The 113,984-nt window shown below is 72.7% G+C and carries 104 protein-coding genes; 35 read left to right on the forward strand and 69 right to left on the reverse strand.

The window, feature by feature from the left end; translation table 11 throughout:
• Window positions 1-5: 5 nt before the first annotated feature.
• The gene (locus HS048_RS35955; RefSeq protein ID WP_068904393.1) at window positions 6-380 is read right to left on the reverse strand and encodes a response regulator transcription factor; all 375 of its coding nucleotides are present in this window, start codon (window positions 378-380) and stop codon (window positions 6-8) included.
• A gap of 263 nt (window positions 381-643) precedes the next feature.
• Between HS048_RS35955 and HS048_RS35960 the strand changes: the two genes are divergently transcribed.
• Together HS048_RS35960 and HS048_RS35965 are read left to right on the forward strand one after the other, a co-directional pair.
• Complete coding sequence (locus tag HS048_RS35960) at window positions 644-2,551, forward strand: ATP-binding protein (RefSeq protein ID WP_196470313.1); 1,908 nt, start codon at window positions 644-646, stop codon at window positions 2,549-2,551.
• Between the two features lie 122 nt (window positions 2,552-2,673).
• Window positions 2,674-2,916, forward strand: a complete 243-nt coding sequence (locus tag HS048_RS35965; protein WP_084009109.1) for a hypothetical protein — start codon at window positions 2,674-2,676, stop codon at window positions 2,914-2,916.
• Between the two features lie 197 nt (window positions 2,917-3,113).
• Here HS048_RS35965 and HS048_RS35970 read toward each other — a convergent pair whose 3' ends face one another.
• Window positions 3,114-5,309 (reverse strand): ATP-binding protein, encoded by a 2,196-nt coding sequence (locus tag HS048_RS35970; RefSeq protein ID WP_196470314.1) that lies wholly within the window; start codon window positions 5,307-5,309, stop codon window positions 3,114-3,116.
• A 347-nt stretch (window positions 5,310-5,656) separates the two neighbouring features.
• Here HS048_RS35970 and HS048_RS35975 point away from each other — a divergent pair, with 347 nt between their 5' ends.
• Window positions 5,657-6,895: an EAL and HDOD domain-containing protein gene (locus tag HS048_RS35975; RefSeq protein WP_068904380.1), complete on the forward strand. Its 1,239-nt coding sequence runs from the start codon at window positions 5,657-5,659 to the stop codon at window positions 6,893-6,895.
• Between the two features lie 750 nt (window positions 6,896-7,645).
• A complete protein-coding gene (locus tag HS048_RS35980; RefSeq protein ID WP_196470315.1) occupies window positions 7,646-8,479 on the forward strand; it encodes a nitroreductase/quinone reductase family protein in 834 nt (277 codons plus the stop codon).
• Between the two features lie 78 nt (window positions 8,480-8,557).
• Here the strand turns inward: HS048_RS35980 and HS048_RS35985 are convergent, their stop codons facing one another.
• Both HS048_RS35985 and helR read right to left on the reverse strand, forming a co-directional pair.
• Window positions 8,558-9,619 carry an NAD(P)/FAD-dependent oxidoreductase gene (locus HS048_RS35985; RefSeq protein ID WP_196470316.1) on the reverse strand — a complete coding sequence of 354 codons (1,062 nt, stop codon included), beginning with the start codon at window positions 9,617-9,619 and terminating at the stop codon, window positions 8,558-8,560.
• A 215-nt stretch (window positions 9,620-9,834) separates the two neighbouring features.
• Window positions 9,835-11,961 (reverse strand): RNA polymerase recycling motor ATPase HelR, encoded by a 2,127-nt coding sequence (gene helR, locus HS048_RS35990; RefSeq protein ID WP_153054665.1) that lies wholly within the window; start codon window positions 11,959-11,961, stop codon window positions 9,835-9,837.
• Between the two features lie 453 nt (window positions 11,962-12,414).
• Between helR and HS048_RS38635 the strand changes: the two genes are divergently transcribed.
• Entirely contained in the window at window positions 12,415-14,166 is a 1,752-nt protein-coding gene (locus HS048_RS38635; RefSeq protein WP_196470317.1) for a diguanylate cyclase, read from the forward strand.
• 52 nt (window positions 14,167-14,218) lie between these two features.
• On the opposite strand, the gene HS048_RS36000 is transcribed toward HS048_RS38635, so the two are convergent.
• Complete coding sequence (locus HS048_RS36000; RefSeq protein ID WP_068904067.1) at window positions 14,219-14,680, reverse strand: VOC family protein; 462 nt, start codon at window positions 14,678-14,680, stop codon at window positions 14,219-14,221.
• A gap of 151 nt (window positions 14,681-14,831) precedes the next feature.
• On the opposite strand from HS048_RS36000, the gene HS048_RS36005 reads away from it, so the two are divergent.
• Complete coding sequence (locus HS048_RS36005; RefSeq protein WP_196470318.1) at window positions 14,832-15,848, forward strand: YafY family protein; 1,017 nt, start codon at window positions 14,832-14,834, stop codon at window positions 15,846-15,848.
• Window positions 15,849-15,959: 111 nt separating this feature from the next.
• Here HS048_RS36005 and HS048_RS36010 read toward each other — a convergent pair whose 3' ends face one another.
• Together HS048_RS36010 and HS048_RS36015 are read right to left on the reverse strand one after the other, a co-directional pair.
• On the reverse strand, window positions 15,960-16,436 hold the full coding sequence (locus HS048_RS36010; protein WP_068904064.1) for a chemotaxis protein CheW: 477 nt from the start codon (window positions 16,434-16,436) through the stop codon (window positions 15,960-15,962).
• A 1-nt stretch (window position 16,437) separates the two neighbouring features.
• The gene (locus HS048_RS36015) at window positions 16,438-18,735 is read right to left on the reverse strand and encodes a chemotaxis protein CheW (RefSeq protein ID WP_196470319.1); all 2,298 of its coding nucleotides are present in this window, start codon (window positions 18,733-18,735) and stop codon (window positions 16,438-16,440) included.
• A gap of 630 nt (window positions 18,736-19,365) precedes the next feature.
• On the opposite strand from HS048_RS36015, the gene HS048_RS36020 reads away from it, so the two are divergent.
• Entirely contained in the window at window positions 19,366-19,602 is a 237-nt protein-coding gene (locus tag HS048_RS36020; protein ID WP_068904059.1) for a hypothetical protein, read from the forward strand.
• An 85-nt stretch (window positions 19,603-19,687) separates the two neighbouring features.
• On the opposite strand, the gene HS048_RS39055 is transcribed toward HS048_RS36020, so the two are convergent.
• From HS048_RS39055 to HS048_RS36035, 3 genes are all read right to left on the reverse strand, one after another.
• Window positions 19,688-21,289: an ATP-binding SpoIIE family protein phosphatase gene (locus tag HS048_RS39055; RefSeq protein WP_084009077.1), complete on the reverse strand. Its 1,602-nt coding sequence runs from the start codon at window positions 21,287-21,289 to the stop codon at window positions 19,688-19,690.
• Complete coding sequence (locus HS048_RS36030; protein WP_374058808.1) at window positions 21,279-21,992, reverse strand: class I SAM-dependent methyltransferase; 714 nt, start codon at window positions 21,990-21,992, stop codon at window positions 21,279-21,281. The genes HS048_RS39055 and HS048_RS36030 overlap by 11 nt, the downstream gene beginning before the upstream one ends.
• 340 nt (window positions 21,993-22,332) lie before the next feature.
• Window positions 22,333-23,580, reverse strand: coding sequence for a hypothetical protein (locus HS048_RS36035; RefSeq protein ID WP_196470320.1), 1,248 nt, complete (start codon window positions 23,578-23,580; stop codon window positions 22,333-22,335).
• Window positions 23,581-24,763: 1,183 nt separating this feature from the next.
• Here HS048_RS36035 and HS048_RS36040 point away from each other — a divergent pair.
• Complete coding sequence (locus HS048_RS36040; protein WP_068904053.1) at window positions 24,764-25,441, forward strand: CHAP domain-containing protein; 678 nt, start codon at window positions 24,764-24,766, stop codon at window positions 25,439-25,441.
• 141 nt (window positions 25,442-25,582) lie between these two features.
• Here HS048_RS36040 and HS048_RS36045 read toward each other — a convergent pair whose 3' ends face one another.
• From HS048_RS36045 to HS048_RS36115, 15 genes are all read right to left on the reverse strand, one after another.
• Entirely contained in the window at window positions 25,583-27,184 is a 1,602-nt protein-coding gene (locus tag HS048_RS36045) for a DUF2334 domain-containing protein (protein WP_196470321.1), read from the reverse strand.
• Window positions 27,185-27,511: 327 nt separating this feature from the next.
• Window positions 27,512-29,107, reverse strand: a complete 1,596-nt coding sequence (locus tag HS048_RS36050; protein WP_196470322.1) for a DUF2334 domain-containing protein — start codon at window positions 29,105-29,107, stop codon at window positions 27,512-27,514.
• Window positions 29,108-29,239: 132 nt separating this feature from the next.
• A complete protein-coding gene (locus HS048_RS36055) occupies window positions 29,240-30,478 on the reverse strand; it encodes a glycosyltransferase family 2 protein (RefSeq protein ID WP_068904049.1) in 1,239 nt (412 codons plus the stop codon).
• Window positions 30,475-30,801, reverse strand: a complete 327-nt coding sequence (locus tag HS048_RS36060; RefSeq protein ID WP_068904048.1) for a hypothetical protein — start codon at window positions 30,799-30,801, stop codon at window positions 30,475-30,477. Before HS048_RS36060 ends, HS048_RS36055 begins: the two co-directional genes overlap by 4 nt.
• A 607-nt stretch (window positions 30,802-31,408) precedes the next feature.
• Window positions 31,409-32,494 carry a flagellar biosynthesis protein FlhB gene (locus HS048_RS36065; RefSeq protein ID WP_068904046.1) on the reverse strand — a complete coding sequence of 362 codons (1,086 nt, stop codon included), beginning with the start codon at window positions 32,492-32,494 and terminating at the stop codon, window positions 31,409-31,411.
• Entirely contained in the window at window positions 32,491-33,246 is a 756-nt protein-coding gene (locus HS048_RS36070; protein WP_068904045.1) for a flagellar biosynthetic protein FliR, read from the reverse strand. The genes HS048_RS36065 and HS048_RS36070 overlap by 4 nt, the downstream gene beginning before the upstream one ends.
• Window positions 33,247-33,259: 13 nt before the next feature.
• Window positions 33,260-33,535 carry a flagellar biosynthesis protein FliQ gene (fliQ, locus tag HS048_RS36075; protein WP_068904043.1) on the reverse strand — a complete coding sequence of 92 codons (276 nt, stop codon included), beginning with the start codon at window positions 33,533-33,535 and terminating at the stop codon, window positions 33,260-33,262.
• Window positions 33,536-33,565: 30 nt separating this feature from the next.
• On the reverse strand, window positions 33,566-34,456 hold the full coding sequence (fliP, locus tag HS048_RS36080; protein ID WP_196470323.1) for a flagellar type III secretion system pore protein FliP: 891 nt from the start codon (window positions 34,454-34,456) through the stop codon (window positions 33,566-33,568).
• Window positions 34,456-35,007, reverse strand: coding sequence for a flagellar biosynthetic protein FliO (fliO, locus tag HS048_RS36085; RefSeq protein ID WP_068904040.1), 552 nt, complete (start codon window positions 35,005-35,007; stop codon window positions 34,456-34,458). The genes fliP and fliO overlap by 1 nt, the downstream gene beginning before the upstream one ends.
• 55 nt (window positions 35,008-35,062) lie before the next feature.
• Window positions 35,063-35,791, reverse strand: coding sequence for a flagellar motor switch protein FliN (gene fliN, locus HS048_RS36090; RefSeq protein ID WP_196470324.1), 729 nt, complete (start codon window positions 35,789-35,791; stop codon window positions 35,063-35,065).
• The gene (locus HS048_RS36095) at window positions 35,791-36,750 is read right to left on the reverse strand and encodes a flagellar motor switch protein FliM (RefSeq protein WP_196470325.1); all 960 of its coding nucleotides are present in this window, start codon (window positions 36,748-36,750) and stop codon (window positions 35,791-35,793) included. The genes fliN and HS048_RS36095 overlap by 1 nt, the downstream gene beginning before the upstream one ends.
• 325 nt (window positions 36,751-37,075) lie before the next feature.
• Window positions 37,076-37,534 (reverse strand): flagellar basal body-associated FliL family protein, encoded by a 459-nt coding sequence (locus tag HS048_RS36100; RefSeq protein ID WP_068904034.1) that lies wholly within the window; start codon window positions 37,532-37,534, stop codon window positions 37,076-37,078.
• Window positions 37,535-37,561: 27 nt separating this feature from the next.
• On the reverse strand, window positions 37,562-38,464 hold the full coding sequence (locus HS048_RS36105; RefSeq protein ID WP_196470326.1) for a flagellar motor protein MotB: 903 nt from the start codon (window positions 38,462-38,464) through the stop codon (window positions 37,562-37,564).
• A complete protein-coding gene (locus HS048_RS36110; RefSeq protein WP_068904030.1) occupies window positions 38,464-39,240 on the reverse strand; it encodes a motility protein A in 777 nt (258 codons plus the stop codon). The genes HS048_RS36105 and HS048_RS36110 overlap by 1 nt, the downstream gene beginning before the upstream one ends.
• Before the next feature lie 2 nt (window positions 39,241-39,242).
• Window positions 39,243-39,533: a flagellar FlbD family protein gene (locus HS048_RS36115; RefSeq protein ID WP_068904029.1), complete on the reverse strand. Its 291-nt coding sequence runs from the start codon at window positions 39,531-39,533 to the stop codon at window positions 39,243-39,245.
• A 409-nt stretch (window positions 39,534-39,942) separates the two neighbouring features.
• Here HS048_RS36115 and HS048_RS36120 point away from each other — a divergent pair, with 409 nt between their 5' ends.
• Window positions 39,943-40,200: a hypothetical protein gene (locus tag HS048_RS36120; protein WP_196470327.1), complete on the forward strand. Its 258-nt coding sequence runs from the start codon at window positions 39,943-39,945 to the stop codon at window positions 40,198-40,200.
• 231 nt (window positions 40,201-40,431) lie between these two features.
• Window positions 40,432-41,085 carry a hypothetical protein gene (locus HS048_RS36125; RefSeq protein ID WP_196470328.1) on the forward strand — a complete coding sequence of 218 codons (654 nt, stop codon included), beginning with the start codon at window positions 40,432-40,434 and terminating at the stop codon, window positions 41,083-41,085.
• A 112-nt stretch (window positions 41,086-41,197) separates the two neighbouring features.
• Here the strand turns inward: HS048_RS36125 and flgF are convergent, their stop codons facing one another.
• From flgF to HS048_RS36185, 12 genes are all read right to left on the reverse strand, one after another.
• Window positions 41,198-42,037: a flagellar basal-body rod protein FlgF gene (flgF, locus tag HS048_RS36130; RefSeq protein ID WP_068904023.1), complete on the reverse strand. Its 840-nt coding sequence runs from the start codon at window positions 42,035-42,037 to the stop codon at window positions 41,198-41,200.
• 1 nt (window position 42,038) lies between these two features.
• Window positions 42,039-42,491, reverse strand: coding sequence for a flagellar hook assembly protein FlgD (locus tag HS048_RS36135; protein ID WP_196470329.1), 453 nt, complete (start codon window positions 42,489-42,491; stop codon window positions 42,039-42,041).
• A 36-nt stretch (window positions 42,492-42,527) separates the two neighbouring features.
• The gene (locus HS048_RS36140; RefSeq protein WP_196470330.1) at window positions 42,528-43,814 is read right to left on the reverse strand and encodes a flagellar hook-length control protein FliK; all 1,287 of its coding nucleotides are present in this window, start codon (window positions 43,812-43,814) and stop codon (window positions 42,528-42,530) included.
• Between the two features lie 20 nt (window positions 43,815-43,834).
• Entirely contained in the window at window positions 43,835-44,947 is a 1,113-nt protein-coding gene (locus tag HS048_RS36145; protein WP_196470331.1) for a C40 family peptidase, read from the reverse strand.
• Window positions 44,944-45,381 (reverse strand): hypothetical protein, encoded by a 438-nt coding sequence (locus HS048_RS36150; RefSeq protein WP_068904017.1) that lies wholly within the window; start codon window positions 45,379-45,381, stop codon window positions 44,944-44,946. Before HS048_RS36150 ends, HS048_RS36145 begins: the two co-directional genes overlap by 4 nt.
• A 138-nt stretch (window positions 45,382-45,519) precedes the next feature.
• Entirely contained in the window at window positions 45,520-46,824 is a 1,305-nt protein-coding gene (locus HS048_RS36155) for a FliI/YscN family ATPase (protein ID WP_196470332.1), read from the reverse strand.
• On the reverse strand, window positions 46,821-47,486 hold the full coding sequence (locus HS048_RS36160; RefSeq protein WP_196470333.1) for a FliH/SctL family protein: 666 nt from the start codon (window positions 47,484-47,486) through the stop codon (window positions 46,821-46,823). Before HS048_RS36160 ends, HS048_RS36155 begins: the two co-directional genes overlap by 4 nt.
• Window positions 47,470-48,483 carry a flagellar motor switch protein FliG gene (gene fliG, locus HS048_RS36165; protein ID WP_191898203.1) on the reverse strand — a complete coding sequence of 338 codons (1,014 nt, stop codon included), beginning with the start codon at window positions 48,481-48,483 and terminating at the stop codon, window positions 47,470-47,472. The genes HS048_RS36160 and fliG overlap by 17 nt, the downstream gene beginning before the upstream one ends.
• Window position 48,484: 1 nt before the next feature.
• The gene (fliF, locus tag HS048_RS36170; RefSeq protein WP_196470334.1) at window positions 48,485-50,095 is read right to left on the reverse strand and encodes a flagellar basal-body MS-ring/collar protein FliF; all 1,611 of its coding nucleotides are present in this window, start codon (window positions 50,093-50,095) and stop codon (window positions 48,485-48,487) included.
• Window positions 50,095-50,406, reverse strand: coding sequence for a flagellar hook-basal body complex protein FliE (gene fliE, locus HS048_RS36175; RefSeq protein ID WP_068904007.1), 312 nt, complete (start codon window positions 50,404-50,406; stop codon window positions 50,095-50,097). The genes fliF and fliE overlap by 1 nt, the downstream gene beginning before the upstream one ends.
• Window positions 50,403-50,819 carry a flagellar basal body rod protein FlgC gene (locus HS048_RS36180; protein ID WP_196470335.1) on the reverse strand — a complete coding sequence of 139 codons (417 nt, stop codon included), beginning with the start codon at window positions 50,817-50,819 and terminating at the stop codon, window positions 50,403-50,405. The genes fliE and HS048_RS36180 overlap by 4 nt, the downstream gene beginning before the upstream one ends.
• A gap of 1 nt (window position 50,820) precedes the next feature.
• On the reverse strand, window positions 50,821-51,171 hold the full coding sequence (locus HS048_RS36185) for a flagellar basal body rod protein FlgB (protein ID WP_196470336.1): 351 nt from the start codon (window positions 51,169-51,171) through the stop codon (window positions 50,821-50,823).
• Window positions 51,172-51,407: 236 nt separating this feature from the next.
• Between HS048_RS36185 and HS048_RS36190 the strand changes: the two genes are divergently transcribed.
• The 4 genes from HS048_RS36190 (at window position 51,408) to HS048_RS36205 (ending at window position 53,903) form a co-directional block, all read left to right on the forward strand.
• Entirely contained in the window at window positions 51,408-52,124 is a 717-nt protein-coding gene (locus HS048_RS36190) for a hypothetical protein (RefSeq protein ID WP_196470337.1), read from the forward strand.
• A 57-nt stretch (window positions 52,125-52,181) separates the two neighbouring features.
• A complete protein-coding gene (locus HS048_RS36195; RefSeq protein ID WP_196470338.1) occupies window positions 52,182-53,075 on the forward strand; it encodes a hypothetical protein in 894 nt (297 codons plus the stop codon).
• 134 nt (window positions 53,076-53,209) lie between these two features.
• The gene (locus tag HS048_RS36200; RefSeq protein WP_068903997.1) at window positions 53,210-53,479 is read left to right on the forward strand and encodes a hypothetical protein; all 270 of its coding nucleotides are present in this window, start codon (window positions 53,210-53,212) and stop codon (window positions 53,477-53,479) included.
• Window positions 53,472-53,903 carry a hypothetical protein gene (locus tag HS048_RS36205; RefSeq protein WP_068903995.1) on the forward strand — a complete coding sequence of 144 codons (432 nt, stop codon included), beginning with the start codon at window positions 53,472-53,474 and terminating at the stop codon, window positions 53,901-53,903. The genes HS048_RS36200 and HS048_RS36205 overlap by 8 nt, the downstream gene beginning before the upstream one ends.
• 111 nt (window positions 53,904-54,014) lie before the next feature.
• On the opposite strand, the gene HS048_RS36210 is transcribed toward HS048_RS36205, so the two are convergent.
• The 10 genes from HS048_RS36210 to wecB all read right to left on the reverse strand — a co-directional run bounded on the left by HS048_RS36210 (window position 54,015) and on the right by wecB (window position 67,268).
• On the reverse strand, window positions 54,015-54,671 hold the full coding sequence (locus HS048_RS36210) for a hypothetical protein (protein WP_196470339.1): 657 nt from the start codon (window positions 54,669-54,671) through the stop codon (window positions 54,015-54,017).
• A 265-nt stretch (window positions 54,672-54,936) separates the two neighbouring features.
• Window positions 54,937-55,806 (reverse strand): hypothetical protein, encoded by an 870-nt coding sequence (locus HS048_RS36215; protein ID WP_068903991.1) that lies wholly within the window; start codon window positions 55,804-55,806, stop codon window positions 54,937-54,939.
• A 208-nt stretch (window positions 55,807-56,014) separates the two neighbouring features.
• On the reverse strand, window positions 56,015-57,655 hold the full coding sequence (locus HS048_RS36220; RefSeq protein WP_196470340.1) for a methyl-accepting chemotaxis protein: 1,641 nt from the start codon (window positions 57,653-57,655) through the stop codon (window positions 56,015-56,017).
• Window positions 57,656-57,888: 233 nt separating this feature from the next.
• Entirely contained in the window at window positions 57,889-59,529 is a 1,641-nt protein-coding gene (locus HS048_RS36225) for a methyl-accepting chemotaxis protein (RefSeq protein WP_196470341.1), read from the reverse strand.
• 233 nt (window positions 59,530-59,762) lie between these two features.
• Window positions 59,763-61,421: a methyl-accepting chemotaxis protein gene (locus tag HS048_RS36230; RefSeq protein ID WP_196470342.1), complete on the reverse strand. Its 1,659-nt coding sequence runs from the start codon at window positions 61,419-61,421 to the stop codon at window positions 59,763-59,765.
• A gap of 107 nt (window positions 61,422-61,528) precedes the next feature.
• Window positions 61,529-61,891 (reverse strand): hypothetical protein, encoded by a 363-nt coding sequence (locus tag HS048_RS36235; protein WP_068903989.1) that lies wholly within the window; start codon window positions 61,889-61,891, stop codon window positions 61,529-61,531.
• Entirely contained in the window at window positions 61,878-62,516 is a 639-nt protein-coding gene (locus HS048_RS36240; protein WP_196470343.1) for a PilZ domain-containing protein, read from the reverse strand. Before HS048_RS36240 ends, HS048_RS36235 begins: the two co-directional genes overlap by 14 nt.
• Complete coding sequence (locus HS048_RS36245) at window positions 62,513-63,880, reverse strand: hypothetical protein (protein ID WP_196470344.1); 1,368 nt, start codon at window positions 63,878-63,880, stop codon at window positions 62,513-62,515. Before HS048_RS36245 ends, HS048_RS36240 begins: the two co-directional genes overlap by 4 nt.
• Window positions 63,858-65,879, reverse strand: a complete 2,022-nt coding sequence (gene flhA, locus HS048_RS36250; RefSeq protein ID WP_068903984.1) for a flagellar biosynthesis protein FlhA — start codon at window positions 65,877-65,879, stop codon at window positions 63,858-63,860. Before flhA ends, HS048_RS36245 begins: the two co-directional genes overlap by 23 nt.
• A gap of 216 nt (window positions 65,880-66,095) precedes the next feature.
• Complete coding sequence (gene wecB / locus HS048_RS36255) at window positions 66,096-67,268, reverse strand: non-hydrolyzing UDP-N-acetylglucosamine 2-epimerase (protein ID WP_068903982.1); 1,173 nt, start codon at window positions 67,266-67,268, stop codon at window positions 66,096-66,098.
• 202 nt (window positions 67,269-67,470) lie between these two features.
• On the opposite strand from wecB, the gene HS048_RS36260 reads away from it, so the two are divergent.
• From HS048_RS36260 to HS048_RS36280, 5 genes are all read left to right on the forward strand, one after another.
• Entirely contained in the window at window positions 67,471-69,114 is a 1,644-nt protein-coding gene (locus HS048_RS36260) for a diguanylate cyclase (protein ID WP_196470345.1), read from the forward strand.
• Between the two features lie 245 nt (window positions 69,115-69,359).
• On the forward strand, window positions 69,360-71,024 hold the full coding sequence (locus HS048_RS36265) for a methyl-accepting chemotaxis protein (RefSeq protein WP_196470346.1): 1,665 nt from the start codon (window positions 69,360-69,362) through the stop codon (window positions 71,022-71,024).
• A gap of 47 nt (window positions 71,025-71,071) precedes the next feature.
• Entirely contained in the window at window positions 71,072-72,163 is a 1,092-nt protein-coding gene (locus HS048_RS36270; protein WP_230882634.1) for a sugar ABC transporter substrate-binding protein, read from the forward strand.
• Window positions 72,164-72,497: 334 nt separating this feature from the next.
• Window positions 72,498-72,785, forward strand: coding sequence for a hypothetical protein (locus HS048_RS36275; RefSeq protein WP_196470347.1), 288 nt, complete (start codon window positions 72,498-72,500; stop codon window positions 72,783-72,785).
• Between the two features lie 112 nt (window positions 72,786-72,897).
• The gene (locus HS048_RS36280) at window positions 72,898-73,833 is read left to right on the forward strand and encodes a hypothetical protein (protein WP_196470348.1); all 936 of its coding nucleotides are present in this window, start codon (window positions 72,898-72,900) and stop codon (window positions 73,831-73,833) included.
• Here the strand turns inward: HS048_RS36280 and HS048_RS36285 are convergent.
• Both HS048_RS36285 and HS048_RS36290 read right to left on the reverse strand, forming a co-directional pair.
• Window positions 73,791-74,219 carry a hypothetical protein gene (locus HS048_RS36285; RefSeq protein WP_196470349.1) on the reverse strand — a complete coding sequence of 143 codons (429 nt, stop codon included), beginning with the start codon at window positions 74,217-74,219 and terminating at the stop codon, window positions 73,791-73,793. The two genes, HS048_RS36280 and HS048_RS36285, sit on opposite strands and share 43 nt — an antisense overlap.
• The gene (locus tag HS048_RS36290; RefSeq protein ID WP_196470350.1) at window positions 74,216-74,452 is read right to left on the reverse strand and encodes a hypothetical protein; all 237 of its coding nucleotides are present in this window, start codon (window positions 74,450-74,452) and stop codon (window positions 74,216-74,218) included. The genes HS048_RS36285 and HS048_RS36290 overlap by 4 nt, the downstream gene beginning before the upstream one ends.
• 579 nt (window positions 74,453-75,031) lie before the next feature.
• Here HS048_RS36290 and HS048_RS36295 point away from each other — a divergent pair.
• Window positions 75,032-75,397 carry a hypothetical protein gene (locus HS048_RS36295; protein ID WP_068903977.1) on the forward strand — a complete coding sequence of 122 codons (366 nt, stop codon included), beginning with the start codon at window positions 75,032-75,034 and terminating at the stop codon, window positions 75,395-75,397.
• Window positions 75,398-75,544: 147 nt separating this feature from the next.
• Here the strand turns inward: HS048_RS36295 and HS048_RS36300 are convergent, their stop codons facing one another.
• The 6 genes from HS048_RS36300 to HS048_RS36325 are packed head-to-tail and all read right to left on the reverse strand — an operon-like array spanning window position 75,545 to window position 79,202.
• Entirely contained in the window at window positions 75,545-76,024 is a 480-nt protein-coding gene (locus tag HS048_RS36300) for a hypothetical protein (protein ID WP_068903976.1), read from the reverse strand.
• A gap of 9 nt (window positions 76,025-76,033) precedes the next feature.
• Window positions 76,034-76,396 (reverse strand): response regulator, encoded by a 363-nt coding sequence (locus tag HS048_RS36305; RefSeq protein WP_068903974.1) that lies wholly within the window; start codon window positions 76,394-76,396, stop codon window positions 76,034-76,036.
• Window positions 76,397-76,401: 5 nt separating this feature from the next.
• Window positions 76,402-76,875, reverse strand: coding sequence for a chemotaxis protein CheX (locus HS048_RS36310; RefSeq protein WP_068903972.1), 474 nt, complete (start codon window positions 76,873-76,875; stop codon window positions 76,402-76,404).
• Entirely contained in the window at window positions 76,875-77,270 is a 396-nt protein-coding gene (locus HS048_RS36315; protein ID WP_196470351.1) for a response regulator, read from the reverse strand. The genes HS048_RS36310 and HS048_RS36315 overlap by 1 nt, the downstream gene beginning before the upstream one ends.
• Window positions 77,267-78,109 carry a protein-glutamate O-methyltransferase CheR gene (locus HS048_RS36320; RefSeq protein WP_068903970.1) on the reverse strand — a complete coding sequence of 281 codons (843 nt, stop codon included), beginning with the start codon at window positions 78,107-78,109 and terminating at the stop codon, window positions 77,267-77,269. Before HS048_RS36320 ends, HS048_RS36315 begins: the two co-directional genes overlap by 4 nt.
• Before the next feature lie 4 nt (window positions 78,110-78,113).
• Window positions 78,114-79,202 (reverse strand): chemotaxis response regulator protein-glutamate methylesterase, encoded by a 1,089-nt coding sequence (locus tag HS048_RS36325; RefSeq protein ID WP_196470352.1) that lies wholly within the window; start codon window positions 79,200-79,202, stop codon window positions 78,114-78,116.
• 215 nt (window positions 79,203-79,417) lie between these two features.
• Between HS048_RS36325 and HS048_RS36330 the strand changes: the two genes are divergently transcribed.
• A complete protein-coding gene (locus HS048_RS36330) occupies window positions 79,418-80,626 on the forward strand; it encodes a sensor histidine kinase KdpD (protein ID WP_196470353.1) in 1,209 nt (402 codons plus the stop codon).
• Here HS048_RS36330 and HS048_RS36335 read toward each other — a convergent pair.
• From HS048_RS36335 to gsmA, 5 genes are all read right to left on the reverse strand, one after another.
• On the reverse strand, window positions 80,563-81,969 hold the full coding sequence (locus tag HS048_RS36335; protein ID WP_196470354.1) for an MFS transporter: 1,407 nt from the start codon (window positions 81,967-81,969) through the stop codon (window positions 80,563-80,565). The genes HS048_RS36330 and HS048_RS36335 overlap by 64 nt on opposite strands.
• Window positions 81,970-82,277: 308 nt before the next feature.
• Window positions 82,278-83,861 carry a methyl-accepting chemotaxis protein gene (locus tag HS048_RS36340; protein WP_068903963.1) on the reverse strand — a complete coding sequence of 528 codons (1,584 nt, stop codon included), beginning with the start codon at window positions 83,859-83,861 and terminating at the stop codon, window positions 82,278-82,280.
• A 143-nt stretch (window positions 83,862-84,004) separates the two neighbouring features.
• Window positions 84,005-86,449: a bifunctional diguanylate cyclase/phosphodiesterase gene (locus HS048_RS36345; RefSeq protein ID WP_196470355.1), complete on the reverse strand. Its 2,445-nt coding sequence runs from the start codon at window positions 86,447-86,449 to the stop codon at window positions 84,005-84,007.
• A gap of 184 nt (window positions 86,450-86,633) precedes the next feature.
• Window positions 86,634-89,090, reverse strand: a complete 2,457-nt coding sequence (locus HS048_RS36350) for a bifunctional diguanylate cyclase/phosphodiesterase (protein ID WP_196470356.1) — start codon at window positions 89,088-89,090, stop codon at window positions 86,634-86,636.
• Window positions 89,091-89,249: 159 nt separating this feature from the next.
• Window positions 89,250-90,386 carry a sporangiospore maturation cell wall hydrolase GsmA gene (gene gsmA, locus HS048_RS37935; protein WP_230882635.1) on the reverse strand — a complete coding sequence of 379 codons (1,137 nt, stop codon included), beginning with the start codon at window positions 90,384-90,386 and terminating at the stop codon, window positions 89,250-89,252.
• Between the two features lie 209 nt (window positions 90,387-90,595).
• Here gsmA and HS048_RS36360 point away from each other — a divergent pair, with 209 nt between their 5' ends.
• Together HS048_RS36360 and HS048_RS36365 are read left to right on the forward strand one after the other, a co-directional pair.
• Window positions 90,596-91,738, forward strand: a complete 1,143-nt coding sequence (locus HS048_RS36360; protein ID WP_196470357.1) for a sensor histidine kinase KdpD — start codon at window positions 90,596-90,598, stop codon at window positions 91,736-91,738.
• Complete coding sequence (locus tag HS048_RS36365) at window positions 91,735-92,454, forward strand: response regulator transcription factor (protein ID WP_196470358.1); 720 nt, start codon at window positions 91,735-91,737, stop codon at window positions 92,452-92,454. Before HS048_RS36360 ends, HS048_RS36365 begins: the two co-directional genes overlap by 4 nt.
• A 115-nt stretch (window positions 92,455-92,569) precedes the next feature.
• On the opposite strand, the gene HS048_RS36370 is transcribed toward HS048_RS36365, so the two are convergent.
• Complete coding sequence (locus HS048_RS36370; protein ID WP_196470359.1) at window positions 92,570-93,178, reverse strand: hypothetical protein; 609 nt, start codon at window positions 93,176-93,178, stop codon at window positions 92,570-92,572.
• A gap of 468 nt (window positions 93,179-93,646) precedes the next feature.
• On the opposite strand from HS048_RS36370, the gene HS048_RS36375 reads away from it, so the two are divergent.
• The 4 genes from HS048_RS36375 (at window position 93,647) to HS048_RS36390 (ending at window position 97,446) form a co-directional block, all read left to right on the forward strand.
• The gene (locus tag HS048_RS36375) at window positions 93,647-94,885 is read left to right on the forward strand and encodes a helix-turn-helix transcriptional regulator (protein WP_196470360.1); all 1,239 of its coding nucleotides are present in this window, start codon (window positions 93,647-93,649) and stop codon (window positions 94,883-94,885) included.
• Window positions 94,886-94,946: 61 nt separating this feature from the next.
• Window positions 94,947-95,195 (forward strand): hypothetical protein, encoded by a 249-nt coding sequence (locus tag HS048_RS36380; protein ID WP_196470361.1) that lies wholly within the window; start codon window positions 94,947-94,949, stop codon window positions 95,193-95,195.
• 254 nt (window positions 95,196-95,449) lie between these two features.
• Window positions 95,450-96,313, forward strand: a complete 864-nt coding sequence (locus HS048_RS36385) for a radical SAM protein (RefSeq protein ID WP_230882636.1) — start codon at window positions 95,450-95,452, stop codon at window positions 96,311-96,313.
• A complete protein-coding gene (locus HS048_RS36390) occupies window positions 96,313-97,446 on the forward strand; it encodes a methyltransferase domain-containing protein (protein WP_196470362.1) in 1,134 nt (377 codons plus the stop codon). Before HS048_RS36385 ends, HS048_RS36390 begins: the two co-directional genes overlap by 1 nt.
• Window positions 97,447-97,560: 114 nt before the next feature.
• Here the strand turns inward: HS048_RS36390 and HS048_RS36395 are convergent, their stop codons facing one another.
• Window positions 97,561-97,971 (reverse strand): hypothetical protein, encoded by a 411-nt coding sequence (locus HS048_RS36395; protein ID WP_068903952.1) that lies wholly within the window; start codon window positions 97,969-97,971, stop codon window positions 97,561-97,563.
• A complete protein-coding gene (locus tag HS048_RS36400; protein WP_189240159.1) occupies window positions 97,968-98,201 on the reverse strand; it encodes a hypothetical protein in 234 nt (77 codons plus the stop codon). Before HS048_RS36400 ends, HS048_RS36395 begins: the two co-directional genes overlap by 4 nt.
• A gap of 250 nt (window positions 98,202-98,451) precedes the next feature.
• Between HS048_RS36400 and HS048_RS36405 the strand changes: the two genes are divergently transcribed.
• Window positions 98,452-99,420: a matrixin family metalloprotease gene (locus HS048_RS36405; protein ID WP_196470363.1), complete on the forward strand. Its 969-nt coding sequence runs from the start codon at window positions 98,452-98,454 to the stop codon at window positions 99,418-99,420.
• Between the two features lie 138 nt (window positions 99,421-99,558).
• On the opposite strand, the gene HS048_RS36410 is transcribed toward HS048_RS36405, so the two are convergent.
• From HS048_RS36410 to HS048_RS36430, 5 genes are read right to left on the reverse strand one after another with little or no spacing between them, the layout of a single operon-like run.
• Window positions 99,559-101,664 carry a cell wall metabolism sensor histidine kinase WalK gene (locus tag HS048_RS36410; RefSeq protein ID WP_196470364.1) on the reverse strand — a complete coding sequence of 702 codons (2,106 nt, stop codon included), beginning with the start codon at window positions 101,662-101,664 and terminating at the stop codon, window positions 99,559-99,561.
• Window positions 101,661-103,169: a glycosyltransferase family 2 protein gene (locus tag HS048_RS36415; RefSeq protein WP_196470365.1), complete on the reverse strand. Its 1,509-nt coding sequence runs from the start codon at window positions 103,167-103,169 to the stop codon at window positions 101,661-101,663. Before HS048_RS36415 ends, HS048_RS36410 begins: the two co-directional genes overlap by 4 nt.
• A complete protein-coding gene (locus HS048_RS36420; RefSeq protein ID WP_196470366.1) occupies window positions 103,166-104,260 on the reverse strand; it encodes a HEAT repeat domain-containing protein in 1,095 nt (364 codons plus the stop codon). The genes HS048_RS36415 and HS048_RS36420 overlap by 4 nt, the downstream gene beginning before the upstream one ends.
• Entirely contained in the window at window positions 104,257-104,631 is a 375-nt protein-coding gene (locus HS048_RS36425) for a response regulator transcription factor (protein ID WP_068903944.1), read from the reverse strand. The genes HS048_RS36420 and HS048_RS36425 overlap by 4 nt, the downstream gene beginning before the upstream one ends.
• Window positions 104,632-104,635: 4 nt before the next feature.
• Window positions 104,636-104,983: a response regulator gene (locus HS048_RS36430; RefSeq protein ID WP_196470367.1), complete on the reverse strand. Its 348-nt coding sequence runs from the start codon at window positions 104,981-104,983 to the stop codon at window positions 104,636-104,638.
• A 312-nt stretch (window positions 104,984-105,295) separates the two neighbouring features.
• On the opposite strand from HS048_RS36430, the gene HS048_RS36435 reads away from it, so the two are divergent.
• From HS048_RS36435 to HS048_RS36450, 4 genes are all read left to right on the forward strand, one after another.
• Complete coding sequence (locus tag HS048_RS36435; RefSeq protein WP_068903941.1) at window positions 105,296-105,490, forward strand: hypothetical protein; 195 nt, start codon at window positions 105,296-105,298, stop codon at window positions 105,488-105,490.
• 13 nt (window positions 105,491-105,503) lie between these two features.
• On the forward strand, window positions 105,504-105,995 hold the full coding sequence (locus HS048_RS36440; RefSeq protein ID WP_230882666.1) for an ATP-binding protein: 492 nt from the start codon (window positions 105,504-105,506) through the stop codon (window positions 105,993-105,995).
• A gap of 111 nt (window positions 105,996-106,106) precedes the next feature.
• Window positions 106,107-107,726, forward strand: coding sequence for a methyl-accepting chemotaxis protein (locus HS048_RS38640; protein ID WP_196470368.1), 1,620 nt, complete (start codon window positions 106,107-106,109; stop codon window positions 107,724-107,726).
• A 65-nt stretch (window positions 107,727-107,791) separates the two neighbouring features.
• Window positions 107,792-108,475 carry a sulfotransferase family protein gene (locus tag HS048_RS36450; protein ID WP_196470369.1) on the forward strand — a complete coding sequence of 228 codons (684 nt, stop codon included), beginning with the start codon at window positions 107,792-107,794 and terminating at the stop codon, window positions 108,473-108,475.
• 116 nt (window positions 108,476-108,591) lie between these two features.
• On the opposite strand, the gene HS048_RS37950 is transcribed toward HS048_RS36450, so the two are convergent.
• On the reverse strand, window positions 108,592-109,524 hold the full coding sequence (locus HS048_RS37950) for a hypothetical protein (protein WP_374058809.1): 933 nt from the start codon (window positions 109,522-109,524) through the stop codon (window positions 108,592-108,594).
• Between the two features lie 969 nt (window positions 109,525-110,493).
• On the opposite strand from HS048_RS37950, the gene HS048_RS36460 reads away from it, so the two are divergent.
• The 3 genes from HS048_RS36460 to HS048_RS36470 are packed head-to-tail and all read left to right on the forward strand — an operon-like array spanning window position 110,494 to window position 113,670.
• Window positions 110,494-111,651, forward strand: coding sequence for a bifunctional DNA primase/polymerase (locus HS048_RS36460; RefSeq protein WP_196470370.1), 1,158 nt, complete (start codon window positions 110,494-110,496; stop codon window positions 111,649-111,651).
• A complete protein-coding gene (locus HS048_RS36465; protein WP_196470371.1) occupies window positions 111,648-113,210 on the forward strand; it encodes a phage/plasmid primase, P4 family in 1,563 nt (520 codons plus the stop codon). The genes HS048_RS36460 and HS048_RS36465 overlap by 4 nt, the downstream gene beginning before the upstream one ends.
• Window positions 113,211-113,265: 55 nt before the next feature.
• Window positions 113,266-113,670 (forward strand): DUF6009 family protein, encoded by a 405-nt coding sequence (locus HS048_RS36470; protein WP_068904600.1) that lies wholly within the window; start codon window positions 113,266-113,268, stop codon window positions 113,668-113,670.
• Window positions 113,671-113,984: the final 314 nt, after the last annotated feature.

The following is a 113,984-nucleotide window of genomic DNA, read 5'->3' on the forward strand; positions in this document are numbered from 1 at the left end:
CGGGGTCAGGGACGGGAGCGGGCCAGGAGGGCGCCGACGCGGGCCGCCAGCTCGCGAGGGCTGAACGGCTTGATCATGTAGTCGTCGGCGCCCGCCCGGAAGCCCTCCTCCACGTCGGCCTCCTGCGCCTTCGACGTCAGCATGAGCACCACCACGCCCTCCATGCCGGGCATGGCGCGCAGCCTGCGGCACACCTCCGGTCCCGGCAGGCCCGGCATCATCCAGTCGAGGATGACCAGGTCCGGCCGCTCCTGCTCCAGCGCGGCCAGCGCCTCGGTCCCGTCGTTGGCCGCGCGCACCGTGTGGCCGCTCTGCTCCAGCCGGAACACGGTCAGGTCCCGGATGTCGATGTCGTCCTCGACGATCAGAATGCCAGCCATGATCAACTCCACGACGGTTCGCTGCCGGGACTCCCCCGATCGGCGGTTCATACCCGGTCCGGCGCTTTTAGCCGCGGCCCGGCCGGTCCCGTGGTCCTCGACCGGCTCCCGTCGCGTCCATGGTCCTCAACTGGCTCCCGCCGCGTCCGATGGACAACGAAGAGGTGTCCTCGGCCGGACGCCGCCTGCGCCGTGCCCGACCGGCGGGGCGGCGGCGCCACGGAGGAGGGCGCCGCCGCCGTCCTCCCGTCGATAGGACCACCATGCCTCTGCCCGTTGTGCGCCGTCCCCGCCGGCCGGGCCGTACCGGCGGCGTGGTCCCGGCCTGCGTCCTGCTGGTGGCCGGACTGGCCGTCTCCTTCCTGATGGCCGTCACCCTGGCGGGCGCGCAGGGCCGGCAGGCCGACGAGCGCATGGACCGCCACCTGGAGGCCGTGCGCGCCGCCGTGGCCGGTGAGGCCCACCGGCGCGCGGAGACCCTCGGCCACCTGGCGGCCTCGGTGGGCGTGCAGGAGGACCTGACCGCCCAGGACTTCGAGGCGCTCACCTTCCGGCTCGCGTTCCGGGGGATGCCCGGCATCACCGACGTGGGCTACGTCGTCTCCGTCTCCGACGCGCGGGTGCAGGCCGTACAGCGGGCCTGGCGGCGCAAGGGGGCGGCGAACCTGAGCCTGCGGCCGGTGGGCACCGCCGAGCACCGGTTCGTGGTGCTCGACCGGAGCCTGGAAACGGCCTCGCCCGCCCTCGGCTCGGACCTGATGGCCGCCCGCGAGCCCTCCGAGGCGCTGGACGCCGCCCGCGCCGGCGGACAGGTCACCGCGAGCCGCGCCTACGTGCTGCTCCGGGACCGGATGCTGCCCGCCGCCCGGCAGCAGACGTCGTTCCTGCTGGTCGCCCCGGTCTACGGCGCGGGCGACGCGCCCGACGCCGGGCTGCTGCGCGGCTGGCTGGTGATGGGCGTGCGGGGCGGCGACTTCATCGACGGCACGCTGCGGCAGGTCTCCCAGGGCAGGGTCAACGTGACGCTCTCCGACGTCTCCGTGCCGGGCGGGGAGCGCCCGATGGCCACCGTACGGGCCGGGGAGCCGCTCGCCGACGCCCGCCTGCACCGCGAGACCACCATGGACGTCGCCGGCCGCACGTGGCGGCTCCAGGTCGACCCCACGACGGGCCTCGCCTCCGCCGCCGAGAACCGCCTGCACCTGGTGGTCCTGGCCGGCGGGGCGGTGATCAGCCTCCTGCTGGCCGGTCTGGTGCTGGTCCTGTCCACCTCGCGCGACCGGGCGCTGGCGCAGGTGGAGCAGGCGACCGCGGCGCTGAAGGCCGACATCGCCGAGCGCCGCCGGGTGGAGGCCCGGCTGCGCGAGCGGGAGACCGAGCTGGAGAGGTTCGCCGCCGTCGCGGCCCACGACCTGAAGTCCCCCCTCACCGTGATCGCGGGCTACTCGGAGCTGGTGGAGGACCACCTCGCCGACGGCGCGGGCGAGCAGGTGAGCGGCTGGCTGCAGCGCATCCGGGGCGGCACGGGCAGGATGCAGCGGCTCATCGACGACCTGCTCGCCTACGCCGGCGCCGGGGACGCCTCGCTGGAGCCGGCCGAGGTCGACCTGGAGCGGCTGGTCGCCGACATCGTCATGGACCGCACAGCCCATCTCCGGCACGACCGGCCGCACATCGAGATCGGCCGCCTGCCGGTGGTCACCGCCGATCCGGCCCGGCTCCGGCAGGTCATGGACAACCTGATCGGCAACGCCGTCAAGTACGTCCGGCACGGCACCGTGGCGCAGATCGACATCAGCGCCGAGCGCGACGGGCCGATGTGGCGCATCACGGTCGCCGACCACGGCATCGGGATCGCCCCGGACCAGCGCGACGCGGTCTTCGCGGCCTTCGGCCGGGCGCGCGGGAGCGAGGGCTACCCGGGCACGGGGCTGGGGCTGGCCATCTGCCGCCGGATCGTCGACCAGCACGGCGGGGAGATCCGGGCGGAGGAGAACTCAGGGGGCGGGACCCGCTTCGTCTTCACGCTGCCGGTGGTCCCCGGGATCACCGGCCGGGACGCGCTCACCGAGGACGGGACCGGCGGCGCCGGCGGGGGTCCCGGTGGCGGCTCCGACGGGGGCGCCGACGGAGGCCCGCTGTACTCCGCCCCCGGACCCGACCGCCGTTAGGGCGGCCGCGGCGGCGGGCGGCCGGATCGGCGCACCTTTCTCAGGTGCCGCTGCGGGCGGCCGATGGTAGCGGGGACCGACTCCGTATGACTCGAAGACCTAGAACCGCATGGGGGGCAGTGATGACGATCACGGCTGAGATGATTCCGCAGACCGACCCGCTGCAGATCGCCGACCGGTGTGACCAGTGCGGAGCCCAGGCGTTCGTCCGTGTCGTCTTCCGCCGGAACAAGGACCTCCTGTTCTGCGGGCACCACTACAGCAGGCACGAGCCGGCGCTGATGACCTCCTACCCGTACGCGGTGGTCTACGACGAGCGCCGCAGGATCAACCAGAAGCCGAGCCTGTCCGCCAACGCCGACTGAGCTCCGCACCGGCACCGGGCCCCGTCCCGGCCGGACCGCCGCCGGGCCCTCCCGGGCGGCGCACCGTTCCTCCCGGCCCCCGGCCGGCGCCGCGCACCCGCGGACGCCGCCCGGGGGCCGTCCGGCGTCCGGGGGCCGTCCCGCGCCCCGGGGGCCGTCCCGCGCCCCAGGGGCCGTCCCGCGCCTCCAGGGGACTCTCAGGGGGCGGCCGGCAGGGTGAAGTGGAAGCGGGTCCCGCCGCCGGGGTTGTCCCGGGCGCCGATGGTGCCGCCGTGGCGTTCCACGATGCGCTTGCAGATGGCCAGGCCCAGGCCGCTGCCGGTGTAGCCGGCGGTGTGGTGGGCGCGGTGGAAGTTCTCGAAGACCGCCTCGTGCTGCCCGGGCGGGATGCCGATGCCGCGGTCGGCGACCTCGACGCGGACCCACCCCTCCTCCTCCGCGGGCCCGGCGGTGACGGTGATCTCCGGTACGGCGCCCGGCGCGACGTACTTGGTCGCGTTGCCGATCAGGTTGTCCAGCAGCTGGCGCAGCAGCACCGGGTCGGCCTGCACCCGGGGCAGGTCTCCGACGTGGAAGCGGGGCCGAGGCCGCCGTTCCCTGCCCGCCGCCGCGTCGTCGCCGCCGCGCGTGGCGATGACCTCCCGCACGGTCTCCCCCAGATCGACCGGGACCGGGGACAGCGCCGCGGCCCGGGAGACGCTGTGCGTGAGCAGGTCGTTGATCAGGTTGCGCATGCGGGCGGAGGCGTGCCGGATGCGGGCGATGCTCTCGACGGCCATGTCCGGCGCGCCGCCGGGCACGGCCTCGACGGTCTCGTCCAGGACGTCGATCCAGCCGTCCACCGCCGACAGGGGGTTGCGCAGGTCGTGCGCGACGACCCCGGCGAACGCGGCGAGCTCGTCGCGGTCGCGGCGTTCGGCGGTGACGTCGTGGAAGACCACCACGACCGCGGCCTCGCCCTCGTCGCCGGCCTCGGTGGGCAGACGGGTCGCGCTGACGCTGAACATGCGGCCCTCGGGCATGACGCGGTTGCGCACGAGCAGGTCCACGGCGCGGATCTCCCGGCCGGCCAGTGCCTGCCGGTACGGCAGCTCCGCCTCGTCCATGAGGGTGCCGTCCGGGTGGAACAGCCCGAAGTGCCCGACGTCGACGCCTGCCGTACCGGGAGCGGCGGCGTCGGCCGTACCGGGAGCGGGGGCGTCGGGCGGCCCCAGGTCGTCGAGCAGGTCCGCGGCGGCGCGGTTGCGCATGAGGAAGCGCCCCGCGGAGTCGATCACGACCAGCCCGTCGTGCATGGCGTCCACGATCGTGGCCAGGAGCCCGGCCTGCGCGGAGGCGGACTCCTCGGCGGCGGCGAGCTGCCGCAGGAGCGCGTCGCGCTCGTCGCGGCCGAGCGCGAGCGCGAGCCCGACCACGGCGACCATCGCGACGAAGGCCTGCGCCACGAACGCCCGGACGGGCGGCGAGCCGATCGTCGCGAACGGCCCGTGCCCGTACAGGGTGAACAGGATGGCGGTCGCGCCGACGAGCAGGTCGTGCAGGACGACGAAGGTCGTGTTGAAGCGCAGGCCGGCCCAGACCGTCACCACGAGCAGCGGGAACGCCAGGGGCAGGCCGTGGTTCAGGCCGAACGCCACGACGTACGCCGTGGCGGACGCCAGCACCAGGGCCGCGTACTCGGCCTTCCGCCACCGGGGGGCCGTGCGCAGCGTGTCCCGCGCGGCGGACCAGGCGGAGCCGGGCCCGGGGCGCAGGGGGTGGACGCGGAACAGCGCCGCCAGGCGCAGCCCGACCCCGCCGATCAGCACGATGCTGACGATGTTGCGCGCGATCCACACCGACGTGCCCAGCCACGACACCTGGGCGCCGATCAGCCACATCCCGGCCGAGACGACGGCCGCCCCGCAGAGCGTGGCCCCGGCCGCGGCCTGCAGCAGCCGCCACAGCTGCCGCACCCGGACGAGCTCGCCCAGGCCCTCGGCCGCCCAGGACTCCGGGGATAATCGCCCGAACAGGAGCAGGAACGCCCCCACCTGGGCCAGATTGGCCACCGCGAAGCAGACGGCGAGCGCCGGGGAGGCGCCGGTCCACACGTTGGCGGCGAGCGTGCACACCGCGAACGCCGCCACGTCCGGCCACCACGTCCGGGCGTGGCGCTGCGCCAGGAACCACAGCGCCGACACCCCCGCGGCGGGCCACACCAGGCTGAGAGTGGTCCCCTCGATCAGGGTCATCCGCCCGGCGAGCGTGGCCGCCAGGTACAGCGCGGCGAACACGGCGGTACGGCGCAGCGCCGCCCCCGGCGGCACCCCGCCCGCCGGACCGGGCCCCGGCGCCCGGTCCGGCCCGGTTCCCCGCCCGGCGAGCGGCCCTGCCGCGGTGTGCGATGCCACAGAGGTCTCGTCCCCCGGAGCGGGCTGCGGTAACGGGTCGGCCCGGGCCGCAGGCCCGCCGGGGACGGGAGCGGTTCCCGGACGGGCCGGGGGCGGATCGGCCGGGGGCGGTGGCGCAGCGGGAGCGGTTCCGGAGCGGACCGGGAGCAGAGCCCACGGGACCGGGAGCGGTTCCGGAGCGGACCGGGAGCAGAGCCGCCGCGGCCGGTCGTGTCTCCGGCCGATGCCCTGCCGCGCCCGGGCCGCCCCGGTAGCGTCGTCAGTCCGCGGAACCGCCGATCTGCGGGCCGTACCCATTTCCTGCGGAGATTCCTCACATGCAGCCCTGTCCCGACGATGAGAATCACATGCATCTCGCCGACGCGCCGGTCGACAGCGGCTGGCACCGCATCCACATCGGACGCCAGCCGATCCACGACGGGGACGGCGCCCTGGTGGCGTACGAACTTCTGTTCCGCTCCCATTCGCAGGCCAAGGGAGCGACCGCGCGCGGCGCCGAGGCCACCAGTCAGGTGATCGTCAACGCGTTCAGCGAGTTCGGCCTGGAGCGGCTGGCGGGGCCGAACCTGTGCTTCATCAACCTGACCCGCGAGTTCCTCGTGGGCGAGCTGCCGCTCCCGTTCGACTCCGGATCCGTCGTGCTGGAGGTCCTCGAGACCGTCCAGATCGACGACGAGGTGATCGAGGGCGTGCGCAGGCTCGCGGCGCAGGGCTTCGCCATCGCCCTGGACGACTTCGTGCTCGGCAACGACCACGAGCGCCTGCTGGAGGTGGCCTCCTACGTCAAGCTGGAGGTCTCCGGGATCGACCCCGAGCTGCTGCGTGAGCGCATCGCGGTCTGCCGCGCCTACGAAGGCGTGCACCTGGTGGCCGAGCGGCTGGAGACCGAGGAGGACCTGGAGTTCGCGCGCGGGCTCGGGTTCGAGTTCTTCCAGGGCTACCTGCTGGGCCGGCCCCGCGTGCTGTCCCTCGACACGCTGGAGCCCAGCCGGCTGCGCCACCTGGAGCTGATCAGCAAGCTCGCCGACGAGGACACCGACATCGACGAGATCACGCAGATCATCAGCTCCGATCCGGCGCTGTCCTACCGCATCCTGCGCGCCGCGAACTCCGCCGCGACCGGCCTGTGGAGCGAGATCTCCTCGATCAACGACGCGGTCGTGATCCTGGGCACCCAGCGCCTGCGGCACTGGGTGACGCTGATGCTGCTCAGCGACGTCGTGGGCGTCGACGGCGACGTCGACAACGAGCGCATGTCCCACGTCCTCATGCGGGCCCGGCTGTGCCAGCTGCTGTCCCGCTCGCTGGGCCTGCCCAGCGACAAGGCCTTCACGGTGGGGCTCCTGAGCGGCATCGCCGACCTGCTGGGCGTGCCCGCGGAGGAGCTGATCGCCCACCTGGCGCTGAGCCACGACGTGTCGTTCGCGATCGTCGAGGAGGGCGGCCCGCTCGGCAGCGTGGTGACCACCGCGCGCGCCTACGAGTCGGGGCGGCTGCCCGAGACCGGCGACGCGCACGGCGAGGACCTGGCGCACGCGTACCTGAAGGCCGTCGACTGGTCGATGAACATCGTCACCGGCGTTTGAGGCGGCGGGCCGTACGGCCGGCCCGCGCGCAGGGAGGACACCGGCAGGACACCGAGAGGACACCGGGAGAACGCCGGCCCGCGCGCCGAGAGGACACCGGCAGGACACCGGCCCGCGGCGGCCGGTCTCCCGCCGCCCCGGATCGAATCGTCCGGATCGAATCGCTCCGGAGTGGTCTCTCCGCGACGTGCCGTCCGCGATTCTGGAATCCGCCGTGTCGTATCCGGTGGGAAATCCACGTTGCCTCAGGGCGTTTCCGGCATTAAGGTCATCTCTGTGACTGCCGGGTCGGCCATGGGCCACAAGCGAGTGGGGCACCCGGCCGAGGCGTGAGCGCCCGGCCGGCCAGAGGCCCGCCTTCTTCTTTCTCCCCCGCGCCCCCGCGCGGTGTCTCCGCACGCCGTGCCGTACGGCCTGCCCCGTGCCCTCCCGGGTGCCCGTCCCCCCGTCCTCCGGCGGTTTCCGGGCCCTCCGGCGGGGTGATCCGGCGGTGCGGTGATCCGGCGGCGAACGTCACCGGCCCGGCGACGGCACCCCGGCACCCCGGCGACCGGTGCGACCCCGTCGTTTCGACCGGTGTGCCACCGCCGTTTCCCGAATTCCGGGTCCCTGCGCACACCCGCATATCCCTGCATTTCCCGTGCCGCGGCCGAGGCCGCCCGCGGCGCGCTTTCCCCGCCCACCGGGCGGTCATTCGCCATGCCCGCGCACGGCCCGCGGAAGCTTTTTCCCAGGAGAAGAAAACAGAGAATGCCGAACGATTTCAACCAGCAGGTCATCGAGGAGTTCCGTGCCAACGGCGGACGGGTCGGCGGTCCCTTCGAGGGCTCCCGGCTGCTCCTGCTGACCACCACCGGGGCGCGGTCCGGCGCCCCGCACACGACCCCGGTCGGCTACCTTCCCGACGGCGGTGAGCGGGTCCTGGTCATCGCCTCGGCCGCCGGCGCGCCGAAGCACCCGGCCTGGTTCCACAACCTGGTGGCCGACCCGCGCGTCACCGTCGAGGACGGCGTCTTCACCTATGAGGCGGAGGCCGTCGTGCTGGAGGGCGCCGAACGCGACCGGGCCTTCGCCCGCGCGGTCGAGGCCGACCCCGGCTGGGCCGCCTACCAGGACCGGACGTCGCGCGTCATCCCCGTCGTCGCCCTGCGGCAGGTCGCGTTCAGCGGCATGCCCGCGTCGTCGTGGGGCGAGACGCTGAAGCTGATCCACGGCGCGTTCCGGCGGGAACTCGCCCTGATCCGCGAGGAGGTCGCCGCGTCGGGTCCCGGGCTGGGCGCCCAGCTCCGGGTGAACTGCCTGACCCTCTGCCAGGGCCTGCACCACCACCACACCAACGAGGACGCCGGGATGTTCCCCGCCCTGGCCGCGCAGTACCCCGAGCTCGCCCCCACCATGGAGCGGCTGGACCGGGAGCACCGCAGGATCGCGGCCCTGATGGAGGAGTTGCAGCGGGTGCTCTCCGGCGACGGCCCGGACTCGAAGTCGGTGCTCTCCGAGGTCGAGCGGCTCGCCGGCGAACTCGAGGCCCACCTGGACTACGAGGAGGAGCAGCTGGTCCCGCTCCTCGACGGCGCGGCCTGACCTCCGAGGTCAGGCCGGCAGCCGTGGCCGCGGTGCGCCGGTCGGGTCACGGACCGTGGCCGCGGTGCGCCGGTCGGGTCACAGGCCGTGCCGGCGGTCGCCCGGCACGCGCTCGGCGACCTCCCGCTCGGCCTCCGCGGAGAAGGGGTCGCGGCGGGCGGCGACGGCCCGGCGGGTGGCCTCGGCGGTCAGGTCGGCGTTGATCGCCGCCCCGGCGCGCACGCCCGCGGCGGCGGCCGCGATGACCGTGTCGACCGGGGAGGTGACGTTGCCGGCCACCCACACCCCGGGCACCCGCGTCGCTCCGAACGGGTCGGCGTCGATGCGGCTGCCGACGACCTGCCCGGCCATCTCCGCGTCGACGGGTTCGAGGCCCAGACCGGCCAGGACGCCGCCGCGGGCGGCCAGCCGGGCGGTGGTGACCACCGCCCGGCACGGGACCGTCCGGCCGTCGGCCAGGGTCATGCCGGTGAGCCGGTCGCCGGTCACCTCCAGTCCGGTCACCTTCCCGTCCACCACGGTGACGTCGCGGGCGGCCAGCTGCTCGTACTCCTCGGCGGTGAACGCGGGCGCGGTGTGCTGGAACAGGGTCACCTCCCGGCTCCACTGCCGCCACATCAGCGCCTGGTGGACCGCGAGCGGCCCGACGGCCAGGATCCCGATCGCCTGGTCGCGCACCTCCCAGCCGTGGCAGTACGGGCAGTGCAGCACCTCGCGTCCCCACCGCTCGGCCAGGCCGGGTACGTCCGGCAGTTCGTCGACCAGGCCCGTGGTCACCAGCAGCCGGTCGGCCACGACCGAGGACCCGTCGTCCAGGACGACCCGGAAACCGCCGTCCGCCAGGCGTTCGGCGGTCACGGCGGTCCCCTCGGCGATCTCGCCGCCGTAACCGGTCACCTCCCGGCGGCCCGTGGCCAGCAGCTCCGCGGGAGGCAGGCCCTCCCGCCCCAGGTAGGTGTGGACGCCCTCCGCCGGGGCGTTGCGCGGGCTGCCGGAGTCGATGACCAGCACCGACCGGCGGGCCCTGGCCAGGGTCAGCGCCCCGCTCAGCCCGGCGGCCCCGCCGCCCACCACCACGACCTCGTAGCGCCGCCCGCCCCGGGCGGCGGCACCCTCGACCCGCTCTGCTCTCTCAGTCATGAGGAGCACCTCCGTTCACTTCTCTCGCTCATGGGGAGCACCTACGCTCACCGGAGAGCATCCGCCCACCCGCGACGATCTGGCAAACATTGTTGCCGCTATGGCAAAAAGATCGGTCGATCGCCCGCCCCGGCGGCGCCGAGCCCGGCTTGCTGACGGCCGGGTCTGGGGCGTCAGGGTCTGGGGCGTCAGGGTCGGGGGGCAAGGTCGGGGTGTCAGGGGGTCGTGAGGACGACGAGCCGCTGGGTCGCCCGGGTCATCGCGACATAGCGGTCGACGGCTCCCTCGACGCCCTCGCCGAACTCCTCCGGGTCGACGAGGACGACCAGGTCGAACTCGAGCCCCTTCGCCAGCTCCGGGGTCAGCGACCGGACGCGGGGCGTCTCCCGGAATCCGGGATCGCCGATGACGCAGGCGGTCCCGTCGGCGTGTGCGGCGAGCCAGGAGTCCAGGACCGGCCTCAGCTCCGCGGCGGAGCCGTACGTGACGGGGACGCCGCCGCTGCGGATGGAGGTCGGCACGTTGGCGTCCGGGAGCGCGGCCCGGATGACCGGCTCGGCCTCCGCCATGATCTCCTCCGGCGTCCGGTAGTTGATGTTCAGGGAGGCCAGGTCGATCCGGTCGAACCCGACCCGCTCCAGCCGTTCCCGCCACGACTCGGTGAACCCGTGCCTGGCCTGGGCGCGGTCCCCGACGATGGTGAAGCTCCGGGACGGGCAGCGCAGCAGCAGCATCTGCCACTCCGCGTCCGTCAGTTCCTGGGCCTCGTCCACCACGATGTGCGCGAACGGGCCGGCGAGCCGGTCCGGTTCGGTGCCGGGCAGCGCGGTCTCGTCGACCAGGGCGTCCTTCATGTCCTGGCCGCGCAGCATCGACATCACGAGCATCTCGGAGTCGTCGGCCTCGATCAGGTCGTCGACGACCTGCGCCATGCGCTCGCGCTGGGCGGCGACGGAGGCCTCCCGGCGGCGCCTGCGCCGCCACGCCTCCGGGTCGCCGAGCCGCTGCCGCGCCGCGTCCAGGAGCGGCAGGTCGGACACCGTCCAGGCCTGGGCGTCCGCGCGCTGCAGCCTGCGGACGTCGCCGGGGTCGAGCCAGGGCGCGCACATCCTCAGGTAGGCGGGCACCGACCACAGGTCCCCGACGAGGTCGGCCGCCTCGATCAGCGGCCACGCGCGGTTGAAGGCCGCCAGCAGCTCCCGGTTGCGCAGCAGCGACCTGCGGAGCAGGTCGGCCGGGACGTCGTCGCCGTGCTTGTCCGCCAGGATCGTGAGCAGTTCCTCCCAGATCCGGTCGCGCGCCTCGTTGTGCGGGGTGCCGGGCTCCGGCGCCTCGAACGCCTCCGCCCAGTCGGCGGCGCTCAGCCGGACGTCGGCCCAGTGGGTCGTGACCGTCATCCCCTCGGCGGGCGGGTTCTCGTAGAACCTGACGGCCGGCTCGATCGCCCTGACCATGTCCGCGGACGACTTCAGGCGGGCCACGTCCGGGTCGGCCTCGGCCGCCGCCGCGGCCCCCTCGGGGACGAGGTCCCGCAGGGTGCAGGTCTGCACGCCCTCCTCCCCGAGGCTGGGCAGGACGTCGGAGACGTAGGCCAGGTAGGGCCGGTGCGGGCCGACGAACAGCACGCCGCCCCGGCGGTGCCCCAGCCGGGGGTCGGAGTAGAGGAGGTAGGCGGAGCGGTGCAGCGCGACGACGGTCTTGCCCGTGCCCGGGCCGCCGTCGACGACCAGGGCGCCGCGGGAGCCCGCGCGGATGACGGCGTCCTGGTCGGCCTGGATGGTGGAGAGCACGTCCCGCATCCGCGCCGACCGGCCGCCGCCCAGGCTGGCGATGAAGGCGGACTGGTCGTCGAGCGCGGCGTGCCCTTCGAACCCGTCCGGGGTGAACACCTCGTCCCAGTAGTCGCTGATCCGGCCGCGGGTCCAGCGATACCTGCGGCGGCTCGCCAGGCCCATCGGGTCGGCGTGGGTGGCGCCGAAGAACGGCTCGGCCGCGGGCGAGCGCCAGTCGACCAGCAGCCGCCGGCCCGCGCTGTCGGTGAGGCCGAGCCGCCCGACGTAGACGGGCTCGGGGTCGTCCGCGCCGACCATGCGCCCGAGGCACAGGTCCAGACCGAAGCGGCGCAGCGTGCGCAGGCGGGCGGTCAGCCGGTGGATCTCCATGTCCCGGTCCACCGCCTGCCGGCCGCCTCTGCCGGGCGCCCTGCGCTCGGCGTCGAGGCGGCCGGACAGTTCGGCGACCGACTGCTCCAGGCTCTCCGCGACGGCCGCGAAGTGCCGCTCGTCGCCGGCGATGAGCGCCGGATCGGCCTTGGCGGACAGATGGCCGGGGAGGTCGAACACGCCGGTGGCCGGAGGGCTCGCGGCATCACCCCGCCCCGGGGCCCCCACCGCCGGTCCGCCGTCCCCGCGTCCATGTGACGGTAGCGGAACACGCACTTCGTACCCCCGTTTTCTCGCAGGTCCTGGGATCGGCCGCCCATTGTGCGGCACGCCCGGGGCCTTGCCGCAAGCCCCCCGGTGCGCTATAGGTTGAGAGTGGAAAGGAGTGAACACTCCCCCTTTCCCGCATCGTCCGCTCCGGGTGGACGGTCCTCCTTCACCCCCTTCGCGAAGCCGCGGCGCGCCGTCCCGGTCCGCCGCCGCGGACCCGGGCAGGCTCCGGATCCCACCCTCCGTGCCGGTCCGCGCACCGTGTGTTCACCGCGACGCCGTCAATCCCTCATGTCGAGGCGCGGACATGCCGATGGGAGTTCGCATTTCCGGCAGGCATGGCGGTGAGAGGAGGCGTCGGCGATGGGGGAGCCGTTCCGGGCCCTGCTCTTCATGCTGTCGGCGGTGGTGGCGTTCGTCGTGGCCGTGGTCGGCTGGCGGCGCAGGCGCGTGACGCCCGCGGTGGGCACCCTGGCGGCCGTCGCCGCGGGGATCGGCGTGTGGTCCACGGCGGACGGCCTGCTGATGCTCAACGAGGACCTCGAAACCCTCCAATCACTGCTGATCATCAAATTCGCCGCCGTCTGCGCCATGCCCGCGGGTTTCCACTGCCTGTCGCTGGCCGTGGTCGACCGCACCTGGCGGTTGTCGCGCCGTACGGCCCTGTGGCTGTCGGTCGAGCCCGCGCTCGTCCTCGCCGCGCTCCTGACCAACCCCTGGCACCACTGGTTCATCACCGCCCTGGACCCCGCCGGGCTGGGGGTCGACACCGGAACCGGCGTCGGCCCGCTGTTCTGGGCGCACACCGCCTACAGCTACTCCCTGCTCGCCACCGGCGTCGGCCGCCTGTTCGGAGCCTGGCTGCGCGGCTCCCGCCTCCAGCGCGGCCTGTACGGCTCCACCCTGCTGGCCACCCTTCCTCCCCTCCTGCTCAACGTGGTGAGCACGCTCGGCGTCGTCCGCGTCGACTACCTGACCCCGGTCGGGTTCTGCGTCACCACGGTCGTGGTCTACTGGTCGCTGGTCCGCCGCTCACTGCACGAGCTCGTGGCCGTGGAGCGCACGCACGTCTTCGACATGATCAGCGACATGGTCCTGACGGCCGACCTCTCCGGTCGCATCCTCGACCTCAACCCGGCGGCCGACCGCATGCTCCGGAAGCTCGACCCCCGCCTCCCCGCCCGCCTCGCCGGCACCTCCGCCGCCGACGTCTTCGGCCCGATGCCGGTCGGCGACGGCATGGAGGTCGACCACACGGTGGTGGATGCGGGGGGTCGTGGGGTGGATCTGAATGTGCGGGTGAGTGCGTTGGTGGATGCGCGGGGCCAGCGGGTGGGGTGGGCGTTCGTGGGGCGGGATGTGACGGCGTTGAACGCGCAGCGGCGGGCGCTGGTGGAGGCGAACGCGCGGTTGCAGGAGCAGGTGGCGATGATCGAGGCGTTGCGGGCGGATCTGGCCGAGCAGGCGGTGCGGGATGCGTTGACGGGGTTGCACAACCGGCGGTTTCTGATGGAGGCGCTGGGGCGGGAGTTGCGGTTGGCGGCGGCGTCGGGGGAGGCGCTGAGTGTGGCGTTGCTGGACATCGATCATTTCAAGCAGATCAATGATCGTTATGGTCATGGTGCGGGTGATCAGGTGTTGATGCGGTTCGCGAAGCTGGTGGGGGGGCGGATCCGGTCGGGTGATGTGGTGGCGCGGTATGGGGGGGAGGAGTTCGTGATCGTGTTGCCGGGGGCGTCGGGGGAGCAGGCGTTGGAGCGGGTGGAGGAGATCCGGGTGTGGGTGGCGGCGGGGCGGGTGCCGGCGGGGGGTCATACGTTGTCGGTGTCGTTCAGTGCGGGGGTGGCGGCGGTCTCGGGGGGGATGGAGGCGGGGGAGTTGTTGCATGCGGCGGATGAGGCGTTGTACGCGGCCAAGCGGGCGGGTCGGAACCGGGTGATGCTGGCCGGGACGGCCGAGGTGTCCGGGGCCGCCGAGGTGTCCGGGGCGGCCGAGGCGGGGACCGCGGCCGCCGGGGTTCCCGGGGGTGTCGGGGTCGGGAGGGCGGTCGAGACCGGGGGCGGGGTGGCGGTCGTGGGGCCGGGGGCCGCGGCGGCGGGGACGGCCGCGGCCTGAGCGCCGGGCGGGACCGTGCGGGGACCGGGCCCGGAACCGCCGCCTGGCCGCGTCAGTCCAGGCAGAACTCGTTGCCCTCGGGGTCGGTCATCACGATGAAGCCGGCACTCGTCGGAGGAGCGGGCTCGAAGCGGCGCACCCGCTTCGCCCCCAGCGCGACGAGCCGGTCGCACTCGGTCTCCAGCGCCGCCATCCGCTCCTCTCCCTGCAGCCCGGGAGCCGCACGGACGTCGAGGTGGACGCGGTTCTTGCCGGCCTTGTCCTCCGGCACCCGCTGGAAGAACAGCCGCGGACCGTGCCCGTCCGGGTCCTCGATGGCCGACGCCGAGTTGCGCTGCTCCTCCGGCACGCCGGCCCGCGCGAGGAAGTCGTCCCACGCGACCAGCGGGTCGGCGCCCTCCGGCAGTTCGACCCCGGGCGGGCCGGGATGCACGTAGCCCAGCGTGTCGCGCCAGAAGGACGACAGCGCCCGCGGGTCGTGGGCGTCGAAGGTGACCTGGATGTGGCGGCTCATCGTGTTGCTCCGTCCGTGGCGGGTCTCGTGTGCGGTCAGGCGGCGGCGTCCGGTTCAGGCCGGTTCCAGCCGGGTCCGTCCGCGTCCGTGACGTCATCCTGACACGCCTGGCGGACAGGATCGGTCCGCTATCTCTGGCAAAGTGGATCACATGGACGCGACGGGCGATGACGGTCGGGGCACGACGGAGCGGGTGCTCACCCTGCTCGGGCTGCTGCAGCAGCGCCGGCTCTGGACCGGCCCCGAGCTCGCCGACCGGCTCGGGGTCACGCCGCGCACGGTACGGCGCGACGTCGAGCGGCTGCGCACGCTCGGCTACCGGGTCGAGGCCGGCCAGGGGGTCGGCGGCGGCTACCGCCTCGGCCCGGGACAGGACCTGCCGCCGCTGCTCCTCGACGATGAGGAGGCGATCGCCACCGTGCTCTCGCTGCTCGCCGGCGCGGGCGACCCGGGAGGCACGGGAGGCACGGTCGCCGGCTCCGGAGACGCCGCGCTCCGCGCGCTGACCAAGCTCGACCAGGTGCTGCCCGCCCGGCTCCGCCAGGAGGTGCGCGCGCTCTCCGGCGCGGTGGAGTCCTTCGGCGGAGGCCGTACGCCCGTCGACCCCCAGGTGCTCATGACGCTGGCCGGAGCCTGCCGTGACCAGGTCGAGGCCGGGTTCGGCTACCCGTCGGGGATCGAGGTGCGGCCGCGGCGGGTCGAGCCCCACCGCCTGGTCGCCTCCGACCGGCGCTGGTACCTCCTCGCCTACGACCTCGACCGCGACGGCTGGCGCAGCTTCCGCGTCGACCGGATGACCGAGGTGTCCGCCCGGACCTGGCGCTTCCGCCCGCGGGCGGCGCCCGACGCGGCGGCGTACGTGCAGGAGGGCGTGGCGAGCCGGGTCTACCCGCACCGGGCGCGCTTCCTCGTGCACGCGCCGGCCGACACGGTGCGCGCGCAGGTCCCGGCGTCGGCGGCCGTCGTGCGACGGCGGGGGAGCGGGCGGTGCGAGGTGCTCAGCGGCGGCGGCAGCCTCGACTCCGTGCTCATGCACGTGCTCGCGCTGGGGCACGACTTCGAGGTGATCGAGCCTCCGGAGCTCCGGAGGCGCTGCCGCGTGCTGGCGCAGAGGCTGCTGTCGGCCGGCGCGGCGGCCCCGCCGGCGCCGGACACGGAGGAGCCGTGAGCCGCGGCACCGGTCGGCGGAACGACCGCGGGGCGCGGGCGCACCCGAAGGTGCTCCCGCGCCCCGCAGTCCCTCCGGGGGTCACCCCCGCGGGCCGTACGGCTCGCCGCCTCAGGCCGAGCGCGCCATCCGCGCCTCGTCGGCGTGCTGCGCCGGGACCGGCACGGTCGTGTCGGCCGCGCGCCGCGCGTCGAGGGCCAGCATCAGCCGGTCCTCCAGCTTGAACGTGCCGACGATCAGGTGCCGGTAGGCGCCCGCGAGCGTGTCCGGCGGCGGCTCGAAGGCCTCGTCGTCGAGCTCGATGACCTCGCCGATGCGGTCCACGAGCAGGCTCACCCACTCGTCGTCCACCGAGACGATGACGTTCATCGCCGGGACGCTCAGGTCCCGGGGCGGCAGGCCGAGCTGGACCCGCAGGTCCACCGCGTCGATGACCTGGCCGCGCAGGTTGAACAGCCCGCCGACCGAGGTCGGGGCGAGCGGGACACGGGTGTACTCGTGGAAGCGCAGGACCTCCTGCACCTGGGCCACGTCGACCCCGAAGAGCTGATCGGCCACCTCGAAAGTGGCGTACTGGCGACTGGGCATCTCAGGCTCCCACCATGGATTCGGACATCTCCGCGTAGAACCGCGGGTCGGCGGCGAGGATCGCGCGCCGCACGTCGAGCAGCTCGGTGACCCGCTGCTGGATCACCGCAGAGCCGGTCAGGCCGTCGTCGTCGAGGTCGCTGCGCGACTCGATGTGGTCCTCGACGATGTCGACGATCTGCTGGACGACCAGGGCGACGCTCCGCCCCCGCTCGGTGTAGACCACCGCGGGCACGGTCTCGCCCTCCTCCACGTCGTAGCAGCCCAGCAGCGAGGCCAGGCGGATGACCGGCAGGATGTGGTCGCGGTACTGGACCACCTCCCGGCTGCCGACCCGCTCGATCCGCTGCACCGGGAACTCCTCCAGGCGGGTGACCATGTCGAGCGGGATCGCCACCCGGCGCTCCCCGATGCCGGCGATGAGCAGGCGCTCGATGTGGCTGTCGCGGGGACGGGAGTCGGCCTGGTCCACCTGGGCGCGCTCGACGGCCTCGGCGGCCAGGTGCGCCCGGCGGGCCAGCGACGGGATGTCGAGGATCAGCGCGACCTTGCCGTCGCCGACGATGGTGGACCCGGCGTAGACGCCGACGTCCTTCATCCGCCCGCTCAGCGGCTTGACCACGATCTCCTCGGTGTTCAGGACCCGGTCGACGACCAGGCCGAAGCGCCGGCCGTCGGCCTGCAGCACCGCGATGTAGACGTCGCGGTCGCTGTTGCGGACCGGCAGGCCCAGCGTCTCGTCCAGGCGCACCAGCGGCAGGAGCTTGCCCCGCAGCCGGTAGACCGGCGCACCCGACACGTGCTCGATCGTCTGGCCGGACTGGCCGTCCACGAACACCAGCTCGTCCACGCCCACCTGCGGGATGGCGTAGCGCTCGGCGCCGCACTCCACGGTCAGGGCCTGGATGATCGCCAGCGTCAGCGGGATGGTCAGCCGCCACGTGGTGCCGGCCCCCAGCGTCGAGTCGACGTCGACGGCGCCGCCGATCTGCTCGATGTTGGTCTTCACCACGTCCATGCCGACACCGCGGCCGGAGACGTTGGTGACCTTCTTGGCGGTGGAGAAACCGGGCCGGAAGACCAGCGCGATGATCTCGCGCGAGTCCATCCGGGAGAGCTGGTCGCGGGTGACGACGCCGCGGTCCAGCGCGGTCTGCGCCACCCGGTCGACGTCGATGCCCGCGCCGTCGTCCTTGATCTCGACCACGACGTGGCCGCCCTCGTGGGCGGCGCGCAGCGTCAGCGTGCCCTGCGGGTCCTTGCCCTTGGCGACGCGCTCGGCGGAGGTCTCGATGCCGTGGTCGACCGCGTTGCGCACCAGGTGCGTCAGCGGGTCCTTGACGGCCTCCAGGAGGCTGCGGTCGAGCTCGGTCTCCTTGCCCTCCATCGCCAGCTTGACCTGCTTGCCCATGGCGCCGCTGAGGTCGCGCACGACGCGCGGCAGCTTGGACCAGATGTGGTCGATGGGCTGCATGCGCGTCTTCATGACGCTCTCCTGCAGCTCACTGGTGATCAGGTTCAGCCGCTGGGTGGTGCGCACCAGGGCCGGGTCGGAGATCTCGCTGACGCCGCGCACGATCTGGTTGCGGGTCAGCACCAGCTCGCCGACCAGCCGCATCAGGGTGTCGAGCAGGTCGACGTCCACGCGGATGGAGCTGTCGGCGATGCTGCGCTTGTTGTTCTGGCCGGTGGGCTCGTCGGCGGCCTGGCCCTTGGCCGCGCGGGCCGGTACGGCCTCGGCGGGCTCGGCGGACTCCAGGGCCTCGGCGGCGAGGGCTTCGGCCGCCTCCGCCTTCTCGGGCGCCTGCGCCGGTGCGGCGGGCCCGGCGGGCTCGGCGGACTCCACGGCCTCGGCGGGCCGCGGCTCGGCCTTGGGTGCCGGAGCGGAGGCCTGGGCCGGCTTGGGCGCGGCAGGGTCCTCGATGCACGCCGCCACCATGGCGATGACCGGCTCGACGTCGACGTCGCCCTCACCGCCGCTCTCCTCGATCGAGCCGAGCAGGGTGCGCACGGTGTCCACCATGGCCAGCAGCGCGTCCGCGCTGGCGGGGTTCATCCGCTGGGCTCCGTCCCGGAGCCGGGACAGCAGCGACTCGCCCGCGTGGGTGAGCGTCTCCAGGCGGTGGAACGCCAGGAAACCGCTTGTGCCCTTAATAGTGTGGATAGTCCGGAAAATGCTGGAGAGCATCTCCCTGGAGCCCGGGTCCTGCTCCAGAGCCACCAGGTCCCGGTCCAGCTGGTCCAGGTTCTCGTGACTCTCGACCAGGAACTCCTGGATGATGTCGCCCAACTCGTCCACGACGTTCCTCTCCCTCTCTCATACGCAGCCCTTCCATCGGCCTTCGCCGACGCCACCTGAGGAAGACCGGGGACCGGAACCGCCTTGTCCGCCACCTTTTCCGGGTTTCCCTCAGGACGCCGCCCGGGATGCCGATGCGGGGTCATCGAGCTTCTCGCTCGAGCCCGCGACGGCCGCTCCGGCGGCCGCCGCCCGCAGCGGCAGGGACGCCGCACGCGGGGGAGCTCCCGGGCGCCATGGAAGGGACACAGGATGCGCCGCAACGGCGATCGATCGCGCCGGCGTGCCCGCGCGACGACCCCCACCGGTCCACCGGCCCGCGCACTGCCGTACGGCACGGCCCTGAGCGCCGGAGCCGTCACCGCCCCGCGCCCGGCCGCCCTCCACCCCGCCCGCCGCGGTCCCGGCCCGCGGTGCCTCCGGATTCCGGGCAGTGCCCTGAGATCTCCGACGCACCGCCCCTGAAGCGTGCCCGGTGCCCGTGGCGATGCCCCGCCGCAGGCACCGGGCGCAACCAATCCGCGCCCGCAGCGCAACCGGGAACGTGACCCGGATCACAGTCAATACCAATAGATTGAAGCGTCGACGGAGAGCCATCCGACGCCAGGCGGATGAGGAGATGACGACCTGATGACCATCGAGCTGAACAACACCGTCCGAGCCGAGGCTCTGGCCCTCGCGCCCGTGTCCGCCTCCGTCCTGCTGGACCGCGAGGACGCGGACGCCATGATCTCCCAGGCGATCGTCCTGCACGGAGGCGAGGAGGGCTGCGCCGCGGCGCTGGCCCAGGAGTTCGGGGAGCACCCCGAGCTCGTCGTCCAGCGGATGCGCTGGGCCAGTTCGATCGTGGGCCGTCTCTACGGCTGATCGTTCCGTGCTGTGCGACCCTTACGGATTTACAATGTAAATCCGTAAGGGTCGCACAGTCGTTTTCCCGACCGGGGCGGAGAGTTCAGGTCCCGCAGGTGAACCAGACGGTCTTGCCGCCGGCGACCCGGGTCGAGCCCCAGCGCTCGGTCAGTCCCGCGACGACGTGCAGGCCCCTGCCGGACTCGTCGAGATCGCCCGGGGAGCGCAGCACCGGGAGCCGGTGGTCGTCGTCGCCCACCTCGAACAGCACGACGTCGGTCAGCACCAGGCGCACCGAGACGAGCCGGGTGGCGTGCCGGCAGGCGTTGGCGACCAGCTCGCCGGCCGCCGCCTCCACCCGCCCGCTGAGATGTTCCAGTCCCCACTCGTGCAGGGTCCGCCGGACCAGCGCCCGGACCTGGCCCGGCGTCCGGTTGTGCGGTTCCAGGAACCAGCCCGCGACGTGCTCGCTGGGGATGCCCCGGAACCGCGCCATGAGCAGGGTGACGTCGTCCTCGGTCCCGGCGGCCTGGGCCATCAGGGCGTCGCACGTCTTCTCCAGCGGGCCGTCCGCGGTGCCGGCCGTGGCGCGCAGCCGCTCCAGGCGGTCGCCGATGTCGTCGCCGCGGCACTCCACCAGCCCGTCGGTGTAGAGCACGAGCGTGCAGCCGTCCTCCGCCGCGATCTCCGTGGTCTCGATCGGGGGCCGGCCCAGGCCGATCGGCAGCCCGGTGGACGGGCCCGGGTCGAGCAGCTCCGCGGTGCCGTCCCGGCGCACCAGGACGGGCGGCAGGTGGCCGGCGCTCGCGATGGAGCAGCGCCGCGCGACGGGGTCGTAGACCGCGTAGAGGCAGGTCGTGATGGAGTCGTCGGCCAGGCGCCTGGCGATGTCGTCCAGCGAGCGCAGCACCTGGTCGGGCGGGAGCTCCAGGGCGGCGAGGGTCTGCACCGAGGTGCGCAGCTGGGCCATGATGGCCGCGGCCTCCAGGCCGTGGCCCATGACGTCGCCGACGACCAGGGCGACCCGGCAGCCCGAGAGCGGGATGACGTCGAACCAGTCGCCGCCGACCAGCATCCGCTGGTCTCCGGGCCGGTAGCGGTGGGCGAGGTCCACGCCGGGCAGCGGGGGAGGGGGCGCGGGGCGCAGGCTCTGCCGTACGACCTCGGTGACGGCCTCGTGGGCGAGCTCCACGTGGGCGTGGTGGACGGTCAGCGCGGCGACGGCGGCGAGCTGGCCGGCGACCAGCGCGTCGGCGCCGTCGAAGGGCGGCCGGGCGGGACCGCGGGTCAGCACCGCGCCGCCCACCCGCTGCCCCCGTGCCTCCAGGGGTACGGCCAGCGCGTGCGTGCCGGGCCCGGCGTTCCGCCCGCCGTCCTGGCCGGCGGCCCGTGCGCGGTTCCCGGGGGAGGGGTCGGCGGCCGCCGCGAGGTGCGCGGCCGGGTCCGGGGTGCCGGGGGCGCCGGTGGACAGGGCGGCCGCCCGGCGGTGGCCGCCGGGCGGGCGGCAGGCGGGTCCGGGCGGGTCCGCCAGGTGCACCAGGGCGGCGTCGGCCAGGTGCGGCACGAGCTCCGCGCAGAGCAGCCGGGCGGCCGTGGCGGGGTCGTCCGCCTCGGCCAGGCGCGCGGTGGCCCGGTGCAGGAACACCAGGTCCGGCGGTACGGCGGGCGGGGTCGGGGGGCGTTCCGGCGCCGGTTCAGCCGCCACGGCGCCGGCAGTCGAGGAAGAGCTGGACTTCGGGCGGGGCCTGCGTGGTGGCGGGGGCGTAGGAGATGGTGTCGGTGCCCAGGACCTCGAAGCCGACGTCCTCGACCACGGCGCGCAGGTCGTCGCGGAGGTATCCGGTGACGCGCACGGGGGCGCCGAGGAACTGGAAGCCCACGTCGTCCATGTCGATCTCGACCATGGACAGGCAGAGCAGCCCGCCGGGGACCAGCAGGCCGTGCAGGCGGCGCAGGGCCGTCGCGATGTCGCGGCGCGGCAGCATGAGCAGGGAGAAGAAGGCGACGGCGGCGTCGAAGGAGCCGATCGCGTCGCCGGGGCCGTCGCGGAGGGCGTCGGCGGGGTCCAGCAGGTCGGCCTCGAGGAACCGGGCCCCGGGCACGTTCTTGCGGGCCAGGTCGAGCATGACGGGTGAGATGTCGATCCCGGTGACGGCCATCCCGGCGTCGGCCAGCTGCCGGGCGGTGGGCAGGCCGGTCCCGCAGCCGGCGTCCAGGACGCGGGCCCCGGGCGGCAGCCTGCGCAGCAGCCGGGCTCCGGCCCGCTCCTGTCCCTCCTTGTACGGGAAGGCCTCGTCGTAGCGCTCTCCGATGCGGTCGAACGCCGCGGCCTGCAGGGCGCGGTACTCCTCCCGTCCGGGCTCCGGCGGGGCGCTGCCCGGGGTGGACATGGAATCTGACTCGGCCATTTTCCCGCCTCGTTCGTCTCGGAGTCCTCTGGACCCAAAGACATAGTGGATCTTGATTGGCGAGTCAACAGATTCTCCCGTAAATGGCCGATTCAGGACTTTGTCCGGTCAATGGGGTCCGTACTCCGATGCGGTCCGTCCGAGGAGCGCGGCGGGGCGCATCGGGAGGTCGGGCCGGGTTCGGGGGCGGGTGGTCCGCGCCGGGAGGGTGCGTCCGCGGTCTCCTGAGGGTCGTCCGCCTCCGGCTCTCCGACCACTCCATGCATTGATGAGATATACGGACATCTGCGAAGATGGACCTTTACACGGTAGATTTACACCGTCCGGAATCGGCGGTGCGTCACGAGACCGAGGCCCCGATCGCCGTGCCGGCCCCCGCACCCGGAGAGCCCCAGCGGCGGCCGAGCCGGTCGGTGCCGGGCCGGGAGGCCCGCGCGGGGACCGGCTGGTCGGCGGAGGCCTTCCGGCGCTCCCGGGAGGCGGCGGCGATGGCCTGCAGCCGGGCCCGCAGCGGCCCGATCAGCTCCGCGGGCGGGTCCACGCGCCGGGCCTCCAGCCGGGCCCGCTCCTCGGCCCGGGCGGCCTGTTCGGCCCGGCGCCTGCGGTCGGCCCTGGCGACGACCTGGGACGGCAGCGGGGCGGCGAGTCGGCCGGTCTCCTTGTCGAACCAGGTCGCGACCCGGTGGCGGACCCAGCCGACGAGGTTGCGCGGCGGGTCGGTGTTGGGCCACGGCCGCCCGTCCGGCCGGTGGTTGATCACGTACTTGGCGTCGGCGAGGGTCGCCCCGGCGGCGAAGAGGGGGCGCAGCAGCGACCGCAGGTACTTCGCCGACACGCCGCGCAGCGTCTGGTCCTCGTAGCGCAGCCGCTCGCAGGCTTCGAGTCTGTCCGATTTCTTCCCCGGCGTGACGGTGTTCGGCCAGAGCCGCTCGGGTTTCGTGGTCGGAGGGCTTGCGCTCGGCCGGCGCGGCCGTGTATCACGCGCGTCGCGCGCACGTAGGGGTTTACTTTCTCGCGGTGAAAAAGCTGAAACCCGGGGGGTGCAAATTTCGCGCACAGGCAGCGTTTCCACAGGCCAGGGGGCCTCTTTCCACTCCTCCTGGGACATGGCGGGGAAGGGCTCGCGGATCATGGGCTGGGGCTCGGGCTCGCGGAGCAGCTCCGCCACCTCCTCGTCGCCGAGCCCGAGGCCCCGCAGCGCGCCGGCGGGGATGGTGAGGAGGTACTCGGCGGCGAGGTTGCCGAGGCCGTCGTCGAGCAGGCCGCAGAAGGTGCCGGACCGGTAGCGGGGGGTCGATCCCTCGGTGATCTGCAGCAGGTAGCCGTGCTCCTTGGCCCAGGCGAGCCGCCCGGCGAAGGTGCGGCGGCGGACGCCGGCGTCGTCGGCCATGACGCTCCAGGTGCCGCCGCGCTTGGGCGAGGTGATCATGTGTCCGTCGATGCGGCGGGCGAGGGCCCGCATCACGGCGTTCGTGTTGCGCCACCAGTCCGTGCGGCGCGAGGCGTCCTCGGGGTCGGCCGCGACGGCGGCGAGCCAGAGCTCGACGGAGGGCGCGACGATCAGGTCGCCGCCGACGATGTTCAGCATGCGGCGGACACGCCGGGAGGTGTTTTTGCCAATGGGGGACATAGAAAAGCGAAACCGTATATTCTGGGGGACGGGTCGAGATCGGGACACGCGGAGACGGCAGTTTCCGGGCGTCACTGGCCGACCCGGGGACTCATCGTCTATGGTGGTCTCCAGGTGTAAAGACCCAGACGACATACAGAATCGAGCTCGGAACGCAGGGGCGCGATCCAGAACCGTCTACGGCGGTCCGGGGCCGGCGCCGGTGCGAAACGATTTCGAACCTGGTCATCTGGTGTGTGTATTGGGGAAGTCCCTCGCGTACGGTTTCTGAGGCCTGGTAGCGCGGGGGCTTCCGCATTTATGGGCCGCTGTCGATCAGCGGTCGTAGATTAACCCTTCGGGATCTCCCTCCGTGTGAAAACGGTAAAGTTCACGCCGCTGCGTGCTGCCGTCCCTCGATGAGTGGGAGCGGCTCCTGAGCCACCGGTCGCGGGGGCGGGGCCAGAACGTAGTCATGCTCACGTGCGAGCACCGTGACGATGTACTCGTTCACAGAACATCCGCGCTGCTGGGCGGAGGCTTTGATGTCTCCGAGCAGGTCTACGGGCACCCGCAAGGGGTGCTGCTTCACAGGTCCCCACTTCGGATCAGGTCCGCGTTTGCTTCCACTCATGACTGCAGTTATATCGAATTGGCGAATCTCCGATCGAGCAGTTCCCCCGGCGCGTCGCGAAAAAGATTCGACGTTCTCCGGTCAGGGCCCGGGGTGCTCGCATTAAAGGCGAATCCCATACCTTTTCGCGGTTTTATCCATACGTCCCGCTATGCGCTTCCCGGTCCGGAGGGTGCGCCGGAGCGCGGGCGGGCGTACGCCCCGGCGCCGGCCGTTCCCGCCCACCGCCCTCCGGCGTCGGCGGAACGCCGGCGCCTCCTTCTCCGCGGGCGCCGGAGGGGGTCGCGGCGGATCCGGGGAAATCGCGGCCGCCGGATGGGAGAAAGGCGAGCATCGGCCGTTCCCGGACAGATCTGAGGGCTTCTCGAGGGCGGCAACCGTTCTGCACCTTGGGTGCACTTTGTGTGCTACATCCGGACGGCTTACTGGAGGGAGTCGACCGGACGACGGTCGCAACGGCCTGAAAACCCGAGCACCGCCCTCCGGCCGAGGGATGACCTGCACCCTGACGAAGGATCTTCTCTTCCCATGACTGCCACCACCGCCCGCACCCGCACCCTCACCGCCGCCCTCGGCCTGGCCCTGGCCGCCGGGACCGCCCTGACCACCGGTACGGCCCACGCCGACACCGCGCCGCAGGCCCCGGCCCCCGCGCAGGCCCCGCTGCAGGCCGCGGCCCCGGCTCCGGCGCAGCCCCAGGCCGCCAAGCCGCGGGTGACGGCGGACGCCCTGCTGAAGGTCGCCCGGACGCAGGTCGGCGTGGAGGAGAACTCCGACGGCGGCGGCACCAAGTTCCACAAGTGGTACATGAAGTCCCAGCGGGCGCAGGAGACCGTCGAGCGCGACGGCGGCAGCGTCAAGGCCTACTCCGACGCCCCCTGGTGCGCGATGTTCGTCTCCTGGGTCGGCGAGCAGACCGGCATGCGGACCACCGTCGGCTGGGACGCCTACACCGTGACCTACGCCGAGTGGTTCGAGGCCAACGGCAAGTGGGGCAAGAAGGCCACCCCGGGCGCGGTCGTCTTCTTCGACTGGGAGCAGGGCGACGACCTGTCCGGCATCGACCACGTCGGCCTGGTCAAGAAGGACAACGGCGACGGCACCATCTCCACCATCGAGGGCAACACCGGCAACGGCAAGGTCGAGGAGCGCGTCCGGCCCAAGTCCCAGGTCGCCGGCTACGGCTACCCGCAGTACGCGTCCTGACGCGGGGCCGCCGCCGCGGAACCGGGCGGCGAGGCGGAACGCGGGGCTTCCCGGGACGGGGATCCGCGCGGTGCGCGCAAGGGGGAGGGGACACGGCACACGCCGTGTCCCCTCCCCCTTTTCTTTTCGCGCCGCCGGTGCCTACATCGCGGAGGCCGGCACGAAGGTGTAGCCGAGCTTCCTGATGCCGTCGACGGTCTCCAGCAGCCACTTGGTGCCGAGGTAGGGGTGGTAGAAGAAGCTGGCCACGCCGTCGCGGACGGCGAGGTTGGCCCGGGCGGCCTTGACCAGGTCGGCCGGGAGGACCACCGGGTGGTTGTTGAAGGACTCCGGCTCGATGTTGCCGACGTTCTCCGGGATCACCTTGGAGCCGTAGACGTCGGTGACGGTGTAGGGGAAGAACTGCCCGGCCATGTGGTCGTACTGCGGCGCCGTGCCCGAGAGCGTGCCGGCGAAGTAGAGGCTGCGCTCGTAGCGGGCCTTGAACCCGGCCCGGCGGACGGCCTCGTAGTCCACGGCGGACCCGGCGTAGTGCGGGAACTCGAAGTACTGCGGCACCGGGAGCCGGGCGGCGCGGAACTCCGCCTTCATCTTCTCGATCCGGTCCGCCGCCCAGGCGGGGGAGTCCTCGGCCACGGGGCCGTCGTAGCGGACGTAGTTCTGCTCGTCGACGTGCGCGGTGTAGAACTCGAAGTCGTCGCCGCTGGTGCCGTTGTAGGGGTTGGGCGCGTCGGTGTACTGGTGGGTGTAGCCGTGGGCGATCATCGTGCCGCCGTTGGCGAGCATGTACTTGATCGCCGCGACCACCAGGGGGCGCTGCCGGAGCGCGACGGTCTTGCCCGGCTCCTTGTAGACGGTGTAGACGCCGAAGGAGTAGGGGATCTTCCGGCGCTTCAGCTCGACGGCGATCTTCATCAGCTCGGCCGGCTCGGCGTTGGGGCCGATGTCCTCCAGACGGAGCAGGGCCCGGTGGCGCTCCTTGGTCTGCGGGGCGAGCGCGTCGAACAGCAGGTCGGAGAAGACCAGGTAGCGGTCGGAGGCGGTGGTGTAGGCGAAGGGGATCTCACCGATGTAGGTCAGCTCGCCCGAGCGGACCGCCCACGGGATCCGCGTGCCGTTCTCGCGCACCGCGGCGGCCAGGACCTCGGCCTTGGTCTCGTCGACCGAGGCGTAGTCCATGATGCCGGAGGCGTTGCGGCCGTCGCGCGACAGGTCCCTGCCCTTGTAGACGACGCCCTCGACGGTGCCGAAGTCGAACTGCGACCACATCCAGCCGTAGTCGGCGGCGAAGGTGGGGATGGAGGCGGTGAGCTGCCAGATGTTGTTGTTCATCCAGATCACCGGGCGGTCGGCGTCGCGCACGTCGGCCAGGAACGCCTCCGGCAGCGGCTCGTCGTAGGTGGAGCCGACGTAGACCACCGCGGTGTAGGCGTCCATGGCGCCGGCGGTGTACGCCGAGACGGGCAGCGCGGCGAACGTGCCGAAGTGGCCGGTCAGGTTGGCGGTCTGGGCGGCGTACAGCTCGCCCAGCCAGCCCCACTGGCCGGTCGTGTCGTACAGCACGAGCGTGGAGCGGCCGGTGCCGGCCAGGCCGCCGGTGAAGGCCTTGGCCCTGGCGGACGCGGACGCGGCGGACGCGGACGCGGTCGGTGTCGCGAGGCCGGTGGTGAGCAGCAGCACGGCGGAGAGCAGGGCCGCCAGCGCGGGCAGGACGGCCCTGCGCCGGAGGGAGGAAGCGGGCATACGGGAAGACCCCCACAACGAAGCGAGATCGACGCCGCCGGGGCGTCGCATGACAGGGTGTGGGTTCGGTCTCGCCATTGGCTCCCCGGAACGGCTAGGCGGCCGAATTCCTACGTGCGCCGTCAGGCGCCGTTGAGGCCGTCCCGGATCATCGCGTACCCCGTGAACTACCGCGGCATATGCCCCTACCTGCGGGTTCTCGTCCAGAGTAACTTTCGGTCACCAGCGCGGCAAATCGATCACCGCGTTCTCCACCCAGAGTGACACCGGCCGTACGGCGGGCGGCCCGCGCCCGCCGTACACCCTGTGCCCGGTCCCCCGTCCGGCCTACATCGCGCTCGCGGGCACGAACGTGTAGCCCAGGCTCTTGATGCCGTCGATGATCTCACCGAGCCGCCCGGTGCCGAGGTAGGGGTGGTAGAAGAAGCTGGCCACCCCGTCGCGGACGACGAGGTTGGCCTCGGCGGCCTCGACCAGGTCGGCCGGGAGCACCGACGGGTGGTTGTTGTAGCCGGTGGGGATGAGGTTGCCGAGGTTCTCCGGGATCACCTTGGAGCCGTAGACGTCGGTGACGGTGTAGGGGAAGAACTGCCCGGCCGAGTGGTCGTACCGTACGGCGGTGCCCGACAGCGTGCCGGCGAAGTACATGCCGCGCTCGTAGCGGGCGGCGAAGCGCGAGCGCACCGCCCGGTAGTCCTCGGCCGACCCGGCGTAGTGCGGGAACTCGAAGATCGTCGGCACCGGCAGGCCGGAGGCGCGGAACTCCGCCGCCGCGGCGTCCAGGCGGCCCTGCGCCCATTCGAAGGAGTCGCCGGCGACGGGGCCGTCGTAGACCACGTAGTCCTTCTCGTCGACGTGGGTGGCGTAGAACTCGAAGTCGTCGCCGCTGGCGCCGTTGTAGGGGTTGGCCTTGGTGCCGTACTGGTGGGTGTAGCCGTGCATGATCATCGTGCCGCCGTTGGCGAGCATGTACTTGATCGCCGCGACGACCTCGGGCCGGTCCCGCAGCCGGATCTCGACGTCCTTCTCCGGCTCCCGGTGCAGGGTGTAGACGCCGAAGGAGTAGGGGACGCGGCGCTTCTTCAGCTCGGCGGCGACCGCCATGAGGCCGGCCGGGTCGGCCGCGGGGCCGATGTCCTCCAGGCGGAGCAGGGCCCGGTGGCGCTCGGCGGTCTCCGGGGCGAGCGCGTCGAACAGCAGGTCGGCGAAGGCCAGGTAGCGGCCGGCCGTCACGGTGTAGGCGAAGGGCATCTCGCCGACGTAGGTCAGGTTGCCCGAGCGCACCGCCCAGGGCAGGCGGGTCCCGTCGGTGCGCACGGCGGTGGCCAGGACCTTCGCCTTGGTCTCGTCGAGCGTGGCGTAGGCCATCACGCCGGCGGTGTCGGCGGTGTCGCGGGCGAGGGTGCGGCCCTTGTAGACGACCTTGTCGATGGCACCCTGGTCGAACGAGGACGGCGCCCAGCCGTGGTCGGCGGCGAAGGTGGGGCTGGAGGCGGCCAGCTGCCAGATGTTGTTGTTCAGCCAGATCACCGGGCGCACGGCGGCGCGCACGTCGGCCAGGAACGCCTCCGGCAGCGGCTCGTCGTAGGTGGAGCCGACGTAGACCACGGCGGTGTAGGAGTCCATCGTGCCGGCGGTGTAGGACGTCACCGGCAGGGCGGTGAACGTGCCGAAGTGGCCGGTCAGGTTGGCGGCCTGGGCGGCGTACAGCTCGCCGGTCGGCGCCCACCGGCCGGTCGTGTCGTACAGCACGAGCGTGGAGCGGCCGGTGCCGGCCAGGCCGCCGGTGAAGCCGCCCGCCCGGGCGGTGGCCGCGGACTGCGGAGCCGAGCCGGCGGCCAGGAGCAGCCCGGCGGTCAGCGCCGTCAGCACGGTCAGGGCCAGTGCGCGGAGGCGGGAGCGGGAGCGGGGCGATGCGGTCATGTCAGTCCCGGGGCGAGGCGGCGGTCGGGTGGCCCGGTCCGGCGGCCGGATGCGGCGGCACGGGCCGGGGACGGGTGTGGAGGCGGCGGCGGTCCGCGTCAGGTGCGGGGTCTGCGCCGGGTGCGGTCCGCGTCAGGTGCGGGCGGTCTTGAGCCAGCTCTGGCGGCCGGAGAGGGCGCGCCCCACCGCCCACCAGCCGGCCGCGAACCACTGGTAGCCGTAGAGCACGAACGCGTGCCCCAGCAGCAGCGAGCGCAGCAGGCCCAGCTCGCGGTCGCGGCGCCAGTACACGTAGCCGTAGATCAGGCCGACGCCGAAGGAGAGCGCGTACCAGGCGGCGAACACGGCGGGCGAGACCACGCTCTGCCCGGCCTGCAGCGAGGCCAGCGCCAGGGCCGCGCCGGAGGCGAGGAACGCCAGCGGCAGCAGCGAGGTCAGCAGCAGGAACCACGGGCTGAGCAGGTGGTAGACCAGGTCCGGCGCGGCGGCGAACGGCGCGCGGCGGATGACCAGCGGCAGCAGCCTGCCGGCCTGCAGGTGGCCCTGGAACCAGCGCGAGCGCTGCCGTACCAGCCGCTTGGGCGACAGGACCGCCTGCTGGTGCACGGCGGTGGTGTGGCAGAACCGGTTCTGCCAGCCGGTGGCGAGCATGCGCACGCCGAGGTCGAGGTCCTCGGTCAGGCAGTCGCTCCACGGGTCGGCGCCCAGCCGGGTGAGCGCGCTCAGCCGCATGAACTGGCCGTTGCCGCCGAGGCCGACGCTGCCCAGGTGGCGGCGGCCGTTCTGGAAGACGTCGGTGTAGACGACGAACTCCATGTCCTGCAGCCGGGCCAGCAGGCCGGTGTGCCGGTTGTACATCCGCACGCCGACCTGGACCGCGCCGGTGCCGGGGTCGGCGAAGTACGGCGTGACCTCCTCCAGGGCGTCGGTGTCCAGGCGCCCGTCGGCGTCGAGCACGCACACGACGACCCGGTCGGGGTCGCGCCCGGCCAGCAGCCCGGAGTCCAGCAGGTGGGCCAGGCCCGCGTTGAGGGCCGCGCCCTTGCCGCGGCGGGCGTCCGGCAGCGTGCGCTGCAGCAGCCAGATCCGGCCGTCCTCGGCCGCGGCGTCGCGGACGATGTCGGCGGTGGCGTCGGAGGAGGCGTCGTCGACGACCAGCACCGCGAGGTCGCCGGGCAGGCCGCGCAGCCGCTGCAGGCTGGCGGCGAGCACCTTCTCCTCGTCCAGGCAGGCCATCAGGAAGACGTAGAACGGCGCGGGCTCGGCCGGTCGGGCGGGGCGGCGCACGCCCCGCGACAGCACGAACATCACGCAGGTGTAGCCGAGCCCGAGCACGATGACCGCCGAGCTCAGCCAGAGCAGGGGGCTCATCGCAGCAGCTCCGCCACCCGGTTCCGGCCCTCGGCGCCGTCGGCGGTGTGACGGGCGCGGCGGTCGGCCCGCGGCAGGGCGCGGCGGCGGCGGGCGGCGTCGACGCCGCGCAGTACGGCGCCGGCGGCCAGCAGGAGGGCCATGGCCAGCAGGAAGAGGCCGAAGCCCGCGCCGGTGATCATGAGCAGGGTGCGGGCCACGTCCGCGGCGGGAGCCATGGCGGCGTCGGCGGCGGAGGAGCCGGAGTGCAGCGGCGGGAGGGCGACGGAGCCGGCCACGCTCATTCCGGCGCCGGTGAGCGCGAGGGCGCTGTTGGCGTACATCTCAGGCACCCCCGGCGATCGCCCGGAGGGCGGAGGCGGAGAGCGGAGCGCACGGCGGAGGCGCGGAGCAGGCGGGCATGGCAAGGACTCCCACGACGAAGAAGAACCCGGACGCCCTCGGTGGAAGGACGTCAGATGACGGCTGGGTTCGGTCTCGCCATTGGCTCCCCGGAACGGCTAGGCGGCCGAATTCCTACGTGCGCCGTCAAGCGCCGTTGAGGCCGTCCCGGATCATCGCGTACCCGCTGGATGCCGCAGGCATATGCCCCTGCCTGCGGCTTCCCGGTCACACTAACTGTCCGTCACGAAAATGGCAAACCGGGCGTCAAATATATTACGTAGCGTGATACTCACACACGGTAACAAAATAGGATCTTCTTCTCTTATAGGGACAGCGCACTCGCGTTTCCCTCAGCTCCGGGAGCCGGCGAGCGGACCCCGGAGGGCGAGCCGGGTCCCGTGCGGTGGCGGCCTGCGTGATCCCGCCCGACGGTCCTGCGGCCAGGACCTCCCGCCTCGGCCGTCCGCCCACCGGGGAACGGCGAAAGCCCTCCGAACGGACGTTCGGAGGGCTGTATCGTGCGGTCAGAGGCGGCCGGTGCCGCTCTCAGGCGGCCAGGCGGTGGGTGCCGGCGGCGGAGCCCTTGGCCTTGAGGGTCATCACGAAGGCCAGCACCTTGGCGATCGCGCCGTACATCTCGGCCGGGATCTCCTGGCCGATGTCGCAGCTCTTGTGCAGCGCGCGGGCCAGCGGGACGTCCTGGACCATCGGGATGCGGTTCTCGGCGGCGATCTCGCGGATCTTCGCCGCGATGGTGCCGGAGCCCTTGGCGACCACGCGGGGGGCGCCCTTGGCCGGGTCGTAGCGCAGCGCCACCGCGACGTGGGTGGGGTTGACCAGGACCACGTCGGCGGTGGGGACGTCGGCCATCATGCGGTTGCGGGCCATCGCCTGCTGGCGGGCGCGGATCTGCCCCTTGACGTGGGGGTCGCCCTCGGAGCGCTTGTACTCCTCCTTGACCTCCTGCTTGGTCATCCTCAGCTGCTTGCCGATGCGGCGGCGCGCCATCGCGTAGTCGGCGGCGGCCAGCGCCAGGCCGGTGGCGCCCGCGAAGCGCATCAGCGACAGGATCGCGTCGCCGGCGCTGGACAGCAGCACGCCCAGGGGCAGGGAGCCGGAGGCCAGCAGGATCGGGATCAGGTCGCGGATCGCCATGTAGGCGATGCCGGTCAGCGTGGCGGTCTTCATCAGCGCCTTGGCGCTCTCCCACAGCGCCTGCCCGCCGAACATCCGCTTCAGGCCCTGCAGCGGGTTGAGCTTCTTGAACTGCGGCTTGAACAGCTTGGTGGCCGGCTTCAGGCCGCCCTGGGCCGCGGCGGCGGCCAGAGTGATGACCACGGTGGCGGCCGCGATCGGCGCGACGGCCAGCATGGCGTCGCCCAGGCCGGAGATGAGGATCTGCAGCCCCAGCGCCGGGTCGGGGTTCTCGATGACCTCGCCCACCCGGAGCATGACGCCCTCGGCCGCCTCGACCGAGTCCTCCAGCACCATCGGCATGAGCACGCCCGCCGCCAGCATCGACGCCCACGCAGCGAAGTCCGGCGTCCGGGCGATCTGCCCTTCCTTCTGCGCGTCCTGCTTCTTCTTCGCTGTGGGCTGCTCGGTCTTCTCGCCGCCGCCTCCGCCGCTCATCCGTTCGCCAGTCCCGTCATCATGCGCACCGCGCGGTCGGTCAGCCCGTCGATCACGCCGGGCAGCACCGAGATGGCGATGCCGGCCAGGGCCAGGGTCAGGAAGATCTTCACCGGGAATCCGAGGGAGAAGGCGTTCAGGGCCGGGGCGGCCTTGCTGAGCAGGCCGAGCGCGAGGTCGGCGATGAACAGCACCGCGATGATCGGGCCGGCGATCTGCAGGGCGGAGACGAACAGCTCGGCCAGGCCGCCGGTGATCAGCTCGCTGAGGGTGTCCAGCGACAGGGCGCCGTCCAGCGGGAGCAGCCGGTAGGTCTGGGTGAAGCCCAGCAGCACGAACTGGTAGCCGCCGCTGACCAGCAGCAGCGTGGTGCAGAGCAGGCCGTAGAACTTGCCGAACACCGAGTTGGACGACATCGACATCGGGTCGAAGGCGGTGGCCAGGGAGAAGCCGCCGAAGATGTCCAGGAGGTCTCCGGCGGCCTGGACCGCGGCGAAGACCATGGCGGTCAGGAAGCCGAGGGCGACGCCGACCACGGCCTGCTCGACGGCGACGACCAGCATGGCGGCGGGGGAGACGTCGGAGATCTGGGCGGCCAGCTTGGGGGCCAGCGGCAGCGCGATCGCGACCGCGAGCAGCGCCTTGACCTGGCCGGGGATCGCCTTGTTGTTGAACGGCGGGCTGATCAGCAGCCAGGCGGCCGACCGGACCGAGGCCAGCAGCAGCGCGACCAGCGTGGTCTCCGACAGCATCCCCTCCACCGGCTCAGCCGCCGTGGATGAGCTGCGGGACCTGGTCGAACAGCTGCGTGGTGAACGCCACCATCTCGTGCAGCATCCAGTTGCCGCTGAAGATGAGGGCCACGCACACCCCGGCCGCCTTGGGCACGAAGGAGAGGGTGACCTCCTGGATCTGGGTCACCGACTGGAAGAGCGAGATGACGAAACCGATGAGCAGCGCGGTCACCAGGATCGGGGCGCCCAGCTTGGTGGCGAGCGTCATGGCCTGGGTGCCGATGTGCAGCACCTGGGTGTCGGTCACGGTCGTGGAGGTCCTTACCTGGAAGCCGGGCTACTGGTAACTGCCGACCAGGGACGTCACGATGAGTCCCCAGCCGTTGACGAGCACGAAGAGCAGGAGTTTGAAGGGCATCGCCACCGTGACCGGCGGGAGCATCATCATGCCCATCGACATCAGAGCGGCCGAGATGACCAGATCGATGATGAGGAACGGCACGTAGATGACGAACCCGATGATGAACGCGGCCCGCAGCTCCGACAGGACGAACGCCGGGATGAGCGTGGTCATCGGCACCGCGTCGGCGTTGGCCGGCTTCGGCTGGTCGGCGATCTTGGTGAAGAGCGCCAGGTCGTCCTTGCGGGTGTGCTTGGTCAGGAACTCCCGCACCGCCGGGGTGCCGGCCTCGACGGCCTGCGAGACGCTCTTCTCGCCCTTAAGGTAGGGCTGGATCGCCTTGTCGTTCACGTCCGAGGCGACCGGGCCCATGATGAACAGGCTGATGAAGATCGCCAGACCGGCCAGCACCTGGTTCGGCGGGACGTTGGCCAGGCCCAGCGCGTTGCGGGTGATGCTGAGCACCACGAAGATCTTGGTGAAGCTGGTGCAGAGCAGCAGGATCGCCGGCGCCACGGACAGCACCGTCAGGCCCAGCATGAGGACGATCGACTGGCTGGGCTTGCCGCCCACGCCGTTGAGGTCGATCGTCACCGAGTCCTTGCCGGGGCCGGTCGGGCCCTCGGGGCCGGGCGAGGCCAGCGGGGTGAGCGCGGCGGAGGCCGTACCGGTGGAGGCGGCGGTGGCGGTGCCCGCGGCGGCGGTCGCGGTGGAGACGGCGGTGGCGGTCCGTACCGGCTGGGTGGCCGCGGAGGCCGCCGACGCGCCGAGCACGAGCGTGCCTGCCACGGCCAGGCCGGTCAGGGCCAGGCTGAGGATGCGCTTCATCAGTTGCGAGCCGTCCGTTCGCGCAGGAGTTCCAGGGCGGTCTTCCAGGTCCGGGGCGAGAGCGCCGATCCGGCCAGGGCGCCGGTCCGGGCCGGCTCGGTTCCGGGGAGGGCGCCGGTGGCGGCGCCCTTCGCGCCGGGCCGCAGCGCGGCCAGCGAGCGGGGCAGTGCGCCGAGCCCGGCGAGGGGGCCCTCGATGGGACCCTGCCCGGCCGTTCCCGCATCAGCCGGAGAGGAGTCGGCTGACGGGAGAACGGCCGGCAGGGAGACGGGGATGCGCTGCTCGGACTGCTCCGCGTAGCGCTCCACGGCCTCCAGGTCCGCCTCGGCCAGGAGGGTCACCTGGCCGTCGGTGACGCCGAGCACCAGGGCCCGGTCGGTCACCCGGACGACCGCGACGGAGGAGTTGCGGCTCAGCTGCTGGCGGGCGACCACGGTGAGCAGTCCCCCGCTCCGCCCGGCCAGCGGCTTGCGGGCCACCTTCGACAGCCCCCACACCAGGAGCAGGACGACCAGGAGCGAGAACGTGATTCTCAGAACGGTCTCGAACATTGCGGGGTGCTGCTCCTACGTCGGGACGGTCTGCGGCGGCGGGCGGCGGGTGCGGCTACTGCCGTTCTCCGCCGGGGGAGAGGATCTCGGTGACGCGGATGCCGAAGTTCTCGTCGATCACGACGACCTCTCCGCGCGCGACCAGGCGGCCGTTGACCAGCAGGTCCACGGGGCTGCCCGCGGCGCGGTCCAGCTCGACCACGGCGCCGGGCGCGAGCGAGAGCAGCTCCCGGACGGTCATCCGGGTGCGGCCGAGCTCGGCGGTGACGCTCATCTCGACGTCGTGCAGCAGGTCGAACCGGGCCTTGGCGTTGCCCGTGGAGCGGGCGGCCGCCGGGGCCGGCCACGGGGTCGCCACCAGTGCGAGCACGGCCCGCACGGCGCCGTCCTCCAGCAGCGGCACGAAGACCGGCTCGCCGCGGTTGGCGAGCGCGCCCAGGCCGACCTCGGGCTCGGTGGCCAGCGCCGGCTCCAGGACGACGGGGCCCAGCTTGCGGGCCGCCGCCTCCAGGGCGGGCTGCACGGCCTTGGCCAGGTCGAGCTCGCCGAGCGGGCTCTGGCGCAGGGCGTCGACCAGGTCCTGGCCGACGACGACCGCGACCTCGCCCTGGGTGGCGCCGGAGAAGCGGGCGCACACGGCCTGGCCGGCGGGCAGGTCCTGCGGCACGGTGAAGACGGGGGTGCCGACTTCCAGGGCGCCGCCGGTGGGCAGCAGGGCCAGCGCGGCCTCGGCCGCGGCCATGCCGAGCTCCACGCGGGGGGCGACGGTGATCGTGGTGGTCATCAGTGGACTTCCATTTCGTTCTGCGGCGTGGGCACGACGAGGCAGGCCAGGCGCGGGCCCTGGCTACCGGGCACTGCGTGGGCGAAGGTGATGTCCGCGGCCGTCACCGACAGCGGCGCCGTCACGGGATGGCCGAGCGGCACGACGTCGCCCGGCTCCAGGCCGATGATCTGCTCGGGGCGGAGCCGTACGGCCTCGAAGCGGACCGCCACGTCGATCGGCGTGGTGCCGAGCGCGGCGGCCATGTTGCGGTGCGCCTCCTCGCGGGCGGCGCGCTGGCCCGAGCTGAGCGTGACGTCGTTGTCGTTGCCCTGGAGCTTGGGGAAGATCGAGGCGAACGGCATGCAGATCGTCGCCAGGCACTCCTCGCTTCCCACCCGCATGTCGAAGGAGGCCACGATGACCGCGTCGGCGGGGGCGCAGGCCTGCACGAACTGCGGGTTGTAGTCGATGACGCCCAGCTTGGGGTGGATCTCGGTGATCGACTCGAACGCGTAGTGCATCTCCTCCAGGACCCGGGTGAGCAGGTCGCGCAGGAGGGGCGTCTCCATGTCGGTCAGCGGGCGCTCCGTCTGGGCGCCGCCGGGGCCGCCGAGCAGGTGGTCGATGCTGGCCATCGCGGTGCCCAGCGAGAACTCCATGATGGCGGTGCCGGGCAGCGGCTCCAGGTCGACGGTGGCGACGATGGTCGGGTTGCCCAGCGCCGAGATGTACTCGTCGTAGGTGAGCTGCTGGATGGAGACCAGCGAGACCTGGGAGACGACGCGCAGGCTCGTGGTGAGCAGGGTCGTGTACTGGCGGGCGAACGTCTCGTAGGCGATCTGGAGCGTGCGGACGTGCTCGCGGGAGAGCTTGATGGGACGCCGGAAGTCATAGGGCTGCGGATCGGAGGTCTTCGCCCGGCGGGACATCCGTCCGAGCAGGCGGGGCGTCGAGGCCGAAGGCTGCGTCTGACTCACGAGATCACACATCGGCCGTTATCCATCCGATATGAGGAAATGCCGGAAATCGGGTTCACCTCGTGCGGAGGGTCCCGTTCCCGCGGCGGGGGTCGCGTGCGTGCGCACCCCCGCCCGCCTGCGTCTTCAGCGGTCCTGCGGCTGTCCTTCGGTCGTCCTTCGGTTGTCCTTGGGTCGTGCTCGGGCGGTTCCGTCGCGAGCCGTGCGCCGCCGCCGCATGCCGTACGGCGGCGCGGTGCCGCAGCGCCCGCCGTGTGCCCGCCGTGTGCCCGCCGCGTGTCCTGCGGCGGCGCGGTGCCGGCGGCGGGCCGTACGGCGGCGCGGCCTACTGCATGACGAACTCGGTGAAGTAGATGTCCATGATCTCGCCCTCGTAGGACTTCTCGATCTTCTCCAGCAGCGCCTGCTTGGCCAGGTTGCGCGCCTTGTCCGAGGAGAGCTCGTCGACCGCCTTGTTGCTGAACTGGTCGATGGCCAGGTCCAGGGCCTTGCTGCCGTCGGGGGCCTCGGCGACCTCGGCGGTCGCCTGCAGGGCCAGCTTCAGCTTCAGGAAGTGCCCGTCGGCGAGGTTGATCGTGATCGCGTCGAGGGCGGCCACGGCGCCGGGCTCCGGCGCGGGCTCCTTCTCCTCCCCGCCCCCGGCGAACAGCAGGAAGTAGGCAGCCGCCGCGGCGACGAGGAGCAGCACGACCCCGCCGGCGAGGAAGAGCGTCTTCTTGGACTTCTTACCGCCCCCCTGCGCCTCCTCGGCGTCCGGCGCGGCCTTGAGCTTCGCGGTGGCCATGGTGTTCGTCTCCTGGGTCTGGTTCGGTCAACTCGTGCTGGACTGGCCCGCCGCCGACGGCAGCAGGGCCTTGGTCGCGGCGTCGAGGTCGGACAGGACGACCACCTCGACCCGGCGGTTCAGCGTCACCGACCGGGGGTCGGTGTCGGGGTACAGGGGCCGCTGGTCGGCATAGCCGGCGGCGTTCAGCCGCTTGGCCGGGATGCCCCTGGACACCAGCCGGCGCACCACCGTGGAGGCGCGCGCGGTCGACAGCTCCCAGTTCGACGGGTACGGGCCCGACGAGACCGGCAGCCAGTTGGTGTGCCCGTCGACCTCGACGGAGTTCTTCTCGCCGCGCAGCGCCGGCGCGATCGAGTCGATGATCTTCCGGCCGTCCCGCAGCAGCTCGGCGCTGTTGTTGCCGAACACGACCGAGCTGGTGACGACGGTCACCACCAGGCCGCGCTCGTCGATGCGGAACTGCACGCTGTCGGCGGCGTTCTGCTTGCGCAGCGCCTCCTGGATCTTCTTCTTGATCCGCTCGAACTTCTCGACCTCCGCCGACGCGTTCTTCGCGCGGGCCGAGGCCCGGGCGCGGTCGAGCGCGGCCAGGGCGTCGCGGGCCTTCTTCTCGGCCTCGCCGTCGGCGCCCTTGCCCAGCACGGACGAGAACTCCATCGGAGCCGACTCCCCGCCGCCGGCGTCGCCGGTCACCGCGCTGCCCGGCGCGGTGAAGGTCACCGCGGGCTGGCCGAAGGCCATCGACAGGCTCGACTTGAGCGCGTTGAACTTGTTCTGGTCGACCTGGCTCATCGCGAACAGCACGATGAACAGCGCCATCAGCACGGTGAGCATGTCGCCGTAGGTGACCAGCCAGCGCTCGTCGGCGTGGGCCTCCTCCTCGTGGCCTCCGCCGTGTTTCTTGCGGCGGTGGGGCTTGGTGCTCATCAGGCGGCCTTCGCCTTCTCGGCGGTGTTCTCCCCCGGGGGCAGCAGGCTCTTGAGCTTCTGGGAGACCAGGCGCGGGTTGGTGCCGGCCTGGATGTTGGCGATGCCCTCGATGGTGAGCTCCATCTGCGCGGCCTCCAGCTCGCTGATGCGCTTGAGCCGGTTGCCGATGGGCAGCCAGAGCACGTTGGCGCTGGCCACGCCCCACAGGGTCGCGACGAACGCGGCACCGATCATGTGGCCGAGCTTCGAGGGCTCGCTCAGGTTCTCCAGCACGTGCACGAGGCTGACCACGGTGCCGATGATGCCGATCGTGGGGGCGTAGCCGCCCATGTCGGTGAAGATCTTCACGCCGGCCTTGTCGGCCCGGCGCTTGGCGTCGACCTCGGCCTCCAGGATCTCCCGGAGCTCCTCGGGGTCGGTGCCGTCGATGGCCAGCTCCAGGCCGCGGCGCAGGAACGGGTCCTCGACCTCCTTGACCGCGTCCTCCAGCGCCAGCAGGCCCTCGCGGCGGGCGCGCTCGGAGAGCTTGACGATCGAGTCGACCAGGTCGGTGCCGGGCGTGGGCTTGGCGGTGAGGGCGCGCTTGATCTGCCCGACGATGCCGGTGGCGTCGCTCAGCACGCCGCCCGCCATCGCCACGCCGAAGGTGCCGCCGAAGACCAGGATCATCGGGGCGAGCAGCATGATCGACATCGGGTTGGAGCCCTCGAGGATCATCATCACGAAGATGGAGACCACCGCGATGCCGATGCCGGCCAGGGTTGCCGGATCCATGGTCAGCGCTCCTGTCGGTGAAGGCGGACGACCCGCTGCTGGTCGGCGTCGGCGGAGCCCGAGCCCGTGGCCGGGAGACGGTGCGTGCCGGAGGAGACGAGGATCTCGGCGTCGGCGATCAGCTCCGCGCGGTAGCGGCGCACCAGCCCGAGGAACTCGCTGAGGGACTCGGCGATGATGTACTTGGTCCCGTCCACGAGAGTGATCACCGTGTCGGGGGTCTGGTCCGCCCGCTCGATCAGGTCCGGGTTCAGTGCGAACTCCGGGCCGTTGAGGCGCGTAAGAAGGATCACCGAGGTCCGTCCTTGAGGTCGTCAGGGGTCGACGGGCCGTAGCCGGGCCGCGTTACCTCTTCCATCGGCCGCCCGCCGCGCCGCCTGAGAAAACCGGCGGGACCGAGGTCCTCTGTTTCGGTCCTCCGGGCGTTCCCTTGCGATTACGCCCGGAGGACCGGCGAGAGCTGCTAGGACGTACGGCATGCACTCTGACGCCACGCCCAACGAGGCAGCCGGAGCCCAGGACGCCTGCGGAAAGACCGGCGCTCCGTCACGGCGCGAATCCCGCGCACGGCTCTTCGCCCGCATCGCCGCCGGCCACAACCCTCACCTGGATCCTGACTACCTCGTCACCGCGCTCGCCGAACGGGAGACGGAATCCTTGCAAGCACCGGAGAAGGATCCCGGAGAGAAGTAGCGTGACCTCATGCGCAGACACCAGCGGGTGAGCCAGTCATACAACTTGAAGAGATCTACGGTGAATCTGGTGGAGGTCGCCGCCGCCCGTGACGGTGTCAGTGGATCGGCCTACGTTGAGAAGGCGCTGTGGTTCTACGCCCTCTCCCGCGGACTCACGGGTACGGGCTCATTCGAGGAGCAGGCCAGAAACGACGAGGCCGAGTTCATCTCCGTTGAAGGGGCATCCCGTGAGTCGTCCTCGATGAGAACCAAAGAAAGGGAATGATCCTGCCTCAGGGGTCTCTTCACAGTAAGCTGGCTGTGAAGCGCATGCGCTCCACAGTCAGTAATCAGGGCAATCGTGGCCGTATGGCCCTACGGCTCGGATCAGAGCGAGAAAAGGCCGCCCAGAACAGCAGCGCAACCGTATAGCGAAGCACCCCTTGGGTCGCTTGGCCGAGCGAGATCGAATCTGCGCCTCATAAGTCCTCGAACAGTTCCCCGAAGGAGTCCTCCCTTGACCAGAGAAGGCTTCATTTATGTCGTTGCTTTCGACAGCGGCACTGTCAAGGTTGGGCAGGCGGCTGACGCCGCCACCCGACTGGCAGCGCACCGTCGTGATGCTGCTCGCCATGGCATCAAGGTGGCCGCAGAGTGGTCCTCGTCATCTCATGATGCTTTCCTGGCCAATGAAAGGAAACTGATCGATTTCTGTCGGCAGAAGGGAACGCCTCAGGCGGGAAGCTCCGAGTACTTCATTGGCCTGGAATTTACCGAGGTGCGAGACTTTGCAGCTCAACTCTCCCAACACAACAGCCAGACTAGCTTTATCCCCGCTCATTCAGCCGAGGCCGGGACCTCTGCTCTTAGCTACGGTGGGGTCTATGAATCTCCAGAGGGAGTCTTCCTGCTCGTCGCTTCCGAAGGCATCCTCGCCCACCCCGGTCGACGATGGCTTCTTGCACTAGAGGTCAGATCACACGATGACGGCGATCTACTGACCGTGGCCATAGACGTCCCCGGTGTCGGCCATCGCTATGTGAACACCGGAAATATTTCCCGCATCCTGCGTGACTCGATTGGCGAGCAATCCGGTACTTGCCTGGGCATTTTGTCGGCAGACGACATGGAATCCATACAGGACATGTTCGCCGTAGTGCTCGATCTCTGATGGGCGCGAGGCCGTAAAAAGGCAGACTTGCTGAACGCCGAAGGTCCCGGGGCGCGGCCGTGGCCGGGTCCCGGGACCTTCGCGGTGGGCCCGCCCCGAGGGCGGGGAGCGCTTAGCGCTTGAGGTTGACCAGGTCGTTCAGCAGCTCGTCGGAGGTGCTGATGACCTTGGTGTTGGCCTGGAAACCGCGCTGGGCGATGATCAGGTTGGTGAACTCCTGGCCGAGGTCGACGTTGGACATCTCCAGCGCGCCGGTCTGCAGGGCGCCCATGCCGCCGGTGCCCGCGGTGCCGATGGTGGCGTCGCCGGAGTTGACGGTGGCGCGGTAGGTCGAGCCGCCGGCCTTCTCCAGACCGCCCGGGTTCACGAAGTTCGCCATGGAGACCTGAGCGAACGTGCGCTTGGTGCCGTCGGCGAGCACGCCGACGAGCGAGCCGTCGGGGGAGATGGTGAAGGACTCCACGTCGCCGGGGAGCATGATCGGCTCCGGCGCCCCGGTGGGGGGCACCGGCACGTTGCCGGTCGCGGCGTTCCAGCCGAGCACGAAGTTGCCGTCGGTGGTCACCATGGCGCCGTTGGCGTCGAAGTTGAACGCGCCCGAGCGGGTGTAGAGCTGCTCGGTGCCCTTCTGCACGGCGAAGAAGCCGTCGCCCTGGACCATCAGGTCGAGGTTGCGCCCGGTGGTCTGCGCGGCGCCCTGGCCGAAGTTGGTCTGCACGCCGGCCAGGCGCACGCCCAGGCCGACCTGGGCCGGGTTGGTGCCGCCCGCGCCGGGGGTGCCGGCCTGCGGCGCGCCCGCGGCCTGCATCATCTGGCTGAGGGTGTCCTGGAAGACGGTCTGGGAGCCCTTGAAGCCGGTGGTGTTGACGTTGGCGATGTTGTTGCCGGTGACGTCCATCATCGTCTGGTGGACGCGCAGGCCGCTGATGCCGGAGTACAGGGAACGGAGCATGTCACTTTCCTTCGGTGGATTCGGTGCCGCCCGGGGCGGCGCTGGTGACTTCCTTGACCGAGGACAGCGGTACATCCGTGTTCCCGACCCGCAGGGTCGGGCTGCTGCCGAAGGAGGCTGAGGTGACCACACCGACGGCGTCCGTGCCGTCTGGTCCGGTGTAGCCGACGGTCTTGCCGACGAGGCTGCTGGCCGACAGCTGCAGCTGGGCCGCCAGCAGTTCGCCCTGCTGCTTGACGAGCTCCTCCATCCGCTCCACCTCGGTGAACTGCGCGGTCTGCGACATGAACGCGGAGGTGTCGGTGGGGTTGCTCGGGTCCTGGTAGCGCATCTGGGCGACCAGGAGCTTCAGGAACGTGTCCTTGTCGAGCCTGCTGTTGCCGCTCGACGTGGCGGCCGCGCTGGTCGCGGTGGTCGTGGCGCCGGTGCTCACGGCCCCGCTGATGGTGGTCACGTACGGATTCCTCCGGATTCCCTGGGAGAGGCGGTGCTACAGGCGGACGTTGAGCATGCGGGATCCCGGTCCGTCGGCCGGGGGGCCTCCGTCGGGCGCGGGGGCGTTCTGGTAGCCGTCCCCGGTGCGGCCGGCGCCGGTGGCGCCGCCGGCGGTGCGGCCCTGGTGGCCCTGGTCGCCCGGGTGGGAGAACTGCTGGGTCTGCTCGCCGGGGCGGCGGCCGTCGCCGGGGGCCTCGCGCTGCAGGTCCAGCGTGCAGGCGGAGAACCCGCCCTCCTCCAGCTCCTGGCGGAGCGAGGGCAGGGCCGAGCGCAGCGCGTCGAAGGCGCCGTCGCTGGTCCCGGCGAGCTGCAGGTGCACGGCGCCGTTGCGCAGTTCGGCGACGACGCTGACCGGGCCGAGGTCGACGGGGTGCAGGTGGACGGTGAGCCGGTGGATGCCGTCCGGGTCCTGCCGGAGCGGCAGCACGTGGACGGCGATCTGGGAGGCGGGTGCGGCGGGCTGCTGGGGGGCAGGCGCGGAGACCCGCTCCGGCCCCGTCACCTGCGTGGTGGCGGTGGCCTGGAAGACGGCCTGCCCGGTCGCGCCGGTGGCCTCGGCCGGGCCGCCGGCGGCGGTGCCGGTGCGGCGGGAGGCGTCCTCGCCGGTGGAGGTGCCCGCGCCGGAGCCCGCGGCCGGTGCCGCGACGGCCTGCCCGGACGCGCCCTGCGGTGCGGGGGCGTCGGCCGGGGCGGCGGCCTCGGGGGCGGCCGTCTCGGTGGTGGCGCCGGTCTCGGCGGCCGCCGTCGCCGTGGCGGACGGGGCCGCCTGGACGGCGGAGGCGGGGGCCTCCGCACCGGTGGGGACGCCGGCGGGCGCGGTGGGGACGGGAACGGCCGCGGTGGCGGCGGTCGCCGCCTGGCCCGCCGTACCGGTGGAGAGCTCCACGGTCTGCGGGAGCGCGAACGGCGGGACCTGCGCCGGTACGGCCTGGCCCGGGAGGCCCGGCTGGGCCGGGACGGGCGGCTGCGCCTGGGCGGCGAGGTCGGCTCCGGCCTGCTGCTGCGCCTGGAGCCGGGTCTGCAGCTGGGCGGCGAGCAGGGCCTGCGCGGTGAGCGGGCCGCCGGCCGGCGCCGCGGAGGTCGTCTGGGCGGACCCGCCGGAACCGGGGGTGCCGCCGGGGGTGCCGGGGACGGGCAGGACGCCCTGGGGCAGGGGGCCTCCGGCCGCGAGCAGGGCGAGGAGGGCGGCGAACGCGTCGCCGGCGCCGCTCTGGCCAGTCTGTCCCTCGCCGGAGGGAGCCGTCATCGCCGACGGGCTCCCCGCCAGGGGGATCGAAGGCACAGTCAAGATCGTCTCTCCTGCTATCCGATGCCGTTCATGACCGGTTGGATGGTCCGGACGTAGGCCTGGGCGGGATCGAACAGGCCGTTGCCCAGCTCATCGGCAGCGCCGAGGGACATCTGCGGCAAACCGGCCGATCCGCTGAAACTCGTGGCGCCCGCGCCGTACCCGGCCTGGACCGCGGCCATCGCGGCCGCCAGTTCGGCGCTCGTGCCGGTCCCGGCGCCGGTCCCGGACAGCGTGCCGGACAAGAAACCGGACAGGGCGCCGGGCAGCGTGCCGGGCAGGGCGCCCGTCTGCGCCAGGACGCTCGCGAGCGTGGTCGGGACCGCGGTGGAGGCGGCGGTGGGGGTGGCCGTCAGAGGGACGGCGGCCGGGGACGCCGCGGCCCGGAACGCGGACGCCGTCGCGGTCGTGGCCCGGACCGCGGCCGGGGACGCCGTGGAGGACGCCGTCGGGGACGCCGCCGCCGGGGTGGCGCCCGCGGCCGCGTCGCTCAGGACGCGGCGGATGTCGGTGGGCTTGCGGTAGTAGTCGTCCATGTCGACGATCTTGACGACGTCGCCGGTGCGCGGGGCGTGCAGCATCTTGCCGTCGCCGATGTAGATGCCGATGTGCGTGGCCGGGGAGCCGAAGGTCAGCAGGTCGCCCGGGAGGGCCTGCTTCAGGCTCGGGATGCTGCGGCCCTCGTTCTGCTGGTCCTGCGAGACGCGCGGCAGGGAGACGCCCAGCTTCTTGTAGACGAGCTGGACCAGTCCGGAGCAGTCCAGGCCCCGCTTGGGGTCCGTGCCGCCCCACAGGTAGGGGACGCCGAGGTACTTGCGGGCCTGGTCGACGACGTCCTGGCCGGTGACCCCGCCGGAGCCCCCGGTGACGGCGTCCGCCGCGGAGGCCGCCCGGGTCGCCTGGGTCCCCTGGGCGGCCTGACCGGTCCCGGCGGCGGCCGCGCTCCCGGAGGCGGCGGCCGTGGTCCCCGAGGCCGTGGTCCCCGAGGCCGCGCCGGACCGCTGGGCCGTCTTGAGCGCCGCGGCGAAGTCGGCGGCCGAGGTGGCGGAGGCGGCGGTGGCCGCGGGGGCCGCGCCGAACTGGGCCTCCAGCTGGCCGACCCGGGCCACGATGTCCATCAGGCTCATCGGCCGTTCTCCCTGTCGGTGCGGCGGCGGTTGAGCGGGAGGTCGTCCACGGCGCGCTGGTCGGCCGCCGCGTCGGCCTGCCGCACGGCGGCCTGGTGGCGCTCGGCGAGCTTGTCCACCATGCGGCGGCGCTGGGAGGCGGCGCTCCAGGTGTCCACGCTGGCGCCGACCCGCCGCGCGGCCTCCTCGGCCTTCTGGATCTTGATCGAGAGCTCCCCGGCGACCGCGCGGCGCGCGGCCATCGCCGCGACGAACGCGGCGGCGTCGGACGGGTCCGGAACGATCATCCGGCCCTGCAGCTCGGCCTCCTTGGCCTCGACCTGGCGGTCGGCGGCCCCGGCCTCGGCGCGGGCGCGGGCCACCCCGCCCTTGGCGGCGTCCTCCTGGGCCTTGCGGGCCCGCAGGATCGACGACAGACGGAAACGTGGGCTCATGTCAGATCTCCTTGGATGCCGGGTTCCGGCCGGGGGAGGCGGTCACGCGGGGGTCTTGCCGGAGAAGGTCCTGCGGGGCGGGTGCCGTACCGGAGCGGAGGGCCGGGGCCGGGCGGAATGCCGGGGCGCCGTCCCCGCTCAGGCCAGCAGGGCCCGGAGCCCCTCCCACGCCTGCGCGGCCGTGGTCTGCTCCTCCATGTCCTGGCGGAGGAACGCCTCGATGCGCGGCCACAGCGCGCGGGCCAGGTCCGCGTCCGGGTTGGTGCCGGGCACGTACGCGCCGATCTCCACCAGCTCGCGGATGTCGCGGTGGGCGGCGAGGATGCGGCGCAGCGCGGTGGCGTCGGCGCGCTGCTCGCGGCTGGTCACGGCGCCGGCGACGCGGGAGACCGACTCCAGCACGTCGATCGTCGGGAAGTGCCCGGCGGTGGCCAGGCGGCGGTCCAGCACGACGTGGCCGTCGAGGATCGAGCGCGCCGAGTCGGCGATCGGCTCGTTGTGGTCGTCGCCGTCGACCAGCACCGTGTACAGGCCGGTGATGCTGCCGTCGACCCCGGGTCCGGCCCGCTCCAGCAGCCGGGGGAGCATCGCGAACACCGACGGCGGGTAGCCGCGGGTCGCCGGGGGCTCGCCCGCCGACAGGCCGACCTCGCGCTGGGCCATGGCGGCCCGGGTGAGGCTGTCCATCAGCAGCAGCGCGTCGCGGCCCTGGTCGCGGAACCACTCGGCGATCCGGGTGGCGGTGAAGCAGGCGCGCAGGCGCACCATCGGCGGCTGGTCGGAGGTGGCCACGACCACGACGGAGCGGGCCAGGCCCTCGGGGCCCAGGTCGTTCTCGATGAACTCGCGGACCTCGCGGCCGCGCTCGCCGACCAGCGCCACGACGGTGATCTCCGCCTCGGTGCCGCGGGTGATCATGGACATCAGGCTGGACTTGCCGACGCCGGAACCGGCGAAGATGCCCAGGCGCTGCCCGCGCCCGGCCGTGATCATCGTGTCCATGGCCCGCACGCCCAGCGGCATCGGCTCCAGGATGCGGCGGCGCTGCAGGGCGGGCGGCGGCTCGTTCTCCACCGGGACCAGCTCCAGGCCGGCCAGCGAGGGGCCGCCGTCGAGCGGGCGGCCGAGGCCGTCCAGGATGCGGCCGCGCAGCGCCTCGCCGACCGGGACGCGCAGCGCGTCGCCGGTGGCGGTGACGGGGCTGCCCACGCCGATGCCGGTCAGCGAGCCCAGCGGCAGGCAGCTGAGCCGGCCGCCGGACAGGGCCACCACCTCGGCCGGGACGGCCGCGGGGCCGTCGCCGAGGAGGACCACATCGCCCACCCTGCCGGACACGCCCTCGACGTCGACCGAGAGGCCGACGACGGCCGCGACGCGACCGGTCACGCGGGGCCGCGCGGCGGCGACGGCCGCCCGCAGGCGGGTGTCGATGGTGGAGATCACAGGCCCAGGGCCTCCTTGGCTCGCTGTACGGCGGTGCTCAGGCGCGCGTCCACGGCGGTCGCGTCGCTTTCGGCGACGGCGTCGCCGGGCTTCAGGCGCGGGTCGACGACCATGGTCACGCTCCGGCCGTCGACCTCGAAGGTGTTCTGCCCGGCGCCGACCATGGCGGCGTGGTCGGCGGGGCTCAGCCGGACGAGCACGGGGCGGCTCTCGGGCACCAGGTCCAGCACCCGGGCGAGGGCCTCGCGGCCGGGCTCGGGGCTGTGCTCGATCTCCCGGCCGAGCACCGCCTCGGCGATGGCGAAGGCCGTCTGCACGACGAGGTCCTCAAGCTCGGCGGCGCCGGGGGCCGTCTGCTGCTCCAGCCGGGCGGCCGAGGCGGCGATCGCGGTCAGCGCGCTCTCCAGCCGGGCGATCTTCCGGGCCTCGGCCCGGGCGACGCGCTCGGCCTCGTCGCGGTGCTCGGCCGCGGTGTTGCGCCGGGCCTCCTCCAGGCCCTGGGCCCAGCCCGCGGCGTATCCCGCGGCCCGCGCCTCGGCGCGGGCCCGCTCCATCACCTCGGCCGGCACGTTCGTGGTGACGCCGAAGTCGGTGGCGAAGCGGGCGGCGCTGAAGGTGAGGGTGTCCGTCCCGCGCAGGACGGTCTCAGGCGACGAACTCATCCTCGTCTCCTCTCCGGATCACGATCTGGCCGGACTCCTCCAGGGCGCGGATCGCGTGCACGATCTTGGCCTGGGACTCCTCGACGGTGCGCAGCCGCACCGGGCCGAGCAGCTCGATCTCCTCGACGAGGTTCGCGGCGGCCCGCTCGGACAGGTTCTTGGTGATCTTGTTGAGCACGTCCTGCCCGACGCCCTTGAGGGCGGTGGCCAGGTCCACGGTCTCGACCTGCCGGACCACGAGCTGGACGGCGCGGTCGTCGAGGTGGACGACGTCCTCGAACATGAACATCCGGCTCCGGACCTCCTCGGCCAGCTCGGGGCTGCGCCCCTCCAGCCCTTCGAGGATGAGGCGCTCGGTGACGCGGTCGGCACGGTTGATGATGTCGACCAGAGGTTGCAGACCGCCCACGGCGGAGAGGTCGGACGGTTGCAGAACCGACGAGAGCTTGCGCTCCAGCAGCGACTCCACCTGGCGGATGATGTCGGGTGAGGTGCGGTCCATCACCGCGATGCGGTGCGCCACGTCGGCCTGCAGGTTCGGGTTGAGCCCCGACAGGATCTGCGAGGCCAGGTGCGCCGGCAGGTGCGCCAGCACCAGCGCGATCAGCTGCGGGTGCTCGTCCTGGACGAATCCCAGCACCTGACGGGGGTCGGCCCGCTGCAGGAAGCTGAACGGCATGTCGACCAGCGACGCCGACAGGCGCTCGACGATCTGGCTGGCCCGCTCGCGGCCCAGCGTCGCCTCCAGCACCTCGCGGGCGAAGTCCATGCCGCCCTGGCCGGCGTAGCGGTAGGCGACCGCCAGGTCGCGGAACTCGGTGAGGATGTCCACCGCGTCACCGGGGTCGACGGTGCCGAGCCGCACGATCTCGGCGGTCAGCTCCTCGACCTCGGGCTCGCGCAGCTGCGCGAGCACCTTCGCCGAGTCCTCCTTGCCCATCTGGACCAGGAGCACGGCGGCCTTGCGCAGGCCGCTCATCGTCTCGACCATCGGCATGTCAGCTCCTCCTGTCGGCGAGCCAGCCGCGCAGCAGCTGGGCGACTTCCTCGGGCTGCCGGTCGACCAGGCCGGAGATCTCGTCCCGGAGCTCCTCGCGCCTGTCGGAGTCCGGCTCGGCGGGCGTCTCACCGGTGCCGGCGGGCAGCGCCTCGCGCTCGGCGGCCTCGATGGCGGCCTGCAGGCGCACGCGCTCCAGCTCGGCCTGCATGGCCTCCAGCTGCTCCAGCTCGGCCTTGTTCAGCTGCGTGCGGCGCCTCTTCTTGCGGCCGCGCAGCCAGGCGATGAGGAAGAGCAGCCCGATGCCCAGGGCCAGGGCGCCGACCTTGACCAGCTCCATGGTGCGGCCGTCCTGCTCGGCCTTGGCCGCGGCGGCCAGGTCGGCGGCGGCCTTGGTGGCGGCGCTGTCGTCGAACGGCATCGCCGAGACGGCGATGGTGTCGCCGCGCTGGGCGTTGATGCCGGCGGCCGAGGAGACGATCCGCTGGATCTCCGCGGTGTCCACGCCGGCCGCGGCCTGGCCGTCGACCAGCACCGCGACGTCGAGCTTGCGGACCTTGCCGGGGGCGGTCTTGCGGGTCTCGGTGACCAGGCCCACGGCGTTGTCGCGGGTCTCGGTGGTCGACTTGTAGTCGTTGCCGCCGTTCGCGTTCGGGACCTGGATGTTGTCGGGGCCGAGGACGCCGCCGGTGGGCGTGCCGCCCCCGGTGTAGGTCTCCTCCTTGGTCGTCGACGACAGCGGCGGGAGGGCCGGGTCGCTGACGTACCGCTGGCTCTTGGTCTCGGTCTGGTCGTAGTCGAGGTCGGCGGTGACCTTGACGACGGCCTTGTTCGGGCCGAGGACCTGGGTCAGCATCTGCTGCAGGGAGCCGCTCATCCGCTGCTCGAACGACTGGGTCTGCTCCTCGCGCTCGCTGCCGGCGCCGGTGAGGGCCTGCTCGCCCGCGGCGGCCAGCACCTGGCCGCTGGAGTCGGCCAGCGTCACGTCCGTCGGGGACAGGCCCTCGACGCTGGAGCTGACCAGGTTCACCACGGCCTTGATCTGGCTGTTGGTCAGCGGCTTGGTGGGCTGGGTGCCCACCAGGACCGAGGCGGTCGGCTTGGCGGCGTCGTCGGCGAAGACGTCCTTCTGCGGGATCGCCAGGTGCACGCTGGCGGAGGTGACGCCGTCGATCGCCTTGATCGTCCTGGCGAGCTCACCCTCCAGGGCGCGCTGGTAGCCGACGTGCTGCATGAAGTCGGAGGTGGTGACGCCCTGCTTGTCCAGCAGGGAGTAGCCGCCGCCGTCGGCCTGGGTCGGCAGGCCCTGGCCGCTCATCTTCAGCCGCAGGTCGTAGACCTGCGCCTGCGGCACCATGATCGTGCCGCCGCCGTCGGTGAGCTGGTAGGGGACGCCGTCGGCGGTGAGCTGCTCGACGATCGCGTTGCCGTCGGCGCCCGAGAGGTTGGAGTACAGCGTGCCGTAGACCGGCTTGGCGGCCCACTGGGAGAAGAAGAACCCGCCGACCACGATGGCCAGCACGAGGGAGATGGTGACGGCCTTCTGCCCGGTGCTGAACGACGCGAACGAGGAACGGGCCTTACGGAGTGCGGCGAGCGCGCGTTCCTGCATCAGGCCTGCATCCTCATGATCTCGGTGAAGGCGGCGACGGCCTTGTCACGGATGGCGACGGTCATCTGGGTGGCGAGTGCGGCCTCGGTGCTGGCGGCCATGTAGTCGTGCGCGTCCTGCAGGTCGCCGGTGGCGGCCTTGACGGCCAGCGAGTCGGCGTTCGCCTGCGTCTGCTGCAGCGTGTCGACGCCCTGGGTGAGCAGGTTGCCGAAGACCTCGGCGGTGCCGCTCGGAGCGGCGGTCCCGCCGACCTCGGCGGGACCGGTGATGCGCAGGGGGCCCGCGACGGGGCCGATCGGCTGGATGCTCATCCGTTCCTCCCGAGCTGGAGTGCGGCCTGGTAGGCGTCGTAGGCGCGGTCGACGACCGAGATGTTGGCCTGGTAGGCGCGCTGGGCCATCATCAGCTGGCCCATCTGGGCGCCGAGGTCGATGTCGGGGTAGCGCACGTAGCCGTTCTCGTCGGCGAGGGGGTTGTCGGGCTCGTGGACGAGGCGGCCCTCGGCACTGCCCAGTTCGATCCCGCCGACCTGGACGCCGCCGGTGCCCGACCCGTAGTCCACGGCCTGGGCCGTCACGTAGCGGGCGCGGAACGCCTCACCGCTCGTGGGGGCGGCGTTGTTGATGTTGGCGATGTTGTCGGACACCGCGTCCAGCCACTTGCGGTAGACGGTCACGCCGGTGCTGGCGATGCCGATCGCGCGGAAGGGTCCTCCAGCGCTCATGTCACGCACCTCCCCTGATGACCGAACGGAGCATGCCGTACTTGGAGTCGAGGGCCTTCAGCATCGTCTGGTAGCGCAGTGTGGTGTCCATGTGCGACAAGGTCTCGTGATCGAGATTGACGTTGTTGCCGTTCTCCCGGGTCGGCTCCAGGGAGCGGGCGACCTCCGGGGCCACCTCCCCCGGGGACGTCCCGTTCTCGACGGCGGTGCGCAGGGCGTCTTCGAACTGGACGCGGCCGGCGAGAAACTGGGGAGTCTCGATGTTGGCGATGTTGTCTGCGATCACACGCTGGCGCTGGGCCAGGCCCTTCAGCGCGACGCGCACCACGCTGGACGTGACGTCCTCGAGCACGAACAGACTCCGTTCGTTCTGCTACGGCCGCCGATCCTTGGCGTAACGGGGTGAGCACTCCCTGCTCAGGTAGGCCCATCGGACGCCGCGGAGGGGTCCTGAGGTTTTTCCCGGATCCGATCGGGACGGCAGGTCACGGTTGTCCCTCAAGTCCTCAGATCCACCCCTGAACCTGCCGAAGGGCAGGATGCCCGCTTTCGCCGAGTCCCGTGTCCGCGGCCAGGAGGAGCTCCCACATGACCGACGGCATCGCCGCGATCCAGTCCCGCGTGGCCCAGCTGCAGGGCCAGTTCACCCAGATCGGGGCCCGCTCCGGCGTCTCCGGCGCCTCCGGTCAGAGGTTCGCCGCCGAGCTCACCGCCGCACAGGGCGGGCAGCGCGGCAGCGCGACGGCCTCCCCGTCCGCCACGGCCTCCGCCACCGCGACCGCGGGCGCGTCCACCACCGCCGCCACGCAGGGTACGGCCGGCACGGCCTCCACCGCTCCCGCGCAGGGTACGGCCGGCGGCCCGGCCGGCACCGGCGCGGTGACCTCCGGCGGGGGTGTCACCGCGGCGCACGAGCCGTCCAAGGTCCTGGGCGGCGGCGGCCGCATCACCTCCACCATGCGCGAGGCCATCGAGGAGGTCGACGCGAAGTTCGGGAAGTTCTCCGCGATCGGCGCCTGGCGCGCCGACGGCGGCATGCCCGGCAGCGACCACCCCACCGGCAAGGCCGCCGACTTCATGATCACCTCAGGTGGCAAGATGCCCTCCGCGGCCAGGCTCAAGGAGGGCTGGGAGATCGCCAACTACCTCAAGGACAACGCCGACCGCCTCGGCGTCAAGTACGTGATCTTCGCCCAGCACATCTGGAACCCCTCCCGCGCGGGCGAGGGCTGGCGCCTGATGGAGGACCGCGGCGGCGTCACCGCCAACCACTTCGACCACGTGCACCTGTCGGTCGCACGCTGACCCGCGTGCCCCTTGCCCGCGACAGGGCATGGAACGCAGGACGAACAGGAGCAGGGCATGCCGACGACCTCGCGCCCCACCGGACGCCGCCCGCGCGGGACGCGCGGGGCCGCCGGGCTGCGCCGGATCGCGGGCGCGCTCACCGCCGTGGCGAGCCTGTGCGCGCTGCTCGCCGTACCCGCCGCCGCCTCCACCGCGGTCCCCGGACCGCGGGCGATGTGGCTGTGGCAGCGCGGCGACCCGGCCGCCGTGATGAGCTGGGCCACCGCCAACGCCGTCAAGGAGATCTTCGTATACGTCCCCCCGGAGATCACCAAGACCGAGCTGAACCGGCTCCGGCAGTTCAGGAAGCGCGCCGACGCCGCCGGGGTCCGGCTGTCCGCCCTGGGCGGCGAACCCGGCTGGACCTTCGACCACGCCGCCGCTCTGGCCTGGCAGCGCGCCGCGATGGGCACCGGCCTGTTCCGCACCACCCACGTCGACGTCGAGCCGTACCACCTGGACGAGTGGAGCACCGACCGGCCCGGCACCGTCGCGGCCTTCCTCGGCCTGCTCGCCGCGCTCCGCGACGCCGACCCCCGGCCCCTCGAGGCCGACGTGCCGTTCTGGTACGACACCGTGCCCGCGGGCGGCTCCACCCTGGCCGACGAGGTGCTGGCGCGCGTCGACGCGGTCACCGTGATGAGCTACCGCGACACCGCCACCGGACCGGGCTCGATCATCGGGGTCGGCGAGGACATGCTGCTGCGCGGCGGGCGCGCGGGCCGTCCGGTACGGCTGGCCGCCGAGACCCTCGCCCTGCCCGACTGCCCGTACTGCACCTTCCACGAGCAGGGCCGCCAGGCGCTGAACACGGCCTTGGCCGCGATCGACGCCGCCGCCGTCTTCTACCCCGCCTACGCCGGCATGGCCGTCCACGACCACGCCTCCTGGAGCGCCCTGCGCCCCTGACCCCTCCCACCGGGTGCGCGCTCCGGGCGTCCCGGCGGGCCGGTCCGCAGACCGCCGGGACGCCCGGGACGACCGGCGGATCGTTTCCCGGTTCTCCCTCCTCAGGCCCGCACGGCATGAGTATGATCCCGGGTATGAGCGGAGACAGGAAGACCCGGATCACCATCACCGTGGACCCTGACGTCGTGGAATACGCCGAGCATCTGGTGGCCAGCGGCAAGGCGACCAGTGTGGCCGCCGTCTTCAATGACGCCATCGCCGCCAAGCGCATCGCCGACCAGCGCGCGCTGGCGCTCCTGAGAGAACACGCCCGCAGAGCCGATCCGGAACGAGTGGCCCGCATGATGCGGCACGTCAACCGCCAGTTGGTCGAGCAGGGCTTCCCGGCGGCGCCTGGTGAGTGATTTCACCCCCGCCCCCCACATTCTCGATTCCAGCGTCCTGGCCGACGTGGCCCGGGGCGACGGCGACCTGATCGGGTTCCTGCAGGACTTCGACCGGGCGGGGCAGCCCCTGGTCATCCCGTCGCTCGCAGCGGCCGGAGCGCTGCTCGACAGCCGGGGCCTGCCGGACGCACAGGCATTGCTCGCGGGCCTGGCCGCGTTCGAGCGCGCCACCGTGGCCCCGCTCGACGGCATTCACCAGGCCGCCAAACTCACCGACATGATGGCGGTCACCGGACTCGACCCGTGGGACGCGCATGCCGCCGCCATCGCCGACGTGGCGGTCTGCCCGATCTTCACACTCGACGCCGCCAAGTGGCGGGAGCCGTCCCGCGCCCTGGACAGGCCTCTGCACGTCATCGAGATCGCCGACCCCGACCGTTGACGGAGAACGCGTGAGGACGACGTGCGGGAGAGCCCCGGTTCGTGCGAACCGGGGCTCTCCCGTGTGCGTCGGGCCTGCTCACGGCGCGGGCCGGGCCGGCGGGCGGGACCGTCAGACGGCGGTCTCGGGGTCCTCGACCGGGGCGGGCTCCTCAGCGGGCTCCTCGGTCGGGTCCTCGGTGGGCTCCTCGGTCGGGTCGGGGTCCGCGACCGGGTCCTCGGTGGGCTCCGGCTCGGCGACGGGCTCGGGGCTGGTGGCGTTGACGTGGGCGGCGAACAGACCGGCGGCGGTCTTGACGCCGTTCACGGTGACCTTGTCGCCCTCGGCGAGGGTGTCGAGGATCGTCTTCTCGTCGTCCTTGGTGACCTTGGTGGTGGCGGAGACCTTGAACACGGCCTCGGTGCCCGCGACGAGCTTGGAGCCGCTCGCCACCTGCACCGTGACGGTGCCGGCGGCGGCGTCCACGGCGGTGACGACGCCGACCGCGGCGAAGGGCAGGACGGCCTTCGCCGCCTCCGCGGCCTTCTTCGCCGCGGCGGCCGCCTTGGCCGCAGCCGCCTTGGCCGCGGCGGCCTTCGCGGCGGCGGCCTTCTTCGCTGCGGCGGCGGCCTTGGCCTGCGCGGCCTTGGCGGCGGCGACCTGCTTGGCCGTCGCGGCCTTGGTGGGCTTCTTGGGGGCGGCGCTGGCGACACCGGCGGTCACGGGCACGCTCACGGTCACGGCGGTGGCCACGGCGAGGGCGGCCCAGGTCTTCCTGCTGTTCAACACGGTGTCCTCTTCCGATTACCGACAGTAGGGATAGCCCTCCCATCGGCGGCCGGACGGCCCGCTGTAGGAAAAACCGGAAGAGATATCGTCGCCGCTCCCGTCCACCAGTCCCCGCCGCGGGGCGGGGACGGGCGAGCGGCCCCCGGGACCGGACACGGAACGGAGCCGGCGCAGGACGAAACCGGGCGACGTCCGGGATCGGGCGGAGAACAGAGCCCGGCGACGTCCGGGATCGGGCGGCTCCGAAATCGATTGACGTCCGGGGTCAGCGGAGGACGGGCAGGCCCAGGACGCCCAGGCACGGGTCGAGGAGCCGTCCGAGCAGTGCCGCGTCGAGCAGGTCGGCGACGGTCAGGGCGTGCACGGCGCCGCTGAGGAGGTTCCACACCCCGCCCGCGCGGTCGGCGACCGGGATGCCGGCGGCGTCGACGGCCTGGACCAGTTCGAACTGCGCGGCGGCGGCGGCCCGCACGCGGTCGGACATGTGCACCGCCCACGAGGCCTCGTGCACGGCCTGCGACCAGCCGGAGGAGTCGAGGCGGGTCCGGTCGCTGAGGGCGGTCAGCCGCTCCAGGTCGGAGGCGCCGAGCGTCTCGATGCGCCGGCACAGTCCCGTCACGGCCTGGTGCTGGGGGCCGGTGTCCACCGGGCGGTCCGGCAGTTCGCGGGTGGCGGCGAGCCAGCCGACGGCCAGCCGCCGCCGGGTGTCGGCCGGCAGCAGCTCGCGCAGGTAGGTGGCCATCACCGCGTCGCAGACCACGGCGGTGGCGGCGGAGGCCGTGTCGTCCTGGCGGCGGACGCCCTCCTGCTCCTGCCACGTCCAGCCGAGCACGTCGTGGCGGACGCAGTGCAGCAGCGCGTCGGGGGTGCCGATGGGCGCCCGCTCCAGCAGGGCGAGGGCTCCCTCGGCGTCCTGCTGGGAGAGGCTGCGGACGGTGGGGCGCAGCACGGTCGCCGCGTGGATGTCCTGCCACAGCTGGGCGCGGACCCCGTCGTCGGGCAGTCGGCGGGCCAGCGTCGCGAGGTCGCGGGAGTCGAGGCGCAGGGCGCGGGAGAGCACTGCGGCGGTCGCCGCTCCGCCGTCCAGCCGCGTCAGGTCGAAACCGAGGACTGGGGCGCTGACCAGGGAATACATGAAACAGTTTTACACCGGAGAATAGCCTTTAACCCAATCGATCAGTTATTTATTACCAAATATCACGGTGCGCTCTCACGGCGATACTTTTAGTTGATAAAACCATTGCTTTGCAGAACGAATACGGGGGCCGCCCACGGTGATCGTGGGCGGCCCCCTACGGCGCCTCGCCGCCGGACGTCCTCCCTGGTGGGAGGGGTGGCGGGTCTCAGTAACGGAAACCGGAGACCAGCGTGTGCAGCCGGGCCGACAGCTCGGCCAGCTCGGCCGCGGCCCGCTGGCTCTCGCTCACGCCCTCGGCCGTCACGTGCGCGGCGTCGGCCAGCACCGCGATGTTGGCCGCGATGTCCGCGCTGCCCTGCGCGGCCTCGGCCACGCTGCGGTTCATCTCTCCGGTGGTGGCGGTCTGCTCCTCCACCGCACCGGCGATGGTCAGCTGGTAGTCGTTGATCCTGCCGATGATCGTCGAGATCTCCGCGATGGCCGCCACCGCGCTCTCGGTGTCGGCCTGGATCGCCTCGACCCGCTTGGAGATGTCCTCGGTCGCCTTGGCCGTCTCCTGCGCCAGGTCCTTGACCTCGCCCGCGACGACCGCGAAGCCCTTGCCGGCGTCCCCGGCCCGCGCCGCCTCGATGGTGGCGTTCAGCGCCAGCAGGTTGGTCTGCTCGGCGATCGAGGTGATGGTCTTGATCACGCTGCCGATCTCCGCCGACGAGGCGCCGAGCTTGGCGACGGTCTCGTTGGTGGAGGCGGCGACCTCCACCGCCTTCGAGGCGACCTTGGCGCCCTCGCCGGCGTTGTGCGCGATCTCCCGGATGGACGCGCCCATCTCCTCGCTGCCGGCCGAGACGGTCTGCACGTTGTGCGAGACCTGGGCCGCGGCGGCGGCGGCGCTGCCGGCCTGGGTGGAGGCCTCGTCCGCGCTGGCGGCGATGCGGTCGCTGACCGCCGACAGCCCGGTCGAGCTGACGGCCAGCGTGTCGGCGCTGGTGGCCAGCGCCTCCATGGCCCGCCTCATCGAGCCGGTGGCCTGGTTGACCGCCACCGCCATCTCACCGGTCTCGTCGCGGGAGACCACCTCGACGGTCCGGGTCAGGTCGCCCTTCGCCATCAGATCCAGCACCCGCAGGACCGGCTGCAGCGAGCGGACCATCTGGCGGCTCACCAGCCGGGCCATGCCGACCGCGAAGACCAGGCCGAAGCCGAGCAGCACCAGGACCGTGGTGCGGGCGCTGTCGTAGCCGGCGACGCCGGCGGCGGCCATCTGCCGGGCGTGGTCCTGCTCCATCTTCTTGAGGGTGGCCATGGAGCTGTTGATCTGAGCGGAGAGCTCGGGGAACCGGCTCATGTCCGCCGGGCTGTAGCCGGCCGGAAGGGCCTCGCCCAGCAGCGCGAAGTCGCGCAGGACCTGGAAGTCATCCCAGGCCTCTTCGAAGGCGGCGATGTTCTTCTGCACGTCCGCGACGTCGGACGGCGCAACGGCCTTGTAGGCCTCGAACGCCGCCGTCACCTGCTCGCTGAACTCCTTCATCTGCGCAGCGGACTCTTTCTTCGCCTCCGGAGGAGAAACGGCCGTCGCGACGGACATGTCATGCATGTTGGACATCGCGCTCCAGACGTCCCCGATCCGCGCGACCTTCTCGTTGCTCTGCGCCATGGTCTCCATGTCGTCGTTCATCGTCGCCATCCGGGTCAGCGCGGCCACGCCGACCACCGCCGCGATGACGGTCATCAGGAGCATGATGATGGACATCTTGGCGCCGATGCGGCGGTCGGCGAACCACCCCAGCAGCGGGTTGCGGCGCACGGTCACCACGGGCCGTGCGGTTTCGTTCAGGTGATCGGTCACGATCAGGTCCTTTCCAGCGCGAGACCGGGGAGCTGCGGAGCAGCGGAAGTCATAAGGGTTGCGGGTTCCCATCGGCATCCGGGGCCGGTCCATGAGGCGGCGGACCGGCGCGGATCACAGCGGATCGCCCCGCCGTACGGGCGGGTGGAACGGAGACGGCCCCGGTTCGCGCGAACCGGGGCCGACGTGCCGGCCCAGACCGGTCCGGCGCCGTCAGGCCGCCGGGGCCGGTGTCAGTAGCGGAAGCCGGAGACCAGCGTGTGCAGCCGGGCCGACAGCCCGGCCAGCTCGGCCGCGGCCCGCTGGCTCTCGCTCACACCCTCGGCCGTCACGTGCGCGGCGTCGGCCAGCACCGAGATGTTGGCCGCGATGTCCGCGCTGCCCTGCGCGGCCTCGGCCACGCTGCGGTTCATCTCTCCGGTGGTGGCGGTCTGCTCCTCCACCGCCGAGGCGATGGTCAGCTGGTAGTCGTTGATCTTCCCGATGATCGTCGAGATCTCCGCGATGGCCGCCACCGCGCTCTCGGTGTCGGCCTGGATCGCCTCGACCCGCTTGGAGATGTCCTCGGTCGCCTTGGCCGTCTCCTGCGCCAGGTCCTTGACCTCGCCGGCCACCACCGCGAAGCCCTTGCCGGCGTCCCCGGCCCGCGCCGCCTCGATGGTGGCGTTCAGCGCCAGCAGGTTGGTCTGCTCGGCGATCGAGGTGATGGTCTTGATCACGCTGCCGATCTCCGCCGACGAGGCGCCGAGCTTGGCGACGGTCTCGTTGGTGGAGGCGGCGACCTCCACCGCCTTCGAGGCGACCTTGGCGCCCTCGCCGGCGTTGTGCGCGATCTCCCGGATGGACGCGCCCATCTCCTCGCTGCCGGCCGAGACGGTCTGCACGTTGTGCGAGACCTGGGCCGCGGCGGCGGCGGCGCTGCCGGCCTGGGTGGAGGCCTCGTCCGCGCTGGCGGCGATGCGGTCGCTGACCGCCGACAGCCCGGTCGAGCTGACGGCCAGCGTGTCGGCGCTGGTGGCCAGCGCCTCCATGGCCCGCCTCATCGAGCCGGTGGCCTGGTTGACCGCCACCGCCATCTCACCGGTCTCGTCGCGGGAGACCACCTCGACGGTCCGGGTCAGGTCGCCCTTCGCCATCAGATCCAGCACCCGCAGGACCGGCTGCAGCGAGCGGACCATCTGGCGGCTCACCAGCCGGGCCATGCCGACCGCGAAGACCAGGCCGAAGCCGAGCAGCACCAGGACCGTGGTGCGGGCGCTGTCGTAGCCGGCGACGCCGGCGGCGGCCATCTGCCGGGCGTGGTCCTGCTCCATCTTCTTGAGGGTGGCCATGGAGCTGTTGATCTGAGCGGAGAGCTCGGGGAACCGGCTCATGTCCGCCGGGCTGTAGCCGGCCGGAAGGGCCTCGCCCAGCAGCGCGAAGTCGCGCAGGACCTGGAAGTCATCCCAGGCCTCTTCGAAGGCGGCGATGTTCTTCTGCACGTCCGCGACGTCGGACGGCGCAACGGCCTTGTAGGCCTCGAACGCCGCCGTCACCTGCTCGCTGAACTCCTTCATCTGCGCAGCGGACTCTTTCTTCGCCTCCGGAGGAGACACGGCCGTCGCGACGGACATGTCATGCATGTTGGACATCGCGCTCCAGACGTCCCCGATCCGCGCGACCTTCTCGTTGCTCTGCGCCATGGTCTCCATGTCGTCGTTCATCGTCGCCATCCGGGTCAGCGCGGCCACGCCGACCACCGCCGCGATGACGGTCATCAGGAGCATGATGATGGACATCTTGGCGCCGATGCGGCGGTCGGCGAACCACCCCAGCAGCGGGTTGCGGCGCACGGTCACCACGGGCCGTGCGGTTTCGTTCAGGTGATCGGTCACGATCAGGTCCTTTCCAGCGCGAGACCGGGGAGCTGCGGAGCAGCGGAAGTCATAAGGGTTGCGGGTTCCCATCGGCATCCGGGGCCGGTCCATGAGGCGGCGGACCGGCGCGGATCACAGCGGATCGCCCCGCCGTACGGGCGGGTGGAACGGAGACGGCCCCGGTTCGCGCGAACCGGGGCCGACGTGCCGGCCCAGACCGGTCCGGCGCCGTCAGGGCGCCGGGGCCGGTGTCAGTAGCGGAAGCCGGAGACCAGCGTGTGCAGCCGGGCCGACAGCCCGGCCAGCTCGGCCGCGGCCCGCTGGCTCTCGCTCACACCCTCGGCCGTCACGTGCGCGGCGTCGGCCAGCACCGAGATGTTGGCCGCGATGTCCGCGCTGCCCTGCGCGGCCTCGGCCACGCTGCGGTTCATCTCTCCGGTGGTGGCGGTCTGCTCCTCCACCGCCGAGGCGATGGTCAGCTGGTAGTCGTTGATCTTCCCGATGATCGTCGAGATCTCCGCGATGGCCGCCACCGCGCTCTCGGTGTCGGCCTGGATCGCCTCGACCCGCTTGGAGATGTCCTCGGTCGCCTTGGCCGTCTCCTGCGCCAGGTCCTTGACCTCGCCCGCGACGACCGCGAAGCCCTTGCCGGCGTCCCCGGCCCGCGCCGCCTCGATGGTGGCGTTCAGCGCCAGCAGGTTGGTCTGCTCGGCGATGCTCGTGATGGTCTTGATCACGCTGCCGATCTCCGCCGACGAGGCGCCGAGCTTGGCGACGGTCTCGTTGGTGGAGGTGGCCACGGTCACCGCCTGGGAGGCCACGGTGGCGCCCTCGTTGGCGTTGTGCGCGATCTCCCGGATCGAGGCGCCCATCTCCTCGGTGCCGGCCGAGACGGTCTGCACGTTCTGCGAGACCTGGCCGGCCGCGGCGGCGACGTTGCCGGCCTGGGTGGAGGCCTCGTCCGCGCTGGCGGCGATGCGGTCGCTGACGCCCGACAGCTCGGTCGAGCTGGCGGCCAGCGTGTCGGCGCTGGTGGCCAGCTCCTCGATGGTCTGGCGGAGGGAGTCCCCGGCCTGGTTGACCGCCACGGCCATGGCGCCGACCTCGTCGCGGGACGACACCTCGGCCCGCTCGGTCAGGTCGCCCCTCGCCACCGCGTCCAGGACGCGGGAGACCGCGCCCAGCGGGCGGACGATCAGCCGCGACACCACGAGCGCCAGTCCCAGCGCGAGCAGCAGGCCGCCGGCCAGCAACGCGAGGATCAGGGTGCGGGCGCTGCCGTAGCCGTCCTCGGCCGCGGCGGTCACCGCCTCGGCGTCGGCCTCCTCGAACTCCGCCAGCTCCTCCATCGCGGTGTTCATCTGCGTGGAGGCCGCGACGAACTCGGTCACCACCTGGGCGCTGTCGGTGGGCATGGCGAACCCGGCCGGAGGCTTCTCCCCCATGAAGGCGACGTTGCGGAGGGTCTGGTACCTCTCCCACGCCTCCTCGTAGCCGGTCAGGGTCTTCTGCCAGGCCGCGGAGGCGGGGGCGTCCTTCTTGTAGTCCGCGAACGCCTCGTCGACGTTCGCGGTGTACTCCTTCATCAGGTCCATCGCCTTCGCCTTGGTCGCGGGGTCGGGGATGGCGACGAAGCCCGTGGTGGCGTCGTACATGTTGGCCATCTGACCGCGCAGCTCGGTGAGGTGGAGCACCCGGTGGACGTTGACCTGCTTCATCGACTTCAGGTCGTCGTTGAGTCCGCTCAGCCGGCTCAGCGCCACCGTGCTGACCCCGGCGCCCATGACGGCGACGATGCCCACGGAGGCGAGGATCTTGGTGCTGATGCGGCGGTCGGCGAACCACCCCAGCAGGCGGTTGCGGTTCGCGCTCACGACGGGGCGCGCGTTGTCTACGGACGTGCCGGTCACGTTCAGGTCCTTTCCAGTGCGAGACCGAGAGCTGCCGGGGTTGCCGTCAGACAGCCATCTCGGTCTCCCATCGGCGGCCGGACCGGTGAGATGAGGGGTCGGGGGCGTCAGCCCCGGCCGTCTCCCGCGGTCAGCGCCGCGACCGGCGCGGGCGGGAGCTCGCCGGCGGGGACCGGGACCGCCGGCGGCGGCTCCGTCCTGTCGGCGGCGCGGCGGCCGGGCGAGTGCACCCGGTCGACCGACACGCTCATCGCGTCGTCCTTCTCGCCGGCCTCGGACGGGTCCTCGGCCCCGTAGGAGGCGGTGATCCGGCGCAGGGCGCCGATCATGAGGGCGCTGACCGCCACCGCGATCAGGTAGCGCGTCAGGGCCGTGGCGACGTCCAGGTCCTGCAGCACGAAGGCGCGCCACAGCGCCGGCGCGTCGAGCAGCAGGGCCAGCAGCAGCGTCGGCAGGCTAGTCACCGGCATTGGCGGCCGCCGTCCTGCGCGCGCGGATCTGCATGTTCATCACGTACCGGCGGATGATCTGCGCCTGCGCCTCCGGCGGGTCGTAGATGACGACCGCCACGACGGCGTCGCCCCCGGCCTCCGAGACGGTCAGCACGTTGCCCGCCAGCGCCACGAGGTTGTCGTCCAGCACCATCTTGACCATCACGTCCTGCTCGGCGGAGAGCCCGGCCGAGGTCCCCTGGCAGCGCGCTCCGCGCTCGGAGATGTCGACGAACCGGCCGTGGAACACCTCCCGGCCGCTGACCAGGTCGAGCAGCCGGACCGGCTCTCCTCCGGCCACCCGTACGGCGTTGCGCCGGCTGAAGTAGTCCACGGTGCCCTCGGCCTCGATGGCCCAGAGGGCGACCCGGTCGCGCACGGACGCGGTGAACGTGCCGGGCGCGGTGTACAGGCCGCGGGGGCCGGTCCAGCGCACGAACACCTCCTCGCCGGGTTCCGGCACGTCGATGTCCCCGGTGCCGCGCGGCGCGGCCACCATGAGGATCAGCCCGTCGGTGTCCTCCACCCGCGTGGGGTAGACCCTGCCGTCCTGCAGGGCGATCTCCACGAGGGAGTTGACGTCGGGCAAGCTAACGGATGTCACGACTGCTTCTCCTCCAGCCGCTCGCACAGCAGGGCGGCCCACGCCTGCGCGGTGCCGGGCCGGTCCGCGAGATGGGAAACGGGGATGTCCAGGTCCAGGACGCTCGCCGGGTCGCCCGTGGCGGCCACGGCGTTCACCGCGATGGCGTCCACCTTGCCGAGCGTGCGCAGGTGGCGCGCGGTGTCGGCGGTCTTGCGGGTCGCGTCGACGACCGCCCAGACGGCGGTCGCGCCGAGGCCGTCGGCGATCGCGCGCGCCCACTCGCCGTTGCCCTGCTCCGGGGTGGAGTCCACGACGACGACGTACGGCACGTCGTCGCGGTGGATCTTCCGCGCCCGCTGCTGGGCGGACCTCGGGCCGTTCAGCAGGCGCGTGTTGTGGATGCCGGTCCCGGCGGTGGAACGGGCCGCCAGCAGGACCTGGGCGGGGCCCACGTTCAGCAGGCGGGCGGCCTTCTCGGCCACGTGCAGGGCGGCGTGCGTCTCGCCGACGATGACGAGCACGTCGCCGGGGCCGCGCGGCGCCGGGGGCGCCTCGGGCAGGTCGGCCAGGGCGCGCTTCACCGCGGTGTACATGTCGGGGCCGACGGCCTGACGCGCCATGCGCGCGGGCAGGCCCAGCTCGGTGAGCGCCCGCTCGAACGGCCGCTCCTGCTCGACGACGGGCGGCTGGAAGGCCCGGGGCACGACCGCGCCGGACCGCTCCGGCCCGGCCGCCGGCGCCTGGTAGGCGCGGGCCGGCAGGGCGCCGGCCGCGCCGGTGCCGCCGTCGCGCTGCAGGGAGGCGAGCATGTCGGCGAAGGCCCGGTTCTCGGTGCCCGTCTCGACGACGAAGTCCTCCGGCACGAGCGGCACGGCCGGCGCCGCCGGCAGGGTCTGCACCGTGGGCGCGGCCGGGGCGGCGTGCGTCGGGACGTGCGCCTGGGCGGGTACGGCCTGCGCCAGGTTGAGGGAGACGCTCGGCGCCGCCGCGGCGGGGCGCTGCGGCGCGGCCGCGGCGGGGCGCTGCGGCGCGGCCGCGGCCGCGGGCGAGGCGGCGCGGGAGCCGGTGAGGCTCAGCCTCCGCTCCTGCTCCTCCGCGCGGGCCAGCAGCACCGTCATCGGGTCCGCAGCCGCGGCCGGTCCCGCGGGTGCGGCCGGGGCGGCGGGCGCCGCCTGGGGCGCGGACGCCGGGGCGGCGGGACGCTCGGCCGGGTCGGGCACCTCGACCGTCAGCTCGTAGCGCTGGCGGGCGAAGAACCCGGCGAACCCGCCGGTGCGGACGCGGTCGGCCGACACGATGGAGACGCCCGGCCCGTGCTCATCGCGGACCTGGGACAGCAGCTCCTCGATGTCGGATCCCTCAAGCAGCAAGCGCTTCGGCATCGGTCACGACTCCCAGGGTTTCCACGCGGAACGGGCATTCCGCGATCTCGGCATAGGACAGGAGGGGCAGGCGGGGCGCGCCGAACTTCAGCAGACGGCGCAGGGGCATCCGGAGCTGGGGCGAGCAGACCAGCACCGGGCTGATGCCCTGCTGCTCGGCGGCCTCGGAGAGCTGGGCGGCGTGGCCGATCACGGCCTCGGCGCGGGCGGTGTCGAGGATCAGCTGCACACCGCTCTCGGTGGGCCGCAGCGACTCCAGCAGCGCGTGCTCCAGCCGCGGGTCGAGCGTGAGCACCGGCAGCCCGCCGTCGGCGGCGTGCCGGGCGGCGATGGCCGGCCCCAGCGCGGAGCGGGCGGCCTCGTAGAGCGCGTCGGCGTCGGAGGTGCTCTTGCCCGCCAGGGACAGGGCCTCGAAGATGCGGACCAGGTCGCGGATGGAGACGCCCTCGTCGAGCAGCGACTGCAGGACCGTCTGGATCTGGCCCAGGCTGAGCAGCGCCGGGGTGAGCTCCTCCACCACGATCGGGTGCGTGCGCCGTACGACCTCGACCAGGGCGCGGACGTCCTCGCGGCCCAGCAGGCGGCTGGCGTTGGCGCGGACGATCTCCGACAGGTGGGTGATGATGACGGAGGCGCGGTCGACCACGGTGGCGCCGGTGAGCTCCGCCTGGTGGCGCAGCTCGGCGGGGACCCACTTGCCCTCCAGGCCGAACACCGGCTCCTGACCGGCCCGGCCGGGCAGGGCGTCCAGCCCGTCGCCGATGGCCAGCACGGTGCCGGGCGGGGCCTGGCCGCGGGCGACCTCCACGCCGTTGACGCGGACCACGTACGTCGACAGGGGCAGGTCCAGGTCGTCGCGGGTGTGCACGGGCGGCATGATGACGCCGGTCTCCAGGGCGATCTTGCGGCGCAGCGCGCGGACCCGGTCGAGCAGGTCGCCGCCGGCGGCGTCGACCAGGTCGATGAGGTCGGGGGCCAGGGCCAGCTCGAGCGGGTCGACCCGGATCTCCCCCATGAGCGACTCGGGGGAGTCGGGCGCCGGTCCGGCGAGCGCGGCGGCGTCCTCCTCGTGGTCCTTCGCGGCCGGCGCGACGGGCACCCGCTGGGCGAGGAACAGCACGGTGCCGCCGATGAGGAGGAAGGGCAGCTTGGGCAGGCCGGGGATCAGGGCCAGCGCCAGTGCGGCGCCGCCGCCGATCTGCAGGGCCCGCTTCTGCGCGCCGAGCTGGCCGGTCACCGTGCTGCCCATGTCGCCCTCGCCGCTGGCGCGGGCGACCATGAGGCCGGTGGCGACCGAGAGCAGCAGGGCCGGGATCTGGGAGACCAGGCCGTCGCCGATGCTGAGCAGGCTGTAGGTCTCGATGGCCTCGCCGGCCGGCATGCCCTTCTGCACCACGCCCACGGCGAAGCCGCCGACGAGGTTGATGAAGGTGATGATGATGGCGGCGATGGCGTCGCCCTTGACGAACTTCGAGCCACCGTCCATCGAGCCGTAGAAGTCGGCCTCGGCGGTGACCTCGTGGCGGCGCTTGCGCGCCTCCGCCTCGTCGATCAGGCCGGCGTTGAGGTCGGCGTCGATGGCCATCTGCTTGCCGGGCATGGCGTCGAGGGTGAAGCGCGCGCCGACCTCGGCGACGCGCTCGGCGCCCTTGGTGATGACGATGAACTGGATGATGACCAGGATCGTGAAGATCACGACGCCGACGATGAGGGAGCCGCCGACGACGAAGTGGCCGAACGCCTCGATGACGTTGCCGGCGAACCCGTCGAGCAGGACCAGGCGGGTCGCGCTGATGTTCAGGGCCAGCCGGAACAGCGTCAGGACGAGCAGCAGCGCGGGGAAGGAGGAGAACTCCAGCGGCCGCTTCACGTTCATGCTCACCACTACCACGATCAGCGCGACGGTGATGTTCGCGGCGATGAGGAGGTCGAGCAGGACCGTCGGCAACGGGATGACCATCATCACGACGATCAGAACCACGCCGATCGGAACAGCCATCTGGCTGATTCCCCTGGGCAATGCGGTGCCCCCTCCGCTGCTCGCATGGAACGTCCGGCCGGTCTGCTCCGTGGCCGCGCACGCCGTCCTGGCGAACTCCCCCATCGGCCCCCGCCGTACGGTCCTGAGGATTTCCGCCCGTACGGCGTGCGGAAAAAGGGAAGCCCGAACAGCCGCGACGCCGGTGGGCGCGCCGCGGCTGGGCCGGGGGGAGGGTCAGGCGACGGCCAGGTCGCCCTCACCGGACTCGGTGGACCGCCCGGCGCCGGCCAGGTCGAGGGCGAGGCGGTTCACGACGCGCTCGGCCGCCCGCCCGTCCCCGAACGGGTTGACGGCGGTCGCCATCCGCTCGTACGCGGCGCGGTCGTCGAGCAGGCGGTGGGCGGCGCCGATGACGTCGGCCGGCTCGGTGCCCACCAGCAGCGCGACGCCGGCGTCCACCGCCTCGGGCCGCTCGGTCGTGGTGCGCAGCACCAGCACCGGCTTGCCCAGCGTCGGCGCCTCCTCCTGGACGCCGCCGGAGTCGGTCAGGACCAGGTCGCAGGCGGCGAGGGTGGCGGCGAAGTCGAAGTAGTCCAGCGGCTCGACCAGCCTGACGTGCGGCAGGCCGTCCAGGACGGGCAGCAGCGCCTCCCGCACGGCGGGGCTCTTGTGCAGCGGGAGCACGATCTCCACGTCGGGCCGTCCGGCCAGCTCCCCCAGGGCCTCGGCGATGCCGTGCATGGTGCCGCCCTGGTTCTCCCGGCGGTGCAGGGTCACCAGGACCCGTCGGCGGGAGGTGGCGAACGCCGACCGGCCCTCGCCGCGCTCCAGCACCCACAGCAGGTTGTCGATGACGGTGTTGCCGGTGACCTGGATGTCGCCCGCGGGCACGCCCTCGGCCCGCAGGTTCGCGGCCGAGCCCTCGGTGGGCGCGAAGTGCCAGCGCACCATGGGCGCCACCAGGCGGCGGTTGAGCTCCTCGGGGAAGGGGTTGCCGATGACGCCGGTGCGCAGCCCGGCCTCCACGTGCGCGACGGGCACGCCCTCGTAGAAGGCGGCCAGGGCGCCGGTCATCGCCGTCGTCGTGTCGCCCTGGACGACCACCACGTCGGGCCTGTCGTCGCGTACGGCCTCGCCCAGGCCGCTGATCAGGCGGGCCGTCAGGCCCGACAGCCTCTGCCGGTCGCGCATGACGGCCAGGTCGCGGCTGCTGTCCATGCGCAGGCGCTGCAGCATCTGGTCGAGCATCTCGCGGTGCTGGCCGGTGGAGATCACCATGGGTTCGAACAGGGGGGACGCGCTCATCGCGCGCAGCACCGGGGCGAGTTTGATGGCCTCCGGCCGGGTTCCGAGGACGAGTGCCGCACGGATGCGGTCCCCTCGGCGGGGGAGGTGGGTCGCGGGCATCGGCGGGGGACTCCTGACCTTCGGTGACGTATCACGGAGACCCCTGGCCGCGCGGGTGGCGGCCACAGGGATCCCACGCCTCCGATCGGCCGGGAACGCGCCGGGCTTAGCCGGAACCCTCAGATCCGTCCGTGGCCGCGCCGATGGGGGATGCACGTCTGTCACGCGCCGGGATACCAGGAAATCGGAGGAACTGAGGGGAATGGAGGGAGTCGTCTACGTCCTGCTCTTCTCGCTGTCCACGATGGTCGCCTGCGCCGTGGCGGTCGTCGCCTGGCGCCGCCGGCGCTCGGCACCCGCGGTCGGCACGGTGGCGGTCGTCTCGGCGAGCACCGCGGTCTGGTCCGGCACGGCCGTGTTCGGCCGCCTGGTCCCGGTCCCGGAGCTGGTCGCGCTGACGGGCGCCGCCGCCATGACCGCGGTGTCCGTCATGACCGCGGCGTACCTGTGCCAGTCCCTGGCCGTGGCCGACCGCGGCTGGCGGCTCTCGCGCCGGACGGCGCTGTGGCTCTCGGCCGAACCCGCGCTCTTCGCGGTCGTGCTCCTGACCGACCCCTGGCACCGGCTCGTCATCTCCTCCGCCGGACTGGACGGCGCGGGCGACATCGTGGTCCGGTTCGGCCCGCTGTTCTGGATGCACACCGCCTACGGCGCCGCCCTGGTCGTCGCGGCCACCACGCGGCTGACCCGCGCCTGGCGGCACGGCCCGCGCTCCCAGCGCCGGCTGTACGGGTTCGTGCTGCTGGGGAACGTCCCCTCCGCGCTGGGCGGCGTCGCGACCCTGCTGGGGGTGACCGGGACGGTCGGGGCGGCCCCCCAGGTGGTGGCCCCGCTCGGGTTCTGCGCCAGCGCGGCCCTGACCTACTGGGCCCTGGCGCGGCTGTCGCTGCACGAGCTGGTGCCGGTGACGCGCACCCACCTCTTCGACATGATCAGCGACGTGGTCGTCACGGCCGACGGCTCCGGCCGCGTCCTGGACGTCAACCCGGCGGCCGACCGGCTGGCGCGCCGGCTGACGCCGGGCCTGCCCGACCGGCTGGTGGGGCTCCCGATCACGGCGGTCCTGGGCGGCATGCCGGTCGCGGACCGCCTGGAGGACGGGCTGGAGGTCAGCCTGACCGTCACCGACGCCGAGGACCGCACGGTGGACCTGGACATGCGGGTCAGCGCGCTGAACGACAGCCGGGGCGAGCCGGTGGGCTGGGCGGTCGTGGCCCGGGACGTGACCGCGCTCAACGACCAGCGGCGCGAGCTGCAGGAGACCAACGACCGCCTGCACGAGCAGGTGGCCACGATCGAGGCGCTCCGGGCGAACCTGGCCGAGCAGGCGGTGCGCGACACGCTGACCGGGCTGCACAACCGCCGGTTCCTGATGGAGTCGCTGCAGCGGCAGATGCGGCTGGCGGCGGCCGAGGGTTCTCCGCTGAGCGTGGCGCTGCTGGACATCGACCACTTCAAGCAGATCAACGACCGCTACGGGCACGGGGCGGGCGACCAGGTGCTGGCCCGGTTCGCCAAGCTGGTGAGCGGGCGGATCCGGGCCGACGACGTGGTGGCCCGCTACGGCGGCGAGGAGTTCGTCATCGTGCTGCCCGGGGCCACCGGCGAGCAGGCCCTGGAGCGGGTGGACGCGCTGCGCGCGTGGGTGGCGGCCGGGCGGATGCCGGCGGCGGGCCGGACGCTGACGGTGACGTTCAGCTCGGGGGTCGCGACGCTGACCGGCAAGCAGAGCCCCGAGGAACTGCTGCACGCCGCAGACGAGGCCCTGTACGAGGCCAAGCGGGCCGGCCGCAACCAGGTGAAGCTCGCCGCGGCGGAACCGGACCCGTCCGCCGCCGCCGCCTGAACACCCGGACCCCCCGAGCACCCGATCCCCTGAACACCGGGCCCCCTGAGCATCCGACGGCCTGAGCACGGCAGGTCGCGGCGGAGCGCTCCAGATCACCGCGGGTCCGCGGAGGGGCGCGGACCGTTGCCGATCCGCAACCGGCCGTACATGAGAAAGGCTCAACTCACGCGTTCCGTGCCCGATGGGCCGAGTGCCACCGGCATGGCCGGGGGCCGGGATCTTCTTGAAGGGACATGGCGCCGATGAACCACGCGTCAGGCGGGTGGACGCGGCAGGAGGCCGCGCCGTCCGCGAACACGCCGCGGCGCAGGGCCGTCCTGCGCACCGTGGCCAACATGCCGATCTCACGCAAGCTGCTGCTGCTCGTGGCGCTGGGCTGCTCGGTCGCGGCGGTCGTCGTCGCGGTCGGCCTGTCCGGGCTCGGCAGCGTCGACCAGCGGGTCGAGGAGATCTACCGCGGCAACCTGGAGCCGTCCGCGCAGCTCTCGAAGATCAACTCCGCGGCGCTGCAGGTCCAGAACAACATCGCCAACCTCGCCCTGTCCGACGGGCCGGTGGCCCGCAAGTCCTTCCTCGACGGGATCGAGCAGGCCGACGGACAGCTCACCGAGGCGCTGGAGACCTACCGCACGTCGGTCAGCGAGGACGCCCAGCGCGAGCTGGTCGACCGGTTCGACATCTGGTGGACGGCCTACCGCACCATCCTGGAGAACCGCCTGCTCCCGCTCGCCGAATCCGGCGCCGAGGCCGACTTCCAGCAGGCCTTCCTCGGCGACGGGCAGACCACCAGCGCCAACGCGATGGCGGCCCTGGAGGAGCTGCTGCAGTACGAGCAGACCAGCGGCGCCGCCGCGGCGGCCGCGGCGCACTCCGCGCACGACACCGCGCGCAACCTCATGCTCGCCGCCCTCGTGGCCGGCCTGCTCGTCGCGCTCGCGCTCAGCCGCTACATCGCCGGCCTGATCGTCAAGCCGCTCCGGCGGATGCACAAGGTGCTCCAGGCGCTGGCCGGAGGCGACCTCACCGCCCAGGTCGAGACCGCGCAGCGCGACGAGGTGGGCGAGATGGCCCAGGCCCTGGCGGTCGCGACCGCCAGCACCCGCGACGCGGTCCGCGCTCTCGGCGAGAACTCCGAGGCGCTGGCCGCCGCCGCCGAGGAGCTCGCGGCGATCAGCTCGCAGATGGGCGCCAGCGCCGGTCAGGCCTCCGGCCGCGCCGAGGGCGTCGCCGACGCCGCCAACCAGGTCAGCGCGCACGTGGCGGCGGTCGCCGCCGGCGCCGAGGAGATGGGCGCGTCGATCCAGGAGATCTCCCGCAACACCGCCGAGGCCGCCCACGTGGCCACCCGCGCGGTGAACATCGCCAGGTCGGCGAACGACACGATCGCCAAGCTCGGCGCCTCCAGCGCGGAGATCGGCGACGTCGTCAAGACCATCACCTCGATCGCCCAGCAGACCAACCTGCTCGCGCTCAACGCCACCATCGAGGCCGCCCGCGCCGGCGAGTTCGGCAAGGGCTTCGCCGTCGTGGCGCAGGAGGTCAAGGACCTCGCCCAGGAGACCGCGAAGGCCACCGAGGACATCGGCCGCCGGGTGCAGACCATCCAGGCCGACACCGGCGCGGCGGTCTCCGCCATCAGCGAGATCACCGACGTCATCGCCCAGGTCAGCGAGTACCAGGAGACCGTGGCCGCCGCCATCGAGGAGCAGGCCGCGACGACCCGGACGATGAGCCGCAGCGTCGCCGACGCCGCGGCCGGGTCCAGCGGCATCGCCGCGAACATCGACGGCGTCGCCGACGCCACCGACATGGCCAGCCAGGGCGTGGCCAGCACCACCGAGGCCGTCAGCGAGCTGGCGGGCATGGCCGCCCGGATGCGCACGCTCGTGTCGCGCTTCACCTACTGATCCTGCCGGCGAGCGGTTCCCCAGGCCTCGAACGGAGACGACAGACAATGCGCAAGTACCGACGTGTGATGGCCGCGGCGGCCGCGGCCCTGGCCGGGACGATCCTGACCGGCTGCGGCGTCCTGCCGGGATCCGGCGGCGACGAGCCCGCCGCCGCGGCGAAGGCGGCCGGACGGGTGGCCCTGCTGCTGCCCGAACGGGCCGCGAGCCGCTACGACGCGGCGGACGCGCCGTACTTCTCGCAGCGGCTCAAGCAGCTCTGCCCCGGCTGCGAGATCGACTACCGCAACGCCGAGCAGGACGCCGACGAGCAGCTGGCCCAGGCCGAGGAGGCTCTGGAGGAGGGCGCCGAGGTGCTGGTGCTCACGCCGGTCGACAGCGCCGCGGCCGCGAAGATCGTGGAGAGGGCGCACGACCGCGACGTGCCGGTCATCTCCTACGACCGCCTGGTGCTCGGCACCGCCGTCGACTACTACGTCTCCTTCGACAACGCGAAGGTCGGCCGGCTGCAGGCGGAGTCGCTGCTGTCGGCGCTCGGCGGCAAGGCGGGCAGCGGCGAGATCCTGTGGATCAACGGCTCCCCGACCGACAACAACGCCACCCTGTTCAAGCAGGGCGCGCACGCGACGCTCGACGGCAAGGTCCGCATCGCGGCGGAGTTCGACACCCCCGAGTGGAACCCGGACAACGCCAAGGCCTGGACCGCCCGCACGCTGCCGTCCCTGCGCGGCCGCGACCTGGTCGGCGTCTACGCGGCCAACGACGGCACGGCGGGCGGCGCCATCGCGGCGATGCAGGCGGCCGGGCTGCCGGCCGTACCGGTCACCGGGCAGGACGCCGAGATCGCCGCGCTCCAGCGCATCCTCGTCGGACGGCAGCACATGACCGTCTACAAGGCGGTGCGGATGCAGGCGGAGAAGACCGCCGAGCTGGCGTTCGCGCTGCTGCGCGGCGAGAAGCCGGAGGCCGGCGCCACGGTGGACAACGGCGCCGGAGCGGTGCCGTCCGTCCTGCTCGACCCGGTCACCGTCACCAAGGAGACCATCAAGGAGACCGTGGTCAAGGACGGCTACGTCACGCCGGGCGCGCTGTGCGCCGGCGCCTACGCCGACGCCTGCTCGGCGGCCGGCATCGGCTGACCCGCCGGCCGGTCGGCCGTTCACCCGGTCCTCCGGTCGCCCGCCCGGTCGGCCGCCCGGTCGCCCGGTCGCCCGCCCGGGCGGCTGATCGGCCCTCGGCCGTGGAGGCGGCGAAGGCCCGTGGAGACGTACGGGGATCCGCGCCTGCCCGGCCCCCGGCCGGGCAGGCGGCGCCGGTCTGGGGCCGGACCCCGGGCCGGAGCCTGACCGGACTCCTTCCCCGGAGGCGGTCCGCGGCCCGGCCATCCGTAGAAAAAATGACGACTCAATTACATAAGTCATTCATCGTCACTCTATTTACGCCTTTACGCGTTTTGCCGTATCTGCTGGTTCGGTGCCAGGCCCGGTCGGCGGTCCCGCCGCGCAGGTGGAGGTCACCAGCGTCGACGGCACCGTGCTGCCTGGCCAGATCGTCCCCATCCTCGACGTGCCGAGCCTGGCCGTCGCGACGGGCGCGGCCAACGTCCGCGTCGCGTTCGCGATCGGTGAATCGGCAGGCAGGCGGCGCGGCGGGCCCGCGCGTCCGCGGAGGTCAGGATCGACCTCGAAGGCGTGGACCGCGGCGGCGCACCCCTCAGGACGAGCCGCTACCTCCTCCACCTGGAGGGGCAGCGCCTCCTGACGGCGCTCGGCGTCGCCCTCGGCGTCGAGTCGACCAGGCTGACTCCACCGAAGCCGGGATACATCAGAGCGCCGGGTGGCGTCCGCCCGCTTCCGTCAATACAGTATTGACAGTGCCCACCAGAACGATCCGGACGGTGACTGAGGCCGAGGCGGCCCGCCGCGTCGAGGAGATCATCGAGCGCCGGGCCCGGTGCGGCGACCCCGACCGGGAGAAGCTCTGCGACGAGCCGGTGGAGCTGGTCGCCTACCTCGTCGGCCACCGGCGCGTGCCCACCGAGGTGCTCCGGTGCGACGCGCTGGACGCCCTGGTCCTGCTGGAGTACGCCCGGCGCGCGGTGCCGGTCCTGCCCGGCCGCCTGGACCGGCTCGAGCACCGAGTCCTGACCCTCGGGATCGAGGCCGGGCTGAGCCTGGGGGAGCTGGCGGCCCCCCTGGGCCTGCGCTCACGCCAGGCCGTGCAGCACCGCCTGCTCCGGCATGCGGCCGCCGAGCGCGGAGCGTCCCGCAGCGAGGTCGCCGAGCGGGCCGCCCGCCGCGCCGAGACCCGTGAGCGGGCCTGGCTGGACCGCCACGGAAGCGATCTGCTCTCCTGCGCCGGACGGCTCCTCGCCCACCGCGACCTGCTCGCCGGCGCCGCCGCGGCCGGGGACCCCGCCTTCGGGACGAGCGCCGAGGCCGTTTCCGAAGCCGCCCCCGGGGCCGAAGCCGCTTCCGGGGCCGGCGCCGAGATCGCGGAGGCCTTCGACGAGCTCGCCGAGTCCCTCTCCCGTGTGCCCGCCGATCCCCGGGACCCCCGCCACACCGCGCGGTACGTCACCAGGACCCGGCACCTGGCCGCCCGCCTCCGCCTGCTCCTGGCCGACCTCGCCGCCGCCGGAGCCGCCGCCGCGGTCCCCGCCGGCCATCCGGTCCACGCCCTGCTGGCCCGCACCGCCCGCCTGGCCGCCGCCCACCAGTCCGCCGCCGCTCCGCCCCCACCGGCCCGTTCCCGCCCGGCCGGAGGTCAGCGCCAGCCGGTGGGCACGCCTGGGACCGCTTTGCGGTAGACCTCCGGGTGCTCGGTGATGATCGTCCAGTCGTACAGCGGGTCGGGCTGGTTGCGGCGTTCGACGGCGGCCCACAGGACGTGACCGACCGACAGGTCGTCCACTCCCACCAGCTGGCAGACCGTGCCGATGTCGCGGGCGGTGACCCGGCCGACCTCGTCGAACATCTCGGGCTCGCCGAGCACGGAGACCAGGCCGATCAGGCGGTCGCGGGCCGGACCCGGCACGGCCTCCCGGTAAGCCTGCGCCAGGACCAGGGACGGGATCACGATCGGACGTTCGGCCTCCAGCGCCGTACCGATCATGGCCGCGGTGTAGACGTCGCCGGACAGGTGCAGCCGGACGGTGCTGGCGTCGAGGACCAGCCCGGGACCCAGAACGCTCACGCGGATCCGGGCAGCTGCAGGAACGAGCGGATGCGCGCCATGGCCGCCCGGTCCTCCTCGCTCTGGTCGAGCTGCGGCCTGCCGCCGATGCTGGCGTAGTAGGCGCGCATCCTCAGATCCTTGTCCACCCGGGCGCGCACGGCTTCCAGGACGTAGGCCGAGAGGTTGCCGGCGGCCAGCTCGCGCACGTGCGCCTCAAGGTCCTCGGGCATCGCCACGCTGATTCGGTTCATACGGCAAGCATACGATCTGCATACCGATCGCGGCGGGGTTCCGGGACGGGCTTCCCGGCCTTCCGCGGCGCGGCCCGGCGGCGGGCGGGCGTCTCCGGTCATCGTGCCCCGATGACCGGAGACGCCCTTCCCGATGTGAGCACGGTACTGTCCCGCAGCGACCATCTCACATCAGATGTGTCTATCAGTGTCCATCTGCGCACAGCAAGTGACCATATGAGCAAGATGGACAAACATCACCCGGTGCGTTACCTGAGGGTAGTTGCCATACCGGGACAGAATGCCCGACCGAGGCGACCCGACGGGGAGGGCGGCGCGGCCCCCACCCCCTTGCCTGACTGATTTCAGCTGGTCACAGCCCTCCTTGCGACACCTGCGCAGCGATGAGCGATTAGGCCATTCTCGCGATCTTAAGTCGCTTTTAGTATCTACTACATTACTCTCCGTGTTTGAGAAGAGAGCGGCGGGTATGGGCCGTTTGGGTCCAACGACAGCCGGCCGCCGGACGGCCGGGTGGCGCGGGACCCGACGTGAGATCCGGTCCAGAAGAGGGCCGGACCGAGAAAGGAACCCACTTTCATGAGCAAGACACTGTCTCGCATCGTGTTCACGGGAGCCGCGGCGGCCGCGCTCGTGCTCTCCGCCTCGTCCGCGGCCCTGGCGGGTGGCGGCGGCGGCTACGGCTGCGGCACCGGCTGCGGTGGTGGCGGCGACACCTTCTACAAGAACAGCCGCTCGGTGGCCGGGCCGTACGGGGCCTCGAACGCCAACATCGCCAGCGGCACCGGCCGCGGCGGCTACGGCTACGGCGGCGGGTACGGCGGCTGCGGCTACAACCCGTGCGGTGGCGGCGGCTACGGCGGCGGCTCCTTCTACAAGGCCAACCAGTCGGTGGCCGGCCCGCAGGGCGCCGCCAGCAACAACGTGGTCAGCGCCGCCGACTGACCCGGATAGTGGATCACTCTCTGTAAACATGGGTGAGGCCCCGTCCGGCACTGCCGGACGGGGCCTCTTGGTGTTTCCCGCGGCCTCCCGCCGCCGGCGCCTCCCGCGGCCTCCCTCCGCTCCCGGGGGAACGGACCGCTCCGGCGCTCACCCGGCCAGGGAGAGCCAGAACCTGCCCGAGCCGTATCCGGCGATGTCGACCTTCAGATCCAGCCGGGCCCCGAGGGCCAGCAGGCGGCTGGTGGCGTCCGCGGGGGCCGCCTCACCGGGCATGTACGCCTCGTACAGCTTCAGGTGCGGCAGGTCCTGCTGGTTGAGCAGGCCCGTCAGGATGTTGCAGATCTCCCGGACGTTGTCGGACAGCATCGGGGTCAGCTCACCGTCCTCGATGGACGCCTCGGCGCCGCCCACCGGGATGAGACCGATGGCCGCCCCGGCGAAGGAGGCCAGATGGAGGTCGAAACCGACCACCGCCGTCAGCTTCCGCGAGTTGTCGACGTACAGGGCCACGACCGCCTTGCGCAGGCTCTCGGCGACAGCAGGGTCGGTGATGCCCACCGTGACGCCGCGACCGAGCATGTCCTCGAACAGGTCCTTTATGGCTTTTGGCGCCGGAAGTGTCGACATGAAGGGCCTCTACCCCAGGATCGGGCCGAGTACGTCGGCGAACGTCTCCGCGGTGAACGGCTTGGTGATGAGGAACAGCGCCCCGGCCTGCTCGGCCATCTGCTTCATCTCGTCGGTGCCCTCCGAGGTGACGAAGCCGAACGGCACGTTCACGCCGCCCGCGCGCAGCGCGCGCAGCACCTCGATGCCCGTCATCTCGGGCATGTTCCAGTCCGACAGGACCAGGTCGGGCTTCTCGGAGATCGTCAGGTCGTGGGCCTGGCGCCCGTCGGCCGCCTCCACGAGGTCGTGGCCGCTGAAACCCGCCTGGCGGAGGGTGCGCGTGACGATCTGACGCATCACGCGGCTGTCATCGGCGATGAGGATCTTCATGGTGCCTAGGCTCCTTCCCCGGCGGACTTGCTGGTCCACACGCTGATCGCGATCTTCTCGTCCTGCCAGCTGCCCTGCAGGCGGCAGACCTCCACCGCCGCGGGCCAGCGGGTGTTGCCCGCGGACTCCCCCGTCACCACGTGCGGCAGGGAGAGCAGGGACCCGTCGGGCAGCAGGCTCTTGACGTTCCCCCCGATGACGTTGACCAGCTCGCCGACGGCGTCGGCGATGTCGTCCGGAGTGACCTCGTCGTCCCCCATGCCGAGCAGGGCCGCGCTGGACAGCTCGGCGGCCCGCTCGGAGAAGGTCATGACGACGTGCCCCTCCCAGGCGCCCGTCACCGAGACGGCCGCGATCACATGGGGTGACGGCGGGGCGTCGGGCGACGGGAGGAAGGGGTTGACCCCCTCGGGGTCGAGATAGGACAGCCAGACCTGCTCGGTGATGGCGTGCAGGTCGTCGGTGGTCGGAGCGCTCATTACACGATTCCACTCGGTACGAGGCCCAGCAGGGCCAGCTTCTCGGCGATGGCCTCAGGCGTGAACGGCTTGATGACGTACTCGTGCGCCCCGGCCGCGAGCGCCCGGACGATCTGCCCGTGCTCGCTCTCCGTGGTCACCATCATCAGCGTCATCTGCCGGTACCGCTCCTGCGAGCGGACCGCCGTGACGAACTCCAGTCCGTTCATCACCGGCATGTTCCAGTCGATGAGCGCCACCTGCGGCATCGGATCCACCGTCTCCAGCAGATCAAGTGCTTCCTTTCCGTTTCCGGCCTCGTGTACCTCGAAGCCCAGCTGCGTGACGATGCGACGCAGAATGAGCCTCATCGCCCGGCTGTCATCGATGATCATTGCCGTGGGCACGATGATCACCCCTTCCTTGTCGCGCCGACCGGCGCAGTCGTGGCGGCGCGCGGCCGGTAGGCCGACGCGCGTCCGGCGACGACGCGTTCGAACCCGTCGTCGATGCCGATGGTGGTTTCGGCGGCGCCGAGGAACAGCCAGCCGTCCGGGCGCATCAGGCTGCGGATCCGCCGCAGCACCGAGCGCTTGGTCTCGAGGTCGAAGTAGATCAGGACGTTGCGCAGGAACACCACGTCGAAGGGGGCCATCTGCGGCAGCGGCGCCGCCAGGTTCACCTTCTGGAAGGAGATGTTGCGGCGCAGTGCCTCGGCCACCTGCCACTCCGTGCCGACCCGGTCGAAGTACCGCACCAGCATGGGCACGGGCAGACCGCGGTTGACCTCCAGCTGGCTGTAGCGGCCGGCCTTGGCCCGCTCGATCATCTCCGTGGAGATGTCCGTCGCGACGATCTCGTACTTGCCGGCCCGTACGGACTCCTCCAGCAGCATGGCCAGGCTGTACGGCTCCTGCCCGCTGGAGCAGGCGGCCGACCAGATCCGCAGCTTGTGCTGGGGACCGCGCCGCTCCGCCAGGTCCGGGACCACGCTGTCGGTGAACGCGGTGAACGGCTCGCGGTCGCGCAGCCACGAGGTCTCGTTGGTGGTCAGGGCGTCGACGATCTGGTCGGCGAGCACGCGCTCGCGCTGCGCCCGCGCGACGAACTCCGACACCGAGACGGTGCCCGTCCGCCTGGCGAGCGGCAGGAGCCGCGCCTCCACCAGGTATTCCTTGCCCGATTCGAGGACGATCGCCGCCTCGCGCCGGACGAGCCCGCTCACGAAGGCGAACTCATTTTGGGTCAGAGCCATCGGGTCATCCTCGGGACCTGGCCATGCGGCCGCCGGCCACACGACTGATTAGATGCTGGGAAATCTCGTGCAGGGGAAGGATCGAATGGGCCAGGCCTGCTCCGGCCACCGCACCGGGCATCCCCCAGACGACCGAGGTCGCCTCGTCCTGGGCGACGATCTCCGCGCCCTTGGAGACCAGGGCCTCGCTGCCGCGCTTGCCGTCCTGGCCCATGCCCGTCAGGATCAGGCCCAGGGTCGAGCCTCCGTACGCCTTGGCGACGGAGCGGAACAGGACGTCCACGGCCGGGCGGCAGAAGTTCTCCGGCGGCCCCTGCTGCAGGTGGGTGACGACCCCGGTGCCGCGCCGCGCCACCTCGAGGTGGTAGTCGCCGGGGGCGATGTAGACCGTCCCCGGCGTGAGCGTCATCTCGCCCTGGGCCTCGACGACCTTCAGCGGGGAGGAGCGGTCGAGCCTCTCGGCGAACATCTTGGTGAAGACCTGCGGCATGTGCTGCACCACGACGACCGGCACGGGGAACGTCGCGGGAAGCGCGTTGACCACCTTCGCCAGGGCGTCGGGCCCGCCGGTGGAGCAGCCCACGGCGACGATGTCGGGCGTGCCGGCACCTGCTCCGGCGCCGGCCGCGGTGCGGGGAGGCGGCGGCGCGAGGCGCGGAGCCGGTCTGACCGCTCCGCGCGGCGGCGTGCCCGTCCTGCAGAGGGCGTGGATGCGCGGGATGATCTGCTCGCGCACGCTCTTGATGGACTCCGAGACGCTGCCGACGTTGGCCGGCTTCGTCACGTAGTCGCTGGCGCCCGATGCCAGGGCCTCCAGGGTGGCCGACGCCCCGACCGAGGTCAGCGTGCTGAACATGATGACCGGGAGCCGGGGGTGGACCTTCCGGATCTCCTTGATCGTGGTCAGTCCGTCCATGACCGGCATCTCGATGTCGAGCGTGACGATGTCCGGCTTCAACATGTCGATCTTGGAGAGGGCGACCTTGCCGTTGGGTGCGGTGCCCACCACCTGGATGCCGGGATCCGCGCTCAGCGCGTCGACGATCAGGCGCCGGACGACGACCGAGTCGTCGACCACGAGAACCGATACCACGCGAGGCCTCCTGTGTAAGAAGCGGGACACGTCTCACCGCCCGCCCGTCGGGTCTCCTATCGACAGGCGGGGCAATGGGCTGAGGATTCACCGTGCTTCCTCGGCGCCGGATACGGCCGCTCCGGGGCCACCTCCTCTTCGGTGACGTTCGGGTAGCGAGATACTACGAATAGTTATCATCCGAGGTGGCCGGGGCGCGAGGCGGGGGCGTTGCGATGCGGGCGAGGTCCCTGTGGGGGTCCCTGTGGGGCGAGGGGCCCGAGGTCGCCGCGCGCCAGGCCGCCCTGCTGTACGCGCTGGCCGGGACCCTGGTGCTGGTGCTGGCCGTGACGGGGCTGTTCGCCCGGACCGGCACCTCCTCCAGGGCGACCACGCTGCTCACGATCGCCGCCGCCGACCTGGTCTGCGCGGCGCTCGCCTGGTTCCTGCCCTGGGCCCGTCTCGGGCCCCGCTCGCCGTACGTGCTCTGCGTGCCCGCGCTGGTGATCCAGGCCTGGGCCACCTGGACGTTCGCCGGGTTCGTCGCCGGGACGGGGCCCTTCCTGATGCTGCTGTTCGCCTGGGCGGGGCTGCACCTGCCGGTCCGGGCCGTGCTGGCGCTGGCGGTCCCGGCGACCCTGTCCTACCTGATGCCGCTGCTCGCCGCCGACAGCGGGCCCGCGGCGGTCTACAGCACCGTGCTGCTCATCCCGGCGGTCGTGGCGGTGGGAGCGATCGTCTCCCGGCAGGCCGCGCACCAGCGCCGGGCCAACGAGCGGTTGCGGCGGGCCGAGCAGTGGCGCGCCGCCCTGACCTCGACCCTGGCCCACGACGTCCGCTCCCCGCTGACCTCGGTGCGGTTCGCCCTGGAGTCCGTCCGCGACGAGACCGGCGATCTGCCGCCGGAGGAACGGCGCGCGCTCGTCGCCGTGGCGCTGCGGCAGGCGGCCCGGATCCGGCGGCTGGCCGACGGGCTGCTGGACGCCGACCGGGTCGACTCCGAGGGAGGCCTCCGGCTCGACCTGCGGCGGATCCCGCTGCGCGAGACGGTCCAGGAGGTCGTGGACGATCTCGGCGGGCCGGTCGAGGTCGACGTCGGCGAGGACCTGACCGTGCCGGCCGACCCGCAGCGGCTGGAGCAGGTCCTGCTCAACCTGCTCGCCAACGCGGTCCGCCACGGCGCGCCGCCGGTGGTGGTGAGCGCCGAGCGGGCCGGGGGGACGGTCCTCGTCCACGTGCGCGACCACGGCCCCGGGGTCCCCCCGCAGCGGCGGGACGCGCTGTTCTCCCGGTTCGGCGCCACCGGCGACGACCCGCAGTCGGTCGGTCTCGGCCTGTGGATCACCCGCGAGCTGGCCCGCGCGCACGGCGGGGACGTGCGCTACACCGACACGGGGGAGGGCGCGTGCTTCACCGTCGTCCTGCCCTCGGGCGACCCGCCCTGAAGGTCCTGCGGCGACCGCGGTGCTCCCCGGCGCCCGGGAGCCGGCGCCTCCGCCGCCCCCCGGCGCCCGAGCACGCGGGCCGGCGCCGCCGGGATCCCCCGGCCCCCGAGCGCACGGGCCGCCGCCGGGATCCCCCGGTGGCCGAGCGTGCGGGCCAGCGCCACGGCGGCGAGGACCGTCACCACCGAGGTGACCACGCCCGCCAGGACGAGGGCCGCCCGCGGGCCCGCGGTGTCGCTGAGCATCCCCAGCAGCGGGCCGCCGACCGCGCCGGAGGCCGCCCCGACCATCGACTGCGCGGCCAGCACGCGGCCCCGCATCTGCGCGGTGGTGCCGAGCTGCGCGCGGGTGCTGACCGTGGTGTCGAGGACCACCGCGCCGGCCGCGATCGGCAGCAGCACGACCGCGAAGGAGAGCAGGCCCGGCATGACGCCGCTGAACGCCTGCCCCACGCTGGTGAGGCCCGCGGCGGCGAACAGGATCGGGAACGTCAGCCGCGGTCGCGACGCCGCGTACAGGCCGCCGACGACGGCGCCGACGGCGAAGACCACCGACAGGACCCCGTACCCGGCGGCGCCCGCGCCCAGCGGGCCGTTGCTCATCGCGGCCATGGTGACCTGGTAGTTGCGGCCCAGGGCACCCAGCACGAAGGCCATCCCGAGCAGGACGAGCAGCCACCGGGTGCCCCCGATGTAGCGCAGCCCGGCTGCGATCCCGGCCTCCTGCGCCTCGGCGCGCGGCAGGGGGTGCAGCTCACCGCGGCGCATGGCGGCGATCGCCGCCATCACCACCGCGAAGCTCAGCGCGTTGAGCGCGAAGAGGGCGCCGGTGCCGGCGACGGGGATGAGGACGCCGGCGGCGCCCATGCCGAGGATGCGCCCGCCGGAGCTGATCACCGAGCCCAGGGCCAGGGCGTTGGGCAGGTCGTCGGGGCCGACCACCTCCGCGCCGAAGCGCCCCAGGGCGGGGCCGTCCAGGGCGGAGACCACGCCGCCGAGGAGCGCGACCGCGTAGACGGGCCACACGCCGTCCGCGCCGCCGAGGGCGATCCCGGCCAGCACCGCGGCGAGCAGCCCGTGCAGGGCCTGGGTGGTCAGCAGCAGCGGCCTCGCGGGCAGGCGGTCGGCCAGGGAGCCGCCGGCGAAGGCGAGCAGCACGGTGGGCAGCGACTGCAGGAAGAGGCCGAACCCCAGGCTGGTGGCCGAACCCGTGATCGACAGCAGCAGCCAGTTGACGCCCAGCACCTGCATCCAGGTCCCGGCGACCGACAGGAAGTCCGCACCCGCCCACAGGCGGTAGTTCCGGTGCCGCAGGGCACGCAGCATTTCTGGGGTTCGGGGCACGGTGACGCTTCCTCGGTCGGATCCTCGCGGAGAGAGGGCTCGTCGCACGCGCCCCGCCGTGATGGGCGGGGCGGCCCTGAGCGCGGTGGCGCGGTGCCGTACGGCACGGCGCCCCGGGTCCGGAGCGGTCCGTCCTCCGCAGAGCCGATCGGCAGGCGGGGACGGACCCTGAGTAGCTGAAAGGTTGCGGCGTCAACCATTGACGGGCCGCGTCCCGGCGGGGCCGCGGCCCGTCAGCCGGTCGATGCCGAGGCCGCCGGAAGACCGGCCCGTGAGCAGAAGCGGGACCGGGGCGGTGGCGCGTCCGGTCAGGCGGAGAAGCGGCCGACGACCTCGCGCAGTTCGGCGGACATGCGGGCCAGGTCCTCGGCCGCGCGCTGGGTGTCGGCGACGCTCCGGCTGGTCAGCTGGGCCGCCTGGGCCACGGCGGAGATGTTGCCCGCGATCTGCCCGGAACCGGCCGAGGCCTCGGCCACGCCGCGGGTCATCTCGGTGGTGGTGGCGGACTGCTCCTCCACCGCCGAGGCGATCGTCAGCTGGTAGTCGTTGATCCGGGCGATGATCTGGCTGATCTCCGCGATCGCCTCCACCGCACCGCCGGTGTCGGCCTGGATGGCCTCCACCCGGCGCGCGATGTCCTCGGTCGCCTTGGCCGTCTCCTGCGCCAGGTCCTTGACCTCACCGGCCACCACCGCGAAGCCCTTGCCCGCGTCGCCGGCGCGGGCGGCCTCGATGGTGGCGTTCAGGGCCAGCAGGTTGGTCTGCTCGGCGATGGACGTGATCGTCTTGATCACGCTGCCGATCTCCGCCGAGGAGACGCCGAGCTTGGCGACGATCGCGTTGGTCGAGGCCGCGGCGGTCACCGCCTGCGCGGCGACCTTGGCCGCCTCGTCGGCGCTGTGCGCGATCTCCCGGATGGAGGCGCCCATCTGCTCGGCGCCCGCGGCGACGGTCTCCACGTTGCCGGAGACCTCGTCGGCGGCGGTGGTGACCACCCCGGCCTGGGCGCTGGTCTCCTCGGCGCTGGCGGCGATCTGGGCGCTGGTGGCGGTGAGCTCCTCGGCCGCGCCGGCCAGCGAGTCCGACGAGGAGTCGATGACGCGGACCGCGGCCTGCATCGACTCGGCGGCCTGGTTCAGGGCCCCTGCCATCTCGCCGATCTCGTCGCGGCCGCGCACCGGAACCCGGCCGGTCAGGTCACCGGCGGCCATCCGCTGCAGCACCCCGGAGACCGTCCGCACCGGACCGGTGATCGCCCGGATGATCAGCAGGCCGCTGGCGGCGCCCCAGACCAGGCCCACGACCAGCACCAGGATGACCAGGAAACGGGCCGAGTCCACGGTCTCGCCGAACTTCGCGCTGGCGGCGAGCGCCTCGGTCGCCTCCTCCATGGCGGCGTCGATCTGCTCCTCGTAGGTCTTGCGCAGCTCCCGGTTGGCGCCGAGGGCGAGCTCGGCCGCCTTCGCCTCGTCGGTGGCATGCAGGGTGAACTCTGCGCTCAGGGCGTCGCGCCAGGCGTGCACGGAGGCGGTGATCTCCTCGACCCGGGCGGCCTGCTCCGGGGAGTCGGCCGCGGCCGCGGCCTGCTCCAGGCCGGCGTCGACCGTCTCGAACCGCTCCATGGCCTCGGCGCTGTACTTCGTGTCGCCGGTGAGCAGGAACCCGCGCTCGTCGTTGGCGGCGGCCTTGGCGTCGATCGCGGCCCGCTGCAGGCCGGTGATGAACGGCACGGCCCGCTCCAGCTGCCGGTCGTGCTCATCGGACAGAGTGCCGATCTTGTTCAGGGCGGTCAGGCCGGTGACCACCGCGGTCAGCGCCAGTACGGCCATCGCCACCAGGATCTTGGTGCCGACTTTGCGATCGGCCACCAGCCGCCGGACTTTCGTTCCCATGCCCACTCCTCGGACTTCCGCCCGGAGGGCGGCCTTTCGACGGGTAACCGCTCTCCTCATCGGCCTGCCCGTGCCGCGTCTGAGCGTTGCGGGACACGCCGCCGACCGCTGCGGCCCCGCGCCCCGACCGGGCGCGGGGCCTCTCAGCCGGCCAGCAGGCCGCCGACGCGGCCGGGCCGGTCGAGGCCGGTGCCGCCGGCCAGGAGGCGGTCCAGGTCCTGCGCAGGAAGGGGCTTGCTGAACAGGTAGCCCTGGCCCAGCGGGCAGCGCATGTCGCGCAGGAACTCCTCCTGCTCGGCGGTCTCCACCTTCTCCGCCACGGCCGGCAGGTCCAGGCTCTCGCACAGGCCGATGATCGCCCGGGTCAGGGCGTGCCGCTGGCGGGAGGCGGTGTCGGTGCCGGCCTCGTACCCGGTGAAGGCCCCGTCGATCTTGACCACGTCGACCGGGAGGTGCTGCAGGTAGGCCAGGGAGGAGTAGCCGGTGCCGAAGTCGTCGATGGCGACCCGCACGCCGTAGGTGCGCAGCTCCGACAGGGACTCGATCACCCGGGCGGTCTCCTGCTGGCCGGTGGCCAGCAGCGCCGTCTCGGTGATCTCCAGGATGAGCGCCTCGCCGGGCAGCCCGCTGTCGGCCAGGGCGTCCAGCACCGTGCCGACGAACCCGGGGCGGTGCAGCTGGTGCCCGGAGACGTTGACGTTGACGGCGATGCCGTACCGCTCGTGCCAGCGGCGGGCGTCGAAGCAGGCGCGGCGGAGCACCTGCACCCCGATCGGCACGATCAGGCCGGTCTCCTCGGCGGTCGGGATGAACGCGTCCGGCGGCACGATCCCCTCGGGGGAGTGCCAGCGCAGCAGCGCCTCCACGGCGTGCACCTCACCGGTCCGCAGGTCCACGACCGGCTGGTAGTTCAGGACGAACTCGTCCTCGTCCAGGGCCCGGCGCAGCCCCTCGGCGATGCGGGCCCGGTCGAGCCGCTCCACGCGCAGGCCCGGGTGGAACACGCTGATCTGGTTCTTGCCGGCCGCCTTGGCGGCGTACAGCGCCAGGTCGGCGTCGCGCAGGGCCTCCTGCGCGTCGGCGGACTCGGCGATCATGTACAGGCCGACGCTGGTGGTCACGTGCAGGGCGTACCCGCCCACCGTGAAGACCTCGGCGACCGCCTCCACCACGCGCTCGGCGATCTCCCCGGCCTCGGCCGCGGTGACGTCCTCCAGCAGGACGGCGAACTCGTCGCCGCCCAGCCGGGCGAGCGTGTCGGCCTCCCGCACGATCTCCCGGAGCCGGCGCCCGGCCTGGACGAGCAGCTGGTCGCCGACCGGGTGGCCGTAGCCGTCGTTGACGTGCTTGAACCCGTCCAGGTCCAGCAGCAGCAGGGCGTGCCGGGCCGACGCCGAGCGCCGGGCGGTGGCCTGCTCCAGCCGGTCGTTGAACAGCGCCCGGTTGGCCAGCCCGGTCAGCGGGTCGTGCATCGCCCGGTGGCTGATCAGCTCCTGCAGCGCGTTCTGCTCCGCCGCCGCGCGTGACAGCTCCGCGGCCTGCTCGTCCAGCAGGATCGCGCGCCGCTGCGCCGCGCTGGTGCCCACGACCAGCCGGATGATCAGGAAGGCGGACAGGCCGGTCAGCAGCGCCAGCGGGACCGCGATGTCGGCGCGGGTCAGCGTCACCGGGCCGGGCCCGAGGCCGATGAGGAAGGAGACCGGTCCCGCGCAGGCGATGCTCAGGAAGACGCCGCCCCGCATGACGGTGAGGGCGTTGCTGGGCAGGGCGTCCTGGGCGCCGGTCATCGACGGGTGCAGCGCGGCCGTGCCCATGAAGACGAGCCAGAGCAGCCAGGCCGCGCTCCCCACGACCTCGGCGCCGGAGCCGTCCAGGAGCGAGATGCCGGGGTTCCCGTCGCCCACCAGCGTCGTGGTGTACACCGCGTCGGCGACGAGCAGGGCGGTGAACCCCGCCCCGAGCAGCACGTAGGAGGGGCTCTGGTTGCCGTAGCGGAACCAGAGCCGGGCTCCCATGAAGACGACGACCATGTCCAGGCCCAGGTAGAGCAGGGCCGTCAGGTGGTCGGCCTCGCGCAGGCTCTCCAGGCCGAGGTACGGGTTGAAGATCAGGGTCCAGTACAGGAACGCGATCCCCATCACGATGACCACCGCGTCCAGCGTCACCCCGCCGTTCCCGGCCCGGACCGGGCCGCGCTGCAACCGGCCCAGGCCGAGCGCGATCAGCGGGTACATCGGTACGTAGAGCAGGTCGACCCAGCGGGGGATCGCGCCGGCGTCGCCGGCGGCCACGTACCATCCGGTCCACAGCAGGTCGGCCGCCGCCCAGACCCCCACCCCCGCCGTCATCAGCCACCAGGCCGGGGCCGCGGGCGGGCGGTGCCGCCGGATCCCGGCGACCATCGCCGCGACCGCGGCGAGCGGGACGGCCTCCCACAGCAGCTCGCCCACCCAGCCCGGCGTGACGACCACGACCGCGACCGCCAGGCAGCCGAGCAGGGCGAAGAGCAGCCAGGAGGGGGGACGGAGGGGTCCCCGTCCCCGCCGGTGGCGCGTGACGCGCCTCGGGGAGGAGGCGTCTGGCTGCATCGTCTTCTCCTGGCGTGCGACGGTGGGACGGGCGGAGCCGGGGGTGCCGGGCGGGGCGTTCCGGAGAGAGGCCCTTCCCCCATCGGTACGCGCGCGGGTGATCTGAGCCCCTCGAGGGGATGGTCTTACGCCCGCCGTACGGCAGGCGGTGCAGGGCGTACGGCGGGCGGTGTACGGCGGGCGGTCAGCCGGCCAGGCGCCCGCCGCCGACCGGGTCCGCGGCGCTCCCGGCGCTCCCGGCGCCCCCGGAGCCCTCGGTGTCGGCCCCGGTGCCGCCGCCGGCCAGGAACCGGTCCAGCGTGGCCGCCGGCACGGGCTTGCTGAACAGGTAGCCCTGGCCCAGCGGGCAGCGCATGTCGCGCAGGAACTCCTCCTGCTCGGCGGTCTCCACCTTCTCCGCCACGGCGGGCAGGTCCAGGCTCTCGCACAGGCCCAGGATCGCCCGGGTGAAGGCGTGCCGCTGGCGGGAGGCGGCGTCGGTACCGGAGGTGAGCGTGGTGAAGGCCCCGTCGATCTTGACCACGTCGACCGGGAGGCGGTGCAGGTAGGCCAGGGAGGAGTAGCCGGTGCCGAAGTCGTCGATGGCGACCCGCACGCCGTGGCCGCGCAGCTGGAACAGGTACTCGACGGCCTGGTCGCTCCGCTGCATCCCGGTGTCCAGCAGCGCCGTCTCGGTGATCTCCAGGATGAGCGCCTCGCCGGGCAGCCCGCTGTCGGCCAGGGCGTCCAGCACCGTGGCGACGAAGTCCGGCCGGCGCAGCTGGACCGCCGAGACGTTGACGTTGACGGCGATGCCGTACCGCTCGTGCCAGCGGCGGGCGTCGAAGCAGGCGCGGCGGAGCACGTGCGTGCCGATCGGCACGATCAGGCCGGTCTCCTCGGCGGTCGGGATGAACGCGTCCGGCGGTACGACCCCCTCGGGGGTCCGCCAGCGCAGCAGCGCCTCCACGGCGTGGACGCCGCCGGTCTCGAGGTTCACCACCGGCTGGTAGTCGACGGAGAAGGCGTCCTGCTCGAGCGCCCGGCGCAGCCCCTCGGCGATGCGGGCCTGGTCGAGCCGCTCCACGCGCAGGCCCGGGTGGAACACGCTGATCTGGTTCTTGCCGGCCGCCTTGGCGGCGTACAGCGCCAGGTCGGCGTCGCGCAGCACGTCGGCGGCCGGGACCGACTCGGCGATCATGTACAGGCCGACGCTGGTGGTCACGTGCAGGGCGTATTCGCCCACCCGGTAGGCCTCCGCGACGACGTCGACGACGCGCTCGGCGATCTCCCCGGCCTCGGCCGCGGTGACGTCCTCCAGCAGGACGGCGAACTCGTCGCCGCCCAGCCGGGCGAGCGTGTCGGCCTCCCGGAGGGTCTCCCGCAGGCGGCGTCCGGCCTGGACGAGCAGCTGGTCGCCGACCGGGTGGCCGTAGCCGTCGTTGACGTGCTTGAACCCGTCCAGGTCCAGCAGGAGCAGGGCGTGCCGGGCCGACGGGGCGCGGCGCGCGGTGGCCTGCTCCAGCCGGTCGTTGAACAGCGCCCGGTTGGCCAGCCCGGTCAGCGGGTCGTGCATCGCCCGGTGGCTGATCAGCTCCTGCAGCGCGTTCTGCTCCTCCAGCGCGCGCGACAGCTCCGCGGCCTGCTCGTCCAGCAGGATCGCGCGCCGCTGCGCCGCGCGCGCGTTGGTGATCAGCCGGATGATCAGGAATCCCATCAGGGCGGCGAAGATGACCAGCGGCGCCGCGAAGTCGAGGGGGTCCATCGGCGCGCCGGACGGGACGGTGACGATGAGGGAGAAGGGGCCCGCGCAGGCCATCACCAGGAAGGCGACGCCCCGTGCGACCGTCAGGTGGCCGTCGGAGGCGGTCCGGCGCCCGTCGGCCGCGGACGGGTGCAGCGCCGCCGTGCCCATGAGGACGAACCAGAGCAGCCACCCCCCGTTCCCCAGGAGGTCGTAGTCCCAGCCCTGACCGCCCTGCAGGTCGAGGGCGTACAGCACGTCGTTGGCGAACATCCCGGCGAAGCCCAGGGCGAGCATCGCGTAGGAGCGGTTGCGCAGGCCGTGGGTGAACCAGAGCCGCATGACCATGAACTGCACGAACAGGTCGGCGGCCGGGTAGGTGGCCGCCATGAGGATGTTCCGGTCCGACGGGTCGTGGATGCCTCCGTAGGGGTTGAAGGCCACCGTCCAGTACACGAAGGCCAGCCCCAGCAGGATCACCATGGCGTCGAGCGTCACGCCGCCGTCCCTGGAGCGGATCGCGTTGCCCGGCAGCCTGCCCAGCCCGGCGAAGAACAGCGGATACGACAGGAGGTAGGCCACCTCCAGCCAGATCGGGGCCGGGTGGCCGACGCCGCCGACCGTCAGGAACCAGCCGGTCCACAGCAGGTCCGCCCCCACCCAGGCGGCCAGTCCGGCGGCCAGCAGCCGCCACGCCGCCGGAGCGGCCGGGCGGCGCAGGCGCGTCCCGGCGACCATCGCGATCACCGCGGCGGCCGAGACGGCCGACCGGACGGCCACGTCGTCGGCCTCGCCGGGCAGCAGGACGCTCACGGCGCTCACCAGGAGGCCCGCCACGAGGAAGAGCAGCCAGAGGGGCGGCCGGGCCGTCCTCCGGCCGCGGGTGACGTGCCTCGTGGGGGAGGCGTCTGGCTGCATCGTCTTCTCCTGGGGCGGGGCGGCGGGCGGCTGTCCGGTGCCGGCCGGTCGCGGGGCGGCGGACCGGCCGGCCGGCGGTTATGGCGGTGCGGGCCGGGGGCGCGCACGAGGCCGGTCAGCGGTCGTGGCGGTACAGGTCATAGCCGCGCACGGGACCGGTCAGCGGTCGTAGCGGTACAGGTCGTGGGTGCCCATGAGGCCGATCAGCTTGCCGGGGTAGGCCGGGTCGGTGGCGTAACCGGCCTTCGCGATCTCCTGGGCGAACCGGTCGGGGTTCCGCGAGTGGGCGAACGCGGCCCGGTAGCGGCTGTTGGAGGCGAGGAAGTCGCCGTGGTCGGCGAACGAGTCCGCCGCCGTGCGGTAGGTCCGGAAGGACGCCGTGGTCTTCCCGCAGCCGCCGGATCCGCACTCGGTGGTCGGGTAGTCGCGGCAGCCCGCCGCGCGGCCGGCCGGGCCGCCGAAGCACTTGATGCCGAAGTAGTTGCGGTCCCTGGTGGACAGCTTGCTGCGGCCCCAGCCCGACTCCAGGATCGCCTGGGCCAGGGTCACCGAGGCGGGCACGCCGGTCGCCCGCATGCTCTGCCGGGCGGCGGGGCCGACCTGGCGGATGAACTCCGCCGGGGTGCCGGGGACGACGGCCGGAGCGGGGGCGGCGCCGGCGGCGGGGGCCGCCGCCACCGGGGCGGGAGCGGGGGACGGGGAGGGGACCGGAGCGGGGGCCATAACGGGGGAGGGCGCCGGGACCGCGGCCTGGGCGGGGGCCGCGGCGGGAACCGCGGCCGGTACGGGGACCCCGGCGGCCGGAAGCGCCGGCGCGCACCGGCCGACGGGCGCGGGGCGCACGACATGGGCGTCGGGGACGTAGCCGCCCCCGTCCACGCGCAGCCACGAGCCGGTGGTCCTGACCGTGCCGCGGGTCCACTCGCCGGGGACGCGGCACTCGACGGGGAAGCGGGCGCCGTCGGCGATGCCGCGCAGCGAGGAGGCGGCGGCGGAGGGTTCGCTCCGCACGTCGAGCGCGGGGCCGCCGGTGCGCGCCTCGACCATGAGGGTGCCGGCGGGGGCGGCGGACCCGGTCGCCGTCGCGGCGGACGCGGGGGCGGCGGCCGGGGCGGTCTCGGCGGAGAGGAAGCCGATCTCGGTCACGGCGGGCCTGACCGGGGCCGGCGGCAACCCGGAGGGGGCGGCGTGAGCCGTGCCGCTGAGCGGCCCGACACCCGTGACCAGGCATGACAGTGCTGCGGCGCCGGTGATGAGCGCTCGGCTCAGCCTGCGTCGCGAGGTCGGCTCCAACATAGGACCGACGGTCGGAGACGCGGGATGCGCCTTCGGGTGCGCGCCGGGTGCAGGTCCGTTGCCGGCGGTGCCGGTCCGCCCGCCCCGTCCGGATCAAACCTCCGTCGCGACCAGCCGAGCAGGGTTGATAACGTTCTGTTTGGGATGAATTGCTATTAGTGACGAATCCCTGGGCCCTTGGGGAGGGCCCGACTGCCGAGGGGGGACACGTGGGGGGCAGCATGCTGAACAGCGGTGGTCGTCTCGATCACACGGCTTCGCACCCGGCGGACGACGCGTCCGGCACCGTGGACGACGTGGACGACGTGGCCGCCGTGGCCGCCGTGGACACCACCCGGGCGATCCTCGGTCTCCTCGACGAGCGGCTGCGCGGTTCCGACGACGCCGGCGGGGCGAACGCGGACGCCACGCTGCTCGCCGGGATCCGGAGCGTACCCGGTGTGCTGAGCGCCGAGCTGCGGCCGGCCGACGCCACCCCGCCGGCGGACGGAGAGCGCCTGTGGCCCGCGGGGCCCGGCCGGATGCTCGCCGTGACGCTGGCGGCGGGGTTCGAGGACCACGGCGTCCCCGAGGCGCTCTCCTGCCTGGCCGCCACGCTGGACGCCTCCTGGCGCCGGGACGCCGAGACCCGCTCCGGCGGCCCCTCCGACGCGGCGACGCTCGCCGCCGCGAAGACGGAGTTCATCTCCACCGTCGTCCACGACCTGGCCACCCCGATCACGCCGATCCTCGCCTACGCGGGCCTGCTCGCCGACCCCGAGACCGGGCCGCTCACCGGCGACCAGAGCGAGTTCGTGAAGGTCATCGAACGCAACGCCATGCGCCTGTCGGAGCTCCTCAACGACCTGCCGCTGCTGGCCGACCCCGCCACGACCGAACCGGAGCTGCGGCCCGAGCGGGTCGACCCGATGGAGATGGTCCGCGACATCGTCGCCCAGTTCCGCCCCGGCGCCCTGCACGCCGGCGTCTCCCTGCGCTACCACGCCCGGCCGGGCCCGGCGCTGAGCTGCAACACCGTCCGCGTCCGCCGCATGCTCGACATCCTGCTGACGGCGGCGATCACCCGGGCGGGCCCCGGGGACGCGGTCGAGGTCGAGCTCCGGCCCACGGTCGACGGATGGCGGGTCGAGATCGGCTGCGTCGCCGCGGACGGGGAGGCGAGCCTCACCGACCAGGCCGGCCGGGGCGAGGACCCGGCGGGGGAGAAGGCGTGGCCGAGGCTCGGCATGGCCCGCGCGATCGCCGGCATGCACGGCGGCACACTGCAGCTCATCGAGAACGGGACGAGACGGTCAGAGGTGAGAGTGGAACTTCCATGGGAGCCCGTCCGCGACCGGCGGGAGGAACGATGAGCCGCCTCCTGGTCGTCGAGGACGACGCCGACACGCTCACCGCCATCCAGGTGCTCCTGGGCCACGGCGGGCACGAGGTGATCCCCGCGACGGACGGCCGCAGCGGCCTGCGCCTGCTGCACCAGCACAAGCCGGACGCCCTGATCCTCGACATCGGCCTGCCCATCATGGACGGCTGGCAGGTCCTGGAGCGGGTCCGGGACATCAGCGACCTGCCGATCCTGATCCTCACCGGCCGCGGCCAGGAGCGGGAGAAGGTGCGGGGCCTGCGCGCCGGGGCCGACGACTACCTGGTCAAGCCGTTCTCCCGGGCCGAGCTCACCGCCCGCGTCGAGGCGCTGCTGCGCCGCGCCGGCACGGCCTCCTGGGCCGAGGACGTCTACGACGACGGGGTCATCCGGGTGGAGCCGGCGACCCGGACGGTCTTCGTCGAGAACCAGGAGATCCACCTGACCCCGACCGAGTTCCGCCTGCTCAACACGCTCGTACGGCACGCCGGCAACGTGCTGAGCTCCTCCCAGCTGCTCTCCCTGGTCTGGGACGACCCCACGGGGCTCAGCCCGGAGCGGGTGAAGTTCGCCATCCTGCGCCTGCGCCGCCGCCTCAGCCCCGACACCTCCAACTCGTCCATCGAGGCGGTCCGCGGCGTCGGCTACCGCTACCGCCCCCCGGCCCAGCACCAGAACGGCAAGGACACCCTCTCGGTCCGCCGCTGACCCGCCTGTGTCCGGGCGGCGCCAGGCCCGGACACAGATGGGACGGACCGTGGCGGGGACGGCACGGACTCCGGGAGCCCCGGACCGGCCGCTTCCGCCGCCTGCGTCTGCGCTTTCAGTCCTCCCATGCCCCATCAGGGATGCGGTAGAAGGTGCGGGTCGCCGCCCACCACTCCCGGTCTGCGAAGCGGCCTGTTATGCGGCCGACCAGGCACCACATGAGGTGGACGTCTTGTTCAAGAGTGGTGTCTTCGTCGGATATCAACCCTGCTGTAAATGGACGATACTCGGGTAGGGCCATGTATCCACCGTCCTCGGACGGCAGGTAGATCTCGCCGACGGATTCTCCGTCGTAATCGAGGTAGAGCGGCTCAAGCCCTTCGCCCACTTCCCCTGTGAATCGCATCTGGAAGACATGCCGCTTCCCTAGATTACTGATCGCGGGGTGGCTCAGGGTCAGACCGAAGACGAAAATATGAGTCCAGCCCGGCGCATGTGAGCCGATCCAGATGCCCATCGCTGGAAGGCCGCTGTAGGTTCCCGCTAGTGTCTCCGCGTCACAGTCCAGGCGTGTGCCCGGGTCCACCCTGAACAGCCGAGCTAGTTCCTCTTGGTCATCGCCTTCCACCCAGAGGGCGTGGAATCCGAGCGCGAGCCCATGTCCGCACTCGACCAACAGATCCCATTGATCATCAACGGGAAAGGATCGTTCCGGATTCATCATGCTATGTGATCCTCGCATTCTTCTGGGGGTTCGTGGCCATCGGATCCGCACCCGGTTCACCCATCTATCGACTGTGAGGAGTCCGCGTCCACGACCTCATCACCGGTCGGGTGTCGAGCAGCGCCGACGCCTACAACTGCGCGGCCTCGGCGTGCAGTAGTTGTAGGCGGACAGGGTCGTCTGCGAGGCCGGGGGAGGGTGTGACAGCACGCGGGCGTGCTGTCAGCATGACGGTGGGCATCGGGTCTCAGGAACCTTTCGCAGAGGGAGAGACGCGGTGTTCAGGGCCTCGTCCGGAGTTGGCGCTCCGGCGGGGCCCGCGCCACGGAACTTCCCGGAGTCGTCGCGTTCGCCGGGACCTGACGCGCAAGCCCAGGCCACGACGAGGTTTTCGCCGGCTGAATCTAGACATGGATGAGCCCCGCACCTTTAGCCTGGGGATGTCGAGTCACCAGGAGGTGCAGGGCTATGCACGACGGTACCGATGAATCGCTCGGGCCGGTACTGACTGTTGGACAACGCATCAAGCTCCTGCGGGAAAGCCGCGGCATGACGCGCGAAGTCCTCGCCGGGCTCGTCGGCAAGTCCCCATCCTGGCTCAAGCGGGTCGAGAACGGGGAAATTCAGCAGCAACCGCGATTGCCGATGCTGCTCCAACTGGCCGAAGCGCTGAAAGTCCGCGACCTATCGGAGATCACCGGCGACCAGTCCATGCCGGTGCGGATGTTCACCGGTCCCGGCCACCCCGCACTGCACGACGTGCGCGCCGCCATCAACACCATGCCGTTCCAGGCGAACGGTACCGTGCAGCCGCTCCGCTATCTTCGTGAACGCCTGGACACGGCCTGGCGGACCAGGCACCTCGCTCCTGACCACCGCACCGCCCTCGGGCAGATCCTGCCCGAGCTGATCCGCGACGTACAGCTCACCGCATCCCTCTACCAGGGTGACGACCGGCGGCGGGCCCAGTCGCTGCTCGCCGAGACCTACGGTCTGGCCCAGATGTTCCTGGCCTACCAGCCCGCCCAAGACCTCCTGTGGCGCGTCGCCGACCGAGCGCTCATGGCCGCGCAGGAGTCTGAGGACCCGCTCGCGCTGTCGTGCGCGGTGTGGTTCCTCAGCCAGGCCCACCGCGACTCGGGAGACTTCGAGGCCGCCCGCGCCATCAACGAACAAGGCATGGCCGCTCTCCAGCCATACATGGACGACCCCTCCGTACCGCTGCTGGCGATGTGGGGCGCGCTCTCGTTCGAGCTGGCGTTCACCACTGCCCGGACCGGTGACGTCGCTGAAGCATGGCGGTACTGGGACGAGGCCAGCCGGGTCGCTGACCGACTGCCCGCCGATTACTACCAGCCGTGGACCAGCTTCTCGCGGGTCATCATGGGCGCGCACGCCGTGACCGTCGCCGTCGAGCTGCGACAGGGCGGCGAGTCCGCTCGGCAGGCCGATGGCGCCGAAGCGATCCCGATCCCGTCACGGCCCCGGCGCGGCCGCCACCTCATCGAGGTCGCTCGCGCGCACCAGATCCGGCGCGACCCCGCCGCTGTGCTCGGCACGTTGCAGCTCGCCGAGCAGACCGCTCCGGAAACGATCAAGTACAACGGCTATGCCCGGCGCATGACCTTGGAACTCGTGGAGTCCGGGCCGGTCGCGCTACGCGGCCAGGCGCGAGATCTCGCTGACAAAATAGCGCTGCTGGTCTGACCGAAACCAAGGGGCACATTCTGTGCCCCTTAGTCATCCCACGGCGTCTTACGGTCACATCATGACTGCGGATCAGCCCGTGGAAAGGCTTCATGCAGCTCTCGCTGCCCATGGCATCGCAACATCATCACCTGCGGCGCGCAGCGCCTTCCCCACCCTGCAACTCGCCCACGGTCCCGTCGTGTGGCGCGGACCCGAGCAGTTCCGCTGGCAGGATCTCACAACGCGGCGACGGCGACGGCATCCCATCACCGACCCCGCAGAAGCCACCGACCGCCTGTCCGCCGAGGCGACCATGGCCATCCCCTGAGCGCGGTCGCTGTCCTCCATGAACTGGCGCGGCAGCGCGGCGCGAACCACTCCTCCCGTGCCGCCGCGTCGACCACCCCTGCGGGCACTGGGGGTCCGCAGGTTGCAAGCAGCGACCGGACGGCGCGCGTCGGCGCGAAGCCGTCGAACCGCGGTCGCGACGGGTGCCCTCTGCTCGACTCGTCCTCAGCCGAGGGCACCCGTCACCAGCCTGTACCCGCATTCCGCGACAGCGGAGAAAGGAAAGGGCACCACATGACGATCATCACGCAGGCAATCGAGACACCCGCCCTGCTCGGCTGGCGTCTGGAGCTGGAGATCACCGGCAAATGCCAGCTCCAGTGCACCCATTGCTACGCCGACTCCGGGCCGACCATCGGTCACGGCACCATGACCGCCGCCGACTGGCACCAGCTCATCTCCGGCGCGCGCAGCCTCGCCGTCTCCCGCATCCAGTTCATCGGCGGCGAGCCCACCCTGCACCCGGCCTTCTCCGAACTGCTCGGCCACGCCGCCGGCACCGGCTGCGGCGTCGAGGTGTTCTCCAACCTCGTCAGCATCCGCGACGAGTGGTGGCCGCTGTTCCAGCTCCCCAACGTCTCGCTGGCCACCAGCTACTACTCCGACCAGGCCGGCGAGCACGCGGCCGTCACCCGCAGTGCCAACAGCCACCACCTGACCCGGGCGAACATCGTCCGCGCGCTCACCTGGCGAATCCCCATCCGAGTCGGCATCATCGGCCTGACCGACACCCAGCGGACCGAGGATGCCCGCGCCGAACTCATCGACCTGGGCGTGCCCCGCACCCAGATCAAGGTCGATCACGTGCGCGGCATCGGCCGCGCCTCCCGCCTCCAGCCGGACGTCTCCCAGCTGTGCGGCCACTGCGGCCGGGGCAAGGCCGCCATCGGTCCGACCGGGGAGGTCTGGCCGTGCGTCCTGTCGCGGTGGATGATGACGGGCAACGTGAAGGAGCAGCCGCTGCCGGAGATCGTCAGCAGCGACGCCTGGAAGGCCGCACTGGCGACGATCCCCGCGCCGCGCCGCAGCCGGGGCTGCAACCCCGACAGCGACGGCAACGACTGCTCCCCGGCGGAGACGTACTCGGACGGAGACTGATGCACTGGACTCCCCACGCCCAGGACCTGGCCGCAGCGGTCACCCACCCCGACTCCCGCTGGCGGGCCCCGGTCGCCTCCACGCCCCGGCACGTGTTCGTGCCCCGCTGGTGGGCCGACGGCAGCGGCGGGTGGGAGCTGCGCGACGGCCGCCGGGACGAGACCGCGTGGGCGGCGGCGGCCTACAGCGACCGGACGCTGGTGACCAAGGTGGGCGGGCTCCACGCCGACCACGCCGGCCCCGGCGCCGCCCCGGCCGGGCGGCCCACGTCCTCGTCCACGCTGCCGAGCCTGGTCGTGCGGATGCTGGGGCACCTGCGCGTCCACGACGACTCCGAGGTGCTGGACGTGGCGACCGGTTCGGGCTACAGCGCCGCGCTGCTGTCGCGGCTCCTGGGCGAGGAACGCGTCACGAGCATCGACGTGGACCCGTACCTCACCGAGGCCGCGGCCGGCCGCCTGGACGAGATCGGGCTGCACCCGAAGGTCCTCACCGTGGACGCGACCGGTCCCGTCCCGGGCGAGTACGACCGGATCGTGTCGATGGTCGCGGTCCGGCCCGTCCCCGCCTCCTGGCTGGCCGCGCTGCGTCCGGGCGGCCGTCTGGTCACGGTCATCGCGAACACCTCGATGATCGTGACGGCGTGGAAGACCGAGGACGGCGGCGCGGTCGGGCAGGTCGAACGCGACTGGGCGATGTTCATGAGCACCCGTACCGACGCCGACTACCCGCCGGGGCTCGGTGACCTGCTGGAGCAGGTCCGCGACCGGGAGGGCGAGGAGGTCTCCCGAGGCCGGTACGGCGTGATCGACGTGCTGGAGTCGTGGGAGGTGAACTCGATGCTGGAGGTGCTCTGCCCGGGGATCGAGCACCACTTCGAGCGGCGCGACGACGGCCGCCGCACCGCGTGGATGCTGCACGCGGACGGCTCATGGGCGCGGGCCACCGCGCTGCGCGGCGACCCGCCGACCGTCCACCAGGGCGGCCCCCGCCGCCTGTGGGACATGCTGGAGCAGATCCGCCACCGCCAGAGCATGGCCGGTGGTCTGCCCGTCTACGGCGCGAAGGCCGTCGTCAGCCCGGACGGGGTGATCCGCCTCAAGCGCGGTGCATGGGAAGCGACCATCGGCTGAGGAACGGCCGGCACGACGCGGGAAAGCGCCCTGCGCCTCTCTGAAGGAGCCGCAAGGCGCGAGAAAGCGGCTGAGTGGCCCGCGACGGGGCGCAGATGAGGCCCAACCGGCTTGTCAGGCGTCGACGCGCCGCTTCGGGTGCTCGTCGAGCAGCTTCCCCACCGCCTGGTGACTCACTCCGAGCAGGGCGCCGATCTCCCTGTGGGCGTATCCGCGCTCTCTGAGACGCCGGGCCGTGGAACGGGTGCGGACGGTCGCCTCGTCCCGCAAACGGTCGGCGTCCCGGCGGACCTGACGCGTGCTGATCAGCTCGTCGGCCAGCGACTCGTCGTCGGGGGTTATCTCGATATCGCCCACATCTCCGGGCTCCACGTCCAAGTGCAGAGCCAGCAGGTCGCGGACCATGTGTTCAGCCCTGTCCAGGCGGCGGGCCTGGGTGTAGGCCGGACGGTGGAGGCCGGGCCCCTCGACGGTCAGCGCCCACCAGCCGCCGGACCTCTGCGCGGTAACGCGGTATGCGTTCACTCGCCCTCCCCCTCCGGCTTCGCCGCCTCATCGAGCATCTCCTCCCAGGAGCGGAGGATGCTCCTGGCGGTCAGCTCGTTGATCTCGTTATGCCGCGGCACGATGACCGCCTCACCTCCGACATACCACTTGTCGTGGGCGGCGCCGTTCACATCAGGCGTCTTGGAGAACTCGAAGCCGAACTTCTTCGCCAGGCGCGCCATTCGGTTGAGGAGGTCATTGCGCTTCACCACTCTAGGCAACTGCCTTGCCATGTTCAAGGCAACCAGGTTGCCACATTATGGTGATCAATGGCATTTCAGTCGTTGACGTCCGTCCCGCCTGATCGCAGACAGGGGTCGGAAACCCAAAAATCGTGCGTTCTGCTCATATTCGGCCTCTTCCTGTCGATCGTTCGGCGAGGAGCGCCGTACCGGCCGTTCCCGTCCCGACCGGCGGCCTTCCCCCGCGCGGCGGGCCGAACGCGACAGGAGTCCCCAGGTGAGAGGTCGCCCCGGCCAGGTGATGCCGGCGGTGTTCGCCCTGGCCACAGCCTTCGTCGTGCTCGTGGTGTCGGTGCTGTCCACCGTGGCCGAGCTGCGCCCCCGCGCGGCGGCGCCCGCGCCCGGGACCGGGCCGGCGGTGACGGAGGCTTCGGCCGTCGGGACCGCGCCGGAGGACGCGCCCGGCGACGGGCCGGACGGGCCCGACGGGCTCCAAGTGACGATGGACGTGCTGTACGCCGGGGGACCGGCCGCCGAGGCGGCCGAGGGGACGGCCGGCGGGTCCGCCGCGGAGACGGCCGGCGAGGCGGTCCCGGGCGGCGGTATCCCGAGCGCGGCCAAGGCGTCGCGCGCCGCCGCCTCCGCCTCCCGCGCCCAGTGCCGCGACACCGCGTACGCCCTGGCCGGATGGCGCGTCAAGGGGACCGCCGGCTGGTACTACAACTCCTCCGGCGCGCCCTCCGCGGTCTCCCGCACGGCCCTGTCGGCGATCGCCTCGGCGGCCCGCTCCCTGGTCGGCGCGAGCAACCAGTGCGGCCTGCCCGCCCCGTTCAAGGCGGGCCAGAAGTACCTCGGCGCCACGAAGCGGACGGCCGCCGTCTCCACCTCCTCGCGCACGTCATGCGGGACGGAGGACGGCCACAGCGTCGTCGCCTGGAAGCGGCTCGGCTCCACCGCGCTCGCGGTCACCTGCACGTGGACGCGTTCCGGCCAGGTCGTCTCCTCCGACATCGTGATCAACACCAGGTACCGATGGCACACCAGCCGGCCGAGCCGCTGCACCTCCTCCTTCGACCTGGCCTCGGTGCTGACCCACGAGTGGGGCCACGCGTTCGGGCTCACCCACGTGTCGCCGTCGAAGCACGGCACCCAGGTCATGGCCTCGACGATCCCGGCATGCTCCTCGGTGCGGACCCTGGGCGCGGGCGACCACCGCGCCATGCGCAGGCTGTACGGCACGCGCTGACCGCCCGTACGACAGGCCGCCCGCCGTACCCGGAACGGCGGTGCGCCGGTGGCCCGCGCGGTCAGCGCATGCCGTACTCGTGAGACGGTGCGCCGGTGTCCGCGCAGGACGGCGCGCCCGCCGTACGCGGGAAGGCGGTCAGGCCCCCTCGCCCGCCTCGGCGGGCTCACCGGCAGCCCCACCGGCCCCGGCTCCACCGCTCCCGTCGCCGCTCCCGTCGCCGTCGGCGGCGAGTTTGGCGGTGCACGTCTGGATCCGCATCGTCACCGTGGTGCCCTCCCCCTCCCGCGACTGCAGGTCGAAGGTGCCCGAGTGGTTGGCGACGATGCTGCGCACGATGGACAGGCCCAGCCCCGTGCCGGGGATCGACAGCTCGGTGGCGTTGGAGGCGCGGAAGAAGCGGGTGGACAGCCGCTGCATCTCGTCCGCCGGGATGCCGATTCCGGTGTCGGAGACCCGCACCACCCCGTAGCCGTCCTCCAGGGTGACCAGCACCTCCACCCGCCCGCCCGCCCGGGTGAACTTGACGGCGTTGGACAGCAGGTTGACCATGGCGCGGTCGAGCTGGTTCGGGTCCCCGTCGATCATGAGCGAGCCGGTGGGGCAGTCCATGTCCAGCTCGACCGCGGCCTTGGCCGCGGCGGGCCGCATGGAGGTGACCGCGCCCTCCACGACGGCGCACAGGTCCGTGCGCTGCTTGACGGTGCGGAAGGCGCCCGACTCGATGCGCGACAGGGTCAGCAGGTCCTCGATGAGCAGCCGCAGCCGGGTGGTGTTGCGCTCGATGGCGTCGAGCATGCGGTCCTGGGCGGGGTTGATGTCCCCGGCGTCCTCGTCGCGCAGGATCTCCAGGTAGCCGGCGATGCTGGTCAGCGGCGAGCGCAGCTCGTGGGAGACGGTGGACATGAAGTCGGTCTTGGCCGCGTCCAGCGCGCGCAGCTCCTCCACCAGCTCCCGTTCGCGGCCGTACAGGCGGGCCTGCTCCAGGCCGCGTCCCAGATCGGTCCCGACGCTCTTGACCGCCTCGATCTCCTCGGTCTGCCACGGCCCGCGGGAGTTGTCCCGGGTGAGCAGGATCGTGCCGAGCAGCTGCCCGCCCGCGCCGAAGGGCACGAAGAGGTACTGCCGGTCGCCGAGCAGCCGCAGCGCCCGGACGGCCGTCTCGGGCACGTAGGAGGGCGGGTCCAGGGTGGACCCGCTGGAGGCCGCGCCCTGCAGGTAGAGCCGCTCGGCCTGCTCGGAGGGGACGGGCAGCAGCGCGGTGCCCTGGTCGGCGATCCGGCCGCCCGCCCACTCCAGCTCGGCGGGGCCGATCGTGCCGTCCCGGACCAGCTGGATGAACACCTGGTCGGCGGGGAGCCGGGCGCCCAGCAGCGACGCCGCCTCGCGGACCACCGCGTCGGCGTCGAGGGTCTGGCGGATGCGGGCGGCGGTCTCGTAGGCCACCTCGGCCAGGCGGGCGCGCTCCCGCTCCGCGCGGCGCAGCCGGTCGCTCTCCTCGGCGAGCAGGTTGATGGCCGAGCCCAGCTGGCGGATCTCGGTCGGTCCCCCCACGTCGGGCATCCGGGTCTCGTGCTCCCCGGCGGTCAGCCGCCGCAGCGTCTCGCCCATGACCCCCAGCGGCGGCACCAGCGCCCGGTAGGTGCGCACGGCGACGACCAGGGCCAGCACCACGGCGGCGAGCGCGAAGACGACCACCCCGGCCAGGCCCCAGAGGCGCTCGCGCTTGCTCTCCTCGTACAGGGCCTCGGTCCGGCGCCCCAGATGGGTCTCCAGTGCGTCGCCGGCGCGCAGGATCGCCTCGTAGCGCATCCGGCTGCCCTCGGCGTACTCGGGGACCTCGGGCTCGCCCGGCCGCAGCCGCTCGGCCTGGGACGCGTAGGCGAACCAGTCGACGACCTTCCGCTCCAGGTCGCCGACCAGCCTGCGCTCCTCGGGCTGGTCGGCCTGGCTGACCAGGGCGTCCAGGAACGGCCGGTAGGAGTTGCGGGCCTGCAGGTAGGTGGTCTTGGGCTGCTCGAACAGCAGGTGGTTGCGGAGCCCGCGGGTGGCGTCGCCCATGGTCGAGCGGAGCTTGAAGTTGTTCAGCCGGAGCGGGACGTTGTACTCGACGAGCCGGTCGAGGGCGGCGCCGTGCCGCTGCGACTCGACCGCCGCGACGATCCCGGACAGCAGGACGAGGGAGACGAGCAGCGCGAACGTGTTGCGCAGGGCGTTACCCACACTGCGGTTCAGCCACTTCATCGCTTTCTTCCTCCCGTGGGCCCGCCCTGGGCGGAGAACCCCTCCCGCGTCATTACCCCCCACACCTGCTGTGTACGGCGCAGCGCCGCAAAGATCCCCTGCACCCCCCACCAGGCGTTGAACTGGCGGTATCCGAAGTTCTCGGCCAGCGCGGCCAGCGCGGCGGCGCCCAGGTCCCGCCAGCGGGTGTAGCGGTGGAAGGCGTACTCCTCCACGGCCAGCGCCACGAAGGCGACGAGCAGCGAGTAGCCGTACGAGGCGAGCATGACGACGACGGCGAAGGGGATGTCCACGGCGCCGACCAGCACGCCGAGCGGGACCAGGACCAGGCCGCTCAGGCTCACCAGCGGCGCGCAGAGCTCGAAGATCACGTAGTACGGCAGGGCCAGCAGCCCGATCCGGCCGTAGCGGGGGTTGCCGAACATCCTCCGGTGCTTCCACGCCAGCTCGGCCAGCCCGCGCGACCAGCGGCGCCGCTGCCGGGCCAGCACCGCGAGCGAGGACGGCGCCTCGGTCCAGGAGACCGGCTCGGAGACGAACACGATCCGGTAGTCGCGGCCGCGGTCCCTCATGTACCGGTGCAGCCGCGTGACGAGCTCGGCGTCCTCGCCGATCGAGTCGGGGTCCAGCCCGCCGATCTCGACGACGACGTCCCGCCGGAACAGGCCGAACGCCCCGGAGATGATCAGCAGGCCGCCGAGCCGCGACCAGCCGGTGCGGCCCAGCAGGAAGGCCCGCAGGTACTCGATCACCTGGATGCGGACCAGCCAGGAGCGCGGCATGCGCACCTTGGTGACCCGCCCGGCGACCACCTCGCAGCCGTTGGCGATCCGGATCACCCCGCCGGTGGCGACGACGCGCAGCGGGTCGTCGGCGAAGGGCTTGGCCACCGAGAGCAGGGACCCGGGATCCAGCAGGGAGTCGGCGTCGACCATGCAGACCAGCGGGTGCTGGGCGAAGTTGATGCCCACGTTGAGCGCGTCGGCCCGGCCGCTGTTGGCCTTGCGGACCACCAGCAGGGACGTCGAGCCGGTGGCGGGGACGTGGGTGGACAGCACCCGGCCGCGCGTCGGGATGTCGTCGGGCAGCACCCGCTCCACCTCGACCAGGTCGTACTCCTTCCGCAGCCGGTCGAACGTGCCGTCGCGGGAGCCGTCGTCGACCACGACGATCTCGAAGTTCGGGTAGCGCAGCGAGAGCATCGCGCGCACGGCCTCCACGATGCCCGCCTCCTCGTTGTACGCGGGCATGATCACGGTGATGGCCGGGTTGAGCGGGTTGGCGTAGATGTCGTCGTAGCCGGTGAAGGCGAGGCGCCGGTGGTAGTGGACGGAGTCCCAGGCCGCCAGCGCGATGAGCACCAGGTAGCTGGTGTTGACGCAGACGAAGTAGACCATCACCGCACCGCTGCAGGCGGCCAGCAGCCACCGCACGCCGCCCGCGAGCGCGTCCAGGACGGCGGGCACGTCCGCTGCGCCCGAGGCGGCGAGCGCAGCCGCGCTCATGTCGCCGGAGCCGGCCTCGGCAGGCGCCCCTCGGCGAGGGCCAGTACGGCCAGGGCCTCCCGGGCGTGGCCGGCGGCCCGCACGCCCAGCGTCCCGTCGGCGACCTCGCGCAGCGCCGCCTCGGCCGACGGGCCGAGGCGGGTCAGGGACATGGCGGCGTTGTGCGCGACCCGGTAGTGGTAGTCGGGCAGGAGCGCGCGCAGCGCCGGCACCGCGCCGGCGGCGCCGATGTCGCCCAGCGCACCCGCCGCCTCCGCCCGCACCGCCTGCGGGTGGGCCAGCCCGGTGGCGTCGGTGAGGGCGGCCAGGCACGCCGGGGTGCCCAGCCGGCCGAGCGAGCGCGCGGCCCGCGTCCGCACGTCGACGGACGGGTCCACGGACAGGACGCGGACCAGCGCCGCGACCGAGCCGACGGAGCCGATGAGGCCGAGCACCTCCGCGGCGATGGCGCGGACCGCCGGATCGGAGTGCGAGAGCGCCCGGTCCAGCGCCGGCCGGGCGGCCGGCCCGATCCGGATCAGCGACTGGGCGACCAGGTCGAAGGGGACCCGGCCGCCGCCGGACAGGCACTCCAGGAGCGGCCCCGCCGCCTCGGGCGCGCCGACCTGCCCCAGGGCCCGCGCGGCGACGGCCCGCACCTCGGGGTTGCGGTCCGACAGCAGGCGGACCAGGGCGGGGACGGCCTCGGCGTGGTGCATGAGGCCCAGCACGTGCGCGGCGGCGGCCCGCCGTACCGCGCCGCGCCGGGTCAGGTCGCGCAGGGCGTCGCGGGCGATGCCGCGCTCCTCGAACAGGCGCACCAGCGCCGCGTGGGCGTGGCCGCTGACCTTGCCGAGCAGCGAGGTCGCGCTGGGCTGGACCGCCTTCCAGCGGCGCCGGTCCAGCGCGGCCAGCCGCCGCAGCGGCTCGTCGATGTCGGCGTCGCCGCCGGTGAGCTCCAGCAGGTGCGGGCGGGCCTCGGCGGCCAGCCGCGCGTCGCGCCGGTCCCGGCGGCGGCGCACGACCCGGCCGGTGACGATCACCGCCCCGAGCATGCTCACCGCGTACAGCAGCAGCGCCAGTGTGACGGAGACCAGGTCGGCCGTGCTCAAGCCCGCGTCCTGGTCAGGACGGACTGGACGCGCTCGGCGAGCACGCGCGGGCTGAACGGTTTGACGATGTAGTCGTCGGCGCCGGCGGTCAGCCCGTTCTCCACGTCGCTCTCCTGGGCGCGGGCGGTCAGGAGGATGATCGGCAGCTCCGCCGTCTGCGCGTCCCTGCGCAGTTCGCGGCAGACGTCGATGCCCGACATTCCGGGCATCATGACGTCCAGCAGGACGATGTCGGGGTCCTGCTCGTGGGCCATCCGCAGCGCCGACCGGCCGTCACCCACCGGGATGACGGTGTGGCCGCTCTGCTCCAGCTTGAAAACGACGAGGTCGCGGATGTCGGCGTCGTCCTCGGCGATGAGAATGGTGGCCATCGCGTCAGTTCACCTCCCATAGTGAGTCCACGGCTTTCTTGACGTCTGCGCGCCGGAACGGCTTGGGGAGTACGGCGTCGGCGTTGATGTCGAGGAGGTCCTCGGCGTCGAGGACCGACGTGACGACGATCCTGCAGTCGCGGGTGCGCGGGTCGCTCTGCAGGGTCCGGGCCACCTCCCTGCCGTCGACTCCGGGAAGGCGGATGTCGAGGACGACCAGGTCCGGAGGATCGCTGACGGCCAGGAGCAGGCCGATCTCACCGTTCTCGGCGGTCCGGACCTGGCATCCCAGGCCGTTGAGGTGACGTTGCAGGAGATCGCGGACGTCCTCCTCGTCCTCGATCACAAGCACGCGAGGCTGCACCAGCGTCCACCACCCGATCTCTGCCCCCTGTCCGGGCGGTCGCACGCGGCCGCCCGGCACGAGGTGCGAACCGGACCCCCCTGCCCGGACACCTCATGTCGGAATGTTACCAACCGAATTCATTACGTGGTGATGGGCGGCCCGGTGGAGATCGCTCCCGAAAAGCACCCGACCGGCAACTTCAGTCGGCTCCTCCCCTGCCGAATGTCGGAGTGGCGACCCATTCCCAGGACGGGAGGCGGGGGACCGGCGTCAAGGGATTGACGAAGAGATTTCTCAACGGATTGAGGAGACACGGCGATGCCGGACTTCGATGTGATCGTCCAGAAGGTCGATTCTCGCTGGATACGCGAGCTGCGTGTCTTCGCGCTGCAGTACGAGGAGGAGCGCCACCAGGTGCGCTCCTCGTGGATCCCCGCCTCGGTGGACGACGAGACGTGGTTCGAGCTGTATCTGACGGCGACCTCCGTGGAACAGGACATCGCGCTCATCTGACCGCGTGACGACCATGCCTGAGAACAACGACTCCGCCCGCGCCGCGAGGCCGCCCGGCGACACCGCCCCCACCGCCGTCGCGGACCCCCGCCCGGACGGCTCCAGCGCCATGACGCTCCTGATGCGCCGCCGCTTCGCGGGCCTGCCCGACCAGATACGGCAGGCCCGCCGGTTCGTGGCGCTGGCGGCCGCCGGCCGCGCCGCCACGGAGCAGGCCGTCCTGATGACCTCCGAGCTCGCCACCAACGCCGTCCAGCACACCCGCAGCGGCGCCGACGGCTTCTTCGAGGTCAGCGTCTACCTGCGCGGCGCCTTCCTGCGGGTGGAGGTAACCGACGGCGGGAGCGCGCTGGCTCCCCGGGTGCGCCCGCTCGACCCCGAGGCCGAGCAGCTCCCCGGCGGGCGCGGCCTGGCCATCGTGGAGCTGTGCGCCACCCGCTGGGGCCAGTCCGGCGACGGCGGCCCGGGGCGCGTGGTCTGGTTCGAACTGCCCCAGGACGGCTGAGCCCGGCCGGGTGGCGGACCCGCGGCGGGCTCCTGGAGCCCGCCGGAAACCGCCGGTCATCCCATCGCCGCCGGAGCGCGGCATCCATTCGATCGTGAGGAAGAACCCGCCATGTCGCGTGTGGACAATCTGGGGGTCGGCAGGCGGCTCGGCCTGTCGTTCACCCTGGTCTCGCTGCTCATCGCCCTCTCCGTCGGCGTCGGCCAGTGGGCGCTGCACCGCCAGGCCGACCTCACCGTGCGGATGGACCGGCTGGAGCAGGTCGAGGACGACATCCAGACCTTCGCCTACCACGTCGCCGACCTCACCGGCTGGCAGGGCCTCGTGGCCGCCGACGCCGGCACCGCCATGGGCGGCAAGGCCGCCACCGCGGCCGACTCGATGAACCGCGAGGGGGAGCTCTACGCCAAGAAGTCCCTGTACGAGACCCTGGAGAACACCCGGGTCGAGTACCTGACCCCGGCCGAGCGGGCGCAGTTCGACAAGCTGGAGCCCGCCTGGGACCAGTTCTTCGTCGAGGACGACAAGGTGATGGCGCTGCTCGCCCAGGACACGGTCGAGAGCCGCACCGCCGCCATGGAGAACATCAACGGCGGTCCCGCCAGCGACGCGTGGGCCACCGGCCTCGAGATCACCCAGAGCCTGCAGAAGTCGCTCAGCGACCGCATCGCCGCGCTGGAGAAGGAGGCCGCGCAGATCGACGGCACCAGCCAGAAGGTGCTGTGGGGCACGCTGGCGGCCGCGCTGCTGCTGGCCGCGGTGCTCAGCGTCCGGGTGACCCGCTCGGTGGTACGCCCGCTGACCGTCGTGATGGACGCCCTGGCCCGGGTGGCCCGCGGCGACCTGACCGTCCGCCTGGGCATGACCCGCCGCGACGAACTCGGCCGCCTCGGCCGCGCGCTGGACGACACCACCGAGTCCCTGCGCACCACCGTCTCCACCGTCATCGCCCACAGCGACGCACTGGCCGACTCCTCCGCACACCTGTCCCAGGTCTCCGAACGCATCGCCGCCTCCGCCGAAGAGGCCAGCGCCCAGTCCGGCCTCGTCGCCGCCGCCGCAGCCGACGTCTCCCACAACGTCCGCATCGTCGCCGCCGGCGGCGAGGAGATGGGCGCCGCCATCCGCGACATCTCCACCAGCACCTCCCAAGCCGCCTCCGTCACCACCGAAGCCGTCACCGCCGCCACCACCACCAACACCCTCATGACCCGCCTGGGCGCCTCCAGCACCGAGATCGGCAACGTCGTCAAGACCATCACCTCCATCGCCGAGCAGACCAACCTGCTCGCCCTCAACGCCACCATCGAGGCCGCCCGCGCCGGCGAATCCGGCAAGGGCTTCGCCGTCGTCGCCGGCGAGGTCAAAGACCTCGCCCAGGAGACCGCCAAGGCCACCGAGGACATCGCCCGCCGCATCACCGCCATCCAGGCCGACGTCACCGGCGCGATCCAGGCCATCGACCGCATCAGCGCCATCACCGGCCGCATCGACGACCACCAGAGCGCCATCGCCGCCGCCGTCGAGGAACAGACCGCCACCACCGGCGAGATGAACCGCAACGTCGCCGACGCCGCCGCCTCCAGCGACGAGATCGCCGCCAACATCGCCGGCGTCGCCCAGGCCACCGCCGTCACCACCGAAGGCGTCGCCGAATCCCGCCACGCCGCCGCCGAACTCGCCGGCATGAGCCGCTCCCTGCGCGACCTGGTCGGCGGCTTCACCGTCTGACCCCCGGCCCCGGGACGTCCGGGCGGGGGCTGCCCCGCCCGGACGTCCGGTGAGACGCTGGAGGCATGCTGCAGGTCATCGGCGCGGGGCTGGGACGGACCGGAACCAGTTCCCTCAAAGTCGCACTCGAACGGCTGGGGTTCGATCCCTGCTACCACATGTACGAGGTGGTCGGCAGTGTGGCGCGGATACGCCAGTGGATCGACGTGGCGGAGGGGCGGACCCGCGACTGGGACGAGGTCCTCCGCGGCTACCGGGCGTGCGTGGACTTCCCCGCCGCCGCCTACTGGAGGGAACTGGCGGCCGCCCATCCCGCGGCGAAGGTGATCCTCACCGAGCGCGATCCGGAGGCCTGGTACGAGAGCGCCCGGAAGACCATCTTCAGGCTGCCCCTCCTGCTCCGGCACCCCCTGGCCGGGCCGGTGCTGCGCGCCCTGCCCTCCGGGAGCCGGGCGGCCACCTTCATCCGCATGCTGAGCGTGCTCAACCGCGACCGCCGCGACATCGGCTTCGACCGCGACAGCGCGATCCGCTACTTCGAGCGGCACAACGCCGAGGTGCGGCGCTCCCTGCCGCCGGAGCGGCTGCTGGTCTACCGCGTGGAGCAGGGGTGGGAGCCGCTCTGCGCGTTCCTGGGCGTGCCCGTCCCCGCCGGGCCGTTCCCGCGGGCCAACGACAGCGCCCGCTTCTGGGGCAACTTCCGCCGGACGCTGTGGGGCGGCCCTGCGGGGGCCGGGACCCGGGGCTGAGACCCGGGGCTGAGACTCCCGGTCGCGGAACGCGCCGAGGCCGCCACCGGACGTCCGGTGGCGGCCTCGGGGGGCCCCGCGCACGGCGGGGCGGGGGCGGAGGGGATCGGTCCGGGTCAGCCCCGCTCGCGGAGCAGGCGGGCGCTGAGGAGGCGGACTCCGGCGTAGGAGCCGACGCCTGCCACCAGCAGCAGGGCGAAGACGAAGCCGGTGGGGACGGAGGGACCCTCTTCACCGGAGGCGGAGACGGGGTCGGCCTTGAGCGTCGTCGGTGCGGGGGTCTGCACCACGGCGGAAGCGCTCTTGCCCGCCTGCGTCGCGGCGCGCTCCGGCGCCGGGGACGCCGGGGGAGTGGACGCGGACGGCGTGGACGGCGTGGACGGCACGGTCTGCGGGGCCTTGCCCGCGGCGGGAGCCTCAGGGGCCTTGGCAGCGGCCTTGGCAGGAGTCTTGGCGGGGGCCTCGGCGGGCTTGGCCGGGGTCCGGAGCAGGACCGGCTCGGCCGGGTCGCGGTCCTTCCTGGACCAGGCCCGGGTCTCGAACGGCACCGGGTGGTTCTTCTTGCCGACGCCCGGACCCCACTTGGTGATCACGTAGTCGACCTCGATGTGGCCTTTGCCGCCGTTGCCGTTCACCGCGAGCGTGTCGGGGTTGAACCTCCCGCCGGTCAGGTCGGCGAAGGTCTTGGCGTCCAGGTCGAGCATGATGCCGCGGGTGGACGGCTCACCGGGGCCGCGGTCGCCCACGAAGAACGGCGCCTTCTTGCCCTTGTAGACGACATATCCCTCGGTCAGCAGCGGCCACGACGGCGAGGCGGCCAGGCCCTTCTGCATCGGCTTGCCCGACGCCGGCAGCCCGGTGTCACCGTTGCGGCCCGAGGCGTCGTCCCAGTAGTAGGACGCGGTGGTCGAACCCTTGAGCATGACCTTCCGGCCCTCACCGCTGTCGGCGGAGGCGGCGCTTCCGGCCGCCACGACCGTTCCTGAGACCAGCGACACTCCCAGGAGGGCGGTCAGGGCACGGGCGGCGAGGCGGGTGGAGAACGTCATGGAGAACACGGATCCTTACGACGGAGACAGGTCTCCGGCCGATGCTGCGGTGGTTCCGGGTGGCCGGTGCGGGCCCTGCCGGAGCGGCCCGTGTCCTCCAGTAAGCCGAGGCGGCGTAGCGCCCGGAGTGCACGGCGGGTGCAGGCCGGTTGCCGCGCCCGGCAATCGTTAAACTCCCGCCCGATACCGGTGTCCGGCGGGCCTGTCCGCTCTCCGGGCCGTCCGCGGACACAGGCCCGCCGACCGCTCCGCCGCCTCGGAGAGGGGCTCTCCTCCCGGGGGCCGGACCGGCTCCCGGGAGTCCTGGACCTCCTCCGGAACATCACGACAATTGCTGATTTGAGTCGCTTCGGTCGCTTGGGTCGCCGTTCTTCATGCCGGAGGTCAAGGGCGGCACCCGGCAGTGACTGTGCGACGGTTCGGTCGCTGCGGTTCGGTAGCTGACGAATTACCAGGTCAGAGGCGCTTTCCGGAGCTCTCAGCGACCCAAGCGACTCGAGATCGGGTATATGACGGGAACTTGACCCGCGCGTGTGCGCGTCATAGACCCCGTCCTTCAGTCGCTTCAGTCGCTTTTGCAGCGGTAAAACCGGCCGTGACCTGGGACTCCCTCCCGGCGACCGGCGGCAGCGACCGAACCGCTCCGGTCGCTGCCGCCGGTTTGGGTCGCTGCGGTTCGGTAGCTCGGGACCGGGCGGCCGGTCCCGGTCCGTCCAGGCGGTCCCGGGCGGCCCCGTCCGCCGGTTCTCTCCCTGTTCGCTCACCGATGACCGTCGCACGGCCGTGTTCCCGCACCGGAGACCGACTGTCCGCTAGCCTGTGCTGATGTTCGGATCTTCAGTCGCTTCGGTCGCTTGAGTCACTCCGGAGACACCGCCGGTCCGCCGGGCCCTCCGGGAGGCCTCCGACCGACGGGTTCCGGGCACCGAACCGAGCTTTCACGGCCAGCGCACGGACGGGAAGGACGCAGTGACGCCGCCAGACGAGGCCCATCACCGGCAGGCCGGGCGAGACCGGTCCGTCGCCGTCGCGCGCTGGTGCGCGGCGAGGGGCTGGCCGGTCCACCCGCTCGCGCCCGGCAGGAAGACCCCGGCGGGCAACTGCCGCCGCTGCCAGGGCGCCGGGCACCCCCCGGCCTCCTGTGCCTGCCTCGCGGCCGGGCGCTGGTGCCACGGTTTCCACGCCGCCACCACCGACCCCGACCTGATCACCTCCTGGTGGACCGCCAACCCGGCCTTCGGGGTCGGCGTCGCCTGCGGGCCCGCGGACCTGGTCGTCATCGACGTCGACGCCCACCCCTCGTCCGTGCCGGAGCGCGACCGGATCCTGCCGGGCATCCCGATCCCCGACCAGGTCGACCTCACCGGACTGACGACCGGATTCCACGCGCTCGCGCTGCTGGCCGCCCTGCGCGGAGCCCCCGACCCCGCCCAGGACTCCGCAACGCTGCGGGTCCGCACGCCGTCCGGCGGGATGCACGTGTGGTACCGCGCAGGAGACGCCGGCCCGTTCCTCTGCTCCGTCGGGTCGGCGGCCGGCGCCGGCCGCGCCCTGGCCTGGCAGGTCGACGTCAGGGCCGGCGGCGGCTACATCATCGCCCCCGGCACCCGCACCGGTGACGGCGTCTACACGCCGCTCGGCGACCGCCGCGTCCCCGCGCCCCTGCCCGAGTGGCTGGCCCGGGAGCTGGTGCGCACCGGCCACCGTCCCCAGCCCGCCCCCCGGGCGCAGCCGTCCCGGGCCGTGATGGCGCCGCCCCGGGGCCGCCAGGCCGTCGTCAGGGCCGGCGGCGGCCGTACGGGGGCCTGGCGCGCGCTCGACAGGATCCTGGGCGAGGTGCTGGCCTGCGCGGCCGTCCCCGAGGGCGCGGGGTTCACCGCCAAGCTCAACGTGGCCGCCTACACCGCCGGGGGCCTCGTCGCGGCGGGCCATCTCGGGCAGGCCGAGGCCGAGGGGCTCCTCGCCGACGCGGCGGACCGGGCCCGCCCAGGCCAGACGCGCCGCTGCGCCCAGATCATCCGTGCAGGCATCGCGGCCGGGGCCCGCCACCCGCTCCACATCGAAGGACGCCCGACCACCGACCCCGGGGCCGAACGCCGGGGTCTCCACGCCGAAGGCAATCGATGAATCCCTCACCAGGGCAGGGGGGCTTCGACCCGGCCGCCGTCGCCCAGCAGATACTCGACCTGTCGCTGCCCGTCACCGCGGAGCCCCGGAGCCCCGGAAGCGGCGACCGGACCGGCGGGAACGGCGTCGCGGAGCCCGCGCGGGCCACGGCGCCCGCGGCGGCGACCAGCGAGGGCCTGCTGCCGGACTCGCTGTCGGACCGGGGCAACGCCAAACTGTTCGTGAGCCTGTACGGCAAGGACTTCCGGCACGTCCCCGGCCTGGGCTGGTACCGCTGGGCGGGGCACCGCTGGGAGCTCGACGAGAGCGACACCGTCGTGTGGGCCGCAGGGGAGATGGCCGAGAACATCGCGGTGACGGACGTCCGCGGGATCTTCAGCGACCGCGACCTGCACGGCCACCGGCGCCGCTCGCTGTCCACCTCGGGCATGAAGGCGCTGCTGGCGCAGGCCAAGGCGGCCCCGGGCATGGTGCTGGGCGCAGAGCTGCTGGACGCCGACCCGTACGCGCTGTGCACCCCCGCCGGAGTCGTCGACCTGCGCACCGGGGTCATCAGCGCACCGGACCCGGCGCGGCACTTCCACTCCCGCTCCACCACGATGGCGCCCGAACGCATGCCCACCCCCCGCTGGGAGCGCTTCCTCGCCGACATCTTCGGCACCGACGCCGAAGGCCGCCAGACCGTCGACTTCCTGCACCTCCTGCTCGGCTACTCCGTCACCGGCGACGTCGGCGCGCAGGTCCTGCCGTTCCTGTACGGCCAGGGCAAGAACGGCAAGTCGGTGCTGCTGGAGGTGATGCTCCAGCTGCTGGGCGACTACGCCGACGCGGCCCCGCCCGGATTCCTCATGGCCAAGACGTTCGACGGCCACCCCACGGACCTGGCCGAGCTGCACGGCCGCCGCATCATCGTCTGCTCCGAGCTCAAGCCGGGCGACAAGTTCGACGAGGCCCGGGTCAAGCTGCTGACCGGCGGTGACAAGATCAAGGCCCGCCGGATGCGGCAGGACTTCTTCTCCTTCGACCCGACCCACCACCTGTGGCTGCTGGGCAACCACCGCCCCGAGGTGACCAGCGGGGGGTTCGCGTTCTGGCGGCGCATCCGGCTGATCCCGTTCGAGCGGGTCGTCTCGGAGGAACGCAAGATCGACAACCTGGCGCGCGTCCTGGTCCAGGAGGAGGGGCCGGGCATCCTCGCCTGGCTCGTCGAGGGGGCCCGCCGCTACCTGCTCGGCGAGAAGGACCTGAGCGGCCCGCAGCGGGTACGGCTGGCCACCGACGCCTACGCGGAGACCGAGGACCACGTCGGGCGGTTCATCTCCGAGACGTGCAAACTGGATTCCGGTATGAGAGCCGAACAAGCCCGCCTGTACACCGAGTACGCACGCTGGTGCGGTTTCGAGGGCGCCACGCCCGTCTCGGCCCGCGCCTTCGCCGCCCGCGTCCGCGAAGCCGTCGGGCTGGCCTCGCCCAGACAGATGGTCCTGTCCAACTCGCGCAAGTTCTACCCGGGGATCGGCCTGATCTCCGACCTTCCCGTCGAGGAGCAGCAGCCGTGAGCGAGCGAACCATGGACACCGCGGTGCCACGAGCGCGGCTGACGAAGGAGGCCGCGTGAGCGCGCTGATCGACCCGGAGGACCTCGTCCACGAGACCGAGCTCGTCTGGCTGGAGGACATCGAGCCCCTCGACTACGTCCGCCAGTCCCTGGACCGCCTGCCCAGCCGCAGGCGCAAACCCCCGTACCACCGCGACGGCCGCATGGTCGGATACGCCGTCATCGGGCCCGACGCCAGGGCGTCGGCGGCCTCCGGCACCTTCCGCCGCCGGGTGTTCTGGCTGCTGCCGCACGACCGCGACCAGCAGCCCGACGGCCTGTACGCCACCGGAGCCCCCTCCGAGGCGGTCGATCCCCGGACGCTCGCCCCGAAGGTCGCCGGCTACAAGACCGAGCGCTCCGAGGGCGGCCCGGCCTCCGAGGCGATGCTCGAACTCGGCAGGACGCTCCCCAAGGCCTGAACGGGGATCTCCCGCCTGTCCCGGCGATGACGGCGCCGGGACAGGCAGGTCCGAGTCCGTACCGGCGGTGCCGTACATAATCTGCTGACCGGTGCCCGGAGTGGTTCCCGCCCGGCTCGTCCGGCCTGCCCTGGGACCGGGGCCGATCGGCGCTGAGCACGAACGCCTCGTGCGGAGCCGCTCAGGCGACGTGTTGCCAGGGGGTGGTGTGCAGGAGTTCGTCGATGCGGGGGGCGGGGACGGGTGGGGAGAACAGGTAGCCCTGGGCGTGGGGGGCGCCGAGTTGGCGTAGCAGGGCGGCTTGGTCGGGGGTT

The sequence above is a fragment of the Planomonospora sp. ID91781 genome (genome assembly GCF_015711595.1).
Classification (GTDB): Bacteria; Actinomycetota; Actinomycetes; order Streptosporangiales; family Streptosporangiaceae; genus Planomonospora; species Planomonospora parontospora.

Coding starts and splice junctions, on each gene's coding strand:
- HS048_RS35955 (WP_068904393.1), bottom strand. CDS start 380: ATGGCTGGCATTCTGATCGTCGAGGACGACATCGACATCCGGGACCTG.
- HS048_RS35960 (WP_196470313.1), top strand. CDS start 644: ATGCCTCTGCCCGTTGTGCGCCGTCCCCGCCGGCCGGGCCGTACCGGC.
- HS048_RS35965 (WP_084009109.1), top strand. CDS start 2,674: ATGACGATCACGGCTGAGATGATTCCGCAGACCGACCCGCTGCAGATC.
- HS048_RS35975 (WP_068904380.1), top strand. CDS start 5,657: ATGCATCTCGCCGACGCGCCGGTCGACAGCGGCTGGCACCGCATCCAC.
- HS048_RS35980 (WP_196470315.1), top strand. CDS start 7,646: ATGCCGAACGATTTCAACCAGCAGGTCATCGAGGAGTTCCGTGCCAAC.
- HS048_RS35985 (WP_196470316.1), bottom strand. CDS start 9,619: ATGACTGAGAGAGCAGAGCGGGTCGAGGGTGCCGCCGCCCGGGGCGGG.
- HS048_RS38635 (WP_196470317.1), top strand. CDS start 12,415: ATGGGGGAGCCGTTCCGGGCCCTGCTCTTCATGCTGTCGGCGGTGGTG.
- HS048_RS36000 (WP_068904067.1), bottom strand. CDS start 14,680: ATGAGCCGCCACATCCAGGTCACCTTCGACGCCCACGACCCGCGGGCG.
- HS048_RS36005 (WP_196470318.1), top strand. CDS start 14,832: ATGGACGCGACGGGCGATGACGGTCGGGGCACGACGGAGCGGGTGCTC.
- HS048_RS36010 (WP_068904064.1), bottom strand. CDS start 16,436: ATGCCCAGTCGCCAGTACGCCACTTTCGAGGTGGCCGATCAGCTCTTC.
- HS048_RS36020 (WP_068904059.1), top strand. CDS start 19,366: ATGACCATCGAGCTGAACAACACCGTCCGAGCCGAGGCTCTGGCCCTC.
- HS048_RS36030 (WP_374058808.1), bottom strand. CDS start 21,992: ATGGCCGAGTCAGATTCCATGTCCACCCCGGGCAGCGCCCCGCCGGAG.
- HS048_RS36035 (WP_196470320.1), bottom strand. CDS start 23,580: ATGCTGAACATCGTCGGCGGCGACCTGATCGTCGCGCCCTCCGTCGAG.
- HS048_RS36040 (WP_068904053.1), top strand. CDS start 24,764: ATGACTGCCACCACCGCCCGCACCCGCACCCTCACCGCCGCCCTCGGC.
- HS048_RS36045 (WP_196470321.1), bottom strand. CDS start 27,184: ATGCCCGCTTCCTCCCTCCGGCGCAGGGCCGTCCTGCCCGCGCTGGCG.
- HS048_RS36050 (WP_196470322.1), bottom strand. CDS start 29,107: ATGACCGCATCGCCCCGCTCCCGCTCCCGCCTCCGCGCACTGGCCCTG.
- HS048_RS36055 (WP_068904049.1), bottom strand. CDS start 30,478: ATGAGCCCCCTGCTCTGGCTGAGCTCGGCGGTCATCGTGCTCGGGCTC.
- HS048_RS36060 (WP_068904048.1), bottom strand. CDS start 30,801: ATGTACGCCAACAGCGCCCTCGCGCTCACCGGCGCCGGAATGAGCGTG.
- HS048_RS36065 (WP_068904046.1), bottom strand. CDS start 32,494: ATGAGCGGCGGAGGCGGCGGCGAGAAGACCGAGCAGCCCACAGCGAAG.
- HS048_RS36070 (WP_068904045.1), bottom strand. CDS start 33,246: ATGCTGTCGGAGACCACGCTGGTCGCGCTGCTGCTGGCCTCGGTCCGG.
- fliP (WP_196470323.1), bottom strand. CDS start 34,456: ATGAAGCGCATCCTCAGCCTGGCCCTGACCGGCCTGGCCGTGGCAGGC.
- fliO (WP_068904040.1), bottom strand. CDS start 35,007: ATGTTCGAGACCGTTCTGAGAATCACGTTCTCGCTCCTGGTCGTCCTG.
- fliN (WP_196470324.1), bottom strand. CDS start 35,791: ATGACCACCACGATCACCGTCGCCCCCCGCGTGGAGCTCGGCATGGCC.
- HS048_RS36100 (WP_068904034.1), bottom strand. CDS start 37,534: ATGGCCACCGCGAAGCTCAAGGCCGCGCCGGACGCCGAGGAGGCGCAG.
- HS048_RS36105 (WP_196470326.1), bottom strand. CDS start 38,464: ATGAGCACCAAGCCCCACCGCCGCAAGAAACACGGCGGAGGCCACGAG.
- HS048_RS36110 (WP_068904030.1), bottom strand. CDS start 39,240: ATGGATCCGGCAACCCTGGCCGGCATCGGCATCGCGGTGGTCTCCATC.
- HS048_RS36120 (WP_196470327.1), top strand. CDS start 39,943: ATGCGCAGACACCAGCGGGTGAGCCAGTCATACAACTTGAAGAGATCT.
- flgF (WP_068904023.1), bottom strand. CDS start 42,037: ATGCTCCGTTCCCTGTACTCCGGCATCAGCGGCCTGCGCGTCCACCAG.
- HS048_RS36145 (WP_196470331.1), bottom strand. CDS start 44,947: ATGAGCCTGATGGACATCGTGGCCCGGGTCGGCCAGCTGGAGGCCCAG.
- HS048_RS36150 (WP_068904017.1), bottom strand. CDS start 45,381: ATGAGCCCACGTTTCCGTCTGTCGTCGATCCTGCGGGCCCGCAAGGCC.
- HS048_RS36160 (WP_196470333.1), bottom strand. CDS start 47,486: ATGAGTTCGTCGCCTGAGACCGTCCTGCGCGGGACGGACACCCTCACC.
- fliG (WP_191898203.1), bottom strand. CDS start 48,483: ATGCCGATGGTCGAGACGATGAGCGGCCTGCGCAAGGCCGCCGTGCTC.
- fliF (WP_196470334.1), bottom strand. CDS start 50,095: ATGCAGGAACGCGCGCTCGCCGCACTCCGTAAGGCCCGTTCCTCGTTC.
- fliE (WP_068904007.1), bottom strand. CDS start 50,406: ATGAGCATCCAGCCGATCGGCCCCGTCGCGGGCCCCCTGCGCATCACC.
- HS048_RS36180 (WP_196470335.1), bottom strand. CDS start 50,819: ATGAGCGCTGGAGGACCCTTCCGCGCGATCGGCATCGCCAGCACCGGC.
- HS048_RS36190 (WP_196470337.1), top strand. CDS start 51,408: ATGACCGACGGCATCGCCGCGATCCAGTCCCGCGTGGCCCAGCTGCAG.
- HS048_RS36195 (WP_196470338.1), top strand. CDS start 52,182: ATGCCGACGACCTCGCGCCCCACCGGACGCCGCCCGCGCGGGACGCGC.
- HS048_RS36200 (WP_068903997.1), top strand. CDS start 53,210: ATGAGCGGAGACAGGAAGACCCGGATCACCATCACCGTGGACCCTGAC.
- HS048_RS36215 (WP_068903991.1), bottom strand. CDS start 55,806: ATGTATTCCCTGGTCAGCGCCCCAGTCCTCGGTTTCGACCTGACGCGG.
- HS048_RS36235 (WP_068903989.1), bottom strand. CDS start 61,891: ATGCCGGTGACTAGCCTGCCGACGCTGCTGCTGGCCCTGCTGCTCGAC.
- HS048_RS36245 (WP_196470344.1), bottom strand. CDS start 63,880: ATGCCGAAGCGCTTGCTGCTTGAGGGATCCGACATCGAGGAGCTGCTG.
- flhA (WP_068903984.1), bottom strand. CDS start 65,879: ATGGCTGTTCCGATCGGCGTGGTTCTGATCGTCGTGATGATGGTCATC.
- wecB (WP_068903982.1), bottom strand. CDS start 67,268: ATGCCCGCGACCCACCTCCCCCGCCGAGGGGACCGCATCCGTGCGGCA.
- HS048_RS36260 (WP_196470345.1), top strand. CDS start 67,471: ATGGAGGGAGTCGTCTACGTCCTGCTCTTCTCGCTGTCCACGATGGTC.
- HS048_RS36265 (WP_196470346.1), top strand. CDS start 69,360: ATGAACCACGCGTCAGGCGGGTGGACGCGGCAGGAGGCCGCGCCGTCC.
- HS048_RS36270 (WP_230882634.1), top strand. CDS start 71,072: ATGCGCAAGTACCGACGTGTGATGGCCGCGGCGGCCGCGGCCCTGGCC.
- HS048_RS36290 (WP_196470350.1), bottom strand. CDS start 74,452: ATGAACCGAATCAGCGTGGCGATGCCCGAGGACCTTGAGGCGCACGTG.
- HS048_RS36295 (WP_068903977.1), top strand. CDS start 75,032: ATGAGCAAGACACTGTCTCGCATCGTGTTCACGGGAGCCGCGGCGGCC.
- HS048_RS36300 (WP_068903976.1), bottom strand. CDS start 76,024: ATGTCGACACTTCCGGCGCCAAAAGCCATAAAGGACCTGTTCGAGGAC.
- HS048_RS36305 (WP_068903974.1), bottom strand. CDS start 76,396: ATGAAGATCCTCATCGCCGATGACAGCCGCGTGATGCGTCAGATCGTC.
- HS048_RS36310 (WP_068903972.1), bottom strand. CDS start 76,875: ATGAGCGCTCCGACCACCGACGACCTGCACGCCATCACCGAGCAGGTC.
- HS048_RS36320 (WP_068903970.1), bottom strand. CDS start 78,109: ATGGCTCTGACCCAAAATGAGTTCGCCTTCGTGAGCGGGCTCGTCCGG.
- HS048_RS36330 (WP_196470353.1), top strand. CDS start 79,418: ATGCGGGCGAGGTCCCTGTGGGGGTCCCTGTGGGGCGAGGGGCCCGAG.
- HS048_RS36340 (WP_068903963.1), bottom strand. CDS start 83,861: ATGGGAACGAAAGTCCGGCGGCTGGTGGCCGATCGCAAAGTCGGCACC.
- HS048_RS36345 (WP_196470355.1), bottom strand. CDS start 86,449: ATGCAGCCAGACGCCTCCTCCCCGAGGCGCGTCACGCGCCACCGGCGG.
- HS048_RS36350 (WP_196470356.1), bottom strand. CDS start 89,090: ATGCAGCCAGACGCCTCCCCCACGAGGCACGTCACCCGCGGCCGGAGG.
- gsmA (WP_230882635.1), bottom strand. CDS start 90,386: ATGTTGGAGCCGACCTCGCGACGCAGGCTGAGCCGAGCGCTCATCACC.
- HS048_RS36365 (WP_196470358.1), top strand. CDS start 91,735: ATGAGCCGCCTCCTGGTCGTCGAGGACGACGCCGACACGCTCACCGCC.
- HS048_RS36370 (WP_196470359.1), bottom strand. CDS start 93,178: ATGATGAATCCGGAACGATCCTTTCCCGTTGATGATCAATGGGATCTG.
- HS048_RS36375 (WP_196470360.1), top strand. CDS start 93,647: ATGCACGACGGTACCGATGAATCGCTCGGGCCGGTACTGACTGTTGGA.
- HS048_RS36380 (WP_196470361.1), top strand. CDS start 94,947: ATGACTGCGGATCAGCCCGTGGAAAGGCTTCATGCAGCTCTCGCTGCC.
- HS048_RS36385 (WP_230882636.1), top strand. CDS start 95,450: ATGACGATCATCACGCAGGCAATCGAGACACCCGCCCTGCTCGGCTGG.
- HS048_RS36390 (WP_196470362.1), top strand. CDS start 96,313: ATGCACTGGACTCCCCACGCCCAGGACCTGGCCGCAGCGGTCACCCAC.
- HS048_RS36410 (WP_196470364.1), bottom strand. CDS start 101,664: ATGAAGTGGCTGAACCGCAGTGTGGGTAACGCCCTGCGCAACACGTTC.
- HS048_RS36415 (WP_196470365.1), bottom strand. CDS start 103,169: ATGAGCGCGGCTGCGCTCGCCGCCTCGGGCGCAGCGGACGTGCCCGCC.
- HS048_RS36425 (WP_068903944.1), bottom strand. CDS start 104,631: ATGGCCACCATTCTCATCGCCGAGGACGACGCCGACATCCGCGACCTC.
- HS048_RS36435 (WP_068903941.1), top strand. CDS start 105,296: ATGCCGGACTTCGATGTGATCGTCCAGAAGGTCGATTCTCGCTGGATA.
- HS048_RS36440 (WP_230882666.1), top strand. CDS start 105,504: ATGCCTGAGAACAACGACTCCGCCCGCGCCGCGAGGCCGCCCGGCGAC.
- HS048_RS38640 (WP_196470368.1), top strand. CDS start 106,107: ATGTCGCGTGTGGACAATCTGGGGGTCGGCAGGCGGCTCGGCCTGTCG.
- HS048_RS36450 (WP_196470369.1), top strand. CDS start 107,792: ATGCTGCAGGTCATCGGCGCGGGGCTGGGACGGACCGGAACCAGTTCC.
- HS048_RS37950 (WP_374058809.1), bottom strand. CDS start 109,524: ATGACGTTCTCCACCCGCCTCGCCGCCCGTGCCCTGACCGCCCTCCTG.
- HS048_RS36465 (WP_196470371.1), top strand. CDS start 111,648: ATGAATCCCTCACCAGGGCAGGGGGGCTTCGACCCGGCCGCCGTCGCC.